106 protein-coding genes, 2 tRNA genes and 2 riboswitches (2 of these 110 running past the window's edge) are annotated in these 114987 nt (G+C 65.8%); of the genes, 40 read left to right on the top strand and 68 right to left on the bottom strand.

What is annotated here, in order from left to right:
• Window positions 1-661: the 5' portion of an MFS transporter gene (locus tag PY310_RS11490; protein WP_275214514.1), read on the bottom strand. Its footprint begins 587 nt before the window's first position; only the first 661 of its 1248 coding nucleotides appear in the window; the start codon lies at window positions 659-661; its stop codon lies off the left edge, out of view.
• 170 nt (window positions 662-831) lie between these two features.
• Between PY310_RS11490 and PY310_RS11495 the strand changes: the two genes are divergently transcribed.
• The 5 genes from PY310_RS11495 (at window position 832) to iolB (ending at window position 4196) form a co-directional block, all read left to right on the top strand.
• On the top strand, window positions 832-1281 hold the full coding sequence (locus PY310_RS11495) for a MarR family winged helix-turn-helix transcriptional regulator (protein ID WP_275214515.1): 450 nt from the start codon (window positions 832-834) through the stop codon (window positions 1279-1281).
• Window positions 1282-1417: 136 nt separating this feature from the next.
• Window positions 1418-1777 (top strand): ArsR/SmtB family transcription factor, encoded by a 360-nt coding sequence (locus PY310_RS11500; protein ID WP_275214516.1) that lies wholly within the window; start codon window positions 1418-1420, stop codon window positions 1775-1777.
• Entirely contained in the window at window positions 1774-2256 is a 483-nt protein-coding gene (locus PY310_RS11505) for an SRPBCC family protein (protein ID WP_275214517.1), read from the top strand. Before PY310_RS11500 ends, PY310_RS11505 begins: the two co-directional genes overlap by 4 nt.
• Before the next feature lie 289 nt (window positions 2257-2545).
• Window positions 2546-3286, top strand: coding sequence for a GntR family transcriptional regulator (locus PY310_RS11510; protein ID WP_275214518.1), 741 nt, complete (start codon window positions 2546-2548; stop codon window positions 3284-3286).
• A 16-nt stretch (window positions 3287-3302) separates the two neighbouring features.
• The gene (iolB, locus tag PY310_RS11515; RefSeq protein ID WP_275214519.1) at window positions 3303-4196 is read left to right on the top strand and encodes a 5-deoxy-glucuronate isomerase; all 894 of its coding nucleotides are present in this window, start codon (window positions 3303-3305) and stop codon (window positions 4194-4196) included.
• Window positions 4197-4267: 71 nt separating this feature from the next.
• Here iolB and PY310_RS11520 read toward each other — a convergent pair whose 3' ends face one another.
• From PY310_RS11520 to PY310_RS11560, 9 genes are all read right to left on the bottom strand, one after another.
• Window positions 4268-5302: a Gfo/Idh/MocA family oxidoreductase gene (locus tag PY310_RS11520; protein ID WP_275214520.1), complete on the bottom strand. Its 1035-nt coding sequence runs from the start codon at window positions 5300-5302 to the stop codon at window positions 4268-4270.
• 24 nt (window positions 5303-5326) lie between these two features.
• Window positions 5327-6142, bottom strand: a complete 816-nt coding sequence (locus PY310_RS11525) for a TIM barrel protein (protein WP_275214521.1) — start codon at window positions 6140-6142, stop codon at window positions 5327-5329.
• A complete protein-coding gene (locus tag PY310_RS11530; protein ID WP_275214522.1) occupies window positions 6142-7248 on the bottom strand; it encodes a Gfo/Idh/MocA family oxidoreductase in 1107 nt (368 codons plus the stop codon). Before PY310_RS11530 ends, PY310_RS11525 begins: the two co-directional genes overlap by 1 nt.
• A 54-nt stretch (window positions 7249-7302) precedes the next feature.
• Window positions 7303-8355 (bottom strand): Gfo/Idh/MocA family protein, encoded by a 1053-nt coding sequence (locus PY310_RS11535; RefSeq protein ID WP_275214523.1) that lies wholly within the window; start codon window positions 8353-8355, stop codon window positions 7303-7305.
• A complete protein-coding gene (locus tag PY310_RS11540; RefSeq protein WP_275214524.1) occupies window positions 8352-9350 on the bottom strand; it encodes a Gfo/Idh/MocA family oxidoreductase in 999 nt (332 codons plus the stop codon). Before PY310_RS11540 ends, PY310_RS11535 begins: the two co-directional genes overlap by 4 nt.
• 99 nt (window positions 9351-9449) lie before the next feature.
• Window positions 9450-10376: an ATP-binding cassette domain-containing protein gene (locus PY310_RS11545; RefSeq protein WP_275214525.1), complete on the bottom strand. Its 927-nt coding sequence runs from the start codon at window positions 10374-10376 to the stop codon at window positions 9450-9452.
• Window positions 10377-10390: 14 nt separating this feature from the next.
• On the bottom strand, window positions 10391-11458 hold the full coding sequence (locus PY310_RS11550; protein WP_275214526.1) for an ABC transporter permease: 1068 nt from the start codon (window positions 11456-11458) through the stop codon (window positions 10391-10393).
• 64 nt (window positions 11459-11522) lie between these two features.
• Window positions 11523-12518 carry a substrate-binding domain-containing protein gene (locus tag PY310_RS11555; protein WP_275214527.1) on the bottom strand — a complete coding sequence of 332 codons (996 nt, stop codon included), beginning with the start codon at window positions 12516-12518 and terminating at the stop codon, window positions 11523-11525.
• A gap of 148 nt (window positions 12519-12666) precedes the next feature.
• The gene (locus tag PY310_RS11560) at window positions 12667-13680 is read right to left on the bottom strand and encodes a LacI family DNA-binding transcriptional regulator (RefSeq protein ID WP_275214528.1); all 1014 of its coding nucleotides are present in this window, start codon (window positions 13678-13680) and stop codon (window positions 12667-12669) included.
• 147 nt (window positions 13681-13827) lie between these two features.
• On the opposite strand from PY310_RS11560, the gene PY310_RS11565 reads away from it, so the two are divergent.
• Window positions 13828-15006, top strand: coding sequence for a Gfo/Idh/MocA family protein (locus PY310_RS11565; protein ID WP_275214529.1), 1179 nt, complete (start codon window positions 13828-13830; stop codon window positions 15004-15006).
• Window positions 15003-16022 (top strand): sugar phosphate isomerase/epimerase family protein, encoded by a 1020-nt coding sequence (locus tag PY310_RS11570; RefSeq protein ID WP_275214530.1) that lies wholly within the window; start codon window positions 15003-15005, stop codon window positions 16020-16022. The genes PY310_RS11565 and PY310_RS11570 overlap by 4 nt, the downstream gene beginning before the upstream one ends.
• A gap of 270 nt (window positions 16023-16292) precedes the next feature.
• On the opposite strand, the gene PY310_RS11575 is transcribed toward PY310_RS11570, so the two are convergent.
• The 12 genes from PY310_RS11575 to PY310_RS11630 all read right to left on the bottom strand — a co-directional run bounded on the left by PY310_RS11575 (window position 16293) and on the right by PY310_RS11630 (window position 30145).
• Window positions 16293-17777, bottom strand: coding sequence for a sugar porter family MFS transporter (locus PY310_RS11575; protein WP_275214531.1), 1485 nt, complete (start codon window positions 17775-17777; stop codon window positions 16293-16295).
• On the bottom strand, window positions 17777-18649 hold the full coding sequence (locus PY310_RS11580; protein ID WP_275214532.1) for a sugar phosphate isomerase/epimerase family protein: 873 nt from the start codon (window positions 18647-18649) through the stop codon (window positions 17777-17779). Before PY310_RS11580 ends, PY310_RS11575 begins: the two co-directional genes overlap by 1 nt.
• Window positions 18650-18737: 88 nt before the next feature.
• Window positions 18738-19751 carry a Gfo/Idh/MocA family protein gene (locus PY310_RS11585; protein ID WP_275214533.1) on the bottom strand — a complete coding sequence of 338 codons (1014 nt, stop codon included), beginning with the start codon at window positions 19749-19751 and terminating at the stop codon, window positions 18738-18740.
• A gap of 28 nt (window positions 19752-19779) precedes the next feature.
• The gene (locus PY310_RS11590) at window positions 19780-20697 is read right to left on the bottom strand and encodes a sugar phosphate isomerase/epimerase family protein (protein WP_275214534.1); all 918 of its coding nucleotides are present in this window, start codon (window positions 20695-20697) and stop codon (window positions 19780-19782) included.
• A gap of 28 nt (window positions 20698-20725) precedes the next feature.
• Window positions 20726-22240 carry a CoA-acylating methylmalonate-semialdehyde dehydrogenase gene (locus PY310_RS11595; protein WP_275214535.1) on the bottom strand — a complete coding sequence of 505 codons (1515 nt, stop codon included), beginning with the start codon at window positions 22238-22240 and terminating at the stop codon, window positions 20726-20728.
• A 41-nt stretch (window positions 22241-22281) separates the two neighbouring features.
• Complete coding sequence (gene iolD, locus PY310_RS11600) at window positions 22282-24210, bottom strand: 3D-(3,5/4)-trihydroxycyclohexane-1,2-dione acylhydrolase (decyclizing) (RefSeq protein WP_275214621.1); 1929 nt, start codon at window positions 24208-24210, stop codon at window positions 22282-22284.
• A gap of 26 nt (window positions 24211-24236) precedes the next feature.
• Entirely contained in the window at window positions 24237-25160 is a 924-nt protein-coding gene (locus PY310_RS11605; RefSeq protein ID WP_275214536.1) for a Cgl0159 family (beta/alpha)8-fold protein, read from the bottom strand.
• Window positions 25157-26185, bottom strand: a complete 1029-nt coding sequence (iolC, locus tag PY310_RS11610; RefSeq protein WP_275214537.1) for a 5-dehydro-2-deoxygluconokinase — start codon at window positions 26183-26185, stop codon at window positions 25157-25159. The genes PY310_RS11605 and iolC overlap by 4 nt, the downstream gene beginning before the upstream one ends.
• 198 nt (window positions 26186-26383) lie before the next feature.
• Entirely contained in the window at window positions 26384-26788 is a 405-nt protein-coding gene (locus PY310_RS11615; protein WP_275214538.1) for a tautomerase family protein, read from the bottom strand.
• Window positions 26789-27132: 344 nt separating this feature from the next.
• The gene (gene sucD / locus PY310_RS11620; protein WP_275214539.1) at window positions 27133-28035 is read right to left on the bottom strand and encodes a succinate--CoA ligase subunit alpha; all 903 of its coding nucleotides are present in this window, start codon (window positions 28033-28035) and stop codon (window positions 27133-27135) included.
• Between the two features lie 10 nt (window positions 28036-28045).
• On the bottom strand, window positions 28046-29215 hold the full coding sequence (gene sucC, locus PY310_RS11625) for an ADP-forming succinate--CoA ligase subunit beta (RefSeq protein WP_275214540.1): 1170 nt from the start codon (window positions 29213-29215) through the stop codon (window positions 28046-28048).
• Window positions 29216-29437: 222 nt separating this feature from the next.
• The gene (locus PY310_RS11630) at window positions 29438-30145 is read right to left on the bottom strand and encodes a hypothetical protein (protein ID WP_275214541.1); all 708 of its coding nucleotides are present in this window, start codon (window positions 30143-30145) and stop codon (window positions 29438-29440) included.
• Between the two features lie 174 nt (window positions 30146-30319).
• Here PY310_RS11630 and PY310_RS11635 point away from each other — a divergent pair, with 174 nt between their 5' ends.
• Entirely contained in the window at window positions 30320-31705 is a 1386-nt protein-coding gene (locus tag PY310_RS11635; RefSeq protein ID WP_275214542.1) for an MBL fold metallo-hydrolase RNA specificity domain-containing protein, read from the top strand.
• A gap of 9 nt (window positions 31706-31714) precedes the next feature.
• On the opposite strand, the gene pcrA is transcribed toward PY310_RS11635, so the two are convergent.
• Entirely contained in the window at window positions 31715-34303 is a 2589-nt protein-coding gene (gene pcrA, locus PY310_RS11640; protein ID WP_275214543.1) for a DNA helicase PcrA, read from the bottom strand.
• 130 nt (window positions 34304-34433) lie between these two features.
• Window positions 34434-35261 (bottom strand): inositol monophosphatase family protein, encoded by an 828-nt coding sequence (locus PY310_RS11645; protein WP_275214544.1) that lies wholly within the window; start codon window positions 35259-35261, stop codon window positions 34434-34436.
• A 32-nt stretch (window positions 35262-35293) separates the two neighbouring features.
• Here PY310_RS11645 and PY310_RS11650 point away from each other — a divergent pair, with 32 nt between their 5' ends.
• Window positions 35294-35944 carry a hypothetical protein gene (locus tag PY310_RS11650; RefSeq protein ID WP_275214545.1) on the top strand — a complete coding sequence of 217 codons (651 nt, stop codon included), beginning with the start codon at window positions 35294-35296 and terminating at the stop codon, window positions 35942-35944.
• Here the strand turns inward: PY310_RS11650 and PY310_RS11655 are convergent.
• On the bottom strand, window positions 35916-36677 hold the full coding sequence (locus PY310_RS11655) for a DUF998 domain-containing protein (RefSeq protein WP_275214546.1): 762 nt from the start codon (window positions 36675-36677) through the stop codon (window positions 35916-35918). The two genes, PY310_RS11650 and PY310_RS11655, sit on opposite strands and share 29 nt — an antisense overlap.
• A gap of 83 nt (window positions 36678-36760) precedes the next feature.
• Here PY310_RS11655 and PY310_RS11660 point away from each other — a divergent pair.
• The 3 genes from PY310_RS11660 to PY310_RS11670 all read left to right on the top strand — a co-directional run bounded on the left by PY310_RS11660 (window position 36761) and on the right by PY310_RS11670 (window position 37785).
• Window positions 36761-36833 (top strand) — tRNA-Arg (locus PY310_RS11660).
• 1 nt (window position 36834) lies between these two features.
• Window positions 36835-37308 carry a DUF6314 family protein gene (locus tag PY310_RS11665; RefSeq protein ID WP_275214547.1) on the top strand — a complete coding sequence of 158 codons (474 nt, stop codon included), beginning with the start codon at window positions 36835-36837 and terminating at the stop codon, window positions 37306-37308.
• Window positions 37309-37341: 33 nt separating this feature from the next.
• Window positions 37342-37785, top strand: coding sequence for an NUDIX hydrolase (locus PY310_RS11670; protein WP_275214548.1), 444 nt, complete (start codon window positions 37342-37344; stop codon window positions 37783-37785).
• 69 nt (window positions 37786-37854) lie between these two features.
• Here the strand turns inward: PY310_RS11670 and PY310_RS11675 are convergent, their stop codons facing one another.
• Both PY310_RS11675 and PY310_RS11680 read right to left on the bottom strand, forming a co-directional pair.
• The gene (locus PY310_RS11675) at window positions 37855-39768 is read right to left on the bottom strand and encodes an ABC transporter ATP-binding protein (RefSeq protein WP_275214549.1); all 1914 of its coding nucleotides are present in this window, start codon (window positions 39766-39768) and stop codon (window positions 37855-37857) included.
• Complete coding sequence (locus PY310_RS11680) at window positions 39765-41435, bottom strand: ABC-F family ATP-binding cassette domain-containing protein (protein ID WP_275214550.1); 1671 nt, start codon at window positions 41433-41435, stop codon at window positions 39765-39767. The genes PY310_RS11675 and PY310_RS11680 overlap by 4 nt, the downstream gene beginning before the upstream one ends.
• A gap of 255 nt (window positions 41436-41690) precedes the next feature.
• Here PY310_RS11680 and PY310_RS11685 point away from each other — a divergent pair, with 255 nt between their 5' ends.
• Together PY310_RS11685 and PY310_RS11690 are read left to right on the top strand one after the other, a co-directional pair.
• Window positions 41691-42473 (top strand): hypothetical protein, encoded by a 783-nt coding sequence (locus PY310_RS11685; RefSeq protein ID WP_275214551.1) that lies wholly within the window; start codon window positions 41691-41693, stop codon window positions 42471-42473.
• Window positions 42470-43207: a hypothetical protein gene (locus PY310_RS11690; protein ID WP_275214552.1), complete on the top strand. Its 738-nt coding sequence runs from the start codon at window positions 42470-42472 to the stop codon at window positions 43205-43207. The genes PY310_RS11685 and PY310_RS11690 overlap by 4 nt, the downstream gene beginning before the upstream one ends.
• 174 nt (window positions 43208-43381) lie before the next feature.
• Here the strand turns inward: PY310_RS11690 and PY310_RS11695 are convergent, their stop codons facing one another.
• The 11 genes from PY310_RS11695 to PY310_RS11745 all read right to left on the bottom strand — a co-directional run bounded on the left by PY310_RS11695 (window position 43382) and on the right by PY310_RS11745 (window position 55778).
• Window positions 43382-44488 (bottom strand): LLM class flavin-dependent oxidoreductase, encoded by a 1107-nt coding sequence (locus PY310_RS11695; protein WP_275214553.1) that lies wholly within the window; start codon window positions 44486-44488, stop codon window positions 43382-43384.
• Between the two features lie 25 nt (window positions 44489-44513).
• On the bottom strand, window positions 44514-47555 hold the full coding sequence (locus tag PY310_RS11700) for an alpha-mannosidase (protein WP_275214554.1): 3042 nt from the start codon (window positions 47553-47555) through the stop codon (window positions 44514-44516).
• A gap of 127 nt (window positions 47556-47682) precedes the next feature.
• On the bottom strand, window positions 47683-48582 hold the full coding sequence (gene fdhD / locus PY310_RS11705) for a formate dehydrogenase accessory sulfurtransferase FdhD (protein WP_275214555.1): 900 nt from the start codon (window positions 48580-48582) through the stop codon (window positions 47683-47685).
• Window positions 48583-48665: 83 nt separating this feature from the next.
• On the bottom strand, window positions 48666-50075 hold the full coding sequence (locus tag PY310_RS11710; protein ID WP_275214556.1) for a molybdopterin molybdotransferase MoeA: 1410 nt from the start codon (window positions 50073-50075) through the stop codon (window positions 48666-48668).
• A 10-nt stretch (window positions 50076-50085) separates the two neighbouring features.
• Window positions 50086-50394 carry a DUF6457 domain-containing protein gene (locus PY310_RS11715; protein ID WP_275214557.1) on the bottom strand — a complete coding sequence of 103 codons (309 nt, stop codon included), beginning with the start codon at window positions 50392-50394 and terminating at the stop codon, window positions 50086-50088.
• On the bottom strand, window positions 50391-51068 hold the full coding sequence (mobA, locus tag PY310_RS11720) for a molybdenum cofactor guanylyltransferase (protein ID WP_275214558.1): 678 nt from the start codon (window positions 51066-51068) through the stop codon (window positions 50391-50393). The genes PY310_RS11715 and mobA overlap by 4 nt, the downstream gene beginning before the upstream one ends.
• A gap of 87 nt (window positions 51069-51155) precedes the next feature.
• Window positions 51156-51656: an HNH endonuclease gene (locus tag PY310_RS11725; RefSeq protein ID WP_190991504.1), complete on the bottom strand. Its 501-nt coding sequence runs from the start codon at window positions 51654-51656 to the stop codon at window positions 51156-51158.
• Window positions 51657-51889: 233 nt separating this feature from the next.
• Window positions 51890-52660 (bottom strand): NlpC/P60 family protein, encoded by a 771-nt coding sequence (locus tag PY310_RS11730; RefSeq protein ID WP_275214559.1) that lies wholly within the window; start codon window positions 52658-52660, stop codon window positions 51890-51892.
• A gap of 151 nt (window positions 52661-52811) precedes the next feature.
• Entirely contained in the window at window positions 52812-53489 is a 678-nt protein-coding gene (locus tag PY310_RS11735; protein ID WP_275214560.1) for a C40 family peptidase, read from the bottom strand.
• Between the two features lie 70 nt (window positions 53490-53559).
• Window positions 53560-53720, bottom strand: a riboswitch (cyclic di-AMP (ydaO/yuaA leader).
• Between the two features lie 148 nt (window positions 53721-53868).
• Window positions 53869-54696: a M23 family metallopeptidase gene (locus PY310_RS11740; RefSeq protein ID WP_275214561.1), complete on the bottom strand. Its 828-nt coding sequence runs from the start codon at window positions 54694-54696 to the stop codon at window positions 53869-53871.
• A 3-nt stretch (window positions 54697-54699) separates the two neighbouring features.
• Window positions 54700-54906: riboswitch (cyclic di-AMP (ydaO/yuaA leader) on the bottom strand.
• A 179-nt stretch (window positions 54907-55085) separates the two neighbouring features.
• Window positions 55086-55778 (bottom strand): iron-dependent transcriptional repressor DtxR, encoded by a 693-nt coding sequence (locus PY310_RS11745; RefSeq protein WP_275214562.1) that lies wholly within the window; start codon window positions 55776-55778, stop codon window positions 55086-55088.
• 267 nt (window positions 55779-56045) lie between these two features.
• On the opposite strand from PY310_RS11745, the gene serC reads away from it, so the two are divergent.
• Window positions 56046-57176, top strand: a complete 1131-nt coding sequence (serC, locus tag PY310_RS11750; protein WP_275214563.1) for a phosphoserine transaminase — start codon at window positions 56046-56048, stop codon at window positions 57174-57176.
• Between the two features lie 42 nt (window positions 57177-57218).
• Here the strand turns inward: serC and PY310_RS11755 are convergent, their stop codons facing one another.
• Genes PY310_RS11755 through PY310_RS11765 form a run of 3 tightly spaced genes read right to left on the bottom strand, consistent with a single transcriptional unit; the run spans window position 57219 to window position 59564 of the window.
• The gene (locus PY310_RS11755) at window positions 57219-58538 is read right to left on the bottom strand and encodes an MFS transporter (protein ID WP_275214622.1); all 1320 of its coding nucleotides are present in this window, start codon (window positions 58536-58538) and stop codon (window positions 57219-57221) included.
• 45 nt (window positions 58539-58583) lie between these two features.
• Window positions 58584-59171 carry a DUF3027 domain-containing protein gene (locus tag PY310_RS11760; protein ID WP_275214564.1) on the bottom strand — a complete coding sequence of 196 codons (588 nt, stop codon included), beginning with the start codon at window positions 59169-59171 and terminating at the stop codon, window positions 58584-58586.
• Window positions 59172-59180: 9 nt separating this feature from the next.
• Window positions 59181-59564 carry a cold-shock protein gene (locus PY310_RS11765; RefSeq protein WP_275214565.1) on the bottom strand — a complete coding sequence of 128 codons (384 nt, stop codon included), beginning with the start codon at window positions 59562-59564 and terminating at the stop codon, window positions 59181-59183.
• A 311-nt stretch (window positions 59565-59875) separates the two neighbouring features.
• Here PY310_RS11765 and PY310_RS11770 point away from each other — a divergent pair, with 311 nt between their 5' ends.
• The 6 genes from PY310_RS11770 (at window position 59876) to PY310_RS11795 (ending at window position 67037) form a co-directional block, all read left to right on the top strand.
• On the top strand, window positions 59876-60109 hold the full coding sequence (locus PY310_RS11770) for a hypothetical protein (RefSeq protein ID WP_275214566.1): 234 nt from the start codon (window positions 59876-59878) through the stop codon (window positions 60107-60109).
• A gap of 10 nt (window positions 60110-60119) precedes the next feature.
• Window positions 60120-62615 carry a helicase-associated domain-containing protein gene (locus PY310_RS11775; protein WP_275214567.1) on the top strand — a complete coding sequence of 832 codons (2496 nt, stop codon included), beginning with the start codon at window positions 60120-60122 and terminating at the stop codon, window positions 62613-62615.
• Between the two features lie 13 nt (window positions 62616-62628).
• A complete protein-coding gene (locus PY310_RS11780) occupies window positions 62629-64272 on the top strand; it encodes a DNA repair helicase XPB (protein WP_275214568.1) in 1644 nt (547 codons plus the stop codon).
• Between the two features lie 61 nt (window positions 64273-64333).
• The gene (locus PY310_RS11785; protein ID WP_056346636.1) at window positions 64334-65047 is read left to right on the top strand and encodes a response regulator transcription factor; all 714 of its coding nucleotides are present in this window, start codon (window positions 64334-64336) and stop codon (window positions 65045-65047) included.
• A gap of 2 nt (window positions 65048-65049) precedes the next feature.
• The gene (locus tag PY310_RS11790; protein ID WP_275214569.1) at window positions 65050-66642 is read left to right on the top strand and encodes a sensor histidine kinase; all 1593 of its coding nucleotides are present in this window, start codon (window positions 65050-65052) and stop codon (window positions 66640-66642) included.
• 107 nt (window positions 66643-66749) lie between these two features.
• Entirely contained in the window at window positions 66750-67037 is a 288-nt protein-coding gene (locus tag PY310_RS11795) for a WXG100 family type VII secretion target (RefSeq protein WP_275214570.1), read from the top strand.
• A gap of 21 nt (window positions 67038-67058) precedes the next feature.
• On the opposite strand, the gene PY310_RS11800 is transcribed toward PY310_RS11795, so the two are convergent.
• The 6 genes from PY310_RS11800 to PY310_RS11825 form a co-directional block, all read right to left on the bottom strand.
• Window positions 67059-68105 (bottom strand): ribonuclease HI family protein, encoded by a 1047-nt coding sequence (locus tag PY310_RS11800; protein ID WP_275214571.1) that lies wholly within the window; start codon window positions 68103-68105, stop codon window positions 67059-67061.
• Window positions 68106-68288: 183 nt separating this feature from the next.
• Window positions 68289-69917 (bottom strand): chaperonin GroEL, encoded by a 1629-nt coding sequence (gene groL, locus PY310_RS11805; protein WP_275214572.1) that lies wholly within the window; start codon window positions 69915-69917, stop codon window positions 68289-68291.
• A gap of 294 nt (window positions 69918-70211) precedes the next feature.
• On the bottom strand, window positions 70212-71510 hold the full coding sequence (locus tag PY310_RS11810; protein ID WP_419095476.1) for an ABC transporter substrate-binding protein: 1299 nt from the start codon (window positions 71508-71510) through the stop codon (window positions 70212-70214).
• Entirely contained in the window at window positions 71507-71713 is a 207-nt protein-coding gene (locus PY310_RS11815) for a cold-shock protein (protein WP_275214573.1), read from the bottom strand. Before PY310_RS11815 ends, PY310_RS11810 begins: the two co-directional genes overlap by 4 nt.
• 167 nt (window positions 71714-71880) lie before the next feature.
• Window positions 71881-72510, bottom strand: a complete 630-nt coding sequence (locus tag PY310_RS11820) for a LytR C-terminal domain-containing protein (protein ID WP_275214574.1) — start codon at window positions 72508-72510, stop codon at window positions 71881-71883.
• A 51-nt stretch (window positions 72511-72561) separates the two neighbouring features.
• Window positions 72562-72891 carry a DUF3263 domain-containing protein gene (locus PY310_RS11825; protein WP_275214575.1) on the bottom strand — a complete coding sequence of 110 codons (330 nt, stop codon included), beginning with the start codon at window positions 72889-72891 and terminating at the stop codon, window positions 72562-72564.
• Window positions 72892-73014: 123 nt separating this feature from the next.
• On the opposite strand from PY310_RS11825, the gene PY310_RS11830 reads away from it, so the two are divergent.
• Window positions 73015-73785, top strand: coding sequence for a uracil-DNA glycosylase (locus PY310_RS11830; protein WP_275214576.1), 771 nt, complete (start codon window positions 73015-73017; stop codon window positions 73783-73785).
• 14 nt (window positions 73786-73799) lie between these two features.
• Window positions 73800-74639, top strand: coding sequence for a siderophore-interacting protein (locus PY310_RS11835; RefSeq protein ID WP_275214577.1), 840 nt, complete (start codon window positions 73800-73802; stop codon window positions 74637-74639).
• A 23-nt stretch (window positions 74640-74662) separates the two neighbouring features.
• Here PY310_RS11835 and PY310_RS11840 read toward each other — a convergent pair whose 3' ends face one another.
• From PY310_RS11840 to PY310_RS11850, 3 genes are all read right to left on the bottom strand, one after another.
• Window positions 74663-76042, bottom strand: a complete 1380-nt coding sequence (locus PY310_RS11840) for a threonine/serine exporter family protein (RefSeq protein WP_414004287.1) — start codon at window positions 76040-76042, stop codon at window positions 74663-74665.
• Between the two features lie 145 nt (window positions 76043-76187).
• Window positions 76188-77504: a peptidoglycan bridge formation glycyltransferase FemA/FemB family protein gene (locus PY310_RS11845; protein WP_275214579.1), complete on the bottom strand. Its 1317-nt coding sequence runs from the start codon at window positions 77502-77504 to the stop codon at window positions 76188-76190.
• A gap of 92 nt (window positions 77505-77596) precedes the next feature.
• The gene (locus tag PY310_RS11850) at window positions 77597-78685 is read right to left on the bottom strand and encodes a lipid II:glycine glycyltransferase FemX (protein ID WP_419095479.1); all 1089 of its coding nucleotides are present in this window, start codon (window positions 78683-78685) and stop codon (window positions 77597-77599) included.
• A gap of 141 nt (window positions 78686-78826) precedes the next feature.
• Here PY310_RS11850 and PY310_RS11855 point away from each other — a divergent pair, with 141 nt between their 5' ends.
• Window positions 78827-79381, top strand: coding sequence for a TspO/MBR family protein (locus PY310_RS11855; protein WP_275214581.1), 555 nt, complete (start codon window positions 78827-78829; stop codon window positions 79379-79381).
• Between the two features lie 117 nt (window positions 79382-79498).
• On the opposite strand, the gene PY310_RS11860 is transcribed toward PY310_RS11855, so the two are convergent.
• Window positions 79499-80038 carry a TetR/AcrR family transcriptional regulator gene (locus PY310_RS11860; RefSeq protein WP_275214582.1) on the bottom strand — a complete coding sequence of 180 codons (540 nt, stop codon included), beginning with the start codon at window positions 80036-80038 and terminating at the stop codon, window positions 79499-79501.
• Between the two features lie 66 nt (window positions 80039-80104).
• Between PY310_RS11860 and PY310_RS11865 the strand changes: the two genes are divergently transcribed.
• Window positions 80105-81682 (top strand): MFS transporter, encoded by a 1578-nt coding sequence (locus PY310_RS11865; RefSeq protein WP_275214583.1) that lies wholly within the window; start codon window positions 80105-80107, stop codon window positions 81680-81682.
• 191 nt (window positions 81683-81873) lie between these two features.
• Here PY310_RS11865 and PY310_RS11870 read toward each other — a convergent pair whose 3' ends face one another.
• A complete protein-coding gene (locus tag PY310_RS11870; RefSeq protein WP_275214584.1) occupies window positions 81874-82353 on the bottom strand; it encodes a Dps family protein in 480 nt (159 codons plus the stop codon).
• Window positions 82354-82554: 201 nt separating this feature from the next.
• Here PY310_RS11870 and PY310_RS11875 point away from each other — a divergent pair, with 201 nt between their 5' ends.
• Complete coding sequence (locus tag PY310_RS11875; protein ID WP_275214585.1) at window positions 82555-83031, top strand: DoxX family protein; 477 nt, start codon at window positions 82555-82557, stop codon at window positions 83029-83031.
• Window positions 83032-83105: 74 nt separating this feature from the next.
• Here the strand turns inward: PY310_RS11875 and PY310_RS11880 are convergent, their stop codons facing one another.
• A complete protein-coding gene (locus tag PY310_RS11880) occupies window positions 83106-83654 on the bottom strand; it encodes an AMIN-like domain-containing (lipo)protein (protein WP_275214586.1) in 549 nt (182 codons plus the stop codon).
• Window positions 83655-83967: 313 nt separating this feature from the next.
• A complete protein-coding gene (locus PY310_RS11885) occupies window positions 83968-84270 on the bottom strand; it encodes a DUF4193 domain-containing protein (protein WP_275214587.1) in 303 nt (100 codons plus the stop codon).
• A 172-nt stretch (window positions 84271-84442) separates the two neighbouring features.
• On the opposite strand from PY310_RS11885, the gene PY310_RS11890 reads away from it, so the two are divergent.
• On the top strand, window positions 84443-84790 hold the full coding sequence (locus PY310_RS11890; protein ID WP_275214588.1) for a hypothetical protein: 348 nt from the start codon (window positions 84443-84445) through the stop codon (window positions 84788-84790).
• A gap of 101 nt (window positions 84791-84891) precedes the next feature.
• Window positions 84892-85548, top strand: a complete 657-nt coding sequence (locus PY310_RS11895; protein WP_275214589.1) for an alpha/beta hydrolase — start codon at window positions 84892-84894, stop codon at window positions 85546-85548.
• Between the two features lie 128 nt (window positions 85549-85676).
• Here PY310_RS11895 and PY310_RS11900 read toward each other — a convergent pair whose 3' ends face one another.
• The 5 genes from PY310_RS11900 to PY310_RS11920 form a co-directional block, all read right to left on the bottom strand.
• Window positions 85677-87152, bottom strand: coding sequence for an aldehyde dehydrogenase family protein (locus tag PY310_RS11900; RefSeq protein ID WP_275214590.1), 1476 nt, complete (start codon window positions 87150-87152; stop codon window positions 85677-85679).
• 134 nt (window positions 87153-87286) lie between these two features.
• Window positions 87287-88486 (bottom strand): cytochrome P450, encoded by a 1200-nt coding sequence (locus PY310_RS11905; protein ID WP_275214591.1) that lies wholly within the window; start codon window positions 88484-88486, stop codon window positions 87287-87289.
• 81 nt (window positions 88487-88567) lie between these two features.
• Window positions 88568-89533, bottom strand: a complete 966-nt coding sequence (locus PY310_RS11910; RefSeq protein WP_275214592.1) for a PDR/VanB family oxidoreductase — start codon at window positions 89531-89533, stop codon at window positions 88568-88570.
• 165 nt (window positions 89534-89698) lie between these two features.
• Entirely contained in the window at window positions 89699-90541 is an 843-nt protein-coding gene (locus PY310_RS11915; RefSeq protein WP_275214593.1) for an IclR family transcriptional regulator, read from the bottom strand.
• 161 nt (window positions 90542-90702) lie between these two features.
• Entirely contained in the window at window positions 90703-91503 is an 801-nt protein-coding gene (locus PY310_RS11920) for an SDR family oxidoreductase (protein ID WP_275214594.1), read from the bottom strand.
• Between the two features lie 157 nt (window positions 91504-91660).
• Here PY310_RS11920 and PY310_RS11925 point away from each other — a divergent pair, with 157 nt between their 5' ends.
• The 6 genes from PY310_RS11925 (at window position 91661) to PY310_RS11950 (ending at window position 97707) form a co-directional block, all read left to right on the top strand.
• Complete coding sequence (locus PY310_RS11925; RefSeq protein ID WP_275214595.1) at window positions 91661-93040, top strand: aldehyde dehydrogenase family protein; 1380 nt, start codon at window positions 91661-91663, stop codon at window positions 93038-93040.
• A 28-nt stretch (window positions 93041-93068) separates the two neighbouring features.
• The gene (locus tag PY310_RS11930; protein WP_275214596.1) at window positions 93069-93995 is read left to right on the top strand and encodes an MBL fold metallo-hydrolase; all 927 of its coding nucleotides are present in this window, start codon (window positions 93069-93071) and stop codon (window positions 93993-93995) included.
• 43 nt (window positions 93996-94038) lie between these two features.
• Window positions 94039-95325, top strand: a complete 1287-nt coding sequence (locus PY310_RS11935) for an MFS transporter (RefSeq protein WP_275214597.1) — start codon at window positions 94039-94041, stop codon at window positions 95323-95325.
• A gap of 77 nt (window positions 95326-95402) precedes the next feature.
• On the top strand, window positions 95403-96860 hold the full coding sequence (locus PY310_RS11940; protein WP_275214598.1) for an MFS transporter: 1458 nt from the start codon (window positions 95403-95405) through the stop codon (window positions 96858-96860).
• A gap of 103 nt (window positions 96861-96963) precedes the next feature.
• The gene (locus PY310_RS11945) at window positions 96964-97356 is read left to right on the top strand and encodes a YidH family protein (RefSeq protein ID WP_275214624.1); all 393 of its coding nucleotides are present in this window, start codon (window positions 96964-96966) and stop codon (window positions 97354-97356) included.
• Window positions 97357-97452: 96 nt separating this feature from the next.
• Complete coding sequence (locus PY310_RS11950; RefSeq protein WP_419095478.1) at window positions 97453-97707, top strand: hypothetical protein; 255 nt, start codon at window positions 97453-97455, stop codon at window positions 97705-97707.
• Window positions 97708-97747: 40 nt separating this feature from the next.
• Here the strand turns inward: PY310_RS11950 and PY310_RS11955 are convergent, their stop codons facing one another.
• The 6 genes from PY310_RS11955 to PY310_RS11980 form a co-directional block, all read right to left on the bottom strand.
• Complete coding sequence (locus PY310_RS11955; RefSeq protein WP_275214600.1) at window positions 97748-99316, bottom strand: acyl-CoA synthetase; 1569 nt, start codon at window positions 99314-99316, stop codon at window positions 97748-97750.
• Window positions 99317-99373: 57 nt separating this feature from the next.
• Window positions 99374-100741, bottom strand: coding sequence for an MFS transporter (locus tag PY310_RS11960; RefSeq protein ID WP_275214601.1), 1368 nt, complete (start codon window positions 100739-100741; stop codon window positions 99374-99376).
• Between the two features lie 40 nt (window positions 100742-100781).
• On the bottom strand, window positions 100782-101237 hold the full coding sequence (locus PY310_RS11965; RefSeq protein WP_275214602.1) for a MaoC family dehydratase: 456 nt from the start codon (window positions 101235-101237) through the stop codon (window positions 100782-100784).
• Window positions 101238-101364: 127 nt separating this feature from the next.
• A complete protein-coding gene (locus PY310_RS11970) occupies window positions 101365-102606 on the bottom strand; it encodes an acyl-CoA dehydrogenase family protein (RefSeq protein WP_275214603.1) in 1242 nt (413 codons plus the stop codon).
• 1 nt (window position 102607) lies between these two features.
• Entirely contained in the window at window positions 102608-103498 is an 891-nt protein-coding gene (locus PY310_RS11975) for an amidohydrolase family protein (protein WP_275214625.1), read from the bottom strand.
• 31 nt (window positions 103499-103529) lie between these two features.
• Entirely contained in the window at window positions 103530-104468 is a 939-nt protein-coding gene (locus PY310_RS11980) for an SDR family NAD(P)-dependent oxidoreductase (protein ID WP_275214604.1), read from the bottom strand.
• A gap of 238 nt (window positions 104469-104706) precedes the next feature.
• On the opposite strand from PY310_RS11980, the gene PY310_RS11985 reads away from it, so the two are divergent.
• On the top strand, window positions 104707-105198 hold the full coding sequence (locus PY310_RS11985) for a MarR family winged helix-turn-helix transcriptional regulator (protein WP_275214605.1): 492 nt from the start codon (window positions 104707-104709) through the stop codon (window positions 105196-105198).
• Window positions 105199-105280: 82 nt separating this feature from the next.
• Here PY310_RS11985 and PY310_RS11990 read toward each other — a convergent pair.
• Both PY310_RS11990 and PY310_RS11995 read right to left on the bottom strand, forming a co-directional pair.
• A tRNA-Thr gene (locus PY310_RS11990) sits at window positions 105281-105357 on the bottom strand.
• A 184-nt stretch (window positions 105358-105541) separates the two neighbouring features.
• Window positions 105542-106432 (bottom strand): DsbA family protein, encoded by an 891-nt coding sequence (locus PY310_RS11995; protein ID WP_275214606.1) that lies wholly within the window; start codon window positions 106430-106432, stop codon window positions 105542-105544.
• A gap of 179 nt (window positions 106433-106611) precedes the next feature.
• Here PY310_RS11995 and PY310_RS12000 point away from each other — a divergent pair, with 179 nt between their 5' ends.
• The 4 genes from PY310_RS12000 (at window position 106612) to PY310_RS12015 (ending at window position 111812) form a co-directional block, all read left to right on the top strand.
• Window positions 106612-108114 carry an alpha,alpha-trehalose-phosphate synthase (UDP-forming) gene (locus tag PY310_RS12000; RefSeq protein ID WP_275214607.1) on the top strand — a complete coding sequence of 501 codons (1503 nt, stop codon included), beginning with the start codon at window positions 106612-106614 and terminating at the stop codon, window positions 108112-108114.
• A complete protein-coding gene (gene otsB / locus PY310_RS12005) occupies window positions 108104-108934 on the top strand; it encodes a trehalose-phosphatase (RefSeq protein ID WP_275214608.1) in 831 nt (276 codons plus the stop codon). The genes PY310_RS12000 and otsB overlap by 11 nt, the downstream gene beginning before the upstream one ends.
• Before the next feature lie 232 nt (window positions 108935-109166).
• A complete protein-coding gene (locus PY310_RS12010; RefSeq protein ID WP_275214609.1) occupies window positions 109167-110249 on the top strand; it encodes an ABC transporter ATP-binding protein in 1083 nt (360 codons plus the stop codon).
• 144 nt (window positions 110250-110393) lie between these two features.
• Complete coding sequence (locus PY310_RS12015) at window positions 110394-111812, top strand: DUF4032 domain-containing protein (protein ID WP_275214610.1); 1419 nt, start codon at window positions 110394-110396, stop codon at window positions 111810-111812.
• Window positions 111813-111922: 110 nt separating this feature from the next.
• On the opposite strand, the gene PY310_RS12020 is transcribed toward PY310_RS12015, so the two are convergent.
• Complete coding sequence (locus tag PY310_RS12020; RefSeq protein ID WP_275214611.1) at window positions 111923-113317, bottom strand: FAD-binding oxidoreductase; 1395 nt, start codon at window positions 113315-113317, stop codon at window positions 111923-111925.
• Window positions 113318-113495: 178 nt separating this feature from the next.
• Here PY310_RS12020 and PY310_RS12025 point away from each other — a divergent pair, with 178 nt between their 5' ends.
• Window positions 113496-114987 carry the 5' portion of a glycoside hydrolase family 13 protein gene (locus PY310_RS12025; protein WP_275214612.1) on the top strand. Its footprint extends 236 nt past the window's final position, so only the first 1492 of its 1728 coding nucleotides appear in the window; it begins with the start codon at window positions 113496-113498; the stop codon falls past the right edge of the window.

Here is a 114987-nt window from a genome sequence, read left to right on the forward strand (position 1 = left end):
AGGCACCGAACATCCCGCCGTAGCCGAGGATGGTGACCAGGATGGAGAGCCAGACCTGGCCGGATCGGAAGGCGCGCAGTTCAGTGCGCAGGGATCCCGGCACCGTGTCGCCGTGACCGGTCTTGGGCACCAGTGTGAGGATTCCTGCGAGGGCGATGACACCAATCACGGTGATGGCCCAGAACGTGGAGCGCCAGCCGGCAGCCTGTCCCAGCATGGTGCCGAACGGTACGCCCAGAACGTTGGCTGCCGTGAGCCCGGTGAACATGATGGCAATGGCACCGGCTTTTTTGGTGGGGGCCACCATGTCCGCGGCCACCACGGCGCCAATTCCGAAGAAGGCGCCATGGGCCAGGGCAGCAATGATGCGGCCGATCATCATCATCCCGTAATCAGGGGCAATGGCTGAGATTAGGTTGCCTGCGACGAACAGCACCAGCAGCACGGCGAGAACTGGCTTGCGCTCAAAGCGTGTCACCGCCGCGGTGAGCAGCAAGGCCCCAACGACGACCGCGAGGGCGTAGCCGGAGATCAGCCAGCCTGCCGTGGCCTCGCTGACCTGGAAATCGGCGGCAACCTCGGGCAGCAGGCCCATGATGACGAACTCGGTGAGTCCGATGCCGAACCCGCCGAGGGCAAGGGCTATCAGGCCGATGGGCATGGGAGTGCTCCTTTGAGAATGTACGGGAAGAGATACGAAGCGTAAACTAGTAGTTGCAGACGCGTTATTTATTGTTGCACGAGCAGATACAACGCGCAAGCAACTACTTTGATATGTGTGCCGGTTCACGCCCCCAGGCGTCCCTGCATACACCCGGAAAGGACAGGAAAATGGGCATCAAGGACGACGCCGTCGAGGTTCGCGCACAGGGCTGGCGCACCTTGGCGGCACTGCACGGCCTGATCGAAGGCGAGCTGGAGCGGTCACTGCAGGCCGAATCAAAGCTCTCCGTAGTGGAGTACACCGTGCTGGACGCGCTCAGCCGCCAGGACGGCTGGCACATGCGGATGCAACAGCTGGCACGCGCCACCGCCCTCAGCGCCAGCGCCACCACCCGCCTGGTCAACCGCCTCGAGGACCGCGGGCTATTGACCCGGATCCTTTGCGCGGACGACCGCCGGGGAATCTACACGGAGCTCACCGCCAGCGGCGTGGCCCTGCTTGAGGAGGCCCGGCCGGTCCATGACACCACGCTGGAGCGCGCCCTGGCTGAGGCGCAGGACGTTCCGGAGCTTGCCGCTTTGGTCGACGCCCTGCCGCGGCTCCACGCCGCGGCCTAGCCGACACGCTTTCGCCGCTTTGTCTGGACAAAAACTCCTTGACCGGAGGCAGCTTCAGGCATAGATTTGTAATCAATCAATCAGTTGATCAATGAAGAAGTTGATTACCGGTTTGATGACGTAGAAAGGCCACACGATGAACTCCGACGACGGCACCCTGGACTTGGCCTTTATGGCCCTGGCCGATCCCGTCCGGAGGAGCATCATCGCCCGGCTCAGCCGGGGCCCGGCCACCGTGAATGAACTGGCGGAACCTTTCGAGATCTCCAAGCAGGCGGTCTCGAAACACATCCAGGTACTTGAGCAGGCGCAACTGGTCACCCGGACCAGGGATGCACAGCGCCGGCCCGTGCACCTGAACCCCGCACGGCTCGAGGCGCTCACAGCGTGGATCGACCAATACCGGCTGGTCCGCGAAGAGCAGTTCCGCGGCCTCGACGCCGTGCTCCGATCCGTCGCCGCAACCGGCGGCGCACACCCCAAGGAATCATCATGAGCAATCCACTGAACCTCAGCGTTCCTGAGGGACTCCCCTTCATCGACTACGACCGCGAGTTCGAGTTCCCCGTGGCGGACGTCTTCCGCGCCCACAAGGACCCCGCCCTGATTACCCAATGGCTCGGTCCGCGCGGCCTCAAGATGGAGATTGACCACTACGACTTCCGGACCGGCGGCACCTACAGCTACCTGCACACCGGGCCCGATGGCGTGGCCTACGAGTTCAGCGGCGTCTTCCACACGGTCCGGGAAAATGAGTTCGCCATCCAGACCTTCGAGTTCGGCGGCTACCCGGACGTGGTCAGCCTCGAATTCATGACTTTTGAAGACCTCGGCAACGGGCGCACGCGCTTGCGCGGCCACTCGGTTTACCCCAGCGTGGAAGCCCGCGACGGCATGGCCCAGTCCGGCATGGAAGGCGGCCTGACAGAAGGCTACGAGCGGCTTGACGAGCTGCTCAGCGGCGCGAAAGTCTAGGACCGCCAAAGCACGACGGCGGACGGTTCCCTTCGGTGGAAGGCGACCGTCCGCCGTCGTGCGCACGAAGACGTGCTCCAGGAGAGTGCCCGGATCCTGGTCTGACGTCAGGACAATACTCACGGGCCATTTAGTAAGCGGTTAGCCGATTATCCGCCCTTGACCTTCGCTGGACGCCTGATAACATCAAGAAAAGGGCTCATGTCCTATCAAAAGAACAAAGGGTGACATACTCGGCACGTCCCGGTGGGCGGCGCCCGGTTGGGCCCTGGAACACGGGGAACATTCAGTGGCGAATCAACTTGGCCTCACCATCGACCGCTCCTCCCCCATCCCCTTGTATCACCAGGTGGTTCAGGGGATAGAGGCGGCCATCCACAGCGGAGTCCTGGAACCGGGCAGCCGGCTCGACAACGAAATCGACCTCGCGGCACAGCTCAACCTGTCCCGGCCCACCATGCGCAAGGCCATGGACGAGCTGGTCCGCTCAGGGCTGCTGGTCCGCAAGCGGGGCGTGGGAACGCAGGTGGTGTCCAGCCAGGTCCGCCGCCCGCTGGAACTGTCCAGCCTGTTTGACGACCTCACGAACAACGGCAAAAAACCCACCACCGAGGTGCTGAGCTTCTCCCACATGGAAGCCGACGCCGCCACCCTGGCCACCCTGCAGCTGCCGGCCGGCTCGAAGGTCTACCACTTCACCCGGCTGCGCAAGGTGGGCGGCAAGCCGCTGGCTCTGATGGAGAACTGGGTCCGCGATGACATCGCCACCATGGATGAGGCCATGCTCGCCGAGGAAGGGCTCTACTCCATCCTGCGCCGGGGCGGCGTCAACTTCCGCCTGGCCACCCAGCGGATCGGCGCCATGATCGCCAACGACTATCAGGCACCGCTGCTTGAGACGGAAGTGAACTCGGCCCTGGTGACCATGGAACGCACCGCTGTTGACGATACGGGGCGGCGCGTGGAGACCGGCCACCACGTCTACCGCGCCGATTCCTACAGCTTTGAAATGACACTCGTACAGCGCTAACGCAAGGACTTTTGCCATGACCAACTGGGTCTACCCCCTGGGCTCCGCCACTGACGGCAACTGGGACATCTCGCTCGGCACCTCCGATTCCGCCACAGCCGTGGAAGGCTGGGCCCATACGGGACTGAAGGTGGCCACCCTCGCCGCGGGCGCCGCCGTCAGCCTTCCGGCGGCCGGCGAGGAACGCATTGTGATTCCGCTCAACGGCGCCTTCACCGCGACGGTGGACGGCGTGGACTACCCCCTTGCCGGGCGAACCTCGGTGTTCCACGGGCCCAGCGACGTGCTGTACTCCGGTACCGGCAAGGCCGTTACCATCAGCTCAGCCGACGGCGGCCGCGTGGCCGTCGCGACCGCCCCGGCGAAGGCCGCGTACCCCACGCGCCTGGTCACGGCCGCGGAGACACCCGTGGAACTGCGCGGCGCCGGAAACTGCTCCCGCCAGGTCCACAACTTCGGCACCCCGGCGGCCCTGGAGGCGGACCGGTTTATTGTCTGCGAAGTCCTCACCCCGGCCGGCAACTGGTCCTCCTACCCCCCGCACAAGCACGATGAGGAGAAGGACGGCGAAACAAACCTCGAGGAGATCTACTACTTCGAGACCCGGGTGTCCGCAGGCTCCGGGGCACCTGCCGACGCCGACGCCATCGGCTACCAACGCGTTTACGCCTCGGATGAGCGCCCCATCGACGTGGCCGCCGAGGTCCGCACCGGCGACGTGGTGCTGGTCCCCTACGGCTGGCACGGCCCTGCCATGGCGGCACCCGGCTACGACCTGTACTACCTCAACGTCATGGCCGGTCCCGGCCCGGTGCGGGAATGGCTCATCAGCGACGACCCCCACCACGGCTGGGTGCGGCAAAGCTGGGACGGGCAGGACATCGATCCCCGGTTGCCGTTTACGGCATAGCAGCGGAAGACCTGAAAACAATGCCCCGCCGGAACAGGTTCCGGCGGGGCATTGTGCGTAACTGGCGGCAATCAGGTGGCCATTGGCAGCGCCACTTTGACGGGCGCGCCCGTCACCAGGGATTCCTGGGCAGCATCGGCCACGCGGGATGCGGCCACCGCGTCCTGGGGCGTGCAAGGGTTTTCCCGCTCGCCCAGGATCAGCTCCACAAACGCAGCCATCTCGGACCGGTACGCCTGGTCGAAGCGCTCCGCGAAGGTCTGGTGCGGTTCGCCGTCGGGAAAGGTGATCCCGGCTTCGGCCGAGGCCAGCGCCGACTTCGAATCCAGGCCCACCATGACTGTCCGGTTGGATCCCTGGATCTCCAGACGGACATCGTGGCCGGCCCCATTGTAGCGGCTGGCGGAGACCGTTCCCACGGTGCCGTCGTCGAACGTGATCACGGCCAGGGCCGTATCCACATCGCCCACGTCGCCGATGGCCGGATCGCCGTTGTTGGAGCCCTTCGCATAGACTTCCACAATTTCGCGGCCGGTCAGCCAGCGCAGGATGTCGAAGTCGTGGACCGAGCAGTCCCGGAACAATCCGCCGGACGTGGCCAGGAATTCCACCGGCGGGGGCGTCATGTCGCAGGTGACGGCGCGCAGCGAGTGGATCCAGCCCAGCTCGCCGGCCTGGTAGGCGCGTTTGGCTTCGAGGTAGCCAGCGTCGAAGCGGCGCTGGTGGCCGATCTGCACCACGCCATTGTTGTTCCCGATATAGTCCAGCACCGGCAAGGCGTCGGCTACGTTCATGGCTACCGGCTTCTCGCAGAACACCGGAATGCCGGCATCCACTCCGGCCCTGATGAGTTCGGGGTGGGTCGCGGTTCCGGTGGCAATCACCAGGCCGTCCACGCCCGAGGCGATCAGGTCCGCCACGGAGGGCAGGAACTCCGCGCCGAGGCCTGCGGCGATGTTGCGTGCGTGATCTTCCGCAACATCCGTGAGCCTGAGCCGGACGCTGGTCCCCTGCGGGTTCAGCACCCCGTTGAGCGAGGCAATGTTGTTGGCGTGCATCACACCGATGCGTCCCACCCCCACCAGGCCGAGAATGACATCCTTCATAGTGTTCCTTCGTAGGTTGAAGTGCTAAGGGATCGTGACCGGCTGGACAGGTGCCGGCCGGACGGGTGCCGGCCGGTCGGTGAAGGCTGCCCGGAACGCTGCCAGGGCGGCCTCACTGTCGCCGCTGGCCCATGCTTCCAGTCCGACGGTGCCGTCGTAGCCGGCGTCGGCGAGCGCCCGGGCGACAGCCTGGTAGTTGACTTCGCCGGTGCCGGGCTCACAGCGGCCAGGGACATCCGCCACCTGGATCTCGCCGATGTGCGGCAGGGCGGTCCGCACCAGCTCAATCAGGTTCCCCTCGCCCAGCTGCGCGTGGTAAAGGTCCAGCATGAGCTTCACGTTGGGGTGCCCGGTCGCTTCCACCAGAGCCAGTGTGTCCTTGGCACGGGCCAGCGGGATGCCGGGGTGGTCCAGGACCGTGTTGAGGTTCTCCAGACAAAAAGTCACCCGGTGCTTCGCTCCCAGCGCTCCCAGGCGCTCCAGGGTCCTGGCCCCCGTGATCCACATGCGGCCGGTGGACCTGAAGACGGGACGTGCGGCCTTCCCGTCCACCAGTTCCGCGGAGTGCACCACCAGGCGGCTGACACCGAGCTCCAGGGCCGTGGGGATCAGTGACTCAGCCGTACGGACGACGTCGTCGGCAGTATCCGGATCCACCAGGCTGCCCGCGGTGTATCCCGTCATGGAGGAAAAGACCGCGCCGCTTGCCGCCAGCGCCTTCACGTCCTTGGTGCGGGAGTCCCACAGCTCCACGTCGAACCCGGCGTCGTGGATGCGCTGCACCCGTTCGGCGAAGGGCAGGTCCGTGAACACCATCTCCGCGCAGACAGCCAGCCGCATCAGGGCCTCACCTTCGCCGCCGCAGGAACAGCCGCGGGAGCGCCCTGCTTCACGGAATCGATGCAGGCCAGTGCCATGGCGAGGGCACGGCGCGCGTCTGCCGGTCCCGGGGTCAGCGTGAAATCGGCCGACGGCGGCGGCGTACCGTCGCGCCGTGACCGCACCGCGGCGGTGAAGTCGGCGAGTTCATCCGTATAGGCCTGGCGGAAGAGTTCCACGTTGAGCCGCGGAGTGTCCGCGGAGAGGCCGTCGGCCGTGTAGCGGCGGGCCGCTGTTTCGGTGGACCGGCCGGCCTGGACCATGCCCTTTGAACCGAAGACCTCACCCCGGACGTCGTAGCCATAGAGGGCGCTGAAGTTCGCTTCGGCCACGGCGATGGCGCCGTTGTTGTAGCGGACGGTGACCACGGCGGTGTCCAGGAAGCCTTGGTCGCGCAGGGCGGGTTCCACCAGGGCGTCGGCCACGGCGTAGACCTCCACGGGCTCAGCGCCCTCATTGAACCAGTTCAGGGTGTCGAAGTCGTGGATGAGGGTTTCCAGGAAAATGGTCCAGGCCGGTACCCCGGCGGCGTTCGGGATGCTGCCGGTCCCCGGATCGCGCGTGAGCGAGCGCAGGAGCTGCGGCGTGCCCGCCGTCCCTGCGGCAAGGTCCTTCTTGGCCGCCTGGAAGTCGTCGGCGTAGCGGCGGTTGAAGCCTATTTGGAAGTGCACCCCGGCGGCCTCCACGGCGGCAAGGGCGGCGTCGAGCTCGTTAAGGTCCTGCGCCGCAGGCTTTTCGCAGAACACGTGTTTCCCGGCGGCGGCTGCCTTGCTGGTCAGGGTGGCATGAAAACGGGCCGGACTGGCGATGATCACGGCATCGATCGCGGGATCGGCCAGGATGTCCTCGGCACTGGCCGTGACTTTGGTTGTGCCGAGCGAGGCGGCGAGCGCCTGGGCAGATTCAACGTTTGGGTCGGCGATGGCGGCGAGCACCGCATCCGGGACCCGGCGGGCAATGCTTTCAGCGTGGAACGCGCCCATCCAGCCCGAGCCGATGAGGCCGATCCGTACCGGGGCCGGGTTGGGGGCCGGGTTGGGGGCGGGGGTGGGGGTGAGATAAGCCATGGGCTGGTCCTTTCATGGGGCTGGCGCGTGGATGGTGTCGCTGGTTTGGGAGAATTAGTGCCGGGCCGCGGCCGTGGTTGCTTCGCCGCGGAACACCAGGCCGAGCCGGCTGCGGATCTGATCGGCCACTTCCAAGGTGCGGATGGAGGCAGCCAGTGTCCGTTGGCTGGCTTCCCGGCTGCCTGCGCCGATGGCCCGTGCTACGGCCGCGGCCTCATAGTGCAGGCCTTCGAAGTGCCCGCCGGCGGGTTCGTCATGGCGAAGGCGGGTGCCGTCGGGGAAGCGGACCTCGAAGCCGCCGGGCATGTTGAAGGGCCCGTCGATGGTCAGTGTCGCCTCTGAGCCCACCACTATGGCTGCCGTGGGCGTGAAGTTGTGCACGTGAGTGTTCACCATGGCCTGCGCGCCGCCGTCGAACGTCATCATCGCGGACAGTTGGGCATTCACGCCGGACTGGTGCGGCTGACCCATGGCAGCCAGTTGCTGCGGGCTGCCCAGCACCTCGGTCACGAGTGCCAGTGGATACGTGCCCAGGTCCAGCAGCGGCCCGCCCGCCAGGTCAGGATTGAAGATGCGGTGGGAGGGGTCGAAGTGCTCGCCATACTCGGCAACCACTGTGGTGATGGTCCCCAGGGTGCCGGCGTCGAGGATCTGGCGGATCACATCGAATTTCGGCAGGAAAAACGTCCACATGGCCTCCGCGGCGAACACGCCGGCGGCCTCGGCCCGGCCGGCAATATCGCGTGCCTGGTCCGCGTTGAGGCCGAGCGGTTTCTCGACCAGCACGTGCTTGCCCGCCTCGATGGCCAGCAGGGCGGCGGCGTGGTGGCCGGTATGCGGTGTGCACACGTAGACGATGTCGATGTCCGGGGCCGCGGCCAGTTCCTCATAGCTCCCGTACGCGGCCGGCACGTTGAACGTATCCGCGAAGGCCTTGGACCTGTTCAGTGACCGGGACCCGACGGCGCCAATCACCTGTCCGGTGTGCGCCTGGAGGGATTCGGTGAAGCGTTCGGCGATCCAGCCCGGGCCCATGATGCCCCAGCGCAGCACGGGGGCGTCACGGGAGTCCGGGACCCTGGACGACGGGAGGGCGGTGGCGGTCATAGATACTTGACCTTCGTGGCCGTCCCGTCGCTGTGCAGCGACTGGATCATGGCTTGGGCGACGAGTGCGGCGTTCAGTCCGTCCTGGGCACCGGCGAGGGAAGGCTTGTCTCCGGCGGCAAGTGCAGAGATCCAGGCCTGCAGCTGCAGCCGGTACGCGTCGGCGAAGCGGGGTCGCCAGTCCGCAGGGATCTGCTCCTGCCTGGTTCCTTCCTGCTCGATGCCCAGCAGGGCGGAGTTCTGCAGTGCCGCGATGCCGCGCTCCGAAACAACCTCGCAACGGGTGGTGTAGCCGTACTGGGCATTCAGGAACAGTTCCAGGGTGGTGAGGGTTCCGTCGGCGGTCCGGAGCGTCATGAATGCCGGGTCCCGCAGTTCGGCCTCCGCGTGCCGGGTACTGTTGCCGGCCTGCCAGGACACTTCCGTGATGGGAGAGCCCAGCAGCCAGGGAATGATGTCCAGCTCATGGATGGCCGAGTTGGTGATGGCCGATTCCGCCGTGGTGCCGGGAGCCGCGGCGGCGTTCCGGCTGATGCAGTGGACCATCAGCGGCCCGCCCTGCGCCCGTCCCCGCACGGCCTGCCGCAGTGCCACGTAGCCCGGGTCGAAGCGCCGCATGAAACCGAGCGAAAGCAGGGACGCTCCCGTCGCGGCCACCATGTCGGCGTCCGCAGCCACCACTTCCAGGCTTTCCAGGACGGTGGGTGCCAGCGGCTTTTCACACAGCACCGGCGTCATCGTCTCGAAGCACTCCAGGACCAGGGCGGCGTGGGTGGAGTCGTGTGAGGCCACCACCACGGCGTCCACCTCGCTGGAGTGGATCAGCTCCGAGGGGTCGGTGGTGATGCGTGCCGACGACGGCGCTGCCGCAGCGGCGCGGTCAGCGTCCAGATCTGCCACGAAGGTGACCTCGGCACCACCGATGTTGGAGGAGAGGTTCCTGATGTGGTCCGCGCCCATGATTCCGGCGCCAATGACACCTACCCGGATCGGCATGATGTTCCCTTCGTTGATGTTCGAGGTGGCCCCGTGGTGGGCGCGCAGGCACGGCGGGGCGCCCCGGGGTGTCCGGAGCACCCCCCGGGTCGCTCTGCCCTAAGCGTGCTTCGGGCCCCCTGGCGGGGCGGTGTCGGTGACGTCGGCGACTTCGGCCTGGACTTCCTTGAGTGCCTCGTTGTGGCCGCCGAGTTGTTCGAGTTCGTGGGCGAGTTCGGCGAGTTCGGCACCGCCGGCCATCTGGGCGGTGAGTTCGTCCAGGGTGATGTCTTTTTTGTCGTAGTAACCGATTGACTTGCCGCGCTTGAGCAGCAGGAACCGGTCCCCCACGGGAAAGGCGTGGTGCGGGTTGTGGGTGATGAAGATGACCCCGAGACCCCGGTCGCGGGCCTGCAGGATGTAGCGCAGGACCACGCCGGACTGCTTCACACCCAGGGCCGCCGTCGGCTCGTCCAGGATCAGGACCTTCGCCCCGAAGTACACGGCCCGGGCAATCGCCACACACTGGCGCTCACCGCCGGAGAGCTGCCCGATGGGCTGCTCCACATCCCGCAGGTCAATGCCCATGTCCGCGAGTTCCTTCTTGGTGATGTCCTTCATCTGCTGGACATCCAGGCTCTTGAACGGCCCGAACCCGGAGGTCAGTTCCGAGCCGAGGAAGAAGTTCCGCCAGATCGGCATCAGGGGCACCACGGCCAGGTCCTGGTAGACCGTGGCGATCCCGACGTCGAGGGCATCACGGGGCGAACTGAACTTCCGTTCCTCACCCATGATGTTCAGCACGCCCTCGTCATGCTGGTGCAGGCCGGCGATGATTTTGATCAGCGTGGACTTGCCGGCGCCGTTATCTCCGAGCACGCAGGTGACACGGCCGTTATCCACCGCCATGGTCACGTCGGACAGGGCGATGATATTCCCGTAGTGCTTGCCCACGCCCTCCAGGGAGAGCAGGTGGACCGGGGTATGGGTCAGCGGATCCGTTTCATTGTGCAGCAGGGTCTGCTGGTCGATCTGATTGGCGTTCATTCTCTCCGGCCCCTTTACTTGAGTTCCGCGCGGCGCTTGACGATGAGGTTCACGATGGTGGCCAACAGCAGCATCAGGCCCAGGAAGAACTTGAACCAGTCCGGGTTCCACTGCGCATACACGATGCCCTTGTTGGCCATGCCGAAGATGAACGCGCCGATCGCGCCGCCCACCGCCGAGCCGTAGCCGCCGGTCAACAGGCAGCCGCCGATCACCGCGGCGATGATGTACAGGAACTCGTTGCCCACACCCTCACCTGACTGCACCGCATCGAAGGCGAACAGGTTGTGCATGCCCAGGATCCAGCCGCAAAAACCCACTGCCATGAACAGGCCGATCTTGGTCTTGGTGACGGGTACACCCACGGCGCGGGCAGCATTCGCGTCACCGCCGGCCGCGAAGATCCAGTTCCCCACCTTCGTGCGCAGCAGCACCCACGAGGCCACCGCGACCAGGATGATCCAGAAAAACACGGTGATCTTGACCTCGACGCCACCCACACTGATCGAGGAAGCAAACACCGCCCGGGCCGAGTCGAAACCGTCCAGCTTCGAAATCGACGGCGAAGACACCGACCCGCCGATCAGCCGGGTCAGGGCCAGGTTCAACCCGGTCAGCATCAGGAACGTCGCCAGGGTCACGATGAAGCTGGGCAGCTTCGTTTTGATCAGGATCCAGCCGTTAATAAACCCGATCCCGAGCGAAACGACCAGCGCCAGGCCAACACCGACCCACGCGTTCATCGAGAAATTCCAGCTAAACAGGGACGCCGTCAGAGCCGAGGAAATCACCGCGACGCCGGTCGAAAGGTCGAACTCGCCGCCGATCATCAGCAGCGATACCCCCACCGCCATGATCCCGATCGTGGAACTGCCATACAGGATGGTCGCCAACGCGTTCGGCTGGGTGAAGGTCTGGGACACCAAGGCGAAGAAGATAAAAAGAACCACAGCTCCTACGAGCGCGCCAACCTCAGGGCGGCCCAGGAGTTTTTGGAACGGGCTACGTTGCCCAATGCGCTCGTCACCACGTGTCCCGGCCGCTGGGGCCGGTGCCGGTGGCAGGGTTGCTGTATTTGCCATAGGAATAACTCCTTGTTGGTCGGGCTGTGCGGCGGTCATCCGCCGCACAGCCCGAGGCCTGGATCTAGCGGACGCCCTGCTGGGCGAATTTGAGAACGTTGGAGGCGTTTGCCTTGTCCACGATGGTGGGACCGGTCAGAACCGGCTGTCCGCCGCCAAGCTTGAACCCGCCGCGCTTGGCCTGCCAGAGAGAGTCAACGGACATGTAGCCCTGGAGCCACGGCTGCTGGTCAACCGTGAAGAGTACGGTTCCATCCACGATCTTCTGGGCAAGGTCGGCGTTGAGGTCGAAGCTGGCCACCTTTGCGGAGCTGCTGGCGTCCGTGACCGATTTGAGGAGGGTCAGCGTGATCGGGGCGCCGAGGCCGATGATCACATCGGCATCCTTCGCGGCCTGGAGCTTCGCCGTTGCCGTGGACTGGACCGAGGTCATGTCCTTGCCGTCAACGTAGAGGATCTCTGTGCCGGGCACCTTCGCCTTGACACCTGCACAGCGTGCTTCAAGGCCCACGTGGCCCTGCTGCTGGATAACGCAGACGGGGTGCTTGAAGCCCTGCTCCGCGAGCTTGCCGCCCACGGCCTGGCCTGCCAACTGCTCATTGGAACCGAAGTGGGTGAAGGCGCCAAGCTGCGCCGAGACGGACTCGCCCGCGTTGAGGCTCACTACGGGAATGCCTGCGTCGGTGGCCTTCTTCAGCACGTCCTTGAGGGCGTCCGGGGTGGCAAGGGTGACCGCGATGCCGTCAACCTTCTGGTCTATGGCCTGCTGGACAAGCTGCGCCTGCCGCCCTGCTTCGGGATCGCTGGTGTAGAGCAGCTCCACGTTGTCTTTCGAGGAAGCCTCCTCGGCGCCCTTGCGGACAATGTCCCAGAACGTATCGCCCGCCGCAGCGTGGGTGATGAGGGCCACCTTGATCCGGTCCGTGCCGGCGACCTGGCCGCCGCCGGCCGCGTTGCCGGTGTCGACGGCTTTGCCGCCCTGGCTGGAACAAGCACTGAGAGCCATCATCGGAACGACGGCCGCCACCAGGGCCGCCTTCCGCCACGAAAAGTTCTTCACGATTTATCTCCTTTGATCGGGGTTACGGCCCTGCAGCTCCGCAGGTGCTCAAAGCCCTCTACACCGATCATGGTGACTCAACTCACAGATGTCAATACTTTGTCCTGACATTAGGATGTTTGTACGTAATTTTACTTCCCGGGCACATTCACCGGGCGGGCCGGGACGTAGTGCCGCGGACCACCAGGCTCGGGTCAATCAGCCTCCGTTGCGGGCTGACCGAAGGGCCCGCAATGCGCTCCAGCAGCACTTTTGCCACCTCCACGCCCACCAGGTCGCTCCGGTTGTCCACGGAGGTCAGCTCCAAATAGCGTGACTTCGCCAGGACGGAGTTGTCGTAGCCGATTACGGAAATGTCCGCCGGAACTGCCCGGCCGCGGGCCTTGATGGCACCGAAGGCCCCCAAGGCCATCGTGTCGTTGGCGGCAAAGATCGCCGTGGTCTCCGGATGGTGATCCAACAGCCAGCACGCAGAGGCGTAGCCATCCTCCTCCGAGGTACCACCCGAGTCCCCCGCGATCCGCAAATCAGCGCCGGAGTCCCGGGCCCTGGCTTCGAAGCCCGCCCTGCGATGGGCTGCGGCGCCGCCCGCCCCCGTGAGGTGTCCGATTTTCGTGTGCCCGAGCCCGAGTAAGTGTTCGGCCGCCAGGGCGCCGCCGGCGTCGTCGTCGTTGGTAATGAGGTCCACCTCGGCCGGCACGCCGTTCCGCCAGCCGGCCACAAGGGTGGGAACCCCGGTGCCGGTCAGCACGGTTCCAGCCGGCTCCGCTGCGATCACCAGCCCATCGACATGCATGGCCAGCAACCCGTCAGCCGCCTCCCTGATGCGATTTTCCCCCGGCCGGGAATCGGCAAGCATTACCTGGTAGCCGTGTTCCGTGAGCGCCGATTCCATCCCGCGAAGCAGGTCCACAAACCAAAGGTTCCGGTAATCGTCGATGACCAGGCCGATGCTTTTGGTCCTGTTACTCGCCAGGGCGGTGGCGGCCCTGCTGGGCCGGTAGCCGAGCTCAGCTATGGCGCTGCGCACGGCCGCGCGGCGCTTCTCACTCACCTTGTCCGGATTCTGCAGCACCAATGACACCAGCGACGGCGAAACACCCGCCAGCTTCGCCACGTCGTACAGCGTTGGGCGCCGGGCCTGGGCATTAGGGGGTGCCATCGCGGCCACCTTTCTGTTCTTAGTGAACCTCAAAGAATGATTGACAGGACATATAGACATGACTACGCTCGAGTCAGCCTACAAAATTGTAGCGCTACAAAAAGCCGTTGGACGTCCCGCCACGGCTGAATTTCAAAGGAGAAATCAATGGCTGAAAGCCTTGGCGTCGCAGTCATCGGCGCCGGAATGGCCGGCAAGGCCCATGCGGCGGCCTACCGGACAGCGTCCACCCTCTACAGCCCGGTCCTCCCCGAGGTGCGACTGGTCTCCATTGGTGACGTGAATGCCGAGTTCGGCTCGCTGGCTGCCCGCCGCTTTGGCTACGAGCGCCACGACACCTCCTGGCAGGCCATCGCTGAGGCTGACGACATCGACGTGGTCAGCGTGGTCATTGCGAACTCCCTGCACCGCGAAGTCGTGGAGGGCCTGCTGGCCGCCGGCAAGCACGTGTTGTGCGAGAAGCCGCTCAGTGATTCACTCGACGACGCCCGCGCCATGGCGGAGGCCGCCCGCAATGCCAGTTCCATTGCGCGCATCGGGTTCACCTTCCGCCGCACGCCGGGCATCGCCTATATCCGCGATCTCATCCGCACCGGTGTCCTGGGCAACGTCCTGCACTTCAGCGGCCGGTACTGGACCGACTACGGGTTCAGCCCGTCCGCACCCATGAGTTGGCGCTACAAGGGCGGCCCCGGCTCGGGTGCGCTGGCCGACGTCGGAAGCCACCTGGCATACGTTGCCGAGTTCCTCTGCGGGGACATCCAGTCAGTCACCGGTGGCCGGCTCAGCACAGTCATCGGCAAACGGCCCCTGCCGCTGGGTGCCGTCATGGGACACGATCATGCAGCCGTCAGCGATATTTTTGAGGCTGTGGAGAACGATGACTACGCAGCATTTTCCGCCGAGTTCGAAAACGGCGCGGGCAGCTTCGAGGTCTCCCGGGTTGCCGCCGGGCATGCCAACAGCCTGAACTTCGAAGTGTTCTGCGAGAACGGAGCGGCCAAATTCGACCAGCGCCGCCCCGCTGAAATCCAACTGTTCCTCAACGACGGCTCCGGCAACGAAAACGGGTACCGCCAGGTCATCCTCGGTCCGGGCCACCCGTACATTTCCGGCGGCCTGGCCATGGATGCCCCTGAAGTGGGTTTCGGCCAGAACGACGCCTTTGGCTACCAGGCCCGCGCGTTCCTTGAGGAAGTGGCCGGCCTCAGCGAAGCCGAGTCGCTGCCCCGCTGCGCCACCTTCGACGAGGGCGTCCGCAACATGGAACTGCTGGGCGCCGTCACCGAATCGGCCCTGAACCACGGGAAGAAGGTCACGCTATGAAACTCGGCGTCTACAACGCAATCCTGCACGACCGGCCGCTGCCCGAGGCCCTCAAGGTCATCGCGGACCTGGGCCTGACGGGCATCGAAATCAACACCGGCGGCTTCCTGCCCGCTGTCCACGTGCCCACCTTTGATGACATCCTCACCAGCGACGCCGCCCGGGACGACTACCTGGCTGTCTTCGAGGGGACGGGGGTTTCGATCGCCGGCCTGAACTGCAACGGCAACCCGCTGCACCCCAAGCGGGAGATCGGCGAAAAGCATGCCGAGGATATCCGCCGCTCCATCCGGCTGGCGCACCGGCTGGGACAGAACCGCGTGGTGACCATGTCCGGCCTGCCCGGCGGCGAGCCCGGTGCGACCGTGACCAACTGGGTGGTCAACGCGTGGAATTCCGCAGCGCTGGACGTATTGGACTACCAATGGGACGTGGCGGCGGAGTTTTGGAAGGAAACCGACCGGCTCGCGGCGGACCACGGCGTCAAGGTTGCCCTTGAACTGCACCCGCAAAACATCGTCTTCAACACCGCGGACGTCTACAAGCTCATCGAGCTGACCGGCGCCACGCACGTGGGTGTGGAGCTGGATGCTTCGCACCTCTTCTGGCAGCAGATGGACCCGGTGGCGGTGGTCCGCGAACTCGGCCCACTGGTCTTCCAGGCGGCCGCCAAGGACGTCCGGGTCAACACGGCCAACGCCGCCCTCTACGGAGTGCTGGATAACAGCTTCCGCCGGCTGGCTCCGGACGAGAACCGCACCAACCTCGGCGGCGACGAGTGGGCCAACGAATGGCCCAAAAACTCTGCATGGGATTTCGTGGCCCTGGGCCGCGGGCACAATACGGCCTTCTGGACCGAGTTCCTGCGCGCGCTGCACGAGGTGGACCCGAACATGCTGGTCAACATCGAACATGAGGATACGTCCCTCGGCCGGATCGAAGGGCTGCAGGTGGCAGCGAAGGTCCTGCTCGACGCTGACGCCGCACTTGCCGCGTCACTGAACCCGGCGGCCTAGCCACACCCGGCCCGCAGCCCGACAGCAGGGGCGTCGCTTTCGCGGCGTCCCTGCTGTTGTGTCTCCTGAGCAGTCCCCCAACGCCTGTAGCACACCGTCTCTCACTTAATGCGGGTTTTCCCGCATCCCTCTCTCACCAGTGAGAGAGGGATGCCGTTTTTCCTGCGTTAAGTGAGAGAGCGTCCTGGGCCCCCGCACCCGCTGGAGACAAAAACGCCCGACGCCGGCCGGCGTCGGGCGTTTTTGCGTCACCCTGGTTCTTGCGTCACCTTAGGCGGATACGCCGGAGCGCTGCTTGAACAGGTGCTCCAGCTCCTCCAGGGATTTGTCCTTGGTTTCCGGGACGACGCGCTTGACCCAGAGAATGGCACCCAGCTGCAGTCCCACGAAGATGAAGAACGTGGCCGAGACGCCGATCCACGAAACCATCTGCGGGAAGAAGAACCCGATCAGGAAGTTGATCATCCACAGCACAAAGACGCAGATGCCCATGGCGATGCCCCGGACGTGCATGGGGAAGATCTCCGACATGGTCAGCCAGGTGACGGTGCCGATGCAGCCCTGCATGGAAGCCAGGAACGTCACCATGAACAGCAGCACCAGGTAGCCGCGCAGCGTACTCTCCGGCAGCGCCATGGAGATGACAGCGATGGCCGTCAGGGACGACGCCGTGCCGCACAGTCCCACAATCAGCATGGGTTTGCGGGGCACTCGCGCCATCAGATACATGCCGACGACGACGGCGGCCACCGACGTGATGCCGTTGAGCACGTTGGCAATCAGGGCGCCCCGGTCACCGAATCCGGACGAAGACAGGATGGAGGTCCCGTAGTACATGATGGCGTTGACGCCGCTGATCTGGTTGATGATGGCCATGCCGAGGCCCACCACGAAGATCCTGCGGATCCACGGAACGGTGAGGTCCTTGAATGTGCCCATCTTGGCCTGGTAATCCTCGCGGGCTGCCTGCCGGACCTCGTCGAACTCCGCTGAGACGTCGCCGGCGGCGCGGGTGGAACGCAGTACTTCCAGCACTGCCCCGAAGCGGCCGGCCGAGGCCAGCCAGCGCGGGCTCTCCGGCAGCACCAGCATCCCGAACCACAGGATGACGGCAGGGAGTGTGGCGATCACCAGCATCCAGCGCCAGACGTGGGTTTCGTCGGGAAAGAGGTTGCCCAGTACTGCGTTGAAGGTGAAGGCGAGGAACTGGCCGGTGACGATCATCAGTTCGTTTTGGGTGACGATGCGGCCGCGCTGGGCCGCCGGCGACATTTCCGCGAGGTACACCGGGACAATCACGGACGCGCCGCCCACCGCGAGGCCCAGCAGGGTCCGGGCCGCAATGAGCAGTTCGGTGCTTGGTGAGACGGTGCAGGCGATGGTGGCCACAATGAAGATCAGGGCCAGGCCCATGATGGTCTTGCGCCTGCCGAAGCGGTCGGAGAGCCGGCCTGCGCTGATGGCGCCGAAGGCCGCGCCGAACAGGAGCGTGGACGTGACCAGCCCTTCGGTCAACGGGGTGAGGCCGAGGTCCCGCTGCATAAACGGCAGGGCGCCGTTGATCACCCCCGTGTCATAGCCGAAGAGCAGTCCGCCGAAGGTGGAGAAGAGTGCCACCTTCCGCATGAACTTTTTCGGGTTGGCCGGCCTGGCCGGCTGGTTCTGCTTGTTCTGCTTGGAGCCGCCGGCGGCGTCGGCTTGGACTGTGCCGGGATTCGTCAGGGTTCCGTTGCTTTGGTGCGTCTTCCCCGCCACTACTTGGCCTGTGCGACGTAGTTGCGCATCGTCTCGAGCTGGTAGCGGGAGACCTCCTCGGCGTTGTCGTCCTCGGCGAAGACGCTGGAAACCATTACGGTGTTGTCCTTGTCCAGGAAGCCGATCTCCCTCAGCCCGCCAAAGAACTCGTTCCAGTTGACGTCGCCGTCGCCGATTTTCAGGTGCTGGTGGACGCGCACGGCGTTTCCGGGCGGGTTGGTGATGTAGCGGAGCCCGTGCGAGGCGTGGTGGTCCATCGTGTCAGAGACGTGGACCAGGCGGAGTCTGTCCCCGGCGGCCCGCATGATCTCCAGCGGCTTATTGCCCATGTGGAAGGTGTGCGAGGCCACGTAGACCATGCCGATGTTGGGCGAGTTGACGCCCCTGATCACGCGGATGGCGGCCAGGCCGTCTTCGACGAAGTCGTCCGGGTGCGGGTCGATCAGGACGTCCATTCCTTCACGCTCGATGATCGGCAGGAGTTCCTCCATGGAGCGGTAGAAGGCGCGCTCGGACTCTTCGGCTTTCTCGGGCCGGCCGCTGAATTCGGTGTTCATGGTGCTGACGCCGAGGTCCACGGCAATCTGGATGGCACGCTTCCAGTAGCGCACGGCCGCCTCGCGGGCATCCTCATCCGGGCCGGACCAGCGCAGGACCGGAAGAACCGAGGCGATCTCCACACCGGCGTCCTTGCAGGCCTTGTTCAGCTGGACCACCAGTTCATCGTCGGCCTTGGGGTGGTTGTAGAACGGGATCATATCTGCGTGCGGGGTCAGCTGCAGGTACTTGTAGCCAAGGTCGGCGGCCACGCGCGGAAATTCCAGCAGGCTGTGGCTGTGGTGGAACGGGGTGGGGTCCAGGGCGATTTTCATGGTCACTCCTTTGTGGTTCGGAAAACTTCGGTGCTGAATGCAGGGGCGGCCTGCCAGGCTGCTGCCGGCAGGCCGCCCCTGGTTTCAGCTAGCTGTAGAGGTCCGGCTTAGTGTTGAGCTGGACCTTGACCTTCTCGCCTGACTTCTGGGCCTCCACACCGGCTTCGCAGCAGGCCGCGGTGGCGTAGCCGTCCCAGGCGTTGGGGCCGCCGATTTCACCGCGGAGCGCGGCGTCCGCCCAGGCCTGGACCTCGACGTCGTAGGCCGCGCCGAAGCGCTCCTCGAACCCGGGAGTGACGTTGCCGCCCCATTTGCCGGCGGACTGGACGTACGGTCCGCTGTCCCCGCCGATGCTGACAATGCCGTCCTCGAACGACGCCTGCGTGGCCACCTGGTAGCCGAACTTGGCGTTGACATAGATCTCGACGTCGGCCAGGACACCGGATTCGGTTTCCAGCAGGACGTGCTGGGGGTCGTGCTGGCCGTTGGGGGCGTTGCGGGTCGGCTTGCCAAGACGGACCTGGACCGAGGTGATTTCCTCACCGGTGAAGTAGCGGATCGCGTCGAACTCGTGGACCACGGAGTCGTTGATGAGCATCTCGTTGGTGAAGCCCTCGGGGGTGCTGGGGTTGCGGTGCTGGTGGTGCAGCATCAGCAGCTCCCCCAGTTCGCTGGTACGGATGATCGAGCCCAGTGCCGCGTACTCGGCGTCGAAGCGGCGCATGAAGCCGACTTGGATGCGCTTACGGCCGGCAGCGACCTCGGCCTGGACCACCTTCCACGCACTCTCCGCATCCGGCGTCAGCGGCTTCTCACAGAGAATCGGGAAGTCCTTCTCCAGTGCTTTGTACAGGATTTCCTCGTGCAGGAAACCCGGGGTGGCGATCAGCACGGCGTTCACGTCACCGTTGTTCAGCGCTTCGTCGGCGCTTGCCAGCGCCACGGCGCCGTCGATCCCTTCGATGGCGGCCTGTGCCCGCGCAAGATCAACGTCGACGACGGCGGCTACTTCAGCGCCGTGGATGCGCGTGCTGAGGCGCTTGATGTGGTCCGCACCCATGCGGCCGGCGCCGATAACGGCTACGCGGAGAGTCTTGGTCACTGTTCTGTCCTTCGTGAGTTCGGTTGAGTTACTGGACGCGGGTGCGGGAACCGCAGGAGAGCAGGTAGTTGCGGGTGCGCTTGGCGATGGGCATCGGCACGTCGAAGGCGACCGGGTACATGTCCTGCTCCACGATGCCGAAGATCGGACGGTTGAGCGCCTCGACGGCTTCGATGACGGCCCGGAGGTCCGGCAGTCCGTTGGGCGGCTCGGTCATCACGCCGGCGAGGTTCGCCGCAGCCCAGGTCATGTTTTCCGCGTTGACCTTTTTGAGGACGTCCGGGTTGATCTGCTTCAGGTGCAGGTAGCCGATGCGGTCCGGGTAGTTTTTGATCAGTTCCAGGCTGGAGGCCCCGCAGTATTCGGCGTGGCCGGTGTCCAGGCACAGGTTCAGGTACGTCGGGTCCGTGGCGGCCAGCAGGGTTTCGATGTCCTGCTGCGCACCGACGTGCGAGTCCGCATGGGAATGGAACTGCTGCTTCAGGCCGAAGTCCTCCAGCAGGACCTTCCCCATGCGGTTGTGGCCCGCAAACAGGTCCGCCCAGCCTTTCTCCGTGAGCTCACCGCTTTCGACGGCCTCGCCGGTGACATCGTCACGCCACATCGCCGGGATGACCACGATGTGTTCGCCGCCCATGGCGGCCGTCAGTTCGGCAACCTTGCGGGCGGGCTCCCAGGCTTCGTCGTACTGTTCGGCGCCCCGGTGGAACGCGGTGAAGACCGTTCCGGCCGTGACCTTCAGGTCGCGGGCCTTGAGCTCTTCGGCAAGGCGGGAGGGATCAGTGGGCAGGTAGCCGTACGGGCCCAGTTCGATCCACTTGTACCCGGACTCCGCAACCTCGTCCAGGAAACGCTCCCACGGGGTCTGCCGGGGGTCGTCCGGAAACCAGACACCCCAGGAGTCGGGGGCGGTGCCGATGATCAGTTTGTTCTCGACGTCTGTCATGACAGCGTTGTCTTTCTGCAAGGAAGTGTCAGTTGGAAGGGAAGTTGTAGCTTGCGCCGGAGGCGTGGGTGGGTTCGGGCCAGCGGGAGGTGACCACCTTGCCGCGGGTGTAGAAGGACACGCCTTCGGGGCCGTAGATGTGTTTGTCGCCGAACAGTGAGGCCTTCCAGCCGCCGAAGGAGTGGTAGGCGACCGGGACGGGCAGGGGCACGTTGATGCCGATCATGCCCACCGTGACGGAGCGCTGGAACGTGCGGGCGTTGGCGCCGGAGGAGGTGAAGATGGCGGTGCCGTTGCCGTACGGGTTGGCGTTGATCAGGTTGATGCCGTCTTCGAGGGTGTCAACGCGGACCACGACGAGGACCGGTCCGAAGATTTCCTCGGTGTACGCAGTCATTTCCGTCTTGACGTGGTCCAGGACGGTGGGGCCCACCCAGAAGCCGTCCTCGTGGCCGGGGACGACGAGGTCGCGGCCGTCCACCACCATCGCGGCGCCTGCGGTTTCCGCCTCGGTGACGATCTTTACGATGCGTTCCTTGGACGCCGGGGTGATGACGGGGCCCATTTCGGCGCCGGGTGCGGTGCCGTTATTGACTTTGACGGCGAGGGCGCGTTCCTCGACCTTTTTGACGATCAGGTCTGCAGCATCGCCGACGGCGACCGCCACGGAGATGGCCATGCAGCGTTCCCCGGCGGAACCGAAGGCGGCGGCGGCGAGGTGGTCGGCGGCGTTGTCCAGGTCGGCGTCGGGCATCACGATGGCGTGGTTCTTCGCCCCGCCGAGGGCCTGGACGCGTTTGCCGTGCTTGGTGGCGGTTTCGTGGACGTACTGGGCGATCGGGGTGGAGCCGACGAAGGAGATGCCGTCGACGTCCGGGTGGGTCAGGAGCCCGTCCACGGTTTCCTTGTCACCGTGCAGGACCTGGAACACGCCGTCGGGCAGGCCGGCTCGCTTCCACAGCTTGGCCAGCAGCATGGAGGCTGAAGGATCCCGCTCGGAGGGCTTGAGGATGAAGGCGTTGCCGGTGGCGATGGCCATTGGAGCCATCCACAGCGGCACCATCACGGGGAAGTTGAACGGCGTGATACCGGCGACGACGCCGAGCGGTTCGCGGAAGGAGAAGACGTCGATGCCGGTGGAGACCTGGTCCGAGTAGTCGCCCTTGAGCAGCTGCGGGATGCCGCAGGCGAACTCGATGACTTCCAGGCCGCGGCCGATTTCGCCCTTGGCGTCGGAGAGGACCTTGCCGTGCTCGGCCGTGATCAGTTCGGCAAGATCATCCACGTGCGCGGCGACGAGCTCGCGGAACTTGAACAGCACCGCGGTGCGCTTGGCCAGGGAAATGTCGCCCCAGCTGTCGGCTGCCTTGCGGGCCGCGGCCACGGTGGCATCCAGGTCGGCCCGGTTGGCCAGGCGGAGTTCACCGGACACGGCGCCGGTGGCCGGGTTGTACACCGGCTGGGTACGGTCGCCCTCGCCGGCGGATTCGGCGCCGTTGATGAAGTGGTTGATGGTGGTGGTCTCAGTGGAGATGGCAGTCATGGGACTCTTCCTTGAGTGGTCGAAGGATGAAGTGAAGGGCTTTAGCCGAGCAGCTTGCGCTGACGCTTCTTGTGGTCGGTGTAGGTCTGGTACGCCTGCCTCGTCGAGTCGAGGACCGAGACCTGCGAGACGGGCACGTCCCACCAGGATTCGGAGCTCGGCGCGTCCAGCAGCGGGTCGGATTCGACGTGGATAAGGATGGGACCGCCCCGCTCCGGGGCCGCCTTGGCGTCGCGGATGGCCTGCTCGAGTTCGGCGATGACCTTCTCCCCCGGCTCGATCCGGATGACCTTCACGCCCAGGGATTCGGCGTTCAGTGCCAGGTCCACGGGCAGGGTTTCGCCTTCGTCGAAGCTGTGCTGCTCCTCGTTCAGGGCCCGGTACTGGGTCCCGAACCGCTGCGAACCCAGCATCTCGGACAGGGAGCCGATGGAGGCGTAACCGTGGTTCTGGATCAGGACCACAATGAGTTTGATGCGTTCGGCGACGGCGGTCACCAGTTCGGTATGCATCATCAGGTAGGAGCCGTCCCCCACCATGACGACGACGTCGCGCTGCTCGCCGCCGCGTGCGGCTTCGGCCAGCGCAGCGCGTTTGACGCCGAGTCCGCCGGGGATTTCGTAGCCCATGCAGGAGTAGGCGTATTCCACGTGGTAGCCGAACGGGTCACGCACGCGCCACATCTTGTGCAGGTCACCGGGCAGCGATCCGGCGGCACAGATCACGACGTCGGCGGCGTCCATGGCCCGGGACGTGGCGCCGATGATTTCGTTCTGCGCCGGCAACGGGGTGTAGCGGGTATCGAAGGCCTCGTCCACGGTGGCATCCCAGCGCTTCTTCTCGGCCGCGATCTGCTGCTCGAGGTCTGCTCCCACCCGGTAACCGCCCAAGGCTGCGTTGAGTTTGACCAGGGCCTTGCGGGCATCGGCCACGATGGGCAGGGTGCTGCCGTGCTTGTACGCATCGATCGGCGCGACATTGATGTTGATGAAGCGCACGTCCGGGTTCTGGAACGCGGTCCGCGACGCGGTGGTGAAGTCCTCGTAGCGCGTGCCGATCCCGATGATCAGGTCCGCCTCGGCAGCGATGGCGTTCGCCGCCGTCGTGCCCGTGGAACCGATCGCACCGAGCGAGAACTGGTGGTCCCACGGCAGGACGCCGACACCGGCCTGAGTGTTGCCCACCGGGATGCCGGTCAGCTCCACGAACTTCGCGAGTTCGTCGTTGGCGTAGGCGTACAGCACGCCGCCGCCGGCGATGATCAGCGGACGCTTCGCGGCGCGGATGGCCTCAGCGGCGCGGCGGACGTCCTCGTCGTCGGCGTCGGGGCGGCGGATCCGCCACTCCCGTTCGGCCAGGAACTCCTCGGGGACGTCGAAGGCCTCGGCCTGGACGTCCTGGGGCAGCGAGATGGTCACCGCGCCGGTCTCGGCCGGGTCGGTCAGGACACGCAGGCCGTGGTGGAACGCGGAGAACAGCTGCTCCGGCCGGGTGACCCGGTCAAAGAACTTGGACAGCGGCCGGAACGCGTCATTGACCGTGATGTCATAGGCGTAGGGCTGCTCGAGCTGCTGGAGCACCGGGTCCGCGGCGCGGGTGGCAAAGGTGTCACTGGGCAGCAGCAACACCGGCAAACGGTTCGTCGTCGCCAGCGCAGCACCGGTCAACAGGTTCGAGGAACCCGGTCCGATCGAGGTGCTGATGGCGAAGGTCTGCCGGCGGCGGGTGTGCCGTGCGTAGCCCACGGCCTGGTGCGCCTGTGCCTGCTCGTTCCGGCCCTGGTAGTACGGCATGATGCTCGGGTCCTGCTGCTGGTACTGCTTCAGCGCCTGGCCGACGCCGGCCACGTTGCCGTGCCCGAAGATGCCGAACGTGCCGGGGATCAGGCGTTCCCGGTAGCCCACTCCGTTGATCGAGTCCACGGTGTACTGCTTGGACAAATACTCGACGACGGCCTGGGCCACCGTCATTCGGCGGGTTGCTGTTCCCACGATAATTACTCCGATACTTTCGCTGATGACTGCAGTACAGGCGTCTTGAGCAGGGACGCGGCGGTCGCGACTGCTCCGGCAACGTCGCCGTCGGCCGGGTAGAGCAGTGTCCGTCCCACGGTCAGGCCCTGGACCCCGGGCAAAGCCAGGGCTGCCTGCCAGCTGGCAAACACCTCGTCCTGCGTGCCGTCCGGGTCCCCGCCCAACAGCACGGTGGGCAGCGTGGTGGCCGCCATGACCCGCTCCATCTCCGCAACCACCGGGAGTTTCATCCAGGTGTACGCGCTGGTGGAACCCAGGCCTTCGGCGATGGCCACCGACTTGATCACGGCATCCGTGCTCAGGTCATTGCGGACCCTGCCGTTCTGCCACGAGGAGAGAAATGGCTCCACCATGGCGATCAGCTTGCGCTCGGCCAGTGAATCGATGACCTTGGCCGTGGCTTCCAGCATGGGCACCGTGTCCGGGTCGCCCAGGCAGATGCGCGTGAGCATCTTCCCGCCGTCGGCCCCCAGCGCCGCTAGCGCAGCCGCGGTATGGCCGGTGAAACGGTCATCAATTTCGTTCACCAGGCCGGACAGTCCGCCGCGGTTCATGGAACCGAAAAGGAGTTTGCCTTCCAGCGCACCGAGGAGGAGCAGGTCATCCATGACGTCCGGAGATGCCAGGACGCCGTCCACGGCGGGGTTGGAAAGGGCGATCTGCAGGCGGTCCAACAGGCCACGCCGGTCCGCCATGGCCACGGGATCGCTGCCGACCGCGAGGGCGCCGCGGGCGGGGTGGTCAGCGGCGACAATGAAGTTCTGGACGCCGTACTTGAGGCCGGGATGGCGGCGGCGCGAGGCGGCTGCCCGGGCTACGGCGTCGGGGTCTTCCAGCCGCAGCGCACTGAGGTGCTCATAGCGGCGGGGATCGTCGTTGAGGTTCAAGACGCTGCTCCTTCGGAAACTGCTTCAGGGGATGTGCCGGCGCCGGCGAACTCGGAGACAAGGCGGCCGCGTTCGGCCAGCAGCGAGGTGACTTCCTCCGGCGTCGGCATTGCATCGGCACAGGAGAGGCGCGAGGCCACGATGGCACCCGCCGCGTTGGCGAAGTCCAGCACCTGGGCGAGCGGCCAGCCGGACAGCAGCCCATGGCAGAACGCACCGCCGAACGAATCACCGGCGCCCAGCCCGTTGACGGTCTCCACCGGCACCGGTGCGGAAACGACGCGCTCCGTGCGTGTCTTCGCCATCACGCCCTCCGCGCCAAGCTTGACCACGGCAATCTCGACGCCCGCGGCCAGCAAACGGTCGGCCTGCTCATCGGGGGTTCCCGCCCCGACGGCGACTGCACACTCCTTGTCGTTGCCGATCGCCACCGTCACGTGGGGCAGAATCCTGGCGACCTGTTCCCGGGCTTCCGTTTCGGAAGCCCAGAACATGGGCCGGTAGTCCAGGTCCAGGACGGTGAACTGGCCGATTTTCAGTTGGTCGCGGTCCCGGGCCTCATGGGCGGCGAGGTGCGCTTCCCGGCTGGGCTCCTGGCACAAGCCGGTCACGGTGGACCAGAAGATCCGGGCGTTCCGGATGGCGTCCAGGTCAAGCTCTTCGGCGTGGATCTGGAGGTCCGGTGCGGTGGGGAAACGGCCGTAGAAGTAGAGCGGAAACTCGTCCGTGGCCGGCTTGATGGCGCAGAACGTCACGGCGGTGGGCCATTCTTTGACCGGGGTGACGAAGGAGTCGTCCACGCCGAACTTGCGCAGTTCGCGGTGCAGGTAGGTGCCAAAGGCGTCATCGCCGGTGCGGGTGATCACTCCGGTCCGCCGGCCATGCCGGGCGGCTGCCACCGCTACGTTCGAGGGCGAGCCTCCGAGGTACTTGCCGAAGGACTGCACGTCCTCCAGATCCACACCGATGTCGTTCGGGTAGATATCAACGCTGATGCGCCCGATCGTGAGCAGTTCGTGGTTCACGGTGATCGCGGACCTTTCTGTTGTGAACTCTTGCGGGACTGAGCTCCGGTGCCTGAGGGCCGTACGTGAGCGGGGCCACAACCACTACTCTGCACCAGATTTCATGTCCTGTCAAAGGTTTGTACTGACATAACTACAACGAAACGTAGTCTTCGAAAAAAGTACTCCGGGCAGTCCGCCAGGAGCCGGGCGAGGTCGCTATTTACCGGGCACCGCCAGTTCTCCCGTGACATACTGCGCGCGGCCGAAGCCGAACGACCAGTCGCTGGCCGTGTTTTCCACGTAGCCCAGGAAGACGTCCTCCCCGGCAACGCCAACCTCGGCCAACCGCTCGGCGATGGCCGCAAAGAGTGACTGCTTGGCCTCCGGGCCTCGGCCGCCCTGGGTAAAAATCTGGATCATCACCACTTCCGAAGACCGCTCAAACCCAAGGCCTGCATCCTGGGCGAAAATTTGGCCCGGCGCGTGCTCGGTGACGATATGGAAGTAGTCCCGCTCAGGAATGCCATACTCCGCCAGGATGGCATCGTGGATCCCGCGACTGAGGCGTCCCAGCTCCTCAGGGCTTCGGCCTGCGTTGACATCGATTCGAACCAGCGGCATAGAACTTCTCCTTGATTTAGTTTGTCCTGACATACTAACAAACAACCGAAAGTGAAAGCAACGCCTTTGGACCAGCTCCTCCCACAGTGCAACGCGGGGTCACTTAATGCCCGATCTCACGTCTTAATCGGGCGGGAAGTGACCCCGCGTTGCGGTGCGGCGGGGCGCTGAAGGTGGCCGGACGGAGTTAACGACGACGGCGCCCGCCGCCTTCGGGATGAAGGTGACGGACGCCGTCGTACTTTAGTCAGCACGCCTTAAAGGCCAACGCGGGGTCACTCCGCGCCCGATCCAACCTCTGGATGGGGCGGGGAGTGACCCCGCGTTGTGGTGGTGCTGTGAACTTAGAGCGCTGCGTAAACTTCGCGCAGCAGCGTGGCGGTCTCGGACGGCGTCTTGCCGACCTTCACGCCTGCAGCCTCAAGGGCTTCCTTCTTGGCCTGCGCGGTACCTGCGGAACCGGAGACGATGGCGCCGGCGTGGCCCATGGTCTTGCCTTCGGGAGCGGTGAAGCCGGCCACGTAGCCGACAACCGGCTTGGTGACGTGTGCCTTGATGTACTCGGCGGCACGCTCTTCGGCGTCGCCGCCGATTTCGCCGATCATCACGATCGCCTTGGTCTCGGGGTCAGCCTCGAACGCGGCCAGGGCGTCGATGTGCGTGGTGCCGATGACGGGGTCGCCACCGATGCCGATGGCGGTGGAGAAGCCGAGGTCGCGCAGTTCGTACATCATCTGGTAGGTCAGGGTGCCGGACTTGGAAACCAGTCCGATGGGGCCCTTGCCGGTGATGTTGTTCGGCGTGATGCCCACGAGTGCTTCGCCGGGGGTGATGATGCCGGGGCAGTTCGGGCCGATGATGCGGGTGACCTGCTTGCCGTCGGCGTCAACCTTGGACTGGGCGAGGGCCCAGAACTCGGCGGAATCCTGGACGGGCACGCCTTCGGTGATGACAACTACGAGGCCGATGCCGGCGTCGATGGCTTCAACCACAGCGTTCTTGGTGAATGCCGGCGGGACGAAGACGATGGAGACGTCGGCGCCGGTTTCGGCCATGGCTTCCTTGACGGTGCCGTAGACGTTGATTTCAGCGTCGCCGTGCAGGACCGTGGTGCCGGCCTTGCGGGCGTTGACGCCACCCACAATGTTGGTGCCGGCCTTCAGCATCAGGGCGGTGTGCTTGGTGCCTTCGCCGCCGGTGATGCCCTGGACGATGACCTTGGAGTCCTTGTTCAGATAGATAGACATGGTGCGTCCCTTACTTAGCTGCGTTGGCGAGCTCGGCGGCCTTGTCGGCGCCCTCGTCCATGGTGGCGGCCAGGGTAACCAGCGGGTGGTTGGCCTCGGCCAGGATGCGGCGGCCTTCCTCAACGTTGTTGCCGTCGAGGCGGACTACCAGCGGCTTGTTGGCGTTGTGGCCCAGCTCGGCCAGCGCACCGACGATGCCCTTGGCGACGGCGTCACACGCGGTGATGCCACCGAAGACGTTCACGAACACGGACTTGACCTGCTCGTCTCCGAGGATGACGTCGAGGCCGGCAGCCATGACCTCGGCGGAAGCTCCACCGCCGATGTCCAGGAAGTTGGCGGGCTTGACGTTGCCGTGGTTTTCACCGGCGTAGGCAACAACGTCCAGGGTGGACATGACCAGGCCTGCACCGTTACCGATGATGCCCACCTCGCCGTCCAGCTTGACGTAGTTCAGGTCCTGCGCCTTGGCCTTGGCCTCGAGCGGGTCCGCAGCGTCCTTGTCTTCAAGGAGGGCGTGCTTGGCGTGGCGGAACTCGGCGTTCTCATCCAGCGTCACCTTGCCATCGAGTGCCACGATGTCGCCTGCGCCGGTCTTGACCAGCGGGTTGACCTCCACGAGGGTGGCGTCTTCCTTCTTGAAGACGTCCCAGAGCTTGAGGATCACGGCGGCGACCTTGCCGCGCAGTTCCTCGGAGAAGCCTGCGGCTGCAACGATTTCGTCTGCCTTGGCCTGGTCGATTCCAACGGCGGGATCGATTGCGACCTTCGCCAGCGCGTCAGGGCGTTCGACGGCGAGCTGTTCGATTTCCATGCCGCCTTCAACCGAGCACATGGCCAGGTAGTTGCGGTTGGCGCGGTCCAGCAGCACGGAGAAGTAGTACTCCTCGGCGATGTCGGCACCCTGGGCAATCATCACCTTTTTGACGGTGTGGCCCTTGATGTCCATGCCCAGGATGTTGGTGGCGTGCTCAAGTGCTTCGTCAGCTGACTTGGCTACCTTGACGCCGCCGGCCTTGCCGCGACCGCCTACCTTTACCTGTGCTTTAACAACAGTCACGCCGCCGATTTTTTCGGCTGCTGCTTTTGCTTCTTCTGGGGTGTACGCCACGATGCCGGCAAGCACGGGTACACCGTGCGCCTCGAACATATCGCGCGCCTGGTATTCAAACAGGTCCACGGTTTAGTGTCCTTCTACGTCGAAGTAGTTTCTGTACAGTCGGGCACCGCCGAAGACGATGACCGGGCTGCGGATTGCAAGCACCTGCGGCCAGTCCTAGAACGGGCCACCGTGCGTAATGCTCCACTCGGAACTCTAGTCCTCTCTGAGGACCGGCCCGTTCCACAGTACCCCTTATGTGAGTAAGCACACTATTCTATGGAACGTAGAAAAAGCCCTAGATTACGGGGTTTTTGGGGTGCCGGCACGGGTTGGGACGGCGGTTCCGGGAGGCTTGGAAATGGCTTCGTAATGATCCCTGGCAACGAAGAACGCGACGCCGCCGGAGACATTTCCGCACGCTACACCATGGTTGTACGGCGAGCAGCGGAGACCGTTCCGTTCCAGGTTGGCGCCGTCAGCCAGGACAGGCAGTTCGCTGAGCGGGCCGCGCCTGGTACCCCGGGGCCCGTATGCGGCCTCCATGCGTGTGACGCCTGAACGGCATTCGCCGTAGGTGGCCTTCTTCGGGGTAAGCAGGACGGTGCCGCCGAGGTAGCCCAAACCGGTTCCCGCGCAATCGTCCGTCATATCCGCCGCGCCAGGTTTCGGGTAGGCCGCCAGTTCACAGTGGGCCACAGGCACAGTGGCCAGCTTGGCGTTCGCGGGGGCGCTGAAGCTGTTCGGCTCGTACGGGAGGTTGAGGTGCTCACCCCTGGCGGACGTCAGCGAGCACACGATGTTCCGGTCCTCGGTGATGAAGGACAGGACGTCCTGGCTGCTACCAAACTGCGCCGGGTCCACCAGGGCCGCCTGTTCCAGCTGCTCCAGGGGCGGCCGCGGCGGCGGAGCCACATAACCGGGGTCAGCCGTGGTGATGGTGCAGGCCGTGGCCGCCGGCAGAATGAAGGCGGCGAAGATCCCCAGTACAGTCCGTCGCATGGTCCCCATTATGCTTCATGGCTGCGGCTGGACCCGGGGGCGGCCACCGCTGGCAGCGCGCGAAACCGTCCGCCGTGCACCTAACGTGGCCATATAAATCTGCGGGGCGTAGGCTGTTGCCACTTGGGCTCCGCGCAGGCGCCCCGAGGGTATTCCCGGAATCCCGCACCCAAGGAGCGCGCCGTGGAGAAACATCAGTCGGCGAGGCTGAGGTTTCTCGGCGCAACGGACTCGGTGACCGGATCCAGGTATCTGGTCGAGTCACCGGAACGGCGGATTCTGGTCGAGTGCGGGCTCTTCCAGGGCTATAAACGGATCCGGGATCGAAACCGTGTGGCGTTTCCGGTCAGTCCGGCCAGCCTTGATGCCGTCATCCTCACCCACGCCCATCTGGACCACACGGGCTATGTTCCGGCGCTGGTCCGGGACGGCTTCCGCGGCCCTATCTATGCGACACCGGGAACCACCGAGTTGTGCACCCTGCTTTTGCCTGACAGCGGTTACCTGCAGGAGGAAGAGGCCCGCCACGCGGATGACCGGGGTTCTTCCCAACACCACCCCCCGCAGCCGCTCTATACGGCAGAAGACGCTGTTCGTTCGCTCAACAGTTTCAAAACCCGGGACTTCGACACTCCGTTCGAACTGGGAAACGGCATCGAGGCAACCTTCCTTCCCGCCGGCCATATCCTCGGCGCTGCCCAAATTCAGCTCACCGTCGGCGGCCGGTCCGTGCACTTCACCGGTGACCTCGGCCGCGCCAACGACCCCCTCATGTATCCGCCAAGAAACCTGCAGTCTGTCGACGTGCTGGTGACTGAATCCACCTATGGGAACCGGGCACACCCCGCCGGGAACCCGGAGGCCGAACTGGGCGAGATCATCAGGCGCGTGGCAAAGAGGCAGGGCGTCATCATGATCGCAGCCTTCGCCGTGGGACGGGCCGAGACGGTATTGCTATACCTGTCACGGCTGATGAGGAAGAAGGCGGTCCCGGATATCCCTGTCTATCTCAACAGTCCCATGGCCATTGATGCCTCCGGCATGTATCAGCGCCACCGCGAGGAACACCGGCTCGAACAGCACGAATTTGAGGCGATGTATAAGCTGGCTACCCCTGTGCGGAGCGCCGACGATTCCAAACTGCTCAACCTCCGGGGCGGTCCGATGATCATCCTTTCCGCCAGCGGCATGCTCACCGGAGGCCGGATTCTGCACCACCTTGAGAACTACGGGCCCGACCCGCGCAACGCGATCATCCTCAGCGGATACCAGGCCGCGGGGACCAGGGGCGCTTCACTCGCAGCCGGCGAGCAGCATCTGCGGATCTACGGACAGGACATCCGGATCGGGGCCGAAGTCATCCAGATGGAAGGCCTGTCCGCCCATGCCGACGCCGACGAGCTGATCCAATGGATGCGGACCGCCCCCACAGCACCGTCAATGACCTATATCACCCACGGCGAAGCCGACTCGTCCGACGCCCTCCGCATCCGGATCAAACGCGAACTCGGCTGGAAGGCCCGGGTGCCCGAATACCTGGAATCCGTCTCAATGGACCATCCCGGCTAGGAGCTCTTCTCAGGCGTCCAGTTTGGTCAGGGGCGCGTAGCGCAGCAGGAGCCGCTTCTCGCCGACGTCGAACTTGACCTTGGCCACGGTCTTGTCTCCGGCGCCTTCCAGTGCCAGCACGGTTCCGTTGCCGAAGCTCGTGTGGTTGACCTTGTCGCCCACACTGACGGCCACGATTTCCTTCTGCGGCTGCACCCGGTTCTTGGCGATAGCGGCGGGAACGTCAGCGTTGAACCCGGCCGAGGAGTCTGCCGCCGCTCCCCGCGGCGTGCCAGCGCCCCAGAAGGATCCGCCGTACCGGCTTGAGCCGATTGACCCGCCGCTCCCCCAGCCGCCGGACTGCCGGCTGGTTCCTTCACGTTTCCAATCGACCAGTTCGGCCGGGATTTCTTCGAGGAACTGGCTGGCGGGGTTGTACTGGCTCTGGCCCCACATGCTGCGGACTTCAGACCGCGTGACGTATAACCGTTTGCGGGCGCGGGTCAGGCCCACGTACGCCAGCCGGCGTTCTTCGGCGAGTTCCTTGGGATCCGTGGCGGAGCGCTGGTGCGGGAAAAGCCCGTGCTCCATGCCGGTGAGGAACACCACCGGGAACTCGAGGCCCTTGGCTGTGTGGAGGGTCATCAGCGTGACCACGCCCAGGCGTTTGGCCTCGGCCACCGCGGCGTCGATGTCGGCACCGGGGGCATCAGGGATCTGGTCCGCGTCAGCCACCAGGGACACCTGCTCCAGGAAGGCGCCCAGGGACCCCTCCGGATTCTCCTGTTCGTATTCACGCACGACGGCGACCAGTTCCGCCAGGTTCTCCACGCGGGACTCGTCCTGTGGATCAGTGCTGGAACGCAGCCCGGCGAGGTAGCCGGTCTGTTCGAGGACCGCTTCCAGCGCTGCGGCGGCACCGGAACCGGTAGCCACTTCGGCGAGATCGTCCAGCAGTTTCACGAACCCCAGGACGGCGTTGACGGAGCGGGTCGCCATGCCGGGGGCTTCCTCGGCCCGCCGCGCCGCCGCCATGAAGGACATCCGCTCCCGCTGGGCGAACGCCGCCACGGCACCCTCGGCGCGGTCGCCGATGCCGCGCTTGGGTTCGTTGAGCACCCGGCGCAGGTTGACGTCGTCGTCAGGGTTGACCAGCACCCGCAGGTAGGCGAGGGCATCCTTGATTTCCTTGCGTTCGTAGAACCGCGTGCCGCCCACCACCTTGTACGGCAGCCCCACCCGGACCAGGACGTCCTCGATGGAGCGGGACTGCGCGTTGGTGCGGTAGAAGATGGCCACATCCCCCGGGCGCAGGTTGTCCTCGTCCTGGAGCCGGTCAATTTCCTTGGCGATGAACTGGGCTTCGTCGTGCTCGTTCTCACCCACGTAGCCAATAATCTTGTGGCCCTCACCCTCGGCCGTCCACAGCCGCTTTTCGGGGCGGTTGGGGTTGCGTGAGATCACGGAGTTGGCGGCAGTGAGGATGTTTTGGGTGGAACGGTAGTTCTGTTCCAACTTGATGGTCCGGGCTTCCGGGTAGTCCTTTTCGAACTCCACAATGTTGCGGATATCGGCACCGCGGAAAGCATAGATGGACTGGTCCGAGTCCCCCACCACCGTGAGCTCCGACGCGCCGGGGCCCTCGCCCACGATCTCCCGGACCAGGGCGTACTGGGCGTGGTTGGTGTCCTGGTACTCGTCCACCAGGACGTGCCGGAAACGGCGGCGGTAGGAGTCCGCGAGCGCCGGGAAGGCCCGGAACATATAGACGGTCTCGGCGATGAGGTCATCGAAGTCCATGGCGTTGGCCTGGCGCAGCCGCTGGGTGTAACCCTTGAAGACATCCGCCACGGCGCTTTCGAAGGGGTCGTTGAAGTTCGCGGCGGAGGCGAACGAATCGGCGTCGATGAGTTCGTTCTTCAGCGCTGAAATCTTGTGCTGGATGGCCTTGGGCGCGAATTTCTTGGGGTCCAGGTCCAGGCCCTTGGACACCTGGGTGACCAGCCGCAGGGAGTCCGCGGAGTCGTAGATGGAGAAGTTGGACTTCAGGCCCACGTTGGCCGCTTCCTGGCGCAGGATCCGCACGCAGGAGGAGTGGAACGTGGAGATCCACATGATCTTGGCCCGGCCGCCCACCAGGGCCGCGATGCGCTCCCGCATTTCGGCGGCAGCCTTGTTGGTGAAGGTGATGGCCAGGATCTCGCCGTAATGGGCCCGGTGCGTGGCGATGAGGTACGCGATCCTGTTGCTGAGCACCCGGGTCTTGCCCGAGCCGGCGCCGGCCACAATCAGCAGGGCGCTCCCTGCATGCTTGACGGCCTCCTCCTGTTGCGGGTTCAGCCCCTGCAGCAGCTCCGCAGCATTCGGCCGGTGGTGGGCGTGGTCCCCGGGACCTTCACCGTGGGGCTGCTGGCTGGCCCAGCCGCCGCCGCGCTGGATGGGCGGTTCAGCACCCTGCCCGCCACCCTGGAGGGAGCTGTTTCCGGTGCCGCCGCTGCCGCTGCCGCCCCCGGATTCGCCCGCCTCGGCGAAACCTTCCGGGCGCGACTTTGTGCGGGTGGAGGCTGCCGGGGCGGCCTTGAACGGTCCGTCAGAGTACGGGTCAAACAACATATCCATGGTGCCTACAAGTCTAGGCGGTGGGGCCGACACTCACGTTCAGCCTGTGGATAACGCCATCCACCGGGACCGTTCGGACCGGCGGGCGATCCGCGGCGGAGGACTCCCGCCGCGGCGGGCCTGCCCGGGCTCAGGTCACCGAGCCGGCCAGGAGGGCCGCGCGCAACTCCCGCACCGCCGTCGTGCCTCCCGCCATGAACCACTGCAGCCCGTTGACCTGGACCGTGTCCGCGGTACCGCCGGCAGCCCGGACAATCGCCCTGCCCGGCAGCCAGTCCCATTCGGGGCAGCTGTGCTGGAACCAGCAACCCAGCTCCCCGTCGGCAACCCGGCCCAGGTCGCAGGACCCTGAGCCGAACATCCGCAGCGCGGCGGCGGACGTGGCAGCGGAGTGCCAGGGCATGGCGCACAGGGGATCCATCAGCCAGGTGGGGTGGATGTAGGTTGCCGCGCCGAATTCCGCGAGGGCGGTGCCGTTGCGCGCGCCGCCGTCCTGGTACGCGGTCAGGGCCTCGCCGTTGAGGGTGGCGGGGCGGGACGTTCCGCCAAGCCACAACTTATCCTCCTCCGGCTGGAAGATCGCACCCAGCAGCACGTCCGAGGAGTCCTTGAGGGCGATGGCGGAGCACCAGTACGTGGAGCCGTGCAGGAAGTTGTAGGTCCCGTCCACCGGGTCGACCACCCAGGTCCGGCCGCTGGTCCCGGCCACCGAGGCGCCCTCCTCGCCCAGGATGCCGTCGTCGGGCCTGCACCGCTGGAGCTGCTCCAGCACGTAGGCCTCGGCAGCGTGGTCCGCGGCCGTCACAACATCCGAAATGGACGTCTTCTGCTGCGACTGCAGGCCGGCCATGCGCATCAGCAGCGCAAGCTGCCCGGCTTCGCGCACCAGTGCCGAGGCCAGCTGGTAGTCGTCCAGGGCGGGGTCAAGTTCGAGGGCGCTGTGCCTGCCTGTGGTCATGGCACCAGTCTATGCAGCGCCATAATGGTGCCATGGCCAAAACTCCAGCGCAGCGGATCAAGAAGCACGGCTCCAAGGCTGTCGTTCCACAGCACAGCCTCCCGCCGGTGATCAACCCCACCACCGCCCGTTCACCGCAGAAGGCCCAGAGCAACTCCAGGCTGATTGTGATCGCCGGGGTGGTGGCCAGCCTCTTCCTGTTCTGGTACCTGCACCTGCTCGCGCTGGACCAGATGACCCAGCTGTCCGCGGGGCTGGCCATGCCGGATTCCCTGGTGGGCGGCTTCGACGCGTCCTATGTTGGCCAGTTGCACGCGGCAATGGATGACGACGCCCGCGGCCAGCTCAACTACGTCCACAAAACGGCCGGGACGCTGTTCCCGCTCATCTTCGGCTTCACGTGGCTGCTGCTGATCGGCACCAACGTTGCCAGGAAATCGCTCCGCTGGGCCCTGTGGGCCGTCCCGCTGCTGTTTGTGGTGGTCCGGTTGTGGGGCAACGTCACCATCGATTCCGTGCTGGCCTCGGAAACGGCCGACGCCGGCCAGGTCGCCCTGGCGTCCGGGCTGACCGTTGCGGGCTGGGTCCTGTTCGTTGTGAGCCTGCTCGCCGGGGCCGCCGCGGTGTTCCTGGGTAAAAAGTCCGCCGAGGCAGTTAAGCCCGGGCCGCGGCAAGAGCCCTGACCTCCCGCCGGTGCCGGTGCACGCGCTGGGCAATCACCAGCCCGGTGGCCGCCACGCCCACCGTGACCGGGTACCCCATCAGGCGTTCCAGCGTGCCCGGCTCGGGGACATGCATCCTGGTAAGACCGCCTGTCACCAGTGCGGCGAATGAGGCCAGCCCGCACACCAGGACGAACCATCCGAGCGGTGTCTGCTGCAGCCACAGCACACCCAGCACCAGCACCGCGAGCGAGCCCGCAATGAAGTACATCAGCGCGCCGGTGTAGTGCCAGGCGGAGCCCAGGTCCTCGGGTACCAGTCCCACGATCATGGTCCCGGCACCCGCGGTGCCGGCCAGAAGCCGGACCCAGAGTGCGGCCAGCCACGGTTTCCGCCGCCCACGGTGGACCGTTGCTCCCGGCCGGGCCGCCACGCACAGCAGTCCCGAGCTCAGCAGCAGCGCGCCCAGGAGCATGCCCAAACCCTGGACCACAAAGGACAGGTTCATCAGCCAGTGCAGCGGAGAACAGACATCCCGGCCGTCAAATATCCCGCAGTGCAACGCACCAAGATCGCTGATGTACCCGGTCCGGCGGCTGTAGGGCTGCGGCCCGGCCCAGCCGCCGATCACGGCTGTTTCGGCCACAAAATACTGCAGGACGCTCAGGACGGACCAGGCGCCGATGTAGTGGCGGGTGGACGCCGTGTCCGGGATGAAGACCGCTGCGGGCGAGGACATCGGGGCTGAACTCATGCCAAGAGCGTAGTACGGCCTCCCACCTTGTATGCTTGTATCCGTGTCCGGACGGACCGGCCCTGCCGGCCCAACGGACACCCGCCCTCGTAGCTCAGTGGATAGAGCACGGCTCTCCTAAAGCCGGTGTCGTTGGTTCGATTCCAATCGAGGGCACTTGAACCGTCCTGTTCCGGAGTTCAGCCTCCGCGCCTACCTGCTCGGCCCGGTGCAGCCGCCCGGCGCCGTGGCGGGAACGTGGGCCGTCGAACGCCAACTGCTGGACCGGTCCGCAGGCACCCGCGGAACCTTCACCGGCGTCGTACGTTTTGCCGTGACGGACGACGACGACGTGTCCTTCCGCGAAGAAGGCACCATGCGCTGGCCTACTTTCACCGGCCCCGCCTCCCGCGCCTATCTTCTGCGCCGCGCCGACCGGACAGACGCCCTGGACGTCTTCTTTGAGGACGGGCGCCCCTTCCACCGGATGAGCTTTAGCCCGGAAGCCAACCTGGACCGGCACTGGTGTGACCCCGATACCTACCGTGTGGCGTACACCTGCGCGGGTCCCGATGCCTTCAGTTATTCGTGGGACGTGAGCGGGCCGCGCAAGGACCTGCTGCTGACCACGGAGCTGATGCGGCTGGGCTGAAATGGCCGGCGCGAAGGGGCTAGGCTCGAACCCGTGAAAGCCCGCATTGTTGTCTCCGCCGTCTGCGTGTTCGACGACGCCGGGCGGCTCCTGACGGTCCGCAAACGCGGAACCACCATGTTTATGCACCCCGGCGGCAAGCCCGAACCCGGCGAGACGGCCGTGCAGGCCGCTTCCCGGGAGTTGGCCGAGGAGGTGGGGGTCATTGTTGCCCCGCAGGATCTCCAGTTGATGGGCGTCTGGATTGCCGACGCCGCCAACGAGGCCGCCACCGACATCGAAGCCACGGTGTACCTCGCCCCCGGCACGTGGACGGCCGGCGCGTCAGCCGAGATCGCCGAGATCCGCTGGCTGGACCTTGCCGCGCTGGACCGGGACCGTGAGCGGGGCGTGCCGCTGCCCGCGGATCTCGCCTCGCTCCTGACCGATTTCATCCTGCCCGAGCTGGCCGCCAAAGTAGGCCCCCACCCGAAGTAGGTAGCAGCAGGTGTCGTTTTGACGGCTCAAAAGGACACCTGCTGCTACCCAGTTGGGGACTCTAAAGCTCTAGTACTCGGGCACGGCTTCCTCCGCAACCGCGGTTGCCTCGGCGAACTGCGTCCGGTACAGCTCGGCGTAACGCCCCTCGGCCGCGAGCAGCTCGGTGTGCGTGCCACGTTCCACGATCCGGCCGTCCTCCACCACCAGGATGACGTCGGCGGCGCGGATTGTGGAGAGCCGGTGGGCAATCACGACGGCGGTGCGCCCCTCGAGCGCTGCGCCCAGTGCTTCCTGGACGGCGGCCTCGTTGGTGGAGTCCAGCGCCGCGGTGGCCTCGTCGAGGATGACCACCCGCGGCTGGGCGATGAGGAGGCGGGCGATGGTGAGCCGCTGGCGTTCGCCGCCGGAAAGCCGGTAGCCGCGCTCCCCCACCACAGTGTCCAGGCCGTCGGGGAGGGACCGGACCATGGTCTCCAGCCGGGCCTGCCGCAGGACATCCCACATGAGCTCGTCGCTGGCTTCCGGACGGGCCAGCCGCAGGTTGGAGGCAATGCTTTCATGGAACAGGTGACCGTCCTGGGTCACCATGCCCAGGGTCTGGCGCATCGAATCGAAGGTGAGGTCGCGGACGTCAACACCGCTTCCGGCCGTGGCCCCGCCAAAGCGGACCGCCCCTGAATCCACGTCGTACAGCCGCGAGAGCAGCTGCGCGATGGTTGACTTTCCAGCCCCGGAGGAGCCCACGAGGGCAACGGTCTGGCCGGGCTCCACCCGGAAGCTGATACCGTGCAGCACTTCTTCGCCGCCGCGGGTGTCCAGGGTTGAAACGTCCTCCAGCGAGGCGAGTGAAACCTTGTCCGCCGAAGGGTAGGAGAAGCGGACGTTATCGAACTCCACGGACAACGGACCGGCCGGGGAGGACACAGCATCGGGCTTCTGCTGGATGAGGGGTTTGAGGTCCAGGATTTCAAAGACCCGTTCGAAGCTGACCAGGGCGCTCATGATCTCCACCCGGGCGTTGGAGAGCGCCGTGAGCGGGGCGTAGAGGCGGGTGAGCAGCAGTGCCAGCACCACGACGTCGCCCGCGGCCAGTTGCCCCTGCAGCGCCAGGAAGCCGCCGAGGCCGTAGACCAGTGCGAGGGCCAGCGCCGAAACCAGTGTCAGGGCGGTCACGAAGGTGAACTGCAGCATCGCCGTCCGGATGCCGATGTCCCGCACCCGGCCTGCCCGCATGGCGAACTCGCGGGATTCCTCATCCGGCCGGCCGAAGAGCTTTACCAGCGTGGCGCCAGGGGCGGAGAACCGCTCGGTCATCTGGGTGCCCATGGAGGCGTTGTGCTCGGCAGCTTCACGGCGCAGGTCGGCCAGCTTCGAGCCCATCCGCCGTGCGGGGATCAGGAAGAGCGGCAGCAGGATCATGGCAAGCACGGTGATGAGCCAGGACTTCCCCAGCATCACCACAAGGGTCAGGGCGAGGGCCACAACGTTGCTGACTACCCCGGACAGTGTGCCGGCGAAGGCGGACTGGGCACCGATCACGTCATTGTTGAGCCGGCTGACCAGAGCACCGGTGCGGGTGCGGGTGAAGAAGGCGATGGGCATCTTCTGCACGTGGTCGAAGACCTTGGTGCGGAGGTCCACAATGACGCCTTCGCCGATGGTGGAGGAAAGCCAGCGCGTGACCAGTCCCAGCCCTGCTTCGGCGACAGCAACGATGGCGATCAGCACGGCCAGCCAGACCACCACGCCGGTGCCCGCGCCGGCGATGATGGCATCAACAACCTGGCCTGCCAGGACCGGGGTGGCAACGGCGAGGACGGCCATCACGATGGACAGCAGGACGAAGGCGATCAGCTTGCCCTTGTGCGGCCGGGCGAAGCCGAAAACACGCTTAAGCGTCTCCTTTGAGAAGGGCTTGGAGCCGCTCGAAGCGCGCGTGATGTTGTACAGGGAGCTCCAGGCCACCCGGTCCATACTCATGATTTATTGCCTTTCGGGGCGTCGTGGCCCAGCAGTTCGGTAACGACGCCGTTGTCCACATTCCACCGGACATCCAGCTGGACGTTCTCCAGCAGCCTCCGGTCATGGGTTACCAACAACAAAGCGCCCTCATAACTTCCCAGCGCCTCCTCCAGCTGCTCGATGGCAGGCAGGTCAAGGTGGTTAGTGGGTTCGTCCAGCACCAGCAGGTTCACGCCGCGTGCCTGCAGCAATGCCAGTGCGGCCCGGGTGCGCTCGCCCGGCGAAAGGGAATCCGCCGGCCGGGCCGTGTGGTCAGCTTTGAGCCCGAACTTGGCCAGCAGCGTGCGGACCTCCGCCGGCGTCAGGTCGGGCAGGACCGCTTCCACAGCGTCCGCGAGGTGTAGATGGCCGGCCAGCAGTCCACGGGCCTGATCGATTTCGCCGATGGCCACCGAGGCGCCCATGGCGGCGTTGCCGGAGTCGGGAGCCTGCACACCCAGCAGCAGGCGCAGCAGCGTGGATTTGCCGGCACCGTTGGGCCCGGTGATTCCGACCCGCTCCCCCGCGTTCAGCTGCAGGTTCACCGGGCCGAGGGTGAAGCTGCCCTGGCTGACGACGGCGTCACGCAGCGTGGCCACCACGGCACTGGACTTCGGCGCCTGGCCGATGCTGAACTGCAGCTGCCATTCCTTCCGCGGCTCTTCCACCACGTCCAGCCGGGCGATCCGGGATTCCATCTGCCGGACCTTCTGCGCCTGTTTTTCCGACGATTCGGTGCTGGCCGCGCGGCGGATCTTGTCATTGTCGGGGCTCTTTTTCATGGCGTTGCGCACGCCTTGGGAACTCCACTCACGCTGGGTCCGGGCCCGGGAGACCAGGTCCGCCTTGGTGGACGCGAACTCCTCGAACTTTTCGCGGGCATGCCGCCGCGCCACGGCACGTTCCTCCAGGAACGCCTCGTAGCCGCCGTCGTATACCGCAACGGAATTTTGGGCCAGGTCCAGCTCCACGATGGTGGTCACGCAGCGGGCCAGGAACTCGCGGTCGTGGGATACCAGCACCGCGCCGCCGCGCAGGCCCTGGACGAAGGCTTCCAGCTTCGCCAGGCCGGCCAGGTCCAGGTCGTTTGTGGGCTCATCCAGGAGCACCACGTCGAAGCGGCTGAGTAACAGGGCAGCCAGAGCGACGCGCGCGGCCTGGCCGCCGGAGAGCCCGGTCATGGGGGCTTCCGGCCCGGTTTCCAGCCCCAGATCAGCCAGGACGGCCGGGATGCGTTCGTCGAGGTCCGCTGCGCCGGACGCCATCCAGCGGTCAAAGGCGAGGGAGTAGGCGTCGTCGGAGCCGGGAGCCCCGGAACCCAGCGCTTCTGCCGTGGACTCCATCTCGGCGGTTGCCTGCGCGCAGCCGGTGCGGCGGGCGATGTAGCCCGCCACCGTCTCACCCGTCACCCGCTCGTGTTCCTGGGGAAGCCAGCCCACAAACGCATCAGCGGGGGCCAGGTTCACGCTGCCGGACTGGGGCTGGTCCACTCCGGCCAGCAGGCGCAGGAGGGTGGATTTGCCGGCGCCGTTGGCACCCACCACGCCCACAACGTCACCGGGAGCCACGGTGAGGGAGAGCTTCGAGAAAAGTGTCCGGTGGTCGTGGCCACCGGAAAGGTCTTTGGCAACAAGGGTTGCTGTCATGGCTAGGTCTGTCCTCTCGCCCGGCCGGCGGAAGGCCGGATGACCCCGCCTGAATCAGGCAGAATGCTGTGAAATCCGCAGCATGCCCGCCAGCAAAAGTGCCCGGGCACTAAAGAGCCCGCCGGTCCGGACTTGGGGGGTGTGCGGACCAACGGGCTCGACCATCAAGCATAGTCGACTCTGTCGGCTGCATCAAACCACCGGCCGCGGACACGCTAAAATCAAAAGCAATCATCCGTTCAGCAGAGAGCAGATATGCCCATTCCTGCCAAGGCGTTCCAACGCTGGCTGCACGGTATCGCGCCCGACGCGAGCACTTCCGATGTTTGCCGGGCTGCCGGCATCAAACGGAGCACCCTGGCTCAGCAACTGGTGCGTGGCAAGGTTGCAGGGGCGACGGTGGTGAGCGTCAGCCGCGCTTACAACATCAACCCCGTCACCGCCCTGGCCGGCTTTGACGACTTCCGGCAACTCGCCGGGCCGCCACTGCAGCCCACCCGCTCCGAGCTGGTCAGCCAGATTTCCACGGCTGATCTCCTGCGGGCGCTGCTGCTCCGGGGCGTCGCCGAACCCGGCGGGCCGGGAGAGTCCGGCGGGGGCGCCGCAGGGGTTCCGCTTGCCGGCCGTCCCGACCCGGGGCCAACGGTCCTGGTCCCGCCGCCGCATGCCACGTCCGTGCGGGACTGGGTGGAGGCAATCGACGACGGCGAACTGCGGCACCGCGTCTCCACCGCCACCGGGATCGCGCCGCAGAACTATTCGGCGCAGTTGACCGCCAACCGGCTCACCCCGGAGCTGGCCCTGGCTACGGCCCTGGCAGCCGGTGTGGCCGCGTCCGGTGGCCTGGTGGCAACCGGGCTGATCACGGAGGCCGAGGCCGGCTGGCCGCCCGGGGCCCGCCAGGCGGCGTTGGACACTATGACCGACGGCGAACTGACCACCCTGGCCGGAGAACGGCTGCAGACGCTGGGCCGGGCCCTCCGCCGGCAGGAACATGACCAAGAACGAACCGACAAGATCTGGGAGAACCTGGGATGATCGAGACCCTGCAGTGGTGCACCCTGGCCGCTTGCGCCGCGGTGGCCCTGGCCCGCATCCCTAGTGCCTTCCGGCGACAAAACCGGACCATTTGCGCCATTTTTGCGCTGATGACCCTGGCCATCCTCCTCAGCATCGAGGCGCCTTATCTCGTCATCGATCGGGTCCTGGGCGGCATCAATATCGCTAATCTCATCCTGCGGCTGGTCGTGTTTGCCGCCATCCTGTGTGTTGGGAACCGCATCAGCAAGGGTTTTGGGGCCACCGGCGCCTCCCGTCTGATCGCCGGCCCATCCGGTCTGGCCGTGCTGGGCGTGAACTCACTTGCCATCATGGTGATCTTTTTCCTGATGGACACCTCCGGCTCATCAGTGGGAATGGCTGGCATAGCCAACCTGGACCCCGGGAACGTCCTTTTGCTGAGGTTCTACGGTGTCGCCGGCCGCATATACCCCGCCTACGTGGCACTTGTTCTCCTGCCGGCCATGGCTAAGGCGACCATGAGTACACTTCCCGCCCTGGTTCGGATGGCTGCCTTCCTTCTGGGGGCGGGTTCCCTGGCCGTCGCACTGACCCTGCTTTTCCCGCTGTTTCCGTCAGCCTGGGGAGCAGCGCTGTACGTCATCAACTACACTGCCGTGCTTTGCTACGTTTTCGGTTTGGCCTTGATCGGGGTCGCCAGCCTCGTTCACCGACGGCACGGCCCGCGGCAAAAGACTTCTACTGCAAAGTAGCTTTGCCGACTTTCACAAAATCATTAGACATGCCATAATCATGAATGTGTGAAGGTTGCGCGCGGGTGTTTACGAACGGGGATAACTTCTTGAACGCCGCGTTGCCCTAAGCCATTACACGCATTGGGGGGATGAGTGGTGGCGGCCGTTGGGGACCGCCCCCACTCAGCCTGCTTAACGGCCCTTTTCCCACCCGCGGCCATCGGCAGTTTTGCCACCCGCAGACGCCAGTTCCATCTGAACGCGCGGAAGCACCTCAGTGCCCAGCAACTCGATCGCTTCCAGTACGGTCCGCTGCGGGACGGACGAGAGATCCAGCTGGAAGATCTGCCTGTCATGCTGCATATGCCCGTGCATCCTCAAGATCTTTTCAGCCACCTGCTCCGGGTTGCCCACAAACAAGGCGCCGCCGGGAGCGGACTCCATATTGTAGGAAACCCCGCTCGGAGTAGGGAATCCCCGCTCGGCAGAGATCCGGCGCATGGTGTCCAACCAATAGGGCCGGAAGACGTCTTTGGCCCGCCCTTTGCCGGAAGCACCGTCAGCCAGCACCAGGCCGGGTGCGCTGACGCCCACCTTCAGCGGGGCGTCGCCGTGACCGTGTTCGACGGCGGTCTGCCGGTACAGGGCGGCATGCCGTTCGAAGTTCCGGACGGACCCGCCCAGCAGCGCATACATGACGTTCAGCCCCAAGGTCGCGGCGCGGACCGATGAGTTGGGAGTTCCCCCGGTGGCAATCCAGATGTCCAGTTCGCGCGTGTCGTCCGCAGCGGGGAACGGGCGGGGCAGGATGAGGGCGTCGTCCAGGCCGGCGCGGAACCGGCCTGTCCAGGTGACGCGTTCCTGCGCATTGAGTTGGAGGAGCAGCCCCAGTTTCTCCTCGTAGAGAGCGTCATAGTCCTCCAGCCGGGCCCCGAACAGCGGATATGACTCGATGAAGCTCCCGCGCCCTGCCGTCAGCTCGGCGCGGCCCTGGCTGATGAGGTCGATGGTGGCGAACTGCTGGAAAACCCGCACCGGGTCCTCCGTGCTGAGGACGGTGACAGCACTGCCCACCTTGATCTGCCGGGTCTGCGCGGCGACGGCCGCCAAAACGGTCGCGGGCGACGTGACGGAATAGTCCGCACGGTGATGCTCTCCCACCCCGAAATACTGGAGCCCCACCTGGTCTGCCAGCCGGGCACGCTCCAGGAGATCCTGCGTGTTCTGCTCCGGAGACACCCGTACGCCGCTGACGGGATCGCGGTGGATGTCCCCGAACGTAAATACTCCCAGCTCCATGAGTCCTACCGGTTGTCCATGAGCGCTACCGGGCGAACCGCAACGTGATCAGCTGGAACGGGCGCAGGGCAAGGTGGACGCTGCCCTGCCCTGCCGGTGTTACCCCGGGGGCCTCAGCCGGGCGCTCCAGGAGATCGGTCGCCTGCACGTCCAGGACGGGGAATGTTGCTTTGATGATTCCGGCCGAGCGCTGGCCCAGGGACTCGTAGAGCCGCACCACCACGTCGCCCGAACCGTCCTCCGCCAGCTTGACGGCTTCAACCACCAGGGCGGGGTTGTCCACCGTGAACAACGGCTCCACCCCGTGACCACCGCGAACCAGGCGCGGCGCCAGGTTGGTGCGGTACCCCTCTTCGACTGCTTCGGCGATTCCCGCCCCGGGGCGGACAGTAACCGTCAGTTCGTGGTGTCCGCGATCCGCCGCCGGGTCAGGGAACTTCGGTGCCCGCAGCAGGGAGAGACGCACCGAGGTGGTGGTCCCGCCGTCGTCCTCCCGGACATTCCTGGTGACATCGTGGCCGTAGGTGGCCGAGTTTGAGATCGCGACGCCGTAGCCGGGTTCGGCCACGTGGATCCAGCGGTGCGCGCAGATCTCGAACTTCGCGGCCTCCCAGGAGGTGTTGTTGTGGGTGGGCCGGAATACGTGTCCGAACTGTGTTTCGGCAGCTGAGCGGTCGGCTTTGACGTCCAGCGGGAACCCGAGCTTGAGGAGTTTCTCACTCTCCTGCCACTCAACCGCAGTGGTGATAGCCAGGGAGTCACTGCCAACGTCCAGCGTGATGCTTTGGGTCACCGGCGAGGAACCGGCCATCCGCTCCACCACCACCCTGGCCCCGCTTTCCGCGGGCTCCAGCCGGACATCCTGCGCGGCCGTCAGGGGCGTGACGTTGCGGCGGTAGAACTCATCAATGTCCCAGGCGTCCCACTCGTTGGGAGTGTCCCGGTGCAGCTCCAGCAGGTTGCCGCGCGCGCCGGGCGCAATGGCTTCGCGTCCTGTGGCGTAGTCGGTTAGCGATGTGATGAGGCCGTCCGAGTCCAGGACAGCCCTGATAATGCCGTTATCCAGCACAAAACCGCCGTCCACTCCGTCGCCGTCCACTTCGTGGGACTGGACGGCGGGGCCCGCCACGGACGGCTCAGCCGCCCCGAGTGCCGGGACCCCGTTGCGCCCATGGGGAGCGGCATTGAGCAGGAACAGCCGCGAACCTTCCCCCAGCAGTGCGGCCGCTGCCTGGCCAATGAGGGCTTCCAAACCGGAACTGATGGCGGCGTAGTTCCGTTCGGCGTCCTGATGGACCCAGGCGATGGAACTGCCGGGCAGGATGTCGTGGAACTGCTGCAGGAGCACCAGTCGCCAGAGGCGCTTCAGCTCGGCTGCCGGGTAGGTAAAGGAGCTTCGGACGGCGGCCGTGGCGCACCAGAGTTCAGCCTCCCGCAGCAGGTGTTCACTCCGCCGGTTCCCGGCCTTGGTCTTGGCCTGGCTGGTGTACGTGCCCCGGTGGAGTTCCAGGTACATCTCCCCCACCCACACCGGAAGAGCCGCATAGCCCTCCTCGGCCTGGGTGAAGAAACTTTCGGCCGAACCGATCCGGACCTTGGGCGAGCCCTCCAGGTCGGCGGTGCGGTGGGCAGCGGCCAGCATCTCACGCGTGGGTCCGCCGCCGCCGTCGCCATAACCAAAGGGCACCAGCGAGGTGTTGGCACGGCCATGATCACGGAAATTCCGTTCTGCATGCGCCAGTTCCCGGCCCGTCAGTTCGGCGTTGTAGGTGTCCACCGGCGGGAAATGGGTGAAGAGCCGGGTACCGTCGATGCCTTCCCAGTTGAAGGTGTGGTGCGGCATCCGGTTGACCTGGTTCCACGAAATCTTCTGGGTGAGGAACCACCGGCTTCCGGCCGACTTCACAATCTGCGGCAGGGCGGCGGAGTACCCGAACGAATCCGGCAGCCAGGCTTCGCGGCACTCGACACCAAACTCCTGCAGGAAGTAGCTTTTGCCCTCCACAAACTGGCGGGCCATGGCCTCGCCGCCGGGCATGTTGGTGTCCGACTCGACCCACATGCCCCCTACCGGAACAAATTGGCCGGCCTTGACCTTTTCCCGGATCCTGCCGAAGAGCTCGGGGTAGAACTCCTTCATCCAGGCAAACTGCTGGGCCGAGGAGCAGGAAAATACAAAGCCCGGGTCCTCGTCCATCAGTGCCACCACGTTGGAGAAGGTCCTGGCACACTTGCGGATGGTCTCGCGAACCGGCCACAGCCAGGCGGAATCGATGTGGGCATGACCGGTGGCCACCAGCTGGTGCGCGGACGCATAGGCGGGCCGGGACAGGACCTCGGCCAGGGCAGCGCGGCCGGCGGCGGCAGTTCCCGGGACGTCGTCGGGGTCCATCCGGTCCATCATGCGTTCCAGCGCACGGAGGATCTCGTGGCGCCGGGGCTGCTCCACCGGCAGCTCATGCATCAGCCCGGAGAGCGTCAAAACGTCCTGCTGGAGCTCCCAGACCGTCTGGTTCAGCTCCGCAATGGCGATCCTGCCCAGCCGGTACTGCGGGGCGGTGCCCGCCGTCGCCTTGTCCCCCAGTGGCGTGGCGGCGAACGTCCAGCCCTGCGCCATGTCAGGGTTGGCCGCCGCCTCCACATAGAAGTCAACGGCCATGCCGCTGCCGAGCAGCTTGAGCGGGATGTATTGGTTCCGCGGCGAAATCGCCTTGATGATGGTGCCGTCCGGGCGCCACGCGATGCCCTCGCACTGGAAGCCGGGGGCTTCGTTGATGAATCCAAGGTCCACGACGATCTCCACGGCCGTGTCCGCGCCGGTACCCCAGGCCTCGGGAACATCGCCTTGAAGCCGCAGCCATTTGGTGCCCCACGGCTGGCCCCATGCTGCGCCGTGTTCCTGCGGGAGGAAGTCATGCCGCAGTGCTTCCATCACCGTGACGGGTTCGCCGGGAGCGTCCCAGCTGGTCAGGGTCAGGGGGACGCTGCGGGGATATACGGCGGGATCGATCCGCTCTCGGACAAACCGGGCCAGTCGGACTTCGGTAATCCGGCGGTCGTCGTGCACTCTAAACCCTCTTAATAGGTGAATTGGACTGATCGAATCCGGACAACACCGTCCAATCGATGGATAAAATCTACCGGCTGGTCGACCAATAGCCAAGCACCTTCGTCCCCCCTGAGGCTGTGGCTGGCTATCCCGCGACCCGGGCTGCGGCGTCTTCCGCCTTGTTCGACGCGGCCAGGGTGACCCTTTCCTGACCGGCGTAGATATTCATGCTTGTGCCGCGGCTGAACCCGGCCAGGGTCATGCCACTGGCCTGTGCGAGCTCTGCGGCGAGGCTGGAAGGGGCACTGACTGCCGCCAGGACCGGGATCCCGGCCAGCGCGGCTTTCTGGACGAGTTCAAACGATGCCCGCCCCGATACCTGCAGGACCAGCCCGGTCAACGGCAGCATCCCCGCCCGCAGCGCCCAGCCCACTACCTTGTCCACGGCGTTGTGGCGGCCCACGTCCTCCCGGAGGCACAAAAGCTCCACGCCGCCGTCGTCCGTTATCCGGAAAAGGCCCGCGGCGTGCACACCGCCGGTGGTGTCAAAAACAGCCTGCGCTTCCCTCAGCCGGTCCGGCAGGACTGCCAGCACCTCCGCCGGGATGGTCAGCGGATCCGCGGCAGGGCTGTAGCGGGAAGATTTTTGCACAGCCTCGATTGAGTCCGTACCGCAGATGCCACATGAGCTCGAGGTGAAGACGTTCCGCCCCCTGGCCGGAAGTTCCACGTCAGGCCGCAACTGGGCTTCCACAACGTTGAACGTCTGAACGCCATTTTCATCCTCGCCAGCACAGAACCGGAGTGAAACAAGCTGTTCGGGCGCCCAAATGATTCCCTCGGACACCAGGAACCCGGCCACCAGGTCAAAGTCGTCACCGGGAGTCCGCATTGTGACCGAGAACGAAAGCTGACCGAGACGGATCTCCAGCGGCTCTTCCACGGCGAGGACGTCCTCACGGTGCCGGATGGGGAATTCCTGGGCAGCAGGCGAGCCGTCCAGGACGTATTTGTGGACCTTGCGGCGCTGGGTGACGCGTCCCATCAGCGGACTACCATGCTGTTCATAGGTCCATCATCGCACCACCCATAGGCTCGCGCAGTACCGTGGTGCCGTCCGGCCGTCCGTCAGCCGAGCAGGGCACTCCAGTCCACCGGACCGGCAGGCTTCGCGGCACCCTTGCCCGCGGTTCTGGTGGCACCCTTGGCTCCGGCCCGGGTTTTCGGCTTGGCGCCGGCCGGTTCGGGGACGGGAAGCGGCGGCCCCCACGGCAGCGCGAAGGCGGCCACAGGCTCGCCGAGCTGGACTCCGTGGGGCGGGACAACCATCACCCCATCTGCCGACGCCAGTCCGCGCATCATTCCGGGGCCGGTGTGCTTTGCCGGTGACGCCATTCCATAGAGGAGCCGGAAGGGCATCAGGCGGGTGCGGCCCGGTTCGGGTTCAATGGTGGTGCCGCAGGGGACGTGCTGGATGGGCGGCATGGTGCCGTGGCCCAGCGCGGCAAGCAACGGCGCACCCACCGTGGACAGCGCCATCATGGCGGCCAGCGGATTACCCGGCAGTCCCAGGACAAAACGTCCATCGGGGAGTTCGGCAAGCACAGCAGGGTGGCCGGGGCGCATGGCGATGCCGTCGATGACCAGCCTGCCGCCCAGCTCCGCCACGGCCCGGCGCAGGTGATCCGTGTGGGAGACTCCCGTTCCGCCGGTGGTGATAACGACGTCGGCGGGAAGCGCGGCAGGGTCCGGAACCTCCGGGGGGAGGTCCTCCAGCCCCGCCAACCATTCGGGGTAGGAATCGCCGATCCTTTCCTGACCGGCGTAGATGCCACCGAGCATGTCCACCACTGATGCCAGCTGAGGGCCGAACGTATCGCGGACCTGGCCCGGGGCGGGCAATCCGTGGGCCACCACCTCGGATCCCGTCAGCAGGAGCTTCACCACGGGCTTCCCGCGGACCAGCAGGTCGTCGTGCCCAGCCAGGGCGGCGACGGCCAGGTGCGCCGGGTTCAGGGTCACCCCGGCTTTGACCAGGACATCCCCTTCAACCGCTTCCTCGCCGGCTTTCCGGATGTGCTGACCGTTCCTGGGTTCACCGGGACGGGCGGTGCCGCCTGTTTGCAGCAGCGGCAGCCCGTCCTCGTCGGTGCCAAGCACGGCGCTTTCGCTGCGCAGCACCGCCTTTGCCCCGGGCGGGATCAATCCTCCCGTGACAATGGGACTGGCCTGATGCGGCGCAAGCCGCTGGCCGGGCTCCGACACAATCCACGGACCGCTGCCGTTAACTGCCCAGCCGTCCATGGCCGAGGACGCGTAGTGCGGCATGTCGTGGAGCGCGGCAATGTCTTCCACGAGGACCCGGCCCAAGGCCTGGCCGAGCGGAACACGTCCGGGCGGGATCGGGGTGGCGCCCTCAAAGGCTGCTTTGCGTGCTTCTTCCCATGTATGGGCCAGGTGCACGGGGCCGGTCTCCGGCGTTGGCGGGGCGTGCAGCGGGTCGGGGCTCCCGGCTTCATCGCCGGGGGCGGTGGTCATTCGACGGTGATCATTCGACGGGGGCCCCGGCTGATTTCGGTTCTGTGGCCGCAGAGTCGTAGTCGGCGGCCAGGGTCCTGGCACGGTCCAGGGCTGACTTCATGGCGGCGGCGTCAGGTGCTTGCCCCGGGCCGCCAGCCAGGCCCGCGGCGAGGCCGGCAATAAAGGTGGTCAGTGGTGCGGCCGGGCGCACTACCGAGTGTGCCGCCACTCCGGCCAACGAAAGGATGGCGTTGACGTCAATCTGCACGTCTTCCAAGTCATACGCCTGCAGCAGCGACCTGCTCCACTCTTCCAGCGTCTCGTCCTGACTTTTCACGCTCTGCCTCCCAATTTATCTGCGGCCGCTTTGCTCCGGGAGCCACCAAGTGGACCAGGGCCGCCCACCCCGAGTGTGGCGGCGTCGTCCCAGGTGTCCACGTCTGCCGTGGACCGGACCGGAACGGCAACAGGCTTTACGTCAAGACTAGCAAGGAGTGCCCGAACCGACCCGTTGATCAGTTGACCCCTGGCCGCAAGTTCAGCCGCCGAGCGTTGTAGCGCGGCCGTGCTATAAAAGCCCACCAGGGGCTGCCGGCGGCCATCCTCCGAGACAGCCACCACGCCGTCGCAGATTGTCAGGGGATCGGCGCCCAGCAACCCCTCCCGAAGGGCCGTCACCGCCTGCCGCACATTGGGCATGTCGCAGGCAAGAACAAGGGTCACCGGCGGCCGGCTTCCACCGGCCTTCGCCAGCGCGGCAAGCCCGGCGGCAATGGCCGCGGCCGGACCGCCGAAGGCGGGCTCCTCGCGGCAGCTGAGGATGCCGGGCGGATGTTCCGCGGGCTCAGGACCCACCACAACCACGGCCCGGGCACCTCCGGCAGCGGCGATGGAGCGGCCCAACAAGGTGTCGCCGTCGTACGTCAGCCCCTGCTTGGGCACGCCGCCCAGGCGTTCCGAACGGCCGCCGGCAAGAATGACGGCATCAAAATCGAACGAGTCTGCATCCACCAGCCCAGCCTAGCCGCGCCGGAACGTCCGTGGGCATGCGCGACTGTTACTCCTCGCGCGCGCCCGAAACCGGCAGTCCGGAAGCGTTCAGGCCGCCCGTTCAGGCAGCAAAAACGGATCCCAGGCAGGCGTCGGCTTCTCCAGTTCCTTGATCTGCCAGATGGTGCCGTGCGGCGGTTCCGGCACAAACCTCAGCTTCCAGCCCATCTCGGCCGGGGTGTGGTCACCTTTGCTGTTGTTGCATCGGAGGCAGGCGGCCACCAGGTTCTCCCACGAATCGGCACCGCCACGCGATTTGGGCTGCACGTGGTCGATGGTGTGGGCACCTTTGCCGCAGTAGGCACACCGGTGACCGTCGCGCCGGAGGACGCCGCGGCGGCTTACCGCGGTGCTCTGGTTATATCTGGGACGGATGTAGCGGTTCAGGAGAATCACAGACGGGCGGCCCAGAATCTCCTGCGGCCCCACCACGGGGTCATCGCCCTCGGCAATAACACTGGCCTTGCCCGTGAGCACAAGCACCAGCGCCCGGCGGAAGGTGACTACCGCCAGCGGTTCATATCCAGCATTCAGAACGAGAGTGCGCATGCACTTACCTCTTTGTGGCCGCACCCGTCAGGGGCACGAGGGCCGGCTGCCCCCGGCATATCCGGGCTATGGATCGACACCACAAGAGTAAACAAAAAATGCCCGGATAAACTAATCGCTTGGTCCGGCCGTTTCCGGGGTGCCGGCCTGGCGGCTGCCGCCGCGCCCCTGAGGGAACAGACAGCAAAGGACCCCCGCCAGCAGGCAGGGGTCCTTTGAAAGCTCAACAGCTGTTAGGACACGCGGATGAAAACCGGTCCTGATCCAACATTGGCGCTGAACACAACGGTCTGGTTGCCGTTGTAGCCGCCGTGCACGGCCTGGCCGTTGCCTGCGTAAACGGCAATGTGGGCCATGCCCGCGCCACCGTTCGCGTAGTAGATCAGGTCGCCGGGCTGTGCTTCTGCTGCACTGACGGTGCGGCCCAGGGAGAGGTAGCCTGCGGGCCAGTCGTGGAAGTTGATGCCCACGGCGGCCAGTGAGTTGGTCACCAGCATGGTGCAGTCCTGGTTGACGCCCAGCTGGGCGTACGCTGCGGACAGGATGGCCTGGCCCTTGCCGCTGGCAGCGACCGGGGCGGCCGGAGCCGCGGGGGCGGACGAAGCAACCTTGATGGCGGCCGCAGGCGCCGCGGCGGGAGCGGCCGCGGCTGCCGGGGCTGCCTCAACAACGGGCTCGGGCTCCGGCTCTGCGACGGGAGCCGGCGTGGTGGTTACTGCCGGCTTCTCGTAGGAGATGGCGATCGTGGATTCAGCCGAAATAACGGCCGGCGCGGCCGTTCCAATTTCAAAGCTGGCCGTCGAAGCGGCTTCGCGCTGCACATTGGTATCAGCGGCGTTGGCCGCGATACCGCTGGTCAGGACCAGGCCGGAGGCAGCAGCGATAACCGCAGCCTGACGGCCCATGCCGCCGGCGTTGTCGCCGACAGCCTTGGCAATGACAGCCAGCGAGTTGGTCTTGGTGACCTCGGCGCGGTGCCGTGCAACAGTTGCACGTGTCGTCATCAATTTTTCTCTCTTTCGTGTTCCTCGGGACCGCGAGGGCAGCCCAAGGTCTTTGGACGCGCCGGCATCTTGGGGGTACGCCGGCACGCCCCGAACGGGGATTTAGCGAAGAGTTTCCAGGAAAGAAACGGGAGGAAGTCCGGAGTTAGGACTAGCCCAGGGTGTAGAAAGAGGACGTGCCCGTTGCTGCAGCGGCGTGCAGCAGGGTGCCCTGGGAGGGGTTGAGCGCGCTGATCATCATGCCGTTGCCCACGTAGATGCCCACGTGTGCGCCACCGTTCTGCATGACCAGGTCACCGGGGGACGGCGTGGAGGTGGGCCGCATGGCGTTCCAGGCGTTGGTGCGGGGAATGCTGATGCCGGCCTGGGCGTAGACCCACTGGGTAAAGCCGGAGCAGTCCCAGCCATTGGGAGTGGTGCCGCCCCAGAGGTAGGGGTGGCCGATGCCGGTGTACGCGATAGCTGCCAGGCCCGACGCGGCTGCGGAAGAAACGGCAGCTGCAGGCTTGGCTGCGGCATCCTTGGTTACGTCAGCAGCACGGCTTGCCGTTGCTGTTTCCGTTGCCGTGGACTGAGCACGGACCGGCGCGATCACGGGTGCAGCCGTGGTCTTGACTACCGGGCGCTCGAAAGACACGGTGGCAGTGGGTGCGGCGGTGACGGCAAGAGCAGCCTGGGCAGATCCGGACTCGGTAGACGCGGACACACCAGCGGTGGTGTCCGCGGCGTTGGCCGGAAGCCCCATGGTCAGGATGAGACCTGACGCGGCTGCGATAACAGCAGCCTGGCGACCTACGGTCCCGGCGTTTGCACTTACTGCCTTGGACACGGAGCCCAAAGGATTGGTGCGAACCGTTTGCGCACGGTGGCGCGCAGAATTATGGCGTGAAGACACGAAGGTAGCCTCTCCCAATGCCTGCGAGGTGAGCTGTCGGATTCGGATGGGAGTCACCCGGCCGCGCTGCTTCCTGGGAAGCTTTGCGACTTAACCCCAAGGCCTTCAGAATCGAAGACCAAAATTGGTTCCCCCGCCCCTGCCAGACGATGTCATGCGAACGGACCTTGAGCGGTGGCAGAGCTAGGCAATCCACTCAAGAACGTCAACTTCGGAAAAGTTGACGCGACTTAGACGTTACAGGACTTCAGAGCCAATGTCACATTCAGGTCACGGCAAGCCGAAGAGATTTGAGAGTTTGCCATCATTTGGCTCAGAGCCAGCCTGTGGGGTCAACGACTTCGCCGTTGACCTGAACCTCGAAGTGGAGGTGGCAGCCGGTGGAGGCGCCCGTGGTGCCGCTGAGGGCCACCACCTGGCCGCGGGTCACGGTCTGGCCAACGGTCACGGAGGCTGAGGACAGGTGGTTGTACGTGGTTTCCAAGCCGTTGCCGTGGTCGATCACGACGCGGTTGCCACCGCCGTACTGATGCCAGCCTACGAAGGTCACGGTGCCGCTGGCGGCGGCCAGGACCGAAGTTCCGCATTGGGCCACGTAGTCCTGGCCGCGGTGAAAGTCGCCGGTACCACCCGTAATGGGGCTGATCCTGAAGCCAAACGGGGACGCCGTGATGAGCTGCGCGAGCGGCGCTCCCAGGCTCCCGGCGGAGGCAGCCCGGGTAATGGACCCGGCCGACTGCGCACTCAACAGTTGTTTCAGCTTGCCGTCCGGGTCACCCTGGGTCACCACAGAAGAGCGGCTGAAATCAATCTGGGCCCCGGCCGCGGCCGAAATCTCCGGTTGCGGAGCGGCTGACACGGCCGCAACGGAGTTGCCGGGCTGATGGTCTGCCATGATCGGGCCCGTCGCCGGAACGGTGACGGTCAGGATCAGGCCGGTGGCAGCAAGTGCCACGCCGGCCTTCTGCCCAACACCGCTGGCGGCGGCGAAGTCGGTGACCTGCCGGAAGGCGCCCCGACGGCGGCGCCGCGCTTCACGCTGGGGATCGCGGGGCCTCTCCGCAGTGTGATCCTCAACCGCGCGGGGCGCAGCAGCGGGGCCGGCCGCGCGGCGGCGGCCCCTGGAGTAATGCGTGGTCAAGAATGTTCCTCTCTGGATAGCCTGCGAAGTTAGCTGTCGGATTCGGGTCAGAGAGTTCTAAGACCCGGTCCGCCGTTGCAAGCACTCGGCGCAGAGATACCCATGAGGGTCCTGGGAGAGGCTTGCTGCTGACGGACTTCACCCCAAGGCAGCCTTGCGACTGCCGGTTGTGGTTCCCCCGCCTCTGCCAGTGGATGACTCGTGCACCTGATCCGCTGGCAGAGCTCGGCTCCGGATCAGGTAACGCTTTTATATCGACGCTTGGGTTTAAACTATAGGCGATCAAAACAGGCAGTAACAATTCCGTTATATTTGCGGAACTGACGGCCGTGCGCTAGCCCCTTGCGTCGGGGGTGCCGCGGAGCGGCCTCCTGCTGGAGCTCCCGGCCCTAGCTAATGGAAACGAAAACGTGGGCCGCGACCTCGGGCGGCAACTCGAGCGCACCTTCAATGCCCGGAACCCGCACTGATATGTACTCGCCGACGCGCTCGAGCGAGACTGCCGCGCCGGGCCGGATGCCCCCCTCGTCGAGCTGCACCAGCAACTCGGGTTCCACCTGGATGGGCTCGGCCAGCCTGCTGACGGTCACGCTCGACGTCGGCCCGTATCCGCGCATGGCCTCAACGAGATTAATCACACCTGCTTCCGGCAGGGCGGCAGCACCCCCCAGCGCAGCCAGCCCGGGGATGGGGTTGCCGTAGGGCGACTTGGTGGGGTGGTCAAGGAGTTGGTAGATGCGCCGTTCCACCCGCTCGCTCATCACATGCTCCCAGCGGCACGCCTCGTCATGGACGTACGCCCAGTCCAAGCCGATGACATCGGCCAGGAGCCGCTCGGCGAGCCGGTGTTTGCGCATGACTTCGGTGGCGCGCTTGCGGCCGGTGTCGGTAAGTTCCAAATGACGGTCTCCGGAGACCACTACCAGGCCGTCCCGCTCCATCCGGCCAACAGTTTGGGACACGGTAGGTCCGGAATGGCGCAGCCGCTCGGCGATGCGGGCGCGGAGGGCAACGATGTTTTCTTCTTCAAGCTCCAAAATGGTTCGAAGATACATCTCCGTGGTATCGATCAGATCCGTCATCCAGCTCAGCTCCTCGAGCACAGTACCTTGCGTTGACCCACCGTATCGCGTTCAAGCCGCAGCGAGGTCCAGTAAAAAGCTTAGCCTATTTTGAATTTGTCCGGATAATCGGCCGCCGTCTCACTGGCCAGACTGTGACGGTGCCGGTTGCAGCCCTGTCCAGGGTTTCAGGCAGAATAAAAGCGGCCCTCGTTGCAGTCGCCGCTGATTGCCGGCCATCCCACCGTCCCGGACGCCAAACATGTCCATGCCGAAATTGGAGCCCTTGTGAGCGAAACCAGCATCACTATTCCCGCCGATCTCCTGCCCAAGGACGGACGCTTCGGTGCGGGACCGTCCAAGGTCCGGCCGGAGCAGCTTGAGGCACTCCAGGCAGCATCGCGGACCATCCTGGGCACTTCCCACCGCCAGGCACCCGTCAAGAACCTGGTGGGTTCCGTCCGGGAGGGCCTCAGCCAGTTCTTCCGCGCCCCGGAGGGCTACGAAGTTGTTCTCGGCGTCGGCGGCTCCACCGCATTCTGGGACATCGCCAGCTTCGGGTTGGTGGAAAAGAAGGCCCAGCACCTGTCCTTCGGCGAGTTCGGTTCCAAGTTCGCGGCCGCCACCAACAAGGCGCCGTTCCTGGATGGCTCGTCCATCATCAAGTCCGAGCCGGGCACCCGGCCGGCCGCCCGGGCCGAAGCCGGCGTGGATGTTTATGCCTGGCCGCAGAACGAAACTTCCACCGGCGTCGCGGCTCCCGTCCAGCGCGTGGACGGTGCCGACGCCGGCTCCCTCGTGCTGGTTGATGCCACCTCCGCCGCCGGGGGGCTTGATGTGGACGTGGCCGAGGCGGACGTGTACTACTTCGCCCCGCAAAAGAATTTCGCGTCCGACGGCGGCCTGTGGCTGGGACTGTTCTCCCCCGCCGCCCTGGAACGCGCCGCGCGCATCAAGGCCAGCGACCGCTGGATCCCGGATTTCCTGGACCTGCAGACGGCCATTGATAACTCGAGGCTGAACCAGACGTACAACACACCCTCGCTCACCACGCTGGTGACCCTCGATGCCCAGGTTCAGTGGCTGAACAAAAACGGCGGGCTCGATTTCGCCAGCAAGCGCACTGCCGACTCAGCCGGCCGGATCTACGCCTGGGCCGAGGCCTCCGGCTACGCCACACCGTTCGTGGCCAACGCCGAGGACCGCTCCAACGTCATCGCCACCATCGATTTTGATGACTCGATCGACGCCGCCGCGATCGCCAAGGTGCTGCGCGCCAACGGTGTGGTGGACACTGAGCCGTACCGGAAGCTGGGCCGCAATCAGCTCCGGATCGCCACCTTTGTCGCCATCGAGCCGGACGATGTTTCCGCCCTGCTGGCCAGCATCGACTACGTCGTGGGCGAGCTGCGCAAGTAACGTCCACACGGCATGAGCGTCCCGCAGGGGAGCGTAAGTGCGTCAGCGTTCGACGGCGTCGTCCGGCTTCTGGTCCCGGGCGGCGCCGTTTGCTGTGTCCCCCAGTGTGGAGACGACGCTGAAGAGGCGCAGGCCGCGGGCCCGCCGATTGAATGTCAGCCGGAGCTGCCGCGCCCGGATGATCCACACCATGCCGATCAGGGCCGCGGCGATCCCGGAGGCGGCGGCCACGGTCAGCGACCAGCGGGGGCCGGCCACATTGGCCACCCACCCCACCAGCGGCGCCCCGATGGGTGTGCCGCCCATGAAGATGGCCATGTACAGGGCCATGACCCTGCCCCGCATGACCGGATCGGTAGTGGTCTGGACGTAGCCGTTCGCGCTGGTCATCATGGTGATCGCAAACAGGCCCACCGGCACCAGCGCAACACCGAACCAGAAGTAGTCCGGGGCCAGGGCGGCCAGTCCGGAGGTCACGCCGAAGGCAGCGGCCGCGCCAAAGATCATCCGCAGCCGGGGTTTGCCCCGGCCGGCGGACAGGAGTGCGCCGGTCACGGACCCGATGGCCATGATCGAATTCATCAGCCCGAAGGCGCTGGCGTCCAGCCCGAACTCCGTCCCCACCATGGCAGCGATGAAGAGCACGAAGTTGAGCCCGAGGGTCCCCACAATGAAAACCGCCACCAGGACCACCACAATGTCCGGCCGGAACCGCACGTAGCGCAGCCCCTCCCGGATACGGCCTTTTCCGGGCGCCGCGCGGGGAAGCTGCCGCAAGGACGCCGTCGGGATCCGCCACAGGCTCAGGAGCATGGCCAGGAACGTGACGGTGTTGATCAGGAACACCCAGCCGGGGCCAACGGCCACCGTCAGGAGCCCGGCCACCGCGGGGCCGATCATGCGGGCCACATTGAAGGAGGCACTGTTCAGTGCGACGGCGTTGGAGAGGTAATCGTCGCGGACCAGCTCAGAGACGAAGGTCTGGCGAACCGGCGCGTCCAGCGCGGACACCAGGCCCAGGAGAAGGGCAAAACAATACACGTGCCACAGCTGCCCGGCTCCGATAACAACCAGGATCCCCAGTCCGGTACTGAGCAGGGCCATCACCGACTGGGTCATGACGAGCAGCTGTTTGCGGCTGTAACGGTCCGCCACAAGCCCGGCCACCGGCGCCAGGAACAGCTGGGGTCCCAGCTGGAGGGCCATGGTGATGCCCATGGCACCGGCGTCCTGATCCGTCAGGTGATCAAACACCAGCCAGTCCTGGGCCGTCCGCTGCATCCAGGTTCCGATGTTGGAAACCAGCGCACCAATGAACCAGATCCGGTAGTTGAGGATGTGCAGGGATTTGAAGGTGGACATCATGGCCGGCCTCCGTGTTGATCAACCCTGCGTGTTAGCAACTGCCTAGTCAGTCCCGCCGTTGGGTTCGTCTTCTTCGGAATCGGCAGGACCCTCCTCGGCGGGTTCACCCTCGTCGGCGGGCTCGTCGGCGGGCTCGTCGGGGATCGGTTCGTCGTGCGCCGCGGACCCGGGCGTGCGGCCCCGGCCAGCCTGTGAGTCCGATTCCTCCACTGCCTGCGCGTCTTCGGGGCGGACGCGCTCGGCCCACGGCACCCATTCCGGGGACAGGATGGAATCCTCGGACGGGAGCAGGCCCAGCTCGCTGACGGTGACCACTTTGGAGCGCGAGTTCCGGGTCACCACCGCATACCATTGCCAACCCTGGTAGCCGGGCAGCTTGGATTCGAAGAGATGGGTGACCAGCCGGTCGCCCTCGCTTTTGGCGGCGATATGCTGCCCGATGTCCGACGGCGCCGTGATGCCCTCGAGCGCGGTCCGCGCCACGTCAACGGCAGACGCCAGAAAAGCATCCGGTTTGCCGGTCCGCCATACGGGCACGCCGGCGCGGCGTTTGGCTGCAGCCTTAACACCGGCCGGCTCCGCGGCAGCGTCCGGCTGTTCAGCGTCCGGCTGTTCAGCTTCCGGGTTCATAGCCAAGGCCTAAACGTCCAGCTCGTCGGCAACCTTACGCAGGGCCGCCGCGATGGCTTTGCCCTTGTTGCCTTCCGGGTATTTGCCCGCAGACAGGGTTCCGGAGAGGTTGTCCAGGACGCTCACCAGGTCCTGCACCAGCGGCGCCAGGTCCCGGGCGTTTGGCCGCTTGGCCTTGGCGATGGACGGGGTTTTGTCCAGGACGCGCAGCCCGAGCGCCTGGGCGCCTTTCCGGCCGTCCGCGACGCCGAACTCAACGCGGGTGCCGGCCTTCAGGTCCGTGACGCCTTCGGGCAGCGCTGATTTGGGCAGGAAGACCTCCTGGCCGTCTTCGCCGGCGAGGAAGCCGAAACCCTTTTCCTTGTCATACCACTTGACCTTGCCGGTAGGCACGTAATCAACCCTCTTCGTTCTGCGTCTTAAGACACGGCCGGCAGTCACCGCATCCGCACCAATATGCGGGTTCAGGGTATGACAGCGACGGACCGTGTTGGTCTGTTCCTTCAAGGTTATCCTGCCGGGGACGGATTTCCGCTTTCACCGGCACCTGGTGATGCCCCGCGCTGCCCCGTGGCCACGCCCTTTGCCCCGCCGTGGTCCGGCCCGTTCCCGGTGGCTCCTGCCGGCCCGGTGGCAAGGGCGCCGGGCCGCCCGGCCCAGTGTCGGCCGGCCCAGTGTCGGCCGGCCCTGTTAGCGTTACGTGCATGACACCCTCGCGTTACCGCCGCCCACTGATGATTTCCGCAGCGGTAGTTGCCGTTCTTTCCCTCGTGGCGGTCGGGGCTGTAATGGCCCTGGCCTTCGCTGGCATGGCCGCCCCGGTCTGGGTCACGTCCGTTGCCTTGTACGGACTGCCCGTGGCCTTCCTCCTGATGCTCTTCCTGGTCCTGGACAGCGTGGCGGGAAGGCGCCGGGCGGGAAAGTCCGGCGGGCTGTAACGTTGGACTGATGTCCCTTATCCGCGCGCTCAGCAAAGAGTTGGAGGCACGCAGCGACGACTCGCTGCGGGCCCTCTTCGCGGCGCGGCCGGACCTCATCTCTCCCCCGGTCCCGGATTTTCCCGCCCTGGCCGCGAGGGCCAGCGCCAGGGTCAGCGTCCAACGCGCCCTGGAGCGTCTCAACAGGCCCCAGATGCAGGTGCTGGAGACACTCCACCTGTGTACCAACACGGACACAGCGCACAGCGCTTCGGCGGCGGGCGTGCGGAAGCTTATTGCCGGGTCCACCGTGGCGGCCGTGGAGCGCATCCTGACCTCGCTCCAGGACCTTGCCCTGATCCACCGGGCCGAGCCGCCGCACGGAACTCCGGCAGGGCACCGTCAGCGCTACTACCTGCCCGTGGGGTGCCTCAAGGACGTGGTGGGCATCTACCCCGCCGGCCTGGGCCGCAGCTACACCGAGCTGGTCCGGCTTCAGCCGGCGTTCGCCCAGCGCGTGGTCCAGCTCGTTGCCGAACTGCGCCACAGCGGCGTCGCGATCCAGGAAGCCACCACCCCCATGGAGGCAGCGCTCGCGCTGCAGCACTGGACATCCTCACCGGAGGCGCTCGCCCAGGCTTTGGCGGGAGCCCCGGAACGGACGACGGCGTTACTCGCCAAATTCCGCAACTGGGCCATGGGCGCCGTCCCCCAGGCGCAACGGAAAGCGTCCGTCACACATCAGGGCACCGACGTCGGGCCCGTCGACTGGCTGCTCGCGCGGGGGCTCCTGGTCCCGCTCGACGCCGCCCACGTGGAACTGCCCCACAGCGTGGGACTGTCCCTGCGCGGCGGTGCCATCATCAACGACTTCACCCTTTCACCGCCGGTTCCGCAACTGGGCAGCACCACGGCTGCCCTTCGCCGGAACGCGGCCTTGGGCGCCATCGCGGAAACCCTCCGGCTGGTGGGCGAGCTCCTGCACGCCGTCAGGGCACAACCGCTGGTTACCCTGCGCAGCGGCGGAGTGGGCGTGCGCGAGATGAAGCGGCTGGCCGAATTCCTGCGTATCGATCAGCACCAGGCGGGCCTGCTGCTGGAGCTCAGTGCACTCTCGGGCCTGCTGCGGCTGGATGTTGACTCCTCCACCTGGGTACAGCCGCCGGATCTGGAGTGGCTGGGCCTCACCCGGCAGGAGCAATGGCTGTGGCTGGTCAACGCCTGGCTTGCCAGCGAGCGCGTCCCGTCGCTGGTGGGGCAGCCGGTCAGCGGGCCGGCGGGCGCGTCCGCCGCGCACCGGGGGCTGGCCGGGACCACGGTCAATGCCCTGTCCGCCGAGGCGCAGCGCCCCGACGCCCCGGTGGTCCGGAAACGGATCCTGGAGATACTGAACGAACTCACGCATGAGGCGGGTGCAGTCGACGGCACGGCCCCGGTCCTGGACGCGGCCGCTGTCCTGCAGCGGGCCGAATGGGCGCAGCCACGGATGGCCCGCCGGTTCAGTTCCCTGATCAAGGGGGTGCTGGCCGAAGCAGAGCTGCTGGGGCTGACCGGATCCGGCGCGCTGAGCCAGCTCGGCAGCGCCATTGCCGACGACAAGCCGGACGAAGCCTTGAACATCCTCGGCGAACACCTGCCCGCCGCGCTTAACCACGTCCTGCTCCAGGCAGACCTCACCGCCGTTGCCCCTGGCTACCTGGCCCCGGAGCTGAGCGAGAAGCTCCTGCTGATGGCCGACGCTGAAGGCCAGGGCCCGGCCACCATCTACCGGTTCTCCCCTGACTCCATCAGGCGGGCGCTCGACGCCGGACATGACGCGTCGAGCCTGCTGGGGTTCCTCCGGGAACATTCAGGCACGGCGGTGCCCCAGCCGCTCGAATATCTGGTGGAAGATACCGCATCCAGGCACGGCCGTCTCCGGGTGGGGGCAGCGGCCAGCTTCATCCAAAGCGATGACGAGGCCGCGGTCCTGGAGCTTGCGTCCGAATCACGGGCGGCCCTGCTGGGCCTGGCCCGCATCGCGCCGACTGTCCTGATCTCCGCGGTGCCGCCCCGGGAAACTGCCCAGGTCCTGCGGGGGCTGGGGTTCTCCCCGTCTGTAGAGGAATCCGAGCCCGCACTGGTCCGGCTCCGGCGGACCACCGGCGTCCCGGGCAGCGTCCGGCCCGTTTACACCGCGCCGCGCACCGCGCCTGCGGAGGATGACGTGGCTGCCCAACTGGCTGTGCTGCGGAACGGCAGGCAGGATGGCCGCCCGGGCAGCGGTGGCCGCCCGGACACCGCCATCGGGTCCGGCGAAGCGGCCACCCAGCTAGGCCTTGAGACCCTGCAGCGCGCCATCCGGCTCAAGCAGTTGGTGAGCATGAACGTGGTGGACAGCCACGGGAATTCCATCCTGGAAACGGTTGTTCCCTTGTCTGTGGGCGGGGGCCGTGTCCGGGTCTTCGATCCGGCCAAGGAAACCGAGCGTGTCCTCTCCATCCACCGCATCATCGACGTCGAAGCCGCGGAGGAACTGCGGCAGTGAAGGATCTCCGCACGTGAACGACGGCCCGCTGATTGTCCAGAGCGACAAGACCATCCTGCTGGAAGTGGACCACGAGCTCGCTACCGAAGCCCGCCATGCGATCGCCCCCTTCGCAGAGCTGGAACGCGCCCCCGAACACATGCACAGTTACCGGCTGACGCCCCTGGGCCTCTGGAATGCACGCGCCGCCGGACTGGACGCGGAGCGGGTCCTGGACACGCTGCTCAAATACTCACGGTTCCCGGTGCCGCATTCGCTGCTGATCGACGTCGAAGAGACCATGTCCCGGTACGGCCGGCTCCGCCTTGAAAAAGACCCCCAGCACGGGCTGGTGATGCGCACGGATGACTACCCGGTCCTCGAAGAGGTGATCCGGGCCAAGAAGATCCAACCCCTCCTGGGGCCACGGATTGATGGCGAAACCATCGTGGTGCATTCCTCCCAGCGCGGCCAGCTCAAACAGCTGCTCCTGAAGATCGGCTGGCCGGCAGAGGATCTCGCCGGCTACGTTGACGGCACACCGCACCTGATTGCCCTCAATGAGGACGGCTGGAAGCTGCGCCCCTACCAACAGCTCGCCACCGAGAATTTCTGGGCCGGCGGCAGCGGCGTGGTGGTGCTCCCCTGCGGTGCCGGGAAGACCCTGGTGGGTGCCGCCGCCATGGCCACCAGTTCCACCACAACGCTGATCCTGGTCACCAACACGGTGGCCGCGCGCCAGTGGAAAGACGAGCTGCTCAAGCGCACCTCCCTCACGGAGGACGAAATCGGCGAGTACTCCGGAGCGGTCAAGGAGGTCCGGCCGGTAACCATTGCCACCTACCAGGTGCTCACCACCAAGCGGGGCGGCCTTTACCCGCACCTGGAGCTGGTGGACGGCCACGACTGGGGCCTGATCATCTACGACGAAGTCCATCTGCTGCCGGCGCCCATCTTCCGCATGACCGCCGATCTCCAGGCCCGCCGCCGGCTGGGCCTCACGGCCACCCTGGTGCGGGAGGACGGCCGCGAAGGCGAGGTCTTCAGCCTTATCGGTCCCAAACGGTACGACGCACCCTGGAAGGACATCGAGTCCCAGGGCTACATTGCGCCGGCGGACTGCGTCGAGGTCCGTATAGACCTGCCCCGGGACGAGCGCGTGGCGTACGCCATGGCCGAGGACGCGGACAAGTACCGGCTCTGTTCGACGTCGGAGTCCAAGACCCTGATTGTCGAAGAGTTGGTTGCCCGGCACCAGGGCGACCAGCTGCTGGTGATCGGTCAGTACATTGACCAGCTGGACGAGATCGGCGAGCGCCTGGGCGCACCCGTCATCAAGGGCGATACCTCGGTGAAGGAACGGCAAAAACTCTTCGACGCGTTCCGTGCCGGCGACGTGCAGACGCTGGTGGTCTCGAAGGTGGCCAACTTCTCCATCGACCTGCCGGAGGCCTCGGTTGCCATCCAGGTCTCGGGCTCGTTCGGGTCCCGCCAGGAAGAGGCCCAGCGGCTGGGCCGGCTGCTTCGGCCCAAGAAGGACGGACGGGCTGCCCGCTTCTACTCGCTGGTGGCCAGGGACACCCTCGATCAGGATTTTGCGGCTAAAAGGCAGCGCTTCCTGGCGGAGCAGGGGTACGCCTACCGGATCATGGACGCGAAGGATGTGGGGGCCGCCTAGGCTCACGGAACACACACCTGCCGTCCAGAAAACTCACAGATTCTGGGAGCATGATGGGAGCATGAAGAAGACCGGTCCCGAAGCCAAGCTCCTCGTTGTTGACGATGAACCCAACATCCGCGAGCTGCTGTCCACGTCCCTTCGCTTCGCCGGTTTCGAGGTGGTTTCGGCTGCCAACGGACGGGACGCCCTGGCCGCCGCCGAGCTGCACGCTCCGGACCTGGCTGTGCTGGACGTTATGCTGCCGGACATGGACGGGTTTACCGTCACCCGCAAGCTGCGGGCATCCGGCAAACACTTCCCCGTCCTGTTCCTGACGGCGAAGGACGACACCGAGGACAAGGTCACCGGCCTCACCGTTGGCGGGGACGACTACGTCACCAAGCCCTTCAGCCTGGACGAGGTGGTGGCCCGCATCCGGGCCGTCCTGCGCCGCACGCAGCCGCTGCTGGATGACGACGACGCCGTCATCCGGGTTGATGACCTGGAGCTCGACGACGATGCGCACGAGGTGCGCCGCGGCGGCACCGTTATTGAGCTCTCCCCCACCGAGTTCAAGCTGCTGCGCTACCTGATGCTTAACCCCAACCGGGTGCTGTCCAAATCCCAGATCCTTGACCATGTCTGGGAATACAACTTCAACGGCGACGCTTCGATTGTGGAGTCCTACATCTCCTACCTGCGCCGCAAGGTGGACATTGATCCGGATGCCCCGGCCCTGATCCAGACCAAGCGGGGCGTGGGCTACGTGCTCCGGACGGCAGAGAAGCGCTGACCTTGCTGCAGCGGTGGAAGTCGGCCTCCCTGAGGTCCCAGCTGGTCGCCATCATCATGGCGCTGCTGATTGTTGCCCTGACGGCCACCGGGGCAGGAACCCTGGCGCTGCTGCACAGCTATCTGGTGGGCCAGGTGGACGACAAGCTGAACGCCGCCGTCGAACTCGCCAGCAAGCAGCGCTCGTTTACGCCGTTGCAGGCGCCCAATCCGATCGTGGTACCCACCGATTATTCGCTGACCCTTTTTGTTCCGGGCGAGGAACCGTACCCGTTCGGCGGAGACGCCAATGTCCGTCCCGATATCAGCAGCATCTCCCTGGAAGAGGCCCAGAGGCGGGGAACCCAGCCCTACCAGGTCCGGGGCACCGACGGGCAGAACTGGCGTGTGGTGGCCGTGACAGTCCTCAGCGGCGGGCGTCTTGCCGTGGTGGTCATCGGCTTGCCGCTGCAGAGCGTGGATGACGTCCTCAAACACGCCACACTGGTGATCTGCGGGGCAGGCCTGCTCACGCTGCTGCTCGCGTCGCTGATTGCCAGCTGGACCGTGTCCCGGTCCTTCCGTCCCTTGGCCCGGGTGGAGAAGACGGCTGCCGCCATCGCCGCGGGGGACCTTTCCCGGCGCGTGGACATCGATAACCCCCACACCGAACTCGGCCGGCTCGGCAGCTCGCTGAATGCCATGCTGGCGCACATTGAGACCGCTTTTGCCGCCAGAACCGCCTCCGAGGCCAGAATGCGCAGGTTCGCGGCTGATGCCTCCCATGAACTCCGAACGCCGCTGGTGACCATCCGGGGCTTCTCGGAGCTTTACCGCCACGGCGCCCTTGCCACCGAGGAGGATGTGGCCACGGCCATGGGCCGGATCGAAAGCGAAGCCAAACGGATGGGGTCCATGGTGGAGGACCTCCTGTTGCTGGCGCGCCTGGACGAACAGCGCCCGCTCCAGCAGAAACCCGTTGACCTGCAATTGATTGCGCACGATGCCGTGGTGGACACCCAGGCGAGCGAGCGGACCCGCACCATCTCCCTGATCGGGCTCGACGGCGGCCCCGCCGCACCGGCCCCTGTGCTGGGCGACGAAGCGAAACTGCGCCAGGTGGTGGGAAACCTTGTGGGCAATGCCCTGCGCTACACCCCCGAAGGCAGTCCCATCGAGCTGGCCGTAGGCACCCGCACCTCTGACAGCGGACAACCACGCGCCGTCATTGAAGTCCGGGACCACGGCCCCGGCATCTCGGAAGAGGAAGCAGCGAAGGTCTTTGAGCGCTTCTACCGCGCGGACACCTCCCGCACCCGCGAGACCGGCGGAAGCGGGCTGGGGCTCGCCATTGTCGCCGCAATTGTGGGTTCACACGGCGGGTCCGTCAGGGTGGCAACGACCGACGGCGGCGGCGCAACCCTGGTGGTCAGCCTGCCCCTCCGGAATGAGGCGGCTGACAGCAGCGCCGAGGATGAGGCTGACCGGCAGACGGAGGATGACCCAAACGGGGGGAACGGCCAACCCGAAGGGAACGCCCTGCCCGCGGAGAACTCCATGCACGAGGGGAACTCACTGCACGGCGGCCCGGGCGACGGCAAGGTTATCCACATATAACAATCGGCCGTGGCGTGCCGGCTGCGCCGCTCCGTAGGCTCGTTGCAGTGGCCCGGGTCAGCCGGGCGGGCAGCCGGACTGCCCCACTACATCGAGAGGCATCAGCCATGAGCATCATTTCCGTCGACACCGAACTGCTTGAGCTCAAATCAGCGAACGTCAAAGCCACCGTGGACCGCATCAGCGCCGACGTCCAAACCATGAAGCGCGGCCTGGACGAACTGCAGGGCACCTGGCGCGGCTCGGCAGCCACGAATTTCCAGGCCCTGGTGACGGAGTGGACGCTGACCCAAGGCAAGGTCGAGGCGTCGCTGGCGTCCATCAACATGGCCCTGGCATCGGCGGCAAACACGTATGCCCAGGCCGAGCAGGGAAACACGCAACGCTTCAGCTGAGCCCGTTGCCGGTGGTAAACCTCAGGCTTCGGGTGTGCCCTGATGGAACCGGAGCCGCCACTTGGTGCCGTCCAGTACCCACAGGGAGCTCCGGAGAACCGGGCCCGAGCGCGCGTAGCTTCGGTACGTCAGCAGGACCGCGTCGGCGCCAATCCGGTCCGCGCCCAGGATTTCGAGGTCCGTGTGGTTGCCCGGGTCCTCTTCCAGTGCCATCATCATGGCGTCCCGGGTCCAGACCCTGCCGGAGCTTCCGATCTCCATGAAGTCCGGGTGCAGGAGGACGCCGGTGCGGCCAATATCGCCCCTGGCTTCAGGGCCGGCGAGTTCGCGTTCGAGGGCCTCGACGATCGCCTCCGGGCTGGGCTCGGCCCCGGTGGCCTCCGCCTGATCGAACGCCTCGGCCTCGAGCTCGCTGAACAGGTCGGGCTCTGCAAAGGAGGCCTGTCCAAAGCGGCCCGCGCTGACGGCAGCAGAAGGCTCGTTGCGGGCAGCCGGGGCGGCAGTACGCCCGGCCCCGGCCGCAGCGCCCGCCGGCCCGGTGGCTTCGGTGGACTGGTTCCCGGCCTCGGCGGCACCTGCGGGCGGGCCTGCTGCAACGGGCGCACCGGCGAAGCCGGGCCCGGATCGGGCGGCGACACCCTGCTGGTAGGCGGTGGCCGCCGCGCGGGCCCGTTCATCGGCCGCCTCGTTGAGGTCATGACCGGCGTGGCCTTTAACCCATTCGAACGTGTACTTGCGGCCGGCAAGTTCACGGTCCAGTTCCTTGAGCAGCTCAAGGTTCATCACGGGCTTGCCGTCCCCTTTTCGCCAGCCTTTCCGTTTCCAGCCCGGCATCCATTTGGTGATGGAGTTGATAACGTACTGGCTGTCGCAGAGGACCTTCAGGTGTTCATCGGGAAGGTGGGCAGTGGCACGGAACAAGTCGAGGACGGCCATCAGCTCGCCCTGGTTGTTGGTGCCGTGCGGCCATCCGCCCGCCCGCCAGGAGTGGTCGTCCACGTACCAGGCCCAGCCGGCCGGCCCCGGGTTGCCTAAAGCCGAACCGTCGGCCGCTGCTGTAATTGTCACTGTTCCATCCTGCCAGAGATCCCGCCTGACCTTGATGCCGGCGCCCTGACCCCTGCCCCTGATGTCGGCGCCCTGACCCCTGCCCCTGATGTCGGCGCTTAACGGCCGACGGCGGCCCCCACCCTTGGTGAGGACCGCCGTCGAGCGTTGTGCTTTGGTGCGTCGTGCTTGGAAAGCCGGGGGCTAGAAGCCGCCCATGCCGCCCATCTCGTCGCCGCCACCCATGGCCGGAGCGTTCTTCTCCGGCTTGTCGGCCACAACGGCCTCGGTGGTGAGGAAGAGGCCGGCAATGGAGGCCGCGTTCTGCAGGGCAGAGCGGGTCACCTTGACCGGGTCGTTGATGCCGGCGGCCAGCAGGTCGACGTATTCGCCGGTGGCTGCGTTCAGGCCATGGCCTGCGGGCAGGCCGCGGACCTTGTCCACCACAACACCGGGCTCCATGCCGGCGTTGAAGGCGATCTGCTTCAGCGGGGCGTCGATGGCAACGCGGACGATGTTGGCGCCCGTTGCCTCGTCACCCGTGAGGTTCAGGTTGGCGAACGCCTTGGCGCCGGCCTGGATCAGTGCAACGCCGCCACCGGCGACGATGCCTTCTTCAACAGCAGCCTTGGCGTTGCGGACAGCGTCCTCAATGCGGTGCTTGCGTTCCTTGAGCTCAACCTCGGTTGCGGCACCGGCCTTGATGACTGCAACGCCGCCGGCCAGCTTGGCCAGGCGTTCCTGCAGCTTCTCACGGTCGTAGTCCGAATCGGAGTTTTCGATCTCGGCGCGGATCTGGGAAACGCGGCCAGCGATCTGGTCGGCGTCGCCGGCACCTTCGACGATGGTGGTTTCGTCCTTGGTGACAACAACCTTGCGGGCCTTGCCGAGGAGTTCCAGTCCGGCGGTCTCCAGCTTGAGGCCGACTTCCTCGGCGATGACCTGGCCACCGGTGAGGACAGCAATGTCGGCCAGCTGGGCCTTGCGGCGGTCGCCGAAGCCCGGAGCCTTGACGGCAACAGACTTGAACGTGCCGCGGATCTTGTTGACGATCAGCGTGGCCAGGGCCTCGCCTTCGATGTCCTCGGCGATGATCAGCAGCGGCTTGTTGGACTGCATGACCTTTTCCAGGACAGCAACCAGTTCCTTGACGTTGGAGATCTTGGAGTTCACGATCAGGATGTACGGGTCCTCAAGGACCGTTTCCTGACGCTCGGTGTCAGTCACGAAGTAAGCGGAGATGTAACCCTTGTCGAAGCGCATGCCTTCGGTGAGTTCGAGCTCCAGGCCGAAGGTGTTGGACTCCTCGACGGTGATGACGCCTTCCTTGCCCACCTTGTCCAGGGCTTCGGCGATCAGGGCGCCGATTTCATCGTCACCAGCAGAGATGGAGGCGGTGGCCGCGATCTCTTCCTTGGTTTCGATTTCCTTGGCGGAGGCAAGCAGCTCAACGGTGACGGCCTCTACGGCCTTCTCGATGCCGCGCTTGAGGGACAGCGGGTCAGCGCCGGCCGCGACGTTGCGCAGGCCTTCCTTGACCAGGGCCTGGGCCAGCACGGTTGCCGTGGTGGTGCCGTCGCCTGCGACGTCATCGGTCTTCTTGGCAACTTCCTTGACCAGCTCGGCGCCGATCTTTTCGTAAGGGTCGTCCAGTTCGATCTCCTTGGCGATGGAAACACCATCGTTGGTGATCGTGGGGGCGCCCCACTTCTTTTCGAGGACGACGTTGCGTCCACGCGGGCCGAGGGTGACCTTGACGGCGTCGGCGAGGATGTTCAGGCCCCGCTCAAGACCGCGGCGTGCCTCTTCATCAAATGCAATGATCTTGGCCATAACGGCAGTAGTCCTTTCGGGACAGTCGTTAAGAATGAACCGCACTGCAGTGCCCGCGACGGACGATCCTTCGCCCGTGGCCTCTGTACGCCGGGGCTGGGGATCTCACTCCAGCTAGGTATTTCTCTCGCTCCGAGCCCGGTGCCAAAGCTGCGGAAGCGGCGGATGCCGAACCTTGCTTTAGCAGTCGGTACGTCAGAGTGCTAACTCAATAATTAGCACTCCCCCGGTGAGAGTGCAAGCGAATGGACGCCGGAACCGCCTATCCGGCGGGTGGCCGTTCGCCGTTGGCGATCAGCCCGCGGTGCGGCCTGCGGCCTCGCGTCCGGTGAGCACGGCCCTGTTGTCCGCCCCATAGGTGAAGACCATGAAGTTCGCCGCCGTGATATCGCCATGGGAGTCGAACGCAATATGCCCCGATTCGCCGTCGTAATTGATTCTTGCCCCCGTCTTCAGCACGGCCAGGCAGTCGGCGTAGGTACGGCATGTTTTACCGGCCGGGGCGGTTTCCGGACCGTCCGGGGTCCCGCCGGATGCTGTGATCAGGTTGGCTGCGATGGAGCGGCCGGCGTCGTCACCGGCCGTAGCCGCAGCCAGCGCCGCAAGGTTCACGGCATCGTAGGCTTCGGCCCCGAAGGACAGGTCCTTCAGGCCCGGACTGATGGCCAGCAGCCGCGCCTGGAACGCAGCCGAAGGGAGGCCGCCGGGCACCACGGCGCGGGCACCATCGAGGGCCTTCGAGCCAAGCCCCGAACCGTACTGCGCGAAGGCACCGTCACTGAGGATGAGCTTGCTGCCGGACAACCCTGCGTTGTTAAGTTCGGCGAGGGCACCCTGGGCGTCCTCCCGGGCGATCAGAACCACGGCGTCAGGTTTGGCTTCCCGGGCGGCCGCCGCCGCCTTCTGCGCGGCACCCGGCTTGAAGGCCGAGGTGCTGACCGTTTCCAGGCCGGCAGCCGTGGCAGCGGCGGCCACGGCCGCGGAGACGTCGTTGCCGTAGGCGCTGTCCTGGTGGACCACGGAGATTTTCCTGGCCCCGCCGTCCTTGGCGAGCTTAACCAGCACGGAGGCCTGGGCAACGTCCGTTGGCGCGGTCCGGAAATAGTAGCCGCCGCTCTTGTACGTGCTCAGCGCCGCCGCCGAATTCGCCGGCGAGATCAGCGGTGTCCTGGCCGCGGACAGGACGTCGATGGCAGCTGCCGCGTGGCTGGAATCCGTCGGCCCCACCACGGCGTCGGCTTTGCCGTCAACGAGTTTCCTGGCCTGCTGCCCGGCATCGTCGCCCATTTCGACGATCAGTTCGACAGGCTTGCCCTTGTGTCCCCCGGCTGCGTTGATGTCCTTGACTGCAGCCTCCGCGGCGGCCCGCTGCGCATCATTGAGGAAGCTCTGCTCCCCCGTGTTGTCCAGGATCAGGCCGATCCGCAGGGTCCCGTCGCCGGAGGCCTCCACGGTGTCCAGCCGGGCGTTGCCCCCGGCGGCACCGGCGCACCCGGCGAGTGCCAGGAGGAGGGCCGCCGCCGCGGTGCCGCGGAGGATTGCCAAGGGCGGGGTGCCGCGGAAGATTGCCAAGGGCGAGGTGCCGCGGTTCACTCTGCGGGCCGGACGCTATCGGCCTGCGGGCCTTTCTCGCCTTCGCCGACTTCCAGCTCCACCCGCTGCCCTTCTTCGAGGGCCCGGAAGCCTTCGCCGTCGATGGCCGACCAGTGCACAAAGACGTCATCCCCGGAGCCATCCACGGTAATGAAGCCATAGCCCTTTTCGGCGTTGAACCATTTGACGGTTCCCAATGCCATGATGTCCACTCTTTCCGTAGTGCCGACGGTCCACCCCGCTGTGGGCCGTGTACGTCCGTGCGCCGCGAACGGGCCCGAAGCCTCAATTCACTCTAGCCACAACCCGTGGGAGCGGCCGGGCCGCCCGGCCCCGGCGGTCCGAACGTTATGGTCGCGTGACCGGGGCGCTACCGGTAATCGGGCCCCAGCACCACAACCAGGGGCACCTGGAACTCCTGGCTGTCGGCCAGCGTGGGGACGCCCAACAGGGTCCCGAGTGCTTCGGCGTTGGCCCGCTGCGCCGCACCAGCGTAGAAGATCCGGGACGCCTGCTGCGGTGCGCCGGCCCAGTTGCCGACCTGCCCCAACGTCCAGCCGTCGTTCTGCAGCATCGAACTGACCCGTCCGGCCAGCCCGGCTGTCCCGGCCGCGTTGTACACGGCGACACCCTGGGCCTTGTTCAGGACCGCGGCCTTTTCGCTGGCGGACGGGGACGCCGAAGGCTCCGGGCCGGCTGAAGCCGCAGCGCCCGGGGAAGGCTCAGCGCTGGGGGATGATTCCGGGCTGGCCGACGGGGCGGAGCTTGCCTTGGGTGAGGCGGACGCCTCCAGGCTCGTGGAGAGTTCCGTGCCGGCCTGCGTGAACCCGAGTTTGGGAAGAATCAGGAAGGAAACAAGTCCAATGGCCAGCGCGGCGATCCCCACAGCCAGAACGGGCCAGAGCCTGCGCCGGGCGGCCGCCGTGGCCGTGCGGTGGACGCCTTGCCGCGAGGCGGTCTCCGGTACCTTGTCGAATTCATCGCGAGCGTATTTGGTCATGGTGCAGGGACGTCCTTGTTGATTGCTGCTGATGGCTCAGCACGAAATTAGTCAGGCGTCGGAACCCAGGCGGCGAGCAGTGCGTGCCCGGTGACGCGACGTACGTAGTCTACGCAATCTCTTCACCAGCATGGGATCGTGGGCCAGCGCCGCCTCGGAATCAATGAGGGCATTGAGCAGCTGGTAATAGTGCGTCGCGGACAGGTCGAAGAGCTCCCGGATGGCCTGTTCCTTGGCGCCCGCGTACTTCCACCACTGCCGTTCCAGGGCCAGCATTTGCTGGTCGCGCTCGCTCAATCGGGAGTCCCGCAGGGTGAAGTCAGCCAGCAGCCGGCTTTGCTCCGCGGCGTCCGGCAGGTGTTCCCGAGCAGGCTCCGCCACGGCACATCCCTTCGCTGGTGAGGTTGAAATCTCATCCCATGCTACGGCGTAAATAACATTGTTGTCATTTGAAGCCGGGCGCCCCGGGCCGGGTCCGGCGGAAAACTTTGCAAGAATGGGACGGTGTTTGAACCTGACGCCCTGTTCGAGCTTGCGGCGGAGCCGGCGGACGCCGTTGGCTTCGCCGAGCTGGCTGCAATGCCGCTGGGTGAGCTGATGACCCCCGACTGGGCGGCCGCGCTGGCCCCGGTTGAAAAGGAGCTGCGGGACGTCCTCACCTTCCTTGCGGCGGAGGTGGAGGCGGGGCACCACGTGCTGCCGGCGCCGTCGAACGTGCTTCGCGCCTTCAGGCAGCCGCTGGCTGATGTCAAGGTCCTCATCGTCGGCCAGGACCCCTATCCCACGCCTGGCCACGCCGTGGGACTTTCCTTCGCCGTTGCCCCGCGGACGCGGCCCATCCCCCGGAGCCTGGCCAACATCTACCGCGAACTCGAGTCCGATCTCGGCATCCCACCGCGGGTCCACGGGGACCTGTCCGCCTGGGCCAATCAGGGCGTGCTGCTGCTCAACCGGGTCATGAGCGTCCGCGCGGGCGCCGCCGGCTCGCACCGCGGTAAAGGCTGGGAAGTGATCACGACGGCGGCAGTCACCGCAGTTGCCCACCGCCGCACGGCCGATGGCCGCAGTCTGCCGCTCGTGGCGGTGCTGTGGGGCAAGGACGCGGAAAGTGTCCGTCCCCTTCTGGACGGCGCGGCAGTGGTATCCAGCGCGCACCCCAGCCCGTTATCGGCGTCGCGCGGTTTCTTCGGCTCCAAACCCTTCAGCACCATCAACAGGCTGCTGCGGGAGCAGGGCTCCACGGGCGTAACCTGGGAGCTCCCGCCGGTTGTTTAGCTTAGGGTTGCCTTATGAGCACAGTGCCGGCCGCCACGAGCGCAACGAAGAACACCCGTCCGCAGATTGACCTCACGGTGATCCGGCGTGAAGAACTGTCACCGCACATGGTCAGGATCGTGGCGGGCGGCCCGGGCTTCGCCGCCTATGTAAACAACGACTATGTGGACCGTTACATCAAGATTGTGTTCCCGCAGCCCGGCGTTGAGTACACCCGGCCGCTGGATCTGTGGACCATCCGCGAAACCCTGCCCCGGGCCCAGTGGCCTTTCACCCGTACTTACACGGTCCGCTGGGTGGATACCGCAGCACAGGAACTGGCCATCGACTTTGTGATTCACGGGGACGAAGGCCTGGCGGGGCCGTGGGCTGCCGGCGCACAGCCCGGGGACACGTTCACATTCACCGGGCCCGGCGGCGGCTACAACCCCTCCCCCGAGGCCGACTGGTACCTCCTCGCCGGGGATGAGGCCGCCCTGCCGGCCATCGCGGCCGTCATCGAATCCCTGCCCGCGGAGGCCCGCGGCCTGGCCTTCATTGAGGTGGACAGCGACGCGGACATCCAGCACATCGCAGCCCCGGCAGGCGTGCAGCTCAACTGGCTCCGCCGGAACGGGGCCCCCGCCGGCGGGGGTGACCTCCTGGTTTCGGCCGTGGCCGGCGCCGACTGGCTGGAGGGACGGGTGGACGTTTTCGCCCATGGTGAGCGCGGCTACATGAAGGCCCTGCGGAACGTCCTCTTCGCCGAGCGCGGCCTGGAGCGGAGCCAGGTTTCGCTGTCCGGCTACTGGGCAAAGGGCCGGGTGGAAGACGACTTCCAGGCTGAGAAGAAACTCCCCATAGGGAAGATCTAGGCAGGGAAGATCTGAGCCGGGCTTTACCGCCGCCGGGCGCGGCGCCGCTCGTTGCTGGCCAGGCTGCGCGTCAGGGGCCGGGCGAGCGTATCGCCGAGGACAATGCCGGCAGCCGTGCCCAGCACAATCGCCCCCGCGTTGAGCATTCCGCCGGCCCCGAGCAGGATCTCTGATTCCTCGATGGTCAGCACGTACATGGAGCGGAAGATGGTCAGGCCGGGCAGGAGGATCAGCGCAGCCGGAACGGCCACCACCAGCTGCGGGGCGCCCATCTTCAGTGCCACCACGCGGGCCAGCAGACCGATCACGACGGCGGCGATCGCCGGGGAGAACCGGTCGCCGATGCCCAGGGAACCGGCGCCCAGCAGGACGAAGTAGCCCACCACGCCCACTCCCGCAGTGGGCAGCAGCAGGTCCCACGACGTCTGCTCGGTGATGCCGATGGCCATCACGGCGATGGCCGTGAAGATCACCAGGACCCACAGATGGTAGGCGGGCGGGAACGTTTCGGTAACGTCAATGGCCTGCATCCCGGACATCGCCCCCACCACCGAGGCCACCGCGATCCCGGCCACGATCGCGCCGAAGGTCAGCAGTGTGGACAGGAACCGGCCCGCGGCCGTCACGGGGAACCCGTTGATGGCGTCCTGGACGGCGGAAACCAGGCGGCCGGTGGGCAGGAGCAGCAGGATGCCGCCCACCACCACGATCGCCGGCGCGTTGGTGAGGTTGAAGCGCCACAACAGCAGCGCGGTGAGCGTGACACCGAAGGAGCATGCCGCCGTCGTGAAGAAGTCCGGAACCCGCCACCGGCCCAGCTGGCGGGCCAGGAGGCTGACGCCGAGGTTTGCCACGAACGCGATGGCCGAGGACGCCGGGCCCCCGCCCAGGACACCCACAAAGACTGCCGCGAACACGCCGAAGGCCATGGTGACCATCCAGCGGGGGAACGGCTTGGGGCTGGTGATCGCTTCGTCCAGGCGGCGGATGGCCTCATCGCGGCCCACTCCCCCGGCCACAATGTCCGTCACCAGCCGGTGCACTTTCGCGAGCCCGGCGTAGTTGTTGGTCCAGGACCGCACCACCCGGAGCAGCGCGATGGGCGGCTGGTCCTTGGGAGCGTAGTTGATGGCCACGGACTGGTTGGTGATGTCCACTTCGATGTTCTTCAGCCCGAGCGCCGCGGTGACCGCGATGATGCTGGTCTCCACTTCCAGGGCGCCCGCCCCGTACCGGAACATGGTTTCGGCGAGGTGCAGGGCAAAGTCCAGGGTCTTGCGGGCAGAGGTGTCCACGCCCCCCACCTGGATCATGGGGTTGGCGTAGGGGCTCCCTGCGAGCCTGTCCACGATGCTGAGGGGCGCCGTCGGCGGGTTCTCTCCCTGGACCAGGCGCCGGAGCATCCGCTTGGCTGCAGCGTCGTGACCGAGCTGGGAGGCCGAGAGAGGCTCCGTTTTGGGCAGGCCGTCGGTGTGCGGCTTGCCGCGGTAATTCTCGGGACGTTTGTTCACGGTGGTCCGCCTCCCTCTGACGCTTGGTGGGTTGGTGCTAGGCCTGCCGCTTCAGCGGCAGCTTGCCGAGGACAGTGCGGGCCGCGGCCACGGCGGCCCGGGCCAGCCTGTTCGCCCGGAAGGGCAGGGGCCTGACCGGCATCACAAAATCGCCCACGAGCTGGACCACTTCGCCGCCGAAGCCCTTCTTGAACTGGTAGCCGCCGTGGCCTTCCTCGTCCTGCCCCTCGATGCCGAAGGTGCCATAGAAGTTGTACCGCGCGTAGCCCTGCTCCAGTCCGTGGAGCATCATGCCCCAGTACAGGGAGGTGGCGCCGTTGAAGTAGATGTAGTCCTGCACGGTCCCGCCGATCACGCACACCACTTCGTCGCCGAAACAGACGAAATGGATGGCAGCCACGGTGGCCACGCCCACGGAATCGGGGAAACGCTCAATGTCCTTGAGGCTGCGCTCGTAGCTGTCCGCCAGGTCCTGGACCACCTTGAGCCGGTTGGCCTTCTTCTTGCTCCCCGTTTCCTCAACCTCGCGGCGGAGCTCCGCCGCAGCCGCGGACTCGGCTTCCAGGCGTTCGGTGATGGACTTCCGGTAGGCCGGGATATCGATCTTGGCCATCATCAGTTTCGTAAACTCGGGCGAGGTGGTCCGCAGGAGCTGTTCGTAGTATTCGCGCTCCCGGTACACGAAACCCTTCTCGTCCCCCGCGGTGCTGAGCGCGTTGTAGAACTCATCGAGGGTCTCCAGGGTGGCCTGTTCCAGGAACACCCCGTTCTTCTCAGCCTTGCGGATGGCCTTGCGGGTCCGGTAGCTGGTGCTCATGATGAGCTCTTCGGAATCCTTGATGCCTTCGAGCTTCTTGATGAACATCCAGTTCACATTGACGAAGTCCATTTCCGAGCCCTGGTGTTCAAAGCCCAGGCGGGCCAGCTCGGCCACGAGCGGCCTGTTGTCCGTGATCTCGGGGTGCTCGGCGCCGTCTTCATCGCGGGCGATGTACGGCAGGTTCGGAGAAATCCGCAGTTCCGCTGCTTTGCGCCCGGCGGCGCGCTCTTTGAGAAGTCCGACGACGTCACGCACCAGGACGGCGTCCGCGTAGTCCATCAGGGGGCCCTTGGCGCACTCGCAGACCTTGTAGCCCCAGCGGTTGGTGGTGTAGTTCAGTTTCCCGGCGGCGACGAGTTCGCCGTCGCGCCTGACGCCGAAGAGCTCCACCACCTGGCCGCGGGCACGCTGGAACCGGACGAAGTCAGCGGACTGGATGAAGTTGTTCTGCGGGTGTGTGAGCGCGAACGCTTCGAACTCTGCATCGCTGAGGACGCCGAGCTCAAGCCCGGTTCCTGCCTTGGTTGGATTCACGGAAGTAACCTCATCTGTGGCTGCGCCGCCGGGCCGGGGAAAGGCGCTGGCGTTCGTTGGTGTGTGGGTGGTGGGATGCGCGGGACGCGCTGTCAGTAGAACTGCTGGCCGGTGCGGGCTGTTTCGAGCCGGCGGAAGATCCGCTCCGCGCCCTTGACCCACAGGGCGTGCCGGACCGGGGCGAGGACGTAATCGTGGCAGCCGACGAAGTCTGTGACAGTCTTCGTGAAACTGGTCTTGAACATGCCCATGCCATACAGGTTGTGCGTCTTGTCCTTGATCTGCGCCGCCGGCGGGGTGCCGCAGAAGTCGTATTCGGTGCAGCCCAGTTCCTGCATGCGGCGGATCGCCGTCCATTGGACCAGGTGGGAATCGCCGTACTGCTTGCGGTTCTGGGTGGACCCGCCGTCCTTGTAGGTTGCCTTGGCACCGTAGTTGATCACAAAGGCGCCCACACTCGGTTTGCCGTCCTCATGGGCGAAGAAAAACCGGCCCTGGCCGCGGCTGCAGAACTCGTCCCAGAACCGGGCATAGTACTCGTAGCTGCGCAGCGGCATGGAGCCCTTGGCGCTCACGGTGTCCGCCATCAGATCATAGAGGGCCCTGTAGGTTTCCGGGCTCTGTTCGCGCTCCACCACCGTGCAGCCTTCACGTTCGGCCCGGCGGATGGCGTTCCTGGCGCGGGATGAGATGGCGCGGAGCACCTCATTTTCCGGTGCCGTGATGTCCAGCAGCGCCGTGGAGTCGTTCGACTGGATGTTCGGAGCCTTGACCAGGCCTGCCGCGGTGAGCTGCACCTGGGCTTCGGGCGAGGAGACGATGTCCGGTTCAATCTTGATGGTGAAGACGTTGAGCTTCCGGCTCCGGGCGAACGCCGCGCAGGCATCCAGGGCCGGCTTCAAATCCGCGGCGGAGTCCAGATCCGGCCCCTTGATCAGGTACCAGAGACGGCCAAGGATGGGGAACTTCTTCTCCAGGACCAGGTTGTAGCTGGACGTACCCGCCCGCTCCAGGACGAGGAAGCGCACATTCCAGCCGCTCCCGTTCTTAACCGACGCGTAGGCCGCAGACTGCAGCATGTTGCCGCCATTGGGGTTGGCCGTGACGTGCTTGTCCCAGTTCTCAATTTCCTCCGCAGTGGCAAAGCGGGCGGTGAATTCTCGCAAGGGGGCCGTGTCCAATCTCAGGGTTTCGTTCGTGGTTCTGTTCTCGTGGCTGCGTGCGGACATGTAGCCACAAGTCTAAAGCCTGAACCGGCGCGGCCGTTTCAGGCCGGTGGCGTACGGCTTGACCGGCGGCCCGCCCTTCGCAAGGGTTGACCCATGGAGCCACTGCCGGAAAAGTCCACCCCAAGTCCGCCGCGAGCCAGCCCGTCCGGCAGGGAACCCGGCGCCGGAGCGCAGGTAGTTGTCCTCGCGGCCTTCCTGGCAGCGTCCGCGTTCGTCGCATGGCTGGGTGCGTTCTCCACAGTGTCCAATGTGAACGGCTGGTACGTTGACGCGGACAAAGCCCCCTGGTCACCACCCAACTGGTTGTTCGGGCCGGTGTGGACAGCGCTTTACACCGCCATGGCGGTGGCGGCCTGGCTGGTCTGGCGCCGCCACGTTCCGGCGTCACGGCCGGCGCTGGTTGTCTATGGGGTCCAGCTCTTCCTGAACCTGCTCTGGACGCCCACCTTCTTCAGCCTGTACCCGCTGATGGGGACGGCTGCGCTCTGGCTGGCTTTCGCCATCATCGTGGCGCTGATCGCGGCGGTCACGGTGACGGTCATGCGCTTTGGCCCCGTCAGCCGTTGGGCCGGGCTCCTGCTGTTGCCCTACATCACCTGGATTGTGTTTGCCGCGTCCCTCAACCTCTGGGCGGCTCTGAACAACTGAGGCTCTCCGGGATGAACCCGGCATCGGGTTCTGCGCCATCATTCCGGGGCCGGGTGCCGGGCGAAGGAGCGTCCGGAGACCCGGGGCGCCACGCGGGCCCGCCCCGAATGCGCAGAATCAGCCGCGGAGCCGCTCCACCGCCGCCAGGAGCACCTCGACATCGCCCTGCCGGCCGTCGGTCTTTGAGGCCGGCCCGCCTTCCCACATGGCGTTCAGGTACAACCCGTCCCCCATATACAGCACGGCCTTCGCCATCCCGGTGCCCACATCGGCGGCGATCAGGTCCAGCCATTGCTGCTGAATGCCGGCGAACCGGCGCCGGGCCTCCACATGGGCCACTTCCGCCAACCGGCTGGCGGCAAGGAACGAGCGGTCCAACGGTGACCCGGACCAGAGCGAGGTCCGGATGAAGTATGTGGCCGCACCTTCCGGCGCGGCGGACATGAGGGCGATGTCTTCCCCGGCCAGCAGATCCAACCGCTCCAGCATGGCCGCGATCAGCGCCTCCTTGTTGGGGAAGTGGTACAAAAGCCCGCCTTTGGACACGCCGGCCCGCTTCGCCACGGCATCCAGGGTGGCCGCACGCTCCCCCACACTGATCAGGAGTTCTTCAAAAGCGTCAAGGACGGCGTCACGGGCTACGGGCTTTCTGGGCATGGATCCCATCATGCATGGTCAGGGCGAGGTTCCTTAACTGTACCGTCTGGACGGTATAGTTAAGGGATGACGTTGTCCGCCGCCTCCCATCAGAACCCTGCGAGCACATCGACCTCAAGCCTGCCCGCCGGACCCACCGGAGCGCCGTGGCGTGACTGGCTCGCACTGGCCCTGCTGATGTTCCCCGTACTTCTGGTTGCCGTGGACAACACCGCGCTGACGTTCGCGCTCCCCGCGATTGCGGGCAGCCTGCAGACAACCGGGATCCAGTTGCTGTGGATCGTGGACGCCTACCCGCTGGTGCTTGCCGGCCTGCTGGTGGCCATGGGCAGCCTCGGCGACAGGATTGGCCGCCGCCGCCTGCTGCTGATCGGCAGCGTTGGCTTCGCCACCGTTTCGGCAGTCACAGCCTTCGCCCCCAGCGCCGAATGGCTCATTGCCGGGCGCGCCGCGCTGGGCTTGTTCGGCGCCATGCTGATGCCCTCCACCCTGTCCCTGATCCGCAACATCTTTCCCGACCCAAACCGGCGCCGCCTTGCCGTGGCCATCTGGGCGGCCGGCTTCTCCGGTGGCGCAGCTCTGGGACCTATATTTGGCGGCTGGTTGGTGCAGGAGTTCTGGTGGGGTGCTGTCCTGCTTGTCGCGGTCCCCCTCATGCTTCCGCTCCTGGTTTTCGGCCCTGCATTCATCCCGGAGTCGAAGGACCCCCGCCCCGGGCGGCTGGACCTGCCGAGTATTGCCCTTTCGCTGCTGGTGATGGTGCCTGTGGTGTATGGCATCAAGGAGTTGGCCACCGAAGGTCTTGGGCCCGCACCGTTAGCGCTGATCGCCTTTGGCCTCGCCATGGGATTCCTCTTCGTCCGCCGCCAGCAACGGCTGGCCAGCCCCATGCTGGACATTTCGCTGTTCGGCAACCCGGTCTTCAGTACCGCCATCACGGCAAACGTCCTGGCACTGTTCTCCTTCAACGGCTTCATCCTGTTCCTTGCCCAGCACCTGCAGCTCTTGGATGGGATGACCCCCTCAGCCGCCGGTGTCGCCATGATCCCGGCCCTGATAGCCACGGTGGTGGCGGGCCTCGCGGTAGTGCCCTTGGTCAGGAAGGTGCGGCCAGGCTTCGTGGTGGCCGGCGGCCTGGCTCTCACCGCCGCCGGCTACGGGATCGTCGTCTTTGGCGATCATGCTTCCGGACCCGCTTTCCTGCTGGCAGCCCTCCTGGTCCTTGCCCTCGGAGTGGGTGCCTCGGAGACAATCTCCAACGCCCTCATCCTGGGCGCCGTTCCTGCCGAGCAGTCAGGTGCGGCGGCCGCCATCTCAGAAACCGGCTATGAGGTGGGGTCACTGATGGGGACGGCCGTCCTGGGCTCGATTCTCACCGCGTCCTACCAGCACAACATCCGCCTTCCTGCAGGGCTGGAGGAATCCTCCTCCGGCGGCGCCCTGGATCGGGCCGGTGAAACCCTCGCAGGGGCCATGGAACTGGCGGTCAGCGCGCCCGCCCCTCTGGGCGCCCCTCTGCGCGAAGCGGCGCGCCTCGCATTTGATTCGGGCGTCCACATCACTGCCGCAATTGCGCTGGTGCTGATGGCTGGAGCCGCGGGCCTCACCGCCGTCGTACTCCGCAGAATTCCGACGGCGGACTAGGGGCCGCAGTCCGGCGTGCAGGATTGCGCCGACGGGATTGCGCTGAGGGGATTGCGCAGACAGACTGCGCAGACGGACTACGCAGACGGGGATGCTGACACGCGCGTGCGCAGGCGGGGGCGGACAACAGAAGGCCGCGGTGCCGGAGATGATCTCCGGCACCGCGGCCTGCTCACGCTAAAGCCCGGGTGCTACTTCGAGTCGGGGGCGGTGACGCTGGCGGACGCCTTCATGGTCTCGGCATTGACCATCCAGGCGTACTGCTCCAGCTTGGCGATGAATTCGTGCAGCAGATCCGCGGTAGTGGGATCCTCTTCATCCACCTCGTCATGAACCTTGCGCATGGTGCCAACGGCGGCCTCAAGGGCGGCCACGATCCGCTCGATGGCGTCCTTGGTGCTGATGAGGCCTTCCGGGAACTGAGCCAGCGACGTGGACTTGGCCACGGTGGCGCTGCGGCCGTCCGGCAGGGCATGGAGTGCACGCATCCGTTCGGCTGTGTCGTCCGCGAACTGGCGGGCGGCATCGACGATTTCGTCCAGCTGCAGGTGCAGGTCCCGGAAGTTGGTTCCCACGATGTTCCAGTGGGCCTGCTTGCCCTGGATGTGCAGTTCGATCAGGTCTGCGAGAACGGCCTGCAGGTTGTTGGTCAGGGTCGGTGAAGCTTTCATGAATCCTCCTCGATTGGTCCAGTAATGCCGACGCTATCAGTCCGCCCGGGGCTGCGCGGGGGGCCGGGCCGGATTTCTCAGTGAGCTTACTAGGATGTCCTGCACGCCCCCAAATACAGGTGCTTTGGGGCGCGCCCTTGAGCGCGGACGGAAGGTTACCGGCGGGTAGGCGGGTGTGGAATACGTGCTACGTTTTCAGTCATGACGCTCACCCGAACAGCTTTGGTCCGGCTCCTGACGCACCCAGCGGGGAAGATCCCGGCGCCCCGGCTGATCGGGGCAGTTCTCCTGGGTGGTGCGCTGGCTGCGGCCGGGGTCAGCCACCTCACCGTCGCACGTCAAGAGTTTCAGGCGCAGGTACCGCCGTGGTTCCCGATGGATAAAGACTTTGTGGTGCTGGCATCAGGCGTGGTTGAAATCGGCCTCGGTGCCGCGTTGATCGCCCTGCGGAAGCGCCGTGTCCCGGTGGGTCTGGCGGCGGCGGCGTTCTTCGTGCTGATCTTCCCCGGCAACATTTCGCAGTACGTGACCCGCACCGACGGGTTTGGCCTGGACACGGACCGCGCCAGGCTCACGCGCTTGTTCTTCCAGCCAGTTTTGGTCCTCTGGGCACTGTGGTCCACCGGAGCCTGGAAGGAACTGCGCGCGGCGCTGCGCCAGGGTAACCGCCCGGAGTAGCCCGCCGTCGGGATTCATGGTCCGGCCGATGGGCACCCCTCCGAACCGATACGCGGCTGCGAGCGCACAGGCGCTCACCAGAAGTGCGCCACATCCACCACCAGCCGTGAGCCTGAATCGGGACCGTCCAGGGCGAAGACCCGGAACGGGAGCCGGCCACGCACGCCGAGCCCGAGGCTGGTATATCCTTCAAAGCTGCCTGCGTACGCCACCTGGCGGAAGGTCTGGTATCCGGACACGTTGGAAAGTTCCGCGGGCGGGGCCGGGTTGTAAGTGGGCTGGCCCTTGACGTCATAGGCCGGCGCGTTCACAGTGACCTGAAGGAAGGCCGAACCCCGCAGCGGGACAGCCATGCCGGAGCCGTCCTGGACCACTGCCGGTACATACCGAACCGAGTAACCCTTAACCGGACCGTTGACATCCACCACCATCCGGTCGAAGCAGTAGTGCTGCCCGGTCCTGACGTTGGTGACGGATGCGGAGCTCATTTCCGGGCCCGTCTTGGCCAGCGACCCCCAGGTGAGCCCGCAGTAGGAGGTTGCCGCCGAGGCGGGCCCTGGAGTCAGGAAACCCAATCCAACAGTCATCACGATGACTGCCAGCCAAGTATGAAACTTCTTCATTGTGGGCCACCCTTCGAGTCTTTGGATACATCAAGGGTAGGAGCCTCGAGGGCCGTAAATAAGGGCTGTGGCCGCTTCGGCGCGGAACCGTTAGGGGCGGGGATGTCCGGTCACAGCCGGGTAATTCCGGCGGGTTTTTGCCGCGCAACGAAACGCTATTAACACCGTTTCTGCATCGCGTCGTGATGCACCATAACGACGCCGGACCGGCCTACCGGAAAGCGCATCCAGGTTGTGCCGCGGGAGATGCAAAAGCCCCGTTCGGCCGCTGGGCTGACGGGGCTTTTGCTCGCGATCCGGGGAGTGGAGGCTGCTAGCCCTCGCACTCGATGCAGTACTTCAGGCCGTTCTTTTCACGGGCAACCTGAGACCGGTGCCGGACCAGGAAGCAGGACGAGCAGGTGAACTCGTCGGACTGCTCGGGAACAACCACAACGGTCAGTTCCTCGCCGGAGAGATCGGCCCCGGGCAGGTCGATGCCCTCGGCGGTATCGTTCTCCTCGACGTCGATGACGGCGGTCTGGGCATTGCCGCCGCGGGATGCCTGGAGTGCTTCCAGCGACTCTGCGGACGACTCGTCGTCTGTCTTGCGTGGAGCGTCGTAATCGGTAGCCATAGCGGGATTCACTTTCGTTGCTGCGCGGCACCATTTCAGGCGCCTCAGTGAAGCAGTTTAGGTCATTGCCCCACCACTTAGGCAATAGTGTGGCCAATTCGACAGACTCCGGAGGCACCTGCGGGGTTACGCTGAATTTGCCGGCATTCGACGCTGAACCGCAGGAGGCACCATGGCCGCCAAGCTCAACCGCAAAGCTATGACCCACGCCCGCAAGCTCATCGAGAGCGGAAAGGTCGAACACGACGTCCGCGATGACTGGAGTGAACATGCTCCCAGCACGGACGAGGAGAACGCGTTCATCGACAAACACGGCTTCGCGGCTTTCGCCGAATGGCACCTCGGCCGGGACGATGAGCAGTCCGAAGGCACAAAGGGGAGCGTTAGCTTTCCGTTCGGAGATTTCAAGAAGGTCCACCGCTGCGCCGTCATTTCGCTGGAGAGCCGGGCCGCCCAGCACGGGCACGACGACATCCGGGACGCCGCCAAGAAACTGCTCGAGCTGATGGATTCAGACTGACGCGGCATGGATGCGGGCGGCCCGGCATTGACACCCGCCCCTACAGGCGGTCTAATTGTTGTATCTTCAACCATTAGACCGCCTTCCCGTAAGGATTACCGATGACGCTCCCCGCCGACCCAAGCCTGTCTCCCGCAAGTGCCCAGCCCGTTGTGGCCTCGGCAGGATCAACCGACCCGGCCGCACCCCTGGTGGTGCTGTTGCACGGGCGGGGCTCCAATGAGCGCGAAATCCTCAGCCTGGCCGCCCATCTCCCGGAAGCATTTGCCTACACTGCAGTCCGGGCACCCATAGCGGAGGGAGGCGGCTACGCATGGTTTGCGAACCGCGGGATCGGCCGTCCCACGCCCGAGTCGCTGGCTGAACAAATGGCCTGGTTCCGGCGCTGGCTCGATGACTACTCTCCCGCCGGCCGGCCCGTCATCCTGGTGGGCTTCAGCGGGGGCGCCGCCTTTGCCGGCGGGCTGGTCCTGGAGGATCCAAACCGCTACGCAGGGGCTGCCATCCTTTACGGCACCCTGCCTTTCGAGGCCGGGGTCCCTGTCACGCCCGGGCGGCTGGCAGGACTGTCCGTCTTCGTTGCCCAGGGCGACCAGGACCGGGTCATCCCGGCCGAACTCCTTGCCCGGACCTGGGAGTACCTGACTACCGACTCCGCCGCCACCGTCCATACCCGCCGAGACCCCGGTGGGCACCAGATTTCAGCTCAGACACTGGGTGAACTCGGCACATGGATCAGCGCTTCTCCAGCCTCCTAAGGTCAGAAGGGGCGGCATTGCCGAGCCGGCCGGACTGATCCGTTTCCAAGGCACAGGAGCTCGAAGGCACAAGAGCGGCCTGCCCGGTCCGTGACGGGCCGGGCAGGCCGCTTCGTGTGTATCGCCTGTTAGAGGCGGGTGACTCCGATGGTGTGGTCGGTGGTGAACTCCTCGATGGCCCACTCGCCGTTAAAGCGGCCCAGGCCGGAATTGCGTTGCCCGCCGAAGGCCACGTGCGCTTCATCCTGGACTGTCATCTCGTTGATGAAAGTCATCCCGGCCTTGACCTTTTGGGCGAACTGCAGGCCGCGGTCGAGATTCTGGGTAAAGACCGCGCTGGAGAGGCCGTAGGCGTGGTCGTTGGCAAGTTCGAGGGCATGTGCTTCATCCTCTGCCCGCAGAATTGCAACCATTGGGCCGAAGATTTCCTCGCGGGCGATCTCCATGTCAGCAGTGACGTCGGCGAAGACGTGCGGGGGCACAACCCGGCCCCGGATCTCGCCTTCCACCACGGTGCGGGCACCGGCTTCCTGGGCCCACTTGATTTTCTGCTTGAGCCCTGCCAGCTGGGAGTCATTGACCACGGGTCCCACCAGCGTGCCCTTGGCCGTGGGGTCGCCGTAGGGCACCTTCGCGGCGGCCTCGGCGAAACGCGAGACGAACTCGTCGTAGATCGGGGCTTCGACGATGATCCGGTTGACGGACATGCAGATCTGGCCGGAGTGCAGGAAAGCGCCGGGAATGGCGGCGCCCACGGCGGCTTCGAGGTTGGCGTCGTCCAGCACCACCATCGGGGCGTTTCCGCCGAGCTCCAGGGCCACTTTCTTCAGGTGTTCGCCGCTGGTGGCCACCGCGCCCACGTTCTGCCCGACCGGGGTGGAGCCGGTGAAGGAAATCAGTCCCGGTACAGGGTGGGCCACAAATTCGTCACCAATCTCCGAACCGGCACCGATGACGGTGGAGAGCACCCCAGCCGGCAGGCCGGCTTCCTCGAAAACCCGCGCCAGGATGAGCGCTCCGGTCACCGGGGTATCACTTGCCGGTTTGATGACCACGGCGTTGCCCAGCGCCAGGGCCGGGGCCACGGACCGCTGGGACAGGTGCAGCGGGAAGTTCCACGGGCTGATCACGCCCACCACGCCGATCGGCTTGCGGTAGACCCGCATCTCACGGTTAGGGGTGTTGGAGTCAAAGATCTTGCCGTGGACCCGGGTGGGGAACGACGCCGACTCCTGGGTGATTCCGGCTGCGAGCGAAACCTCGACATTGGCCTTCAGCAACGTCGAGCCGGACTCGCGGACCAGCCAGTTCACGATCTCTTCGCGGCGCTCCTCAAGGATCTGCGCGGCACGGCGCATTACTTTCTGGCGATCGGCCGGCGGCAGGGCAGCCCACCCTACCTGGGCTGCCTCCGCGGCGCGGTACGCCTCGTCCACGTCGTCGGCGGAGGCCTGACGGATGGTGGTCAGGACGCTGTCATCGAAGGGGTTCATCACGGTGAGGGTCTTCTCGGACCGGCCCTCACGCCATGTCCCGGCGATGTACTGGAGGCTGATGTCCTGCCCGGCGAATGTCGCCGGAGCTTGGATGGTTGAGGTGGTCATAGCTGTCGCTCCTCTTCAGATATGCGGAAGGATGGCTGGACTTGGTGGCTTAACAGTCAGTCTGGCCGTCCCCCTGATGGAGAGCAAGTCGACGTGGTCCCCCGTCTTTGCTGCAGTCCCCAAACGTTGGGGTCCTACGCGGCCGTGATCCGCACCGGCAAGGACTCGAATCCGCGGAGCACGTTGTGCAGGATCGGCACCGGGGCGCCGTCGGGTTCGATGGCTGCCACCCGCTGGAGCAGCTGCTGCAGCACGATTTCCATTTCGAGCCGGGCGATCGGCTGACCCACGCACTGGTGCAGCCCCATTCCGAATGCGACGTGACCGGAGGCGTTGCGGTCCAGGTCGAACTCGTCGGCGTTGTCACCCCATTTGCGGGGGTCCCGGTTCGCGGCGCCCAGGAAGACCAGCACCTTCGCACCGGCCGGCAGATGCACTCCACCAAGGACGGTGTCCACTGCAACGGTCCGGTGAAACTTCTGGAACGGCGATTCCAGGCGCAAAGCCTCGTCGACGGCGAATTTGGCCATCTTCGGGTTTTCCCGCAACCTGGCCCAGGCCTCCGGGTAGCGGGCCAGCACCGAAAGGGTGTTGCCGATTCCGAAGATGGTGGTGTCCACACCGGCTGACAGCAGGGCGCGGACCAGCAGCGTGGCCTGCTGTTCAGTGATCAGCCCCTCCTTCACACGTTCCCATATCTGGGCACCAAAACCGACGTCGTCCAGGTTTTCGCGCTGGCAGTTGCGCATCACCGCTGCGGCGTGCTCGTCACCCTGGGCAAAGGCCTGCTTGAAGATGTAGTTCTCCGGACCGAATGCGTTGAAAACCATGTTGCCGTACGGCAACAGGTGTTCACGGCCGACGTCGGGAATCCCCACCGCGTCCGGGAAGACTCGCAGGGGGTACTTCTCGGCGAGGTCGGTGATGGCGTCGAAACGCTCACGGCGGGCCAGCTGCTCCGTCAGCTCAATGGCCGGCGGCGTGAACGGCTCCCGGAGGGCGCGGACCGTTCCGGGATTAATGACACCGGTGAGCGCGCGGCGCATTACCGTGTGGATGGGCGGGTCCGATTCGAGAATGCTGGGCGGGCGCCAACCCGAGTCTTTCCGGATGTCCCGGGGGCCCAGTCCACCTGAAGAGATGTAGGTTTCAAAGTCGGTGAGGACTTCATAGACCTCCTGGTACCCGGCCACGGCATAGCTGCCGGTGCTCTCCAGATATGACACGGCGCCGGCATCGCGGAGCCGCCCCAGGAACGGGTACGGGTCCAGAAGGTTGGCGGTCTCGAAGGGGTCTTCGCCCAATACGTAGGCATCATGGGTGGTAGCGGTCATGAGAAACACTCCTGGTGACAAATCTTGGCTGAACAATCCGGTGACCGGACCAAATCCGGATACCCGCGAAAAGCAGGATTTTTAGAGATCCAGAACCAGGCGCGGGCACCCGGCGGCGGCTCGGGAAACGCAGACCAGCATGATCTCGCCCGCCTCGCGGTCTTCGTCGGTCAGCACAGCATCGCGGTGCTCGGGCTCACCGGAAATGATCTGGGTTTCGCAGGTGCCGCACAACCCGCCGCGGCAGGATGAGAGGACACGCACGCCCACCTCTTCCACAGCTTCGAGGATGGTCTTGTCGTTCGGCACTGTGACCGTTTTTCCGGTGCGGGCCAGTTCCACCTCGAACGGGGCGTTGGCCGATGCGGCACCCAGGGTGGACGCCACGAAGCGTTCCGTGTGCAGCGCACCGGGGGGCCAGCCCATGCAGCGTTCTTCCACTGCGCCGAGCAGTCCCCCGGGACCGCACGCGTATACCAGCATGTGCGCCCGGGGCATGCCGAGAATCTCGTCAAGGTCGAGCCGCCCAACCTCGTCCTCAGCGATGATCCGGATTCGTTCAGCGCCATACCGGTCCTCAAGCTGCTGTGCGAACGCCATCGTCCGGCGGCTTCGCCCACCATAGATCAGCGTCCACTCCTTGCCGGCAGCCTCGGCCGCTTCCAGCATCGGGATCAGCGGCGTGATGCCAATGCCGCCTGCGAGGAACAGGTAGCGCCGTGATTCGCGCATGGCGAAGTTATTGCGCGGCTCGGAGATGGTGATGGCTGTTCCGGCCAGCAGGGCGTGGACCGCTTTGGACCCGCCTCGGGAATCAGGCACGTGGAGCACGCCTATGCGCAGGTGATCCAATTCCTGCGGAGAGGAACACAGGGAGTACTGGCGCACCAGGCCGTCGCCGACATGGACATCAATGTGTGCGCCGGGCTGCCATGGCTCGAACGGCTGGCCGTCCACGCGCCGCAGAACCAGGGAAACTACCTGGTCCGCCACAACGTCCACCTGATCGACAACAGCGTCAATGGTGGCTCCTGCAGATGCAGTCATCAGTCTTCACTTCCTTTGGAACGGCTCGCCTGCCATGCAGACTTCGGCCGGATATCCGGCCCGAAAGATGGCTTACTTGAGGTTAGGTGGTCTGCAACACATGCTGACGACGGCTTTCCATCCAACGGAAAGATTTGCCGGACGGGATCGGCCCGAAGCCGGAAACTACTGCGGAAGGTGCTCTACCCCGAGCCGCCGCGCAATCCCCCGTGCAGCGATGTTGAGTACGGGAACCACACTGCCCGCCGGCGCCGGCCGGCCCCGGGTCACGATGCCCAGGGCAGCCACCACCTGCTTGTTGGGCAGGAACACCGGGACGGCCAGGCCGTAGTTGTCCGCCCCGGCCTCTTCCTCGGTGGTGGCATAGCCGCTGGCCCGCACGCGTTCGATTTCTGTGCCCAGCACCACGGCATTGGTGATGGTGCGGGGCGTGTGCGGCTCCAAGTGCCGGACAGCGGCGGAAAACAGGTCCTTGGCCCCGTAAGCCAGCATGATCTTGCCCGCAGCGCTGGCATGCAGCGGAAGGCGCGCGCCTACCCGCCGGAACGGCTGTCCGGCGCCTGTGCCGGACATCCGCTCGACCAGCAGGACCTCCTGGCCATCCAGAATGAACAGGTTCACCACGTTGTGGGTGACGAAGAGGACGTCCTGCATGAACGGAGCAGCCACCTCGGCGATGTTCTGCTGCGCGGGGGCCAAGAGGCCAAGCCGCCAGATCCGTTGCCCCACCCGGTATTCGCCGTTCAGCTTCTCCAGACCGCCCCAAGCCACCAGTTCGCCGGCAAGGCGGTGTGCAGTGGCCACCGGCAGCCCTGCGCGCCGGGCCATGGCACTCAGGCTCTGAACGGAGTGTTCGCTGTCGAAGGTGCCCAGGAGAGCCAGGGCGCGGGAGGTCACGCTCACCGCTTGCTGCTGAACGGTACCGCCTTTGCCATCCGGCAGCGGCTTGGGCTTAACCGGTGACGCAGAGCTGCGGGTGGTCCTGCCCACCGGGGCAGCGTTTGCCATGCTTCACCCTTCTGAGCGTTGAGGAAAGCGGCTCCGCGGTTGGCGTAGTGCCGTATCCTCCCATTTTAGGCCCGACTTTAGGCCCGACGCCGGTGCCTCCTAGCGCGAAAGGTGAGGCACCGGCGTCGGGCATCAATGCATCCTCCGTGGGATGAAGGCGCTCAGCCGGGCACGGAGGTGAGCCCGGAGCCGCGGTAGGCCCCCAGGCCGCCGTCCACGCGGATATCGGAGCCGTTGACCCAGCCCGATTCGGGGCGGAGCAGGAAGTCGATGACGGGCGCAATATCGTCGGGGTCGCCGAAGCGGCCCAGCAGGGCACCGGCGCCCTCTACTTTGTCGCGGCCGTGGTCTTTCTTGAAGTCTTCAAGGATGGGGGTGGCCACGGGTCCCGGGCTGACGCTGTTGACGCGGATCCGCCGCGGCAGCAGTTCCGCCGCCAGGTGTTCGGTGAGGACGCGGACGCACTGCTTGGAGAAGAGGTAGGACTCGGCGGTGACCTCTTGATCGTCAGCGATCGAATCCAAGGCAGCGGCCTGATCGTCCGCGAGCGCAAAAGTGGAGCACTTCGCCTTCACTTCCCGCCAGTACACGGCAACGCTGGAGGCCAGGTTCACGACGGCGGTCCCCTCACCAAGCAGCGGGGCCAATGCCCGGACCAGTCCGCGGACACCGAAGACGTTGACCGAGAGCACAGTACGCCACGGTGCCGTGCCGGGCACGCCGGCGATGTTGGCCAGGCCCGCAATGCCGTGCGGCGCTGCGGCGGAAACTGCAGCCGCAGCCGCGTCGATGCCGGCCTGACTGGAAAGGTCCGCCTGCACGAACGTGCCGCTGAAGTCAGCGGGCGGGTTGCGGTCGATGCCGATCAGCGGCACGCCGCGAGCGGACAGGATCCGTGCCGTCCGGGCGCCAATGCCGGATGAAACCCCCGTCAGGACGATGGGCAGTTGCTCTTGGGACATGGAGACTCCTCGTTAGTGCGTGACGTGCTTCACTCCATAGTGGCAACGCGAACCAACCGATTCTCGCAGCCTTTCCGTTGGGCGGAAAGATCCGGGTGGAGTGTGACCGGTGCCATGACACTGGGATAAGAATTCGCATCCGGCCGAAAGGACCACCATGACGGCAGCACATTACGAGGTCCGCGACCCGGCCACTCTCGAGCTGGTGGGGCGCGCTCCGGAAAACACGCAGCAGGACGTCGAACAGGCAGTCGCGGCAGCCCGTGCAGCCGCACCCCGCTGGGCCGCCGACCGGGAGGCCCGCCGCAACGCCCTGCGTGCGGGAGCCGCCCTGATCCGCCGCGACCTGGACGCGCTGGCAACCCTGCTCTCGCTGGAACAGGGCAAACCCAAAACCGAGGCCGCGGGTGAATTCACCGTGGCGGCCGGACTTTTTGAGTATTACGCGAACCTGGAATGGGACGAAGCCGAGGCCCTCGCGCCGCGGGCCGACAGGACGCTGGAGGTTCAGTACCGGCCCGTCGGCCTGGTGGGCACCATTACGCCGTGGAACTTCCCCATCTCCCTGCTCAGCGTGAAACTCGCCCCCGCCCTGGTAGCCGGGTGCACTGTGATCGCCAAGCCTTCCCCGTCGACTCCCCTGTCCACCATCGCGCTCGCGGATCTACTCAATGAGGTTCTCCCCGCGGGGGTGCTGCAAGTCCGGACCAGTTCGCGGCGGACGGTGAATGTTGCGCTGAGCACCTCGCCCGGCATCCGCAAGATTTCGTTCACCGGCTCCACGGACGTTGGCATATCCATCGCCCAGCAGGCCGCTTCCACGGTCAAGCGCGTCACCATGGAACTTGGCGGCAACGATCCGGCCATCGTCCTTGAAGATGCTGATATTGCCGTTACCGCGCGCGGAATTGTCGGCAGTGCCTTCCGCAACGCCGGCCAGGTGTGCATGGCGGTCAAGCGTGTCTATGTTCCGCGCAGCCGCAGCACGGAACTGGCCGAGGCCATCGCCGCTGAAGCTTCCCGTCATGTGCTGGGCCACGGCATCGTGGACGGCACCACCATGGGACCGATGCACAACGAGTCCCAGCTCAAACTGGTCCGTGGACTTGTTGACTCTGCCGTGGGCGCCGGTGCCCGCGTCCTCTCCGGCGGCTCCGCCGGCTGCGATCTGCCCGGCTACTTCCTCTCCCCCACGGTGGTCATTGACGCCGAGCCGGGCATGGACCTGGTGGAACAGGAACAGTTCGGGGCGGCCTTGCCGATCGTGGCGTACGACAGCCTCGATGAGACCATCTCCGGGCTGAATGCAGGGGAATTCGGCCTGGGCGCTTCCGTCTGGACCCCCGACCAGGACCGCGCCTACGCAACGGCCTCGCGGATTGAGGCCGGGACGGTGTGGGTCAACCAGCACACCCTGGTGGAACCGGACGCCCCCTTCGGAGGCTGGAAGGCATCCGGCATCGGCCGTGAACGTGGCCGCTGGGGGCTGGAGGAATACCTGGAAACCCGCGTCATCAATGCCCGTCCCCATTCCTGACCCCGCAACTCTGCAGAAGGACTTTCCTGTGAGCGTCGAACTGATCACTCTTGGCACCGCCGCCGGCCCGGCCATCCGCGGACCGGAAAACGGCATCTCCAGCGCACTGGTGGTGGGCGATGCCTTTTACATGGTGGATTTTGGCCTGGGCTGCTCCCGCGCAGCACACGAGGCGGGGCTCCGCGGCAAGGATTTCGTGGCAGGTTTTGTCACCCACCTGCACTCGGACCATGTGGTGGAACTTCCCGGTTTTCTGCTGTGGAACTGGGGCAAGCCGGTGGAGGGCTTCACCGGGCCCGTCTCCATTGTGGGTCCGGGCAAGGATGCCACCCGCACCGGCGGTGCAGGGCTTTCCGGGACGGGTGAGCTGGTGTCCCACTCTTTGAAGGCCTTCTCGTATGACATCGACATCCGGGTGCACGATGAGGCCCGCCCGGAGCTGGCGTCCCTGGTGCGCACCGTGGATCTGGTCACGCCCGCTCACGGGTCGGCCGCGGCGGAGCGCCCCTTTGACGTCTACGAGGATGACCGGGTCAAAGTCACCGGCATCCTGGTGGAACACCCGCCGGTTCGCCCGGCGCTGGCCTTTCGCTTCGAGACCGACGCCGGCTCTGTGGTCTTCTCCGGCGACACGGCAGAATGTGACGCCTTGGCTGTGCTGGCCACCGGCGCGGACGTTCTGGTGCACGAAGCAGTCAACCTGGGTTTCTATGCGGACAAGGGTTTCGCGCCGGAGTTCCTGAACCACCAGCGGATCGCCCACACCCCGCCGGAGGGAGCAGGCCGCATAGCGGCCGCCGCAGGCGTGGGACGACTTGTCCTCTCCCACCTGGCCGGCCGCGCCGAGCCGCAATGGTGGCGCAGCCGTGCCGCCTCAACATTTGACGGCCCCGTGGACGTCGCCGTCAGCGGCCAGCGGTTCCCCGTTGGCAAGCCGGTGCTGGCACCGGCCTAAGAAAGCTGAAACCGCCCCGCTATCCGTCAGCAAGGACCCCACTTTGAGACAGCCGCTGCCCGCGAAGGCATCCGATGACAGACGGACGACGGCGGACGGGGCGTGGCTTGCCGTCCTGGCGGCGGGGATCGCAGCGGCCATGCATATCTGGAAGCTCCCTGCTGCTCTGGCCGGCATTCAAGCCGATCTGGGCACAACGCTGATCCAGGCCGGGCTGCTTCTGGGGATTATCCAGCTCGCCAGCGTCGTAGGAGGGCTGGTCACGGCCGTGGGCGGGGAACTGGCGGGTCTCCGCAGGCTGCTGTTAGCCGGGCTCGTCCTGCTGAGCGTCGCATCGACGCTCGGCGCGATGGCCCCCAGCACCGAACTGTTAATGGCAGCGCGGACTCTGGAAGGCATCGGGTTCCTGCTGGCGGTTGTCGTCGCCCCTGCCCTGATCCGCCAGGTGACCCCGCCTCAGCGCTTGAACGTGGCGCTGGCAAGTTGGGGCGCGTTCCAGGGCATGGCCACCCTCATTGGGCTGTCCGCCGGGGCTTTGTTCCTGCAGGCGGCCGGCTGGCGCGAGTGGTGGCTGGTGATGGCCGTCGTTACCTTGTTGCCCGTGCCCCTGCTGCTGCGCCGGGTGCCGCGGGACGTGGTCCCTGCTGATACCGGTCTGCGGGCCGCGGTCCGCAAGGTGGCCCGGACTGTGTCCACCCGCCAACCGTGGATCATCGGCCTGGTCTTTGCCTGCTACACCGCGCAGTGGATTGCCGTGCTCGGTTTCCTGCCGTCCATTTACCGGTCAGCCGGGCTGGAAGGCCCGTTGCCTGGCATCCTCAGCGCTATTGTGGGCGGAGTCAACGCGTGTGGCGCACTCAGCGCAGGACCGCTCATCCAACGCGGTCTCTCGGAGCGCACAATTATTTTCTGGACCTTCCTGGCAATGGCAGCCGCCTCGGTGGCAACGTTCGCCGTGGACTGGGAAAGCACCGGCCTCGGTATCGTTTTTCAGGTCGCCTTCATTGCAGCGTTCTCCGCCGTCGGCGGGCTCATCCCAGCCGCGGTGACCAGGTACTCTGTCCGCATTGCCCCCGCGGACGGTTCCGTCACCGCAGTGCTGGGCCTGACGCAGCAGATCTTCAATGTGGGAAACTTTCTGGGACCCATGCTGTTTGCCCTGCTCGCCACCAGCACCGGGGGGTGGGGCACTACGTGGTGGCTGACCTGCGCGCTAAGCGGTGTGGGCATGGCGCTGCTGGCCTTCGTTGGCCACCGTGACGGCACCATTGACGGAGCGGCAGGGCACCCCGGAAAGCTGCTTTCCGCCCAACGGAAAGCTCAAATGTAAGGCCCATCACACGAGCTTAGAGTCAAGGAAACGCCGCTCCAAACGGCAAGACTTCCCCTTCAACGATTGGGCATCAAGTGTCTGAAACTCCCCTCACCGCAAAGCGGGGCACCGCGGCTTCCCGCGATCCCCGCACCTGGTCCCGGGCTAAGCGCAACCGCTACGGCTGGTTCATGACGTTCAGCCTTCTCTTCCTGATGATGCTCAGCTGGGCTGACAAGGCAGTGCTCGGCATCGCCGCCGTGCCGCTGATGAAACAGCTGGGCATCACGCCCGAACAGTTCGGCCTCGTGGGCAGTGCCATGTTCCTGACCTTCGGTGTGGCCCAGCTCGTGGCCGCACCCATCGCGAACAAGGTGTCCAGCAAGTGGATCCTGCTGGTCCTGTGCCTGCTGTGGTCCGTAGCCCAGGTCCCCATCCTTCTGTTCGCCTCCTTGCCTGCACTCTGGGCAAGCCGCCTGCTGCTGGGAGCCGGCGAAGGCCCGCTGGCGCCGGTTCTGATGCATGGCATCTACAAGTGGTTCCCCGAGAAGAAGGGCGCCACCCCGGCGGCACTGGCCTCATCCGGCGTGACCCTGGGCATCGTGGCATTCGCCCCCGTCCTGGCCTGGGTCATCGGGCAGTTCGGTTGGCAGACCGCATTCGCGGTGCTGGCCACCGTGGGGCTGATCTGGTCTGTTTTCTGGGTCACCGTGGGTAAGGAAGGCCCGTACACCAGCCGGAAGGCTGAGCAGGAAATCGACGGCATCGCGCCGAAAGAAGCTCCGGTGGTTTCGGAGGCCAAGGTTAGCTACTGGCGCACCATCCTCTCCCCCAGTTGGATCTTTGCGGTGCTTGCCTCCTTCTTTGGCTACTGGACGTTCACCCTTGCCATGTCCTGGGGACCTGCCTACTTCCAGAACGTCCTGGGCTTCACCGGGCAGCAGTCCGGTGCCATGATCGCCCTCCCGGCCGCCTGGGGCACCATCGCCACCGTCGGTTTGAGCGCGCTGACCCAGCGCCTGCATCTGAAGGGCGTTCCCACCAGGAAGGCACGTGGCTGGGTACTGGGCGGCGCAGGCTCCTTTGCCGGGGCCTGCCTGGTTGGGGCGACCATGACCGCTTCCCCGGCGCTGTCGATCGCCCTCATGGTCTTCGGCTTCGGCACTGCCCCGGCACTCTTTGCCATCACTTACCTCGTGGTCGCAGAGCTCACCACCATTGGGCAGCGCGGTGCCAACCTGTCCATCGCCAATGCAGTACTCACCACCGGCGGAGTCTTCGCGCCGGCGGTTTCCGGCTTCCTGATCGGCGGTGCGGCCACGCCTGCTGAAGGTTACCGGGCAGCTTTCGCCCTTGCTGGCGGTCTTTTGCTGACGTTCGGCGTCCTTGCGCTGGTCTTCGTCAACCAGCAGCGCGACCGCCGCAGGCTGGGCCTTGATGCAACTGCCGTCCCCGCGGCCGCTGCATTCCCTGTTGGTTCGGCCACCGTGGCCGGCGCGGCGCCTGCGTCCATCGCGTCGCCGGAGTCCTTGGAGGCAGGCCACCGGGCATAAGCACCACAGCGCCCAAGTCACGTGCGTGGCCCCGGAGAGGTAAGTCGCCGCTCCGGGGCTATCACACTGCCGCAACTCAGGAAGGAACGTGGAAGGAAACACAATGGAGGACCTCAAGCCTGGCAGGGAACGATCCGGCTTCTCGGAGCGTGTCCTGCGCGGCGGCACCGAGCCTGACCCCCGGTTCACGCTGGCAAACGAACGCACCTTCCTGGCGTGGATCCGGACCTCGCTCGCGTTGCTGGCCGGAGGGGTCGCCGTCGAAGCCTTCGCGGCCGACCTCTTCGGCGCCGGATTGCGTAAGTCGGTAGCCGTTCTGCTGCTCGTGCTCGCACTCCTGATTGGGGGCGGGTCGTTCTTCCGCTGGCTGAAGGTTGAGCGCTCCATGCGTCGCAAGGAGCCGCTTCCGCTGCCTTGGACTGCCCCGATCCTGGCAATTGGCGGCGCACTCGTGGCCGGGACAATGATGGTGTTCGTCCTCGGCCGCCCCTTCTGAGCCGTGACCTCACAACGTAGACCACCTAGCCATGGGGACCCGGGACTCCAACCGGAACGCACGGATCTGGCCTGGGGTCGCACCACCCTGTCCCTTGTGGTTGCGGCCGCAGTGTTCCTGCGTTGGATGCCTCACCACGGCTTGGTTGTGAGCGCCCTGGTCGCGGCACCGCTGGCCACAGCGCTGGCCATCAACTTCTCCCGCAAGCGACGCTTCCACCACGCAATCAACGGCATCAACCAGGAAGCCATCACTCCCGACGTCGTTTCAACCGCAGCCATCGCGGCCAGCGTCCTTTTCCTCGCCTGCCTGGGGATCTATATCGTCCTCTTCCTTCCCATGGAGCACTGACTTCCTTCCCGTGGAGCACTGGCCCGGAGGGACCGGCGCATCAGGGCTGGGCCGGGCTCTGCTTCCGTAGATCGGCCTTTCTGATCTTTCCGCTGGCTGTGCGCGGCATGTCATCCACGAACACCACCGACTTGGGGATTTTGTAGCGCGCCAGCCTGCCCTCAAGATGGGTCCGCAACTCAGCCTCGGTGAGCTGGGCACCGTCCCGCAGCAGCACCACGGCACGGGGAACTTCGCCCCATTTCTCGTCCGGAACCCCGATCACTGCCACGCTGCCCACGGCGTCAAGTTCGCTGATGGCCTGCTCCACTTCTGCCGGGTAGATGTTCTCACCGCCGGAAATGATCATGTCCTTGAGCCGGTCGGCGATGAACACGAATCCTTCCTCGTCCGTGTAGGCGAGGTCGCCGGATTTGAACCAGCCGCCGTCTGCATAGGATTCGGCGGTGGCGTCGGGCCTGCGCCAGTATTCCCTGATCACATTGGGGCCCTTGATCTGAATCTCCCCCACGGTTCCCGGTGCCGCGATGCCGGCGATCGGGTCGGCGATCCGGACATCGGTGAAGAAATGCGGAAGCCCGGCGGAACCGGCCTTGTCACGGGACCGCGACGCGGGGAGGACCGTCGCTCCCGGGGCGGTTTCGGTCATGCCGTAACCGGTGCCGATCTGGAGCCCCCGGGACTCGTAGGCGTCGAGCACCCGCATGGGGATCGCGGATCCCCCGCAGGTGAGCTTGTTCAGCGAGCTGAGATCGGTTGTTGCCCACGCCGGGTGTTCGCAGATGAGCTGATAGGTGGTTGGGACCCCGCTCATCGTCGTGACGCTGTACTGCTCGATCAGGCTCAGGATCCTGGCCGGATCAAACCTGGATTCGAGGATGACCGCTCCGCCCTTGAGGAGCGTCGGCAGGACGCCCATGTCCAGCGACGCCACGTGGAACATCGGCGAAATCATCAGCGCCACGTCCTGCGAGGAAAAGTCGAAGTCCACGATCACGTTGATGCAGTTCCAGGTGACGTTGCCGTGGGTCAGCAGGGCGCCCTTCGGACGGCCCGTGGTCCCGGAGGTGTAGAGGATCAAGGCGCCATCGTCGAGTTCCACCGGCACATCAACGTACTGGTCCGCACCTGAGGCGAGTACCGTGTCGAAGTCCTCCGCCGCCGTCGTGCCCTGTCCGCCGGCCGCTTCGGGGGCAGCCGCCGCCCCGGCGGAATCATCCACTGAGATGCGCCAGGTGACTCCCGTGCCTGCCACGCCGGCCGTGGCGAGGCCGGCCAGGCTCCCGGCGTGGATGAGTGTTTCTGCGCCGCAGTCCTGAAGTTGGAACTGGATCTCCGGCGGGGCCAGGCGCGTGTTGAGGGGGACGAAGATGGCCCCCAGCTGCCCGCAGGCGAAGAGCGTTTCAAGGAATGACGGATGGTTGTCGCCCAGGTAGGCCACCCGGGCCCCCTTCGTCACTCCCCTGTCCCGGAGGGCGCTGGCCAGCCGGACGCTCCGGTCAGCGAGCTCCCCGTAGCTGGTCTCCCGGTCGCCGCTGATGAGCGCGGCCTTGCTGCCGGACTTGGGACGGCGGCGCTGCAGCCATGAGCCGATGCCAAAGTTTTCCACGGCAAATCCTTTCTGCTGTGAGGTGGGGTCGCTGATACGGACTCTGAGGGCCGGGTGTCAGGACTTCACTGTCAGGAGGTTGTTGTTCTTCGGTTCCCGGGTGAGCAGGATGAAAACGATCGACACGACGGACATGACGGCCAGGTAGGTGACCACCGAGGCAGTGTCCTGGCCGGAGTCCTTGAAGATCTGGGCCACAATGCCAGGGGTGAAGCCTGCGCCCAGGAGGGTGGCCAGTTGGTAGCCCAGTGATGCCCCGGTGTAGCGGGACGTGGTGCCGAACTGCTCGGACACAAAGGCTGCCAGCGGCCCAAACAGGGTGGAGTGGATCATCAGGCCGATGGCGAAAGCCACGAAGATCAGCATGATGCTGTTCGAGGACAGCAGCTGGAACATCGGAATGAGGTAGATGATGAACAGGACCAGTCCGCCGATCATGACCGGCCGGCGTCCCAGTTTGTCGGAGAGTTTCCCACCCAGGATGACAAACACGATGGACAGGGCTGACGCCGCCGCAAACGCGTACAGCACGCCCTGCCGGTCCGCGCCCTTGGATACGGCGTAGGTGACGGAGAAGGTTGCCAGGACCACCTGCAGGGCGAAGCCGGCGGCGCCAGCGAGCATGGTGAAGATCAGGGTCTTGGGCCGGCGCAAAACCAGCAGCAGCGGAATGTCGCGTTTGGCGGTGATGCCCGCCTGTGCGGCCTCCATGTCAGCCTGCGCCTGTTCAGCTTTTTCCTGTTCCAGCGCAGCCTTGAAGATGGGGCTTTCGGAAACCTTGAGGCGGACGAACATGCCCACGCCCAGCAGGACAAAGGAGAGCAGGAACGGCACGCGCCAGCCCCAGCTGAGGAACTGGTCGTTGGGCAGGGCAGCGAATGCGCCCATGGCGAGGGTGCCGAGGACGGCGCCTGTGGGAGCGCCCGCATTGACGAAGGAGGCCGCGAAGCCGCGCTTGCCGGATTCGGAATGTTCCAGCGCCATGAGTGCTGCACCGCCCCACTCCCCTCCCACGGCAATGCCCTGGAAGACGCGGAGGAGGACCAGGAGCACCGCACCCCAGGGGCCCGCCACGGAGGCATCCGGGACCACACCGATCAGCGTGGACGCGATGCCCATCATCAGCATGGAGATGATCAGCATGTTCTTGCGGCCGAGCTTGTCGCCGAAGTGGCCGAAGATGATGCCGCCCAGGGGACGGGCCACGTAGCCGGCGGCGAACGTGCCGTAGGCGGCCACCACGCCCACCCAGTCGTCCATCCCGCTGAAGAAGACCTTCGGGAATACTACTGCGGCGGCGGTGGCGTAAAGCAGGAAATCGTAGTACTCGATGGTGCTGCCCAGGTAGCTGGAGGCGATGACGGTGCGCGCTTCCTTGCGCCGCTCGGCAGTGCCCATGGCTTGCAGCTGGTTGACTCCGGACATGGTTGTTCCTTCTTTGACTGCTGTGGAGAAAGGTTGGGGTCTACTTGTAGAACCGGGCCAGGAACTCTGCAACGACGGCGGGGCGTTCCTGCCCTTCGATTTCGATGGTGCTGGCGACTTTGATCTGGGCGCCGCCCTTGACCTCGGTGACTTCGGCGATGGTGGCCTGCATCCGGATGCGTGAGCCCACCTTCACCGGGGACGTGAAGCGGACTTTGTCCAGGCCGTAGTTGACCTTGGTGGTGACGCCCTCGACGTCGAACAGCTCGCCCCAGAACGGGATGATGAGTGAGAGGGTCAGGAAGCCGTGCGCGATCGGCGCGCCGAACGGCCCGTCCTTGGCGCGCTCAGGGTCCACGTGAATCCACTGGTCGTCACCGGTCGCGTCAGCGAACTTGTTGATTTGTTCCTGAGTGATTTCGGTGTATTCGGTGGCGCCGAGATCGGTGCCGGAAAGGGTGAGCAGTTTGTCGAAGTCGACGACGAGGTTGGGCATCTTTGCCTCCTGGTGAGGTGTGGTTGGTTGTTTTGTCTTTGTGTAAGTACGACGGCGGCTGCCGGGCTTCCGCCGTCGGCGCCGCTCAGCGGGTGGTTGGCGCCGCCGAGCGGGTGGTTGGCGCCGGTCAGCGGGTGAAGGCGCTTTCGCCGGTGAGGGCCCGGCCGATGATGAGTGCGTTGATCTCGTGGGTTCCCTCGTAGGAATAGACGGCTTCTGCGTCCGCATGGAAGCGGGCGACGTCGGTGTCCAGGGTGATGCCGTTGCCGCCCACCACCTCGCGGGCCAGAGCCACTGTTTCGCGCATCAGCAACGACGTCTGCATTTTGGCCAGGGCTGACTCCTGGTCGCGGTAGATGCCCTTGGCCTGTTGCTCGGTCAGCCGCACCACCAGGGACAGGGAGGCGGTGACGTTCCCGAGCATCCGGGCGAGTTTCTCCTGGACCAGCTGGAACGAGCCGAGGCTGCGGCCGAACTGCTTACGCTCATTCACGTAGCCCAGGGCCGCTTCGAAGGCGCCGGCCTGGAGGCCGGTGGCGATCCATGCGACGTCCGAGCGCATGGCCCGCAGCATCGCCGCGACGTCGCGGAAAGAGTTCACGTTGTGCAGGCGCATCGCCTCGGGCACCCTCACCCCTGTCAGGGTGATGTGGGCGTTCTGCATCATCCGCAGGGACGTCTTGCCGTGGATCTTCTCCAGCGTCACCCCGGGTGCCTCCCGCTCGACGAGGAAGGCTTTCACCTGTCCGTCCGCCACATCGCGGGCGAACACGGCCAGGACGTCGGCGGTGGAAGCGCCGCCGATCCAGCGCTTCGCGCCGTCCAGGATCCAGCCGTCCCCCTCGCGCCGTGCCGTAGTGGACAGTCCGCCGGCGATGTCCGAACCTGACTCGGGTTCGGTGAGTGAGAAGACTCCCTTGAGCGAGAAGTCGATCACCCTGGGCATCCACTCCCGCTGCTGGGCCTCGGAGGCGCCCACACGGATGGCCGTGCGGAAAAGCCCCGCCTGCGCGGTGTACCACGTGGCCAACGACGCGTCCGTGCGGGCGAGTTCGAAGATCCGGAAGCCCTGGTAGATGCCCCGGGCAGGAACAGGTTCAGCACCGGAGGCCCCGCCCGTCAGTTCGGCCGGTTCCATCAGGTCCAGGTCGATCAGCGGCTGACCCAATTCCGTGGGGAACTCGCCGCGCTCCCAGTGATCGGCCAGCAGCGGGTGCGCCTTCTCGTCCAGGAAGCTGCGAAGCCTGCCCAGGACCCGGCGTTCGCCGTCGGTCAGCAGCGACTCGGCGTCGTAGTAGTCACAGACGCCGTACAGGCGTTCCGGGCTTGCCGTTGCCTGACCTGCGGCCAGGGTGGTTTCGGTGCTCATCTCAGCCTCCGAGCCCGAGCAGGCGGACGGCGTTGTGCTTGAGGATTTTGGGCCGGACCTCGTCCTTGAGTGGCAGGTCGGCGAACGCGCCGAGCCACTTCTGCGGGGTGATGAGCGGGAAGTCGGTGCCGAACAGGACCTTGTCCTGCAGGACCGAGTTGGACATCCGGACCAGGGACTCCGGGAAGTATTTCGGTGACCAGCCGGACAGGTCAATGAAGACGTTGGCTTTGTGGGTGGCGATGGAGTTGGCTTCGTCCTGCCAGGGCACCGAGGGGTGGGCCATGATGATCTGCAGTTCCGGGAAATCGGCTGCCACCGCGTCGAGCAGGAGCGGGTTGGAGTAGGCCAGTTTGATCCCGTAGCCGCCGGGCAGGCCTGCGCCCATGCCGTTCTGGCCGGTGTGGAAGATCGCGGGCAGTCCGAGTTCCTGGAGTGTTTCCCAGAGAGGGTAGAACTGCTCGTTGGAGGGGTCGAAGCCCTGCAGGGAGGGGTGGAACTTGAAACCGCGGGCCCCGAGTTCAATGGCCTGGTGCTTGGCCCTGGCGATCGCTTCTTCCCCGGTGCGCGGGTCCACGCTGCCGAACGGAATGAGCACATCGTTGTTCCTCGCGGCGCCCGCGATCAGGTCCGGGATGCTGTTCGGCTCGTGCTTGAGCTGGGTCCGCGCGTCCACGGTGAACACGACGGCGGCCATGTTCAGTTCCCGGTAGGTTTCAGCGATGCGGTCAAGGGACGGGGACCGGTCCTCGGCTTTGAAGTACTTCGCGGACGCCTCGGTCAGGGCCGGCGGCAGCGATTCATGGCCGTGGCCGTCCACCTCCAGGTGAACGTGCATGTCAATCGCATCGACTTTGGCGGCATCGATGCCGAGTTCGTAACGCATACAGATGTCCTTAAGTCAGGTGGCCGGAGCAGGGTGGCTAGCGGGTCGGGGCCGGCTCGGGCTTGAGCTCCTCGGGCAGCGGGAGGAATTCCTCGCCGTAGCTCTGGAGCGTGTCGGCGTTGAACAGCTCACCGGCGTTCTCGAGCAGGGCGTCGTAGCTCCACCCGCCCTCGCGGTATTCGGTGGTGGCTGCCTCGGGGTGCGTCCAAACCTGCAGCCGGTCTCCGCCGGCACCGATGACCTGCCCGGTGATCCCTGCCGCGGCATCGGAGGCGAGGAACGCAACCAGGCCCGCGACGTCGTCGGCCGTTCCGAAGCCCAGGTCATGCCGGAAGAAGGAGGGCATGACTTCGCCGCGCTCGTCGGCTTCAACGGCCTTCTGGAAGTACGGGACCGTTTTGGTCATGGCGGTGGCGGCCACGGGAATCACGCTGTTGACCGTGACGCCGGCCTTCTTCATTTCCAGGGCCCAGGTGCGGACCATGCCCACGATGCCGGCCTTGGCTGCCGCGTAGTTGGTCTGGCCGAAGTTGCCGCGCTGGCCCGTAGGGGAACCGATGGTGATGATCCTGCCCGGGATGTTGTTTTCCTTGAAGTAGGCGAATGCCTCGCGGACGCAGGTGAAGGTGCCCTTCAGATGGACGTTGATGACCAGGTCGAAGTCCTCGTCGGTCATCTTCAGGAGGGACTTGTCCCGCAGGATGCCCGCGTTGGTCACCAGGATGTCCAGGCGGCCGAAGGCTTTGACGGCGCCTTCTACCAGCGCCTTGGCGGCTTCGGTGCTGCCCACCGGAGCGACGACGGCGGTGGCGCGGCCTCCGTCTGCCTCAATTTGGGCCACAGCCTGGGCGGCCGTGTCGGCGTTGACGTCGTTGATGACGACGGCGGCCCCCTGGCGTGCGAGTTCCCGGGCGTAGGCGAGGCCAAGTCCCTGACCGCTTCCGGTGACGATTGCTACTTTCCCTGACAGGCTCATCGCTGCTCCTTTGCATTGCGCCCTTGCGGCGGATTCCCCGGGAGGCCGGCATGTGATGCCCGTCTCCCTTGTCTGGTTCAATAAGAAACCAAATCCTTGAAAAAGTCAATCATTTATTTCTGCATCCAAACTTGCGCTGCTTCCGACCCGCGCCGCGGGTCCGGAATTTCCGCCAACACGGCGTTCGGTGGGATCATTGAATAATTCAACGAAACAGCCCGCCGGCCCGAAAGGCATCATGACACTCCAGGCAACGGACGCCGCCGTAAACTCCAGCGAGCCTTCCTCGAGACTGGCGGAATCCAGCATCAGCAATGACATGGGTTTCCTGCTGGCCAAGCTGCACGCGGCCGGAAGTGTGCTGAACAATGCCGCCCTGGCCGAGTTCGGGCTGAAAGAGCGCTCCTACTCGGTGCTCGCGCTGGCCTGCGGCAACCTCGGCCCTACGCAGCGGGAGCTGGCTGAGTTCCTCAGCCTTGACCCCAGCCAGATTGTCGCCCTCATTGACGAACTGGAGCAGCGCGGCCTGGTGGAACGGAAGCCGGGGGTTTCGGACCGGCGGCAGAAGCTGGTGGCCGCCACCGCGGAAGGCCGGAAGGTCCACGGCTCGGCACAGAAGGCCACCAAGGCCGCCGAAGCCCGGCACCTGAGCATGCTCTCCGAGCGGGAAGTGGCCTCGCTGCGGGCAATCCTCCGCAAGGCCGTGTGGGCCGAAGAGACGCCCGCTTAAGAATGCCCTGCGGCAGGTCCGCTGTGGATTGTCCGGCTATGCCACCCGGCAGGATTCCGCGGAAGACTACACACGGGAGAACTGGAGCCTCCTGTCAGATTCGAACTGACGACCCCCGCTTTACAAGAGCGGTGCTCTGGCCAACTGAGCTAAGGAGGCGCACCCATACCGGGTGTGCGCCTGAACGGCGCTAGATAAGGTTAGCCCAAGTCCGCCCGCTCGTAAAAACGCGCGCACCGCCGTCGTCAATGGCCCAGCGCAGCGCGGCCCACAAAGAAACGACAATGGCCCGGCCCCGGAGCGAACCGGGACCGGGCCATTTTTCAGCTGGGCTGCGGACGGATCAGCCCTTCGCGGCGATCGCGGCCTGGAGGAAGTCCGGGAACGGGGTCTGGGCGCTGGCGCCCTTGCCCCACTGCTGGCCGTCAACAAACACGGTGGGCGTGCCGGTCACACCGATGGCGGCGGCTTCCTTGGTGGTGAACTTCACGAACGGGCGGTAGGTCTTATCATCCACACAGGTGTCGATGGGCTTGGCCCCGACGTCGGTGGCCATCTTCTTCAGGTCATTGTCGGAGATGCCCGCGGAGCCTTCGGCAGGCTGCTTGGCGAAGAGCGCATCAACGAAGGCGGCGTACTTTTCCGGGGACTCATTCACAACGCAGGCGGCCGCGTTGGCTGCACGGGAGGAGTAGTTGGTGGAGGACCGGCTGTCCAGGAAGCCAAGAGCGCGGTATTCGACACTGATCTTGCCCTCGTTGCGCAGCGAGGTCAGCTGCTCGTTGTACTGGGCCTCGAAGTTCTTGCAGACCGGGCAGATGAAGTCGATGTACAGGACCACCTTGACCGGCTTGCCGGCTTCGGCCTGGGCGCCCGGCGCAACCACCTCGGCAGGGGCGGCCTGCGGCGGTTCGCCCACGGACGCGGCGTCAACGGTGGCCGGTTCGGACTTGGCAACCTCGGAGTTGGCGAGCAATGTGATGCCGCCGTGAATGTTGCCGTTGGCCGGAGTCGGTCCCTGATCGGCGATGGGCGCGTTCTGCCGCATCGTCGTGGTCACCACCAGAGCCACCACCGCAAGGATGGCCACTACGGCCACCACGATGCCCCAGCCGATCAGCAGCTTGTTGCGCTTGTCCTTCTTAAGCTGGGCCTCCCGGATCAGGCGGGCCTTCTCGCGCGCCTCCGAAGTGCGCTCAGCCTTGGACTTACGTATTTCATTTGCGGGGCTCATGTGTTCCTAGGGTCGATCGACATAGGGGGACCACTCTGTGGCGACTCCATCCATTTTAGGACAGAAACCTGAGAGCTTGCCTTTTCAAGTATTAGTCCCTGATACCGGCGGACGAATGGCCCCGAAGTATCCATCCTATTAAGGTGGCTTAAAGGCACAAGCAACCCCAGGGGGCCGCAATGCAAACACCCGTCCAGGAAAAACCCACAGCCGTACCCGAAGGCCACCCGGCCCCGCGCGGCCACCGGTCGCCCACCAAGTACGACTTTATGGTGGTGTCCAACAGGCTGCCTGTTGACCGCACCGCGCCCGGTGAGAGCGGAGACGACGGCTCCGGCTGGCGCCGCTCCCCCGGCGGGCTGGTGACAGCCCTCGCCCCCATGATGACCAAAACGGACGGCGCGTGGGTGGGCTGGCACGGCGCCCCGGACGAAACCGTCAAGCCCTTCAGCCACGGCGGCATGGACCTGGTCCCGGTCCAGCTGAGCACGGACGACGTCGAGCTCTACTACGAGGGCTTCTCCAACGCGACCCTGTGGCCGCTCTACCACGACGTCATCGCCCCGCCCGAGTTCCACCGGACGTGGTGGGACGCGTACCGCAAGGTCAATCAGCGGTTCGCCGACGCCGTCGTGCACCACGCGGACCACGGTGCCACGGTGTGGGTCCAGGACTACCAGCTGCAGCTTGTGCCGCGGCTGCTCCGCGAGGCGCGGCCGGACCTGAGGATCGGGTTCTTCAACCACATCCCTTTCCCGCCGCCGGAAATCTTCGCCCAGCTGCCCTGGCGCAAGGCCATCATCGACGGCCTGATGGGCGCCGACCTCGTCGGCTTCCAGCGCCCCAGCGACGCCGGCAACTTCATGCGTTCCGCCCGCCGGTTCCTTGGCGCCAGCGTTAAGCAGCAGCAGGTGCATGTGAAGGGCCACGACGGCAAAATCACCCACATCGCACGGGCCCAGGCCTTCCCCATTTCCATTGACGTCGCCCACATCAATGAACTGGCGCACAAGCCGGAGATCATCGAACGGGCCCGCCAGATCCGCCAGGACCTCGGCAACCCCAAGACCGTCCTGCTGGGTGTCGACCGCCTGGACTACACCAAGGGCATCCGGCACCGGCTCAAGGCGTTTGAGGAACTCCTCAACGAAGGCAAGCTGGCCGTCACCGATGCCACGCTGATCCAGGTGGCCAGCCCCAGCCGGGAACGGGTGGAGCAGTACCGGCTCCTGCGCGAGGAGATCGAGGGCACGGTGGGCCACATCAACGGCACCTACGACACCATCCAGAACACGGCCGTGCGCTACCTGCACCACAGCTACCCGGTGGAGGAGATGGTGGCCCTGTACCTCGCCGCGGACGTCATGCTGGTCACGGCCCTGCGTGACGGCATGAACCTCGTGGCCAAGGAGTACGTCACCGCCCGCAAGGACAACGACGGCGCCCTGGTGCTCAGCGAGTTCGCCGGCGCGGCCGACCAGCTGAAGCAGGCACTGCTGATGAACCCGCATGACATCGACGGCCTCAAGGACACCATCATGCACGCGGTCAACATGTCCCCGCGGGAGGCTGCACGCCGCATGCGCGCCATGCGCAAGCAGATCCTGGAGCACGACGTCGACCACTGGTCGGCGGATTTCCTCGCCGCCCTGAACGAAAAGGTTGTCCGCGATGACTCCTGAAAGCCGCCCCGCCAAGCATCCCCTCGCCCTGTCCCCCGAACTCCGGGAGGCCGTCCGGCGCATCGCCGGGACCGACCACCTGCTGGTGGCTTTGGACTTCGACGGCACCATTTCCCCGATTGTGGACCGCGCCGGAGACGCCCGCCCGCTCCCGCGTTCGGCTACCGCCCTCGCCGGGCTGGCCGCCCTTCCGCGCACGACGACGGCACTCCTCTCAGGCCGTGCCCTCGCCTCCCTGCGTGCGGTGGCGTCGCCCCCGGTGGACACCCTGCTGATCGGCAGCCACGGGGCTGAAGCCTGGCTCGGCCCCGGCTCCACGGAGCTGACCCTCGACGAGGACCAGCGAATCCTGCTCGCCGAAGTACGCGGCCTGCTTGAGGAAATCGTGGAGCAGGCGCCGGGCACGCTGCTGGAAGACAAGCCCGCCGGCGTGGTCCTGCACACCCGCCTCGCTGAGGACGACGTCGCCGAGGACGCGGTGGCTGCGGCCCGTTCCCTCCTCCAGGACCACAAAGGCGTGTTCCTGAAAACCGGCAAGCGCGTCCTGGAAACCTCTGTGGTCAACGCGTCCAAGGGGGAAGGCCTGACCTTCCTGCGCCAGATTACGGGGGCGACGGCGGTCCTCTTCGCCGGAGACGATGTCACCGACGAGGATGCCCTGGGCCGGCTTGAGCCCGGCGATGTGGGCGTGAAGGTCGGACTGGACTTCACCCAGGCAGAGTTCCGGGTGGAGTCGCCGGTTCACGTGGCGGAACTGCTGGAGGCGCTGCTGCAGGAGCGGAGCCTGGTGGTGGCCGAAGAAGAACCCGGGCCCGCCTGAGCCTGGACCGCATGGTCAACCTCACATGTGACCTCCGTAACATTTGCAACAATAACCACGGCGTCTGACATACTCTTGGTTGTGATGTGGCGCACAGAACCGTGCGGCGTCACGCGATACTCCTCGGCTTCGGCCGGGGAGTACACGGCTGCAATGCCGTGGATAACTGAATTACATGACCATTCACTACGGATCGTCCGGCACGTACCTGCCGGTGAAGGGATTGATAACTGTGGCTACAGTTACTTTTGATAACGCTACGCGTCTGTACCCGGGCACAGAAAAGCCCGCTGTTGACAAGCTCAACATTGAAATCGCCGATGGCGAGTTCCTGGTCCTCGTTGGACCCTCCGGTTGCGGTAAATCCACCTCCCTGCGCATGCTCGCCGGCCTTGAGGACGTCAATGCGGGCCGGATCCTGATCGGCGACCGTGACGTCACCGATGTTCCGCCGAAGGACCGCGACATCGCAATGGTGTTCCAGAACTACGCTCTCTACCCGCACATGACTGTTGCGGACAACATGGGCTTCGCGTTGAAGATTGCCGGCGTCTCCAAGGAGGAGCGCGCCGAGCGCGTCCGTGAAGCAGCCAAGCTTCTTGACCTTGAGCCGTACCTGGACCGCAAGCCGAAGGCACTCTCCGGCGGTCAGCGCCAGCGTGTTGCCATGGGCCGCGCCATCGTCCGTAACCCGCAGGTCTTCCTCATGGACGAACCGCTCTCCAACCTGGACGCCAAGCTGCGTGTCCAGACGCGTACGCAGATCGCGTCCCTGACCCGCCGCCTGGGCGTCACCACCGTCTACGTCACCCACGACCAGGTCGAGGCCATGACCATGGGCGACCGCGTCGCCGTGCTGAAGGACGGCCTGCTGATGCAGGTTGACACCCCGCGCAACCTCTACGACAAGCCCAAGAACGTCTTCGTGGCCGGCTTCATCGGCTCCCCCGCCATGAACCTGCTGGAACTTCCCGTCGTCGACGGCGGTGTCCAGTTCGGCGGAACGGTCTACCCCGTGCCGCACAACGTCCTCGAAGAGGCCCATGGCAGCACCGTCACCCTGGGCAGCCGGCCGGAAGACCTCGAAGCCGCCCCGCAGGGCGAGGGCCTCAAGGTTGAAGTGGACGTTGTTGAAGAGCTCGGCGCCGACGCCTACGTTTACGGCCACACCACGCTGGACGGCAAGAACCACGACATCGTGGCACGCGTCGACGGCCGCCGCCCTCCGATGAAGGGCGAGTCCATCTACGTCCGTCCGCAGTCCGGCCACGTGCACCTGTTCGACACCAAGACCGGCCTGCGCCTGGGCGACTAGTCCCCACCGGCGCCTTAGCCACCCGGTGATCGAGACTCTCGAGAACCACTGAACGACGGCGGCCCTCCCCCACAACGGGAGGGCCGCCGTCGTTCGTTGAAGGCATTTTGCCACTGGCACCCTGATGTACGAAAGAATTGACTCATGACCGATGAAAACAGCGCCCAGTGGCACGATGAGCCCACCGACTACGCGCAGGTGGGCAAACTGCCACGGTTTGAGGCGGCAAGCGCCAATGATTCCAAACTCGCCGCCGTCTCGAGTTCGCTGAGCATCACGGCGGCCGCGGCGGATCCCGAACTCCTTGACCTGCCCTGGCACATCGCGTTGGAGGACTGGCCCGCGGAGAACCTCGCGGCCCTCCCCCGCGGCATCTCACGCCACATTGTGCGGTTCGCGCATCTGGGTGGCTCCGTCATTGCCATCAAGGAAACGTCGGAGCACATCGCCCGGCATGAATACCACATGCTCCGTAAGCTGGCGCGCCTGGATGTCCCGTGTGTGGACCCGGTGGCGGTCATCACCGGCCGCACCACCGTGGACGGGCGGCCGCTGAACCCGGTGCTGGTCACGCGCCACCTGAAGTTCTCCATGCCGTACCGCGCCCTGTTCTCCCAGATGCTGCGCAAGGACACCCTGACCCGACTCATCGACGCCCAGGCGCTCCTGATGGTCCGGTTGCACCTGGTGGGCTTCTACTGGGGCGACGTTTCGCTGTCCAACACGCTGTTCCGCCGTGATGCCGGCGCCTTTGCCGCCTATCTGGTGGATGCCGAAACGGGCGAGCTGTACCCTGACCTGTCCACGGGCCAGCGCGAATATGACCTTGAGATCGCCCGGGTCAATATCGCCGGTGAGCTGATGGACCTCCTGGATGGTGGCCTCATCGAGGAGAAGGTGGACCCGGTAGCCACCAGTGAACTCATCATGGAAAGTTACCGCCGGCTCTGGGCAGAACTGACGGAGAAGGAGTCCTTCGAACTCGGCGAACGCTGGCGTGTGGCCGCCCGCATCCGGCGGCTCAACGAACTCGGCTTCGACGTCGAGGAATACGCCATCAAGACCACCCAGAACGGGACCACCATCCAGCTCCAGCCCAAGGTGGTGGACGCCGGCCACCACATGCGCCGGCTGCTCCGCCTGACCGGGCTGGATGCCCAGGAAAACCAGGCCAGGCGCCTGCTCAATGACATGGACACCTTCCGGGCGGACAACAACCCGGGGATGGACGAGGAATACAGCGCCCATCTGTGGGTCAGCCAGGTGTTCGAACCAATCGTCCGGTCCATCCCCCGCGACCTGTCCCGCAAGCTGGAGCCTGCCGAGGCCGTGCACGAGGTCCTGGAACACCGCTGGTACATGTCCGAGGAGCAGGCCCGCCACATCCCCCTCGCCGAGGCTGTGCAGTCCTACATCGATTCGATCCTTCGCCACCGCCGCGACGAGGCCGCTATCATGCTCAACCCGGACACCGGCATGCTGAAGATCCTCGAAGCGGAGAACGAGGAGTCCCGGTACGGGGATGAGGAAACCATCGACGAGTATCCGGACGTCGACGACTAAGACCCGCCGGGGCTGCAGCACGCTTGGGTTAAAACCCAACTAGGTAGCAGTAACTGTCGTTATGGGCGCTCAAAACGACACTTGCTGCTACCCAGTTTCGTAGATGCGGCTCAGATGGCCTTGCCGGGGTTGAGGATCCCGGCCGGATCAAAGAGTGCCTTGATGCTGCGCTGGAGCTCCCTGACCGGCTCCGGCTGCTCCAGGCCCAGCCAGCGCAGTTTGTACTGGCCCACCCCGTGCTCCCCGGTGATGGTCCCGCCCATGTCGAGTGCCGCGACCACGGAGGCATCCAGGGCCAGGTTCAGCCGCCCCATGGCATCCGCGTCGACGGCGTTGTCCTGCCGGTCAATCCAGAATGTGGGGTGCAGGTTGCCGTCCCCCGCGTGCGCCACCACCTTCAGCTTTACATGATGCTTCGCTGCCAGGTCTTCGAGGGCGGCCACATAGTCCACCAGGCGTGACCGCGGCACCGCAACGTCCTCCCCCACCCGGTATTGATCGTCCACTTCAACGCCGCGGCTGTTCCGGCGGAGCTCCACCAGTTGTTCCGCTTCAGCAGTGGATTCGGTGCTCACCGTTGCCCCGCCGGCGGCGAGCACGGAACGCACGACGTCGGCCTCCGCCGCCGCCCCGAACCCGTCGGTTTGGATCAGGAGCAGCGAACGGCCCCGTGAACTCAGATCCGAGCCGTGGAGGTGGTCCAGCTGGGCCAGCGTGCCGCCGTCGAGCAGTTCCATGATGGCCGGCTGCACCCGGGCCCGTCCCACAGCCAGGACGCCGGCAGCGGCCTGCCGGAAGTCCGGGTAGAACGCGGCGACGGTGCGGATGTCGCGGGGCAGGTACTTGAGGCGCACCGTCACCCCCACCACTATTCCCAGCGTCCCTTCGGAACCCACGAACAGGCCGGTAAGGTCGTAGCCGGCAACACCCTTGAATGTCTGATGCCCGGTGTGGATGAGGGACCCGTCCGCCAGCACCACATCCAGGGCCAGCACCGAGTCCCGGGTAACGCCATATTTGGCGCACCGCAATCCGCCGGCGTTGGTGGCTACGTTGCCGCCGATGGTGGAGGTGCGGAAGCTCGCCGGATCCGGCGCATACATCAGCCCGTACTCCGCCGCGGCCTCGTTGAGTGCCGCGTTCACCACCCCGGGCTCGACGACGGCGGTCTCGTCGTCCGCGTTCAGGTCAAGGATGCGGTTCATCCGTTCCAGTGACAGGACAATGCAGTTCCGGCTCGCGTGTGCGCCTCCGGAAACACCGGTCCCGGCTCCCCGGGCGACCACCGATACCCCCTGGGCGGCGCAGAGCCGGACCGCGGCCTGGACTTCCGGCACTGTGCGGGGGAAGACCACGGCCAGGGGCAACTGGTAGTCCAGCACCGGGGCCTGGTCCACGGCATAGGTGGGCATGATTTCTTCCGCCGTGCAGACTTGGCCCGCGCCGAGTGCGCCAACCAGCTCTTCAACCAAGCTGCCCACGCAGCCTCCATCCGTCGTCGTCATTGGTGCTCCTAGTCTAGGACGCGCCATCGTGACGATACCCGGCAGTAATGTGTCTTGGGCGGCGGCTGCAAACGTTTCCACAGGTCAGCAGGAAGTTCCCCAGGAATCGACGCGGAAACTGAACGGCCAACATGGAAGCGTTTTCACACTTTCACGCATTCGCGCCTAGGCTGTCCCCATGTCCGTAGATACAGTGACTTACGCCACACCACCACTGACGAGTCCTTTGACGCTCATCCACGAGGCCAGCCAGGCCCCCGGGTGGTGGCGATCGGCGGTCATTTACCAGGTGTACCCGCGGTCCTTCCGCGACTTGAACGGCGACGGCATCGGTGATCTTGCCGGGATCACGGCGGAACTGCCCCACCTGGCTGACCTCGACGTGGACGCTGTCTGGCTGTCACCGTTCTTCAAGTCGCCGCAACGGGACGCCGGGTATGACGTTAGCGATTACTGTGATGTCGACCCGATTTTCGGTACGCTGCTGGATTTCGACGTCCTGATGGCCGAGGCCAACCGCCTGAACGTGCGGGTCATTGTGGATCTGGTACCCAACCACTGTTCTGACCAGCATGTAGCCTTCCAGGCCGCCCTCGCCGCGCCGGCAGGAAGTCCCGAACGGGACATGTTCATCTTCCGCGATGGCACCGGACCCGACGGCAACGAACCGCCGAACAACTGGCAGTCCCATTTTGGCGGACCGGCGTGGACCCGGATCACGGGTCCCGGCGGCCAGCCCGGCCAGTGGTACCTGCACCTTTTTGATTCCTCCCAGCCCGACTTCAATTGGGACAATCCGGCCGTTCATGCCGAATTTGAACGGGTGCTCCGCTTCTGGCTGGACCGTGGCGTCTCCGGCTTCCGGGTGGACGTTGCACATGCCCTGGTCAAGGCGCCCGGACTCCCCGGCTGGGGCGGCCGGGCCGATGGCGGCAGCTCGGACGGCTTCCCCGGCCACGAGGCACCCATGTTCGGCCAGCCCGCGGTGCATGACATATACCGGGCCTGGCGACGGATCCTGGACGAATACGGGGCGGACAGGATCCTGTGCGCCGAGGCGGGCGTGGACCTCCCCCGTCTGGCCCACTGGGTCCGTCCCGACGAAATGCACCAGGCCTTCAACTTCCCGTTCCTGCACGCCGGGCTCGATGTGTACCGGCTCCGCGGCGTCATCACCGACTCCCTGACAGTCCTAAACGGCGTGGGCGCACCCAGCACGTGGGTACTCTCCAACCACGACGTCGTCAGGCATGCCTCGCGCTTCGGCTACAACGGTCATGGGCCCCGCGACGGCGACGGCATCGGCCCCGCCGATCCCCAGCCGGACACGGACCTCGGCCGCCGGCGGGCAGCGGCCGCCTCGATGTTTATGCTGGGCCTGCCCGGCGCCGCCTACCTCTATCAGGGTGAGGAACTCGGTCTGCCGGACGGCACTGACATCCCGGGGCACCTGCGGCAGGATCCCACGTTCGCCCGCACCGGCGGGGAGCGCCTGGGCCGTGACGGCTGCCGCGTCCCTTTGCCGTGGCGGGCCGCTGAACGGCATCTGGGTTTCGGCGCCGGGGCAGATCCCTGGCTCCCCCTCCCGGCGAGCTTTGGGGAACTGGCGCGGGACGCCCAGGCCGCTGCGCCGTCGTCGCACCTTAACCTCTACCGCAGCATGCTTGCGC

This window comes from Pseudarthrobacter naphthalenicus (genome assembly GCF_029076445.1).
Lineage (GTDB): Bacteria > Actinomycetota > Actinomycetes > Actinomycetales > Micrococcaceae > Arthrobacter > Arthrobacter naphthalenicus.

Coding starts and splice junctions, on each gene's coding strand:
- PY310_RS11495 (WP_275214515.1), top strand. CDS start 832: ATGGGCATCAAGGACGACGCCGTCGAGGTTCGCGCACAGGGCTGGCGC.
- PY310_RS11500 (WP_275214516.1), top strand. CDS start 1,418: ATGAACTCCGACGACGGCACCCTGGACTTGGCCTTTATGGCCCTGGCC.
- PY310_RS11505 (WP_275214517.1), top strand. CDS start 1,774: ATGAGCAATCCACTGAACCTCAGCGTTCCTGAGGGACTCCCCTTCATC.
- iolB (WP_275214519.1), top strand. CDS start 3,303: ATGACCAACTGGGTCTACCCCCTGGGCTCCGCCACTGACGGCAACTGG.
- PY310_RS11520 (WP_275214520.1), bottom strand. CDS start 5,302: ATGAAGGATGTCATTCTCGGCCTGGTGGGGGTGGGACGCATCGGTGTG.
- PY310_RS11525 (WP_275214521.1), bottom strand. CDS start 6,142: ATGCGGCTGGCTGTCTGCGCGGAGATGGTGTTCACGGACCTGCCCTTC.
- PY310_RS11530 (WP_275214522.1), bottom strand. CDS start 7,248: ATGGCTTATCTCACCCCCACCCCCGCCCCCAACCCGGCCCCCAACCCG.
- PY310_RS11535 (WP_275214523.1), bottom strand. CDS start 8,355: ATGACCGCCACCGCCCTCCCGTCGTCCAGGGTCCCGGACTCCCGTGAC.
- PY310_RS11540 (WP_275214524.1), bottom strand. CDS start 9,350: ATGCCGATCCGGGTAGGTGTCATTGGCGCCGGAATCATGGGCGCGGAC.
- PY310_RS11545 (WP_275214525.1), bottom strand. CDS start 10,376: ATGAACGCCAATCAGATCGACCAGCAGACCCTGCTGCACAATGAAACG.
- PY310_RS11550 (WP_275214526.1), bottom strand. CDS start 11,458: ATGGCAAATACAGCAACCCTGCCACCGGCACCGGCCCCAGCGGCCGGG.
- PY310_RS11560 (WP_275214528.1), bottom strand. CDS start 13,680: ATGGCACCCCCTAATGCCCAGGCCCGGCGCCCAACGCTGTACGACGTG.
- PY310_RS11565 (WP_275214529.1), top strand. CDS start 13,828: ATGGCTGAAAGCCTTGGCGTCGCAGTCATCGGCGCCGGAATGGCCGGC.
- PY310_RS11570 (WP_275214530.1), top strand. CDS start 15,003: ATGAAACTCGGCGTCTACAACGCAATCCTGCACGACCGGCCGCTGCCC.
- PY310_RS11580 (WP_275214532.1), bottom strand. CDS start 18,649: ATGAAAATCGCCCTGGACCCCACCCCGTTCCACCACAGCCACAGCCTG.
- PY310_RS11590 (WP_275214534.1), bottom strand. CDS start 20,697: ATGACAGACGTCGAGAACAAACTGATCATCGGCACCGCCCCCGACTCC.
- PY310_RS11595 (WP_275214535.1), bottom strand. CDS start 22,240: ATGACTGCCATCTCCACTGAGACCACCACCATCAACCACTTCATCAAC.
- iolD (WP_275214621.1), bottom strand. CDS start 24,210: ATGACGGTGGCCCAGGCCGTCGTCGAGTATTTGTCCAAGCAGTACACC.
- PY310_RS11615 (WP_275214538.1), bottom strand. CDS start 26,788: ATGCCGCTGGTTCGAATCGATGTCAACGCAGGCCGAAGCCCTGAGGAG.
- sucD (WP_275214539.1), bottom strand. CDS start 28,035: ATGTCTATCTATCTGAACAAGGACTCCAAGGTCATCGTCCAGGGCATC.
- PY310_RS11630 (WP_275214541.1), bottom strand. CDS start 30,145: ATGGGGACCATGCGACGGACTGTACTGGGGATCTTCGCCGCCTTCATT.
- pcrA (WP_275214543.1), bottom strand. CDS start 34,303: ATGGATATGTTGTTTGACCCGTACTCTGACGGACCGTTCAAGGCCGCC.
- PY310_RS11645 (WP_275214544.1), bottom strand. CDS start 35,261: ATGACCACAGGCAGGCACAGCGCCCTCGAACTTGACCCCGCCCTGGAC.
- PY310_RS11650 (WP_275214545.1), top strand. CDS start 35,294: ATGGCCAAAACTCCAGCGCAGCGGATCAAGAAGCACGGCTCCAAGGCT.
- PY310_RS11655 (WP_275214546.1), bottom strand. CDS start 36,677: ATGAGTTCAGCCCCGATGTCCTCGCCCGCAGCGGTCTTCATCCCGGAC.
- PY310_RS11675 (WP_275214549.1), bottom strand. CDS start 39,768: ATGAGTATGGACCGGGTGGCCTGGAGCTCCCTGTACAACATCACGCGC.
- PY310_RS11680 (WP_275214550.1), bottom strand. CDS start 41,435: ATGACAGCAACCCTTGTTGCCAAAGACCTTTCCGGTGGCCACGACCAC.
- PY310_RS11685 (WP_275214551.1), top strand. CDS start 41,691: ATGCCCATTCCTGCCAAGGCGTTCCAACGCTGGCTGCACGGTATCGCG.
- PY310_RS11690 (WP_275214552.1), top strand. CDS start 42,470: ATGATCGAGACCCTGCAGTGGTGCACCCTGGCCGCTTGCGCCGCGGTG.
- PY310_RS11695 (WP_275214553.1), bottom strand. CDS start 44,488: ATGGAGCTGGGAGTATTTACGTTCGGGGACATCCACCGCGATCCCGTC.
- fdhD (WP_275214555.1), bottom strand. CDS start 48,582: ATGGGACGCGTCACCCAGCGCCGCAAGGTCCACAAATACGTCCTGGAC.
- PY310_RS11710 (WP_275214556.1), bottom strand. CDS start 50,075: ATGACCACCGCCCCCGGCGATGAAGCCGGGAGCCCCGACCCGCTGCAC.
- PY310_RS11725 (WP_190991504.1), bottom strand. CDS start 51,656: ATGCGCACTCTCGTTCTGAATGCTGGATATGAACCGCTGGCGGTAGTC.
- PY310_RS11730 (WP_275214559.1), bottom strand. CDS start 52,660: ATGACGACACGTGCAACTGTTGCACGGCACCGCGCCGAGGTCACCAAG.
- PY310_RS11745 (WP_275214562.1), bottom strand. CDS start 55,778: ATGACGGATCTGATCGATACCACGGAGATGTATCTTCGAACCATTTTG.
- PY310_RS11755 (WP_275214622.1), bottom strand. CDS start 58,538: ATGTCCACCTTCAAATCCCTGCACATCCTCAACTACCGGATCTGGTTC.
- PY310_RS11760 (WP_275214564.1), bottom strand. CDS start 59,171: ATGAACCCGGAAGCTGAACAGCCGGACGCTGAACAGCCGGACGCTGCC.
- PY310_RS11770 (WP_275214566.1), top strand. CDS start 59,876: ATGACACCCTCGCGTTACCGCCGCCCACTGATGATTTCCGCAGCGGTA.
- PY310_RS11775 (WP_275214567.1), top strand. CDS start 60,120: ATGTCCCTTATCCGCGCGCTCAGCAAAGAGTTGGAGGCACGCAGCGAC.
- PY310_RS11785 (WP_056346636.1), top strand. CDS start 64,334: ATGAAGAAGACCGGTCCCGAAGCCAAGCTCCTCGTTGTTGACGATGAA.
- PY310_RS11795 (WP_275214570.1), top strand. CDS start 66,750: ATGAGCATCATTTCCGTCGACACCGAACTGCTTGAGCTCAAATCAGCG.
- groL (WP_275214572.1), bottom strand. CDS start 69,917: ATGGCCAAGATCATTGCATTTGATGAAGAGGCACGCCGCGGTCTTGAG.
- PY310_RS11815 (WP_275214573.1), bottom strand. CDS start 71,713: ATGGCATTGGGAACCGTCAAATGGTTCAACGCCGAAAAGGGCTATGGC.
- PY310_RS11820 (WP_275214574.1), bottom strand. CDS start 72,510: ATGACCAAATACGCTCGCGATGAATTCGACAAGGTACCGGAGACCGCC.
- PY310_RS11835 (WP_275214577.1), top strand. CDS start 73,800: ATGAGCACAGTGCCGGCCGCCACGAGCGCAACGAAGAACACCCGTCCG.
- PY310_RS11840 (WP_414004287.1), bottom strand. CDS start 76,042: ATGCTCCGGCGCCTGGTCCAGGGAGAGAACCCGCCGACGGCGCCCCTC.
- PY310_RS11855 (WP_275214581.1), top strand. CDS start 78,827: ATGGAGCCACTGCCGGAAAAGTCCACCCCAAGTCCGCCGCGAGCCAGC.
- PY310_RS11860 (WP_275214582.1), bottom strand. CDS start 80,038: ATGCCCAGAAAGCCCGTAGCCCGTGACGCCGTCCTTGACGCTTTTGAA.
- PY310_RS11865 (WP_275214583.1), top strand. CDS start 80,105: ATGACGTTGTCCGCCGCCTCCCATCAGAACCCTGCGAGCACATCGACC.
- PY310_RS11870 (WP_275214584.1), bottom strand. CDS start 82,353: ATGAAAGCTTCACCGACCCTGACCAACAACCTGCAGGCCGTTCTCGCA.
- PY310_RS11875 (WP_275214585.1), top strand. CDS start 82,555: ATGACGCTCACCCGAACAGCTTTGGTCCGGCTCCTGACGCACCCAGCG.
- PY310_RS11880 (WP_275214586.1), bottom strand. CDS start 83,654: ATGAAGAAGTTTCATACTTGGCTGGCAGTCATCGTGATGACTGTTGGA.
- PY310_RS11885 (WP_275214587.1), bottom strand. CDS start 84,270: ATGGCTACCGATTACGACGCTCCACGCAAGACAGACGACGAGTCGTCC.
- PY310_RS11890 (WP_275214588.1), top strand. CDS start 84,443: ATGGCCGCCAAGCTCAACCGCAAAGCTATGACCCACGCCCGCAAGCTC.
- PY310_RS11895 (WP_275214589.1), top strand. CDS start 84,892: ATGACGCTCCCCGCCGACCCAAGCCTGTCTCCCGCAAGTGCCCAGCCC.
- PY310_RS11900 (WP_275214590.1), bottom strand. CDS start 87,152: ATGACCACCTCAACCATCCAAGCTCCGGCGACATTCGCCGGGCAGGAC.
- PY310_RS11905 (WP_275214591.1), bottom strand. CDS start 88,486: ATGACCGCTACCACCCATGATGCCTACGTATTGGGCGAAGACCCCTTC.
- PY310_RS11910 (WP_275214592.1), bottom strand. CDS start 89,533: ATGACTGCATCTGCAGGAGCCACCATTGACGCTGTTGTCGATCAGGTG.
- PY310_RS11915 (WP_275214593.1), bottom strand. CDS start 90,541: ATGGCAAACGCTGCCCCGGTGGGCAGGACCACCCGCAGCTCTGCGTCA.
- PY310_RS11920 (WP_275214594.1), bottom strand. CDS start 91,503: ATGTCCCAAGAGCAACTGCCCATCGTCCTGACGGGGGTTTCATCCGGC.
- PY310_RS11925 (WP_275214595.1), top strand. CDS start 91,661: ATGACGGCAGCACATTACGAGGTCCGCGACCCGGCCACTCTCGAGCTG.
- PY310_RS11945 (WP_275214624.1), top strand. CDS start 96,964: ATGGAGGACCTCAAGCCTGGCAGGGAACGATCCGGCTTCTCGGAGCGT.
- PY310_RS11960 (WP_275214601.1), bottom strand. CDS start 100,741: ATGTCCGGAGTCAACCAGCTGCAAGCCATGGGCACTGCCGAGCGGCGC.
- PY310_RS11965 (WP_275214602.1), bottom strand. CDS start 101,237: ATGCCCAACCTCGTCGTCGACTTCGACAAACTGCTCACCCTTTCCGGC.
- PY310_RS11970 (WP_275214603.1), bottom strand. CDS start 102,606: ATGAGCACCGAAACCACCCTGGCCGCAGGTCAGGCAACGGCAAGCCCG.
- PY310_RS11980 (WP_275214604.1), bottom strand. CDS start 104,468: ATGAGCCTGTCAGGGAAAGTAGCAATCGTCACCGGAAGCGGTCAGGGA.
- PY310_RS11985 (WP_275214605.1), top strand. CDS start 104,707: ATGACACTCCAGGCAACGGACGCCGCCGTAAACTCCAGCGAGCCTTCC.
- PY310_RS11995 (WP_275214606.1), bottom strand. CDS start 106,432: ATGAGCCCCGCAAATGAAATACGTAAGTCCAAGGCTGAGCGCACTTCG.
- PY310_RS12000 (WP_275214607.1), top strand. CDS start 106,612: ATGCAAACACCCGTCCAGGAAAAACCCACAGCCGTACCCGAAGGCCAC.
- otsB (WP_275214608.1), top strand. CDS start 108,104: ATGACTCCTGAAAGCCGCCCCGCCAAGCATCCCCTCGCCCTGTCCCCC.
- PY310_RS12015 (WP_275214610.1), top strand. CDS start 110,394: ATGACCGATGAAAACAGCGCCCAGTGGCACGATGAGCCCACCGACTAC.
- PY310_RS12020 (WP_275214611.1), bottom strand. CDS start 113,317: ATGACGACGACGGATGGAGGCTGCGTGGGCAGCTTGGTTGAAGAGCTG.